Source organism: Streptomyces sp. NPDC012827 (assembly GCF_042900905.1).
In the GTDB taxonomy this organism is placed as follows: Bacteria; Actinomycetota; Actinomycetes; order Streptomycetales; family Streptomycetaceae; genus Streptomyces; species Streptomyces gulbargensis.
Genome location: NZ_JBIBBY010000003.1, coordinates 55,397 through 167,787, shown reverse-complemented (window position 1 = coordinate 167,787; position 112,391 = coordinate 55,397). Strand labels below are relative to the sequence as shown.

Here is a 112,391-nt window from a genome sequence, read left to right as displayed (position 1 = left end):
TGGCCGCCGCCGCGCCCGGCGTCGCCGCCGACGTGCTGCGCGAGGCGGGCGAGGTCGCCGTCCAGGAGAAGATCCAGGACAGCGGCTACCGCATCGTCTTCAACACCGGCACCGGAGCGGGCCAGACCGTCTTCCACGCCCACGCGCACGTCCTCGGCGGACGCGGCCTCAACTGGCCCCCCGGATAGGCCGGGACAGCTCCGTGTCCGTACGCGAACTGGTCGTCCTCGGCACCGCCAGCCAGGTCCCCACCCGGCACCGCAACCACAACGGCTACGTGCTGCGCTGGGACGGCCAGGGCATCCTCTTCGACCCCGGTGAGGGCACCCAGCGGCAGATGCTGCGCGCCGGGGTCGCCGCCCACGACCTGCACCGGATCTGCGTCACGCACTTCCACGGCGACCACTCCCTCGGCCTCGCCGGCGTCATCCAGCGGATCAACCTCGACCAGGTCCCGCACCCCGTCACCGCCCACTACCCGGCGAGCGGGCAGCGCTTCTTCGACCGGCTGCGGTACGCCACCGCCTACCGCGAGACCGTCGACCTCACCGAGGCGCCGGTCACCGCCGACGGCCCGCTCGCCGTCACCGCCGACTTCACGCTCGAGGCCCGCCGGCTCTCCCACCCCGTGGAGTCCTACGGCTACCGGCTCGTCGAGCCCGACGGCCGCCGCCTGCTGCCCGAGAGGCTGGCCGCCCACGGCATCAAGGGACCCGACGTGGGCCGGCTCCAGCGCGAGGGCGTCCTCGGCGGGGTCACCCTCGACGCGGTGAGCGAGGTACGGCGCGGGCAGCGCTTCGCCTTCGTCATGGACACCCGGCTCTGCGACGGCGTCCACGCCCTCGCCGAAGGCGCCGACATGCTCGTCATCGAGTCCACGTTCCTCGACGAGGACGTCCGGCTCGCCACCGACCACGGTCACCTGACGGCCGGTCAGGCAGCCGCCGTCGCCCGGGACGCGGGCGTACGCCACCTCGTCCTCACCCACTTCTCGCAGCGCTACTCCGATCCCGCCGCCTGCGAACGGCAGGCGCGGGCAGCGGGGTTCGACGGCGAACTGAGCATTGCCCAGGACCTCACGCGGGTCCCCGTACCGAAGAGATAGAACCCCCCATGCCTGTACCCAAGGCCGAACTGCACCTCCACATCGAAGGGACCCTCGAACCGGAGCTCGCCTTCGCGCTCGCCGCCCGCAACGGCGTGACCCTGCCGTACGCGGACACCGAGGCGCTCCGCGAGGCCTACCGCTTCGAGGACCTCCAGTCCTTCCTGGACCTGTACTACGCCCTCATGGCGGTCCTGCGCACGGCCCGGGACTTCACCGACCTCGCCGACGCCTACCTGGAGCGGGCCGCCGCCCAGGGCGTGCGGCACGCCGAGATCTTCTTCGACCCGCAGGCCCACACCGCCCGGGGCGTGCCCTTCGGCACCGTCGTCGAGGGCCTGACCGCCTCGCTCGACCGGGCCGAGGAGCGGTACGGCGTCTCCACCCGCCTCATCATGTGCTTCCTGCGCGACGAGTCCGCCGAGTCCGCGATGGCCACCCTGGAGGAGGCGAAGCCGTACCTGGACCGGATCACCGGCATCGGCCTGGACTCGGCGGAGGCCGGCCACCCGCCGTCGAAGTTCCGCGCGGTGTACGAGGAGGCGGCCCGGCTCGGCCTGCGCCGCGTGGCCCACGCGGGCGAGGAGGGTCCGGCCGCCTACGTGGCGGAGGCCCTCGACGTCCTCGGCGTGGAACGCGTCGACCACGGGCTGCGCTGCATGGAGGACCCGGAGCTCGTCGCCCGGCTGGCGCGCGAGCGCGTCCCGCTCACCCTCTGCCCGCTGTCGAACGTACGGCTCCGCGTCATCGACACCCTCGCGGACCACCCGCTGCCCGCCATGATGGAGGCGGGCCTGCTGGTGACGGTGAACTCCGACGACCCCGCCTACTTCGGCGGCTACGCGGGCGACAACTACGACGGCGTGCGCGACGCCCTCGGCCTCACGGCGGACCAGCTGCGACAGCTCGCCCGCAACTCCTTCGAGGCGTCCTTCCTGGAGGACGACGAACCGCGCCGGGCGCGCTGCCTCGCCGAGGTGGAGGCCTACGCCTTCCCGGCCGGCGCACCGGGGGAGTGACGGGCATGGAACCGGTCTGGCGCGTCGTCCTGGTCCTCGGCGGCCTCACCTCGCTCAGCGTCCTGGCCTTCCTGGCCTCTCTCGCCGCCCCACGCCTCCGCCGCTCCCGGCCGCCGGCCACCCGGCGCGGGGTCTGAGGGCCGGGGTCGCCGTTCGGGCCCCGGCTACCCCCGGTCCGACGGCCGCGCGAGCCCGAAGGCCGACCGCGCGCGGCGGCGTGCCGGGACCCGGATCGGGGTGACGTCCTGTTCCGGGGCGCCCACCTGGGGGACCAGCGCCGTCGTCGCGGACGCCGAGCCCGCGAGGACGGCGGCGGGGGCGCCGCCGCGGCGCCGCACCGAGCCGGGGACGAGGGGACGGCCGGAGGCGTGCAGGGCCACCGCCGTCATCGGGCCCGCCACCGCGAGCAGCAGTCCGCACAGGACCGCGCCCATGCCCGGATAGCCGGCGGCCTCCGAGAGGAGGCTGCCGGTCACCGGGCCGCAGGCCACGCCCAGCGAGGACGCCGAGCCGACCAGGACCGCCCACCGGCCCCGCGGGTCCAGGGAGGCGGCCAGACCGAGCAGGTACGACAGGACCACCGGGTAGACCGCGTTCCACAGGATCTCGCCGGTCGCGAAGGCGGCCAGGTTCCCGGCCGCCGAGCTGAGCAGCACACAGCCCGCGATCAGGACCGTGCCCGCCCCGATCGGCACCGCCCGGCCCAGCCGCGCGCCGAGCGCCCCCGCCGCCGCGACCCCGGCGAGCCCCGCGCCGAGCGCCGCCGCGAAGACCGCGCCGACGGTGACCTCGGAGAGCCCGGCCTGGGTGAGCCCGATCCGGCCGCTCACCCCCCACAGCGCGTTCTGCGCCATCGACCAGCACAGGATGCCGCCGGCCAGGACGGCCCCGGCCCGCCGGTACGGCAGCGGCCCCGCCGCTCCCCCCGGGACGCCGCGCGACTCCGCCCGGGCGCCCGCCACCGGCCCCGGCAGCCGCCCCGTCACCGTCCACACCAGCGCCGCCGCGCCCGCCAGCGCGAGCAGCGGCAGCCGGTGGCCGCCGCCCAGGTGCGGCAGGGTGAGGTACAGGGCCCCGGCGGTGGCCGAGACGCTGAGCAGGCCCAGTGCCGACGCCCGGTGCGGATCCCGCTGCCCGGCGATCCCCGAGGCCGCGACCGCCGTCGCCGTACCCGAGCCGCAACCGCCGAGGACGGTGCCCGCGATCACCAGCGGCACCGCGCCGCTCACGGCGGCGGAGCCGTACCCGGCCACCATGGCGAGGAGGCCGGCGCGGGCCGCCCGGCGCGGCCCGATCCGGTCCACCCGGGCGGCGAGCGCGAAGCCCGCCGCGGCGGAGCCGAGAAGCAGGGCGGAACCGGCCAGACCCGCCTGCGACGGGCCGAGACCGAGCCCGGCGGAGAACCGGCCGACGACGGTCGGCAGCAGGTACGGGGCGAGATAACCGGCGGTGAAGAGGGCGACGAGGGCGACGAGGGCCCCCGGGTCGCGCGGCCGCGCAGACATGGGCGTTCCCGGAGACGAGCAGAAGGGAAAGGGAGGGAGGAGCGCCCGGTGGTGCACGCGGGTGCGCGGGACATGTGTATCAACCGCGGCCGGGCCCGGAGAAGGCGGTAGGCCCCGGCACGGCCTGTGATCCGCGCCACCTTCGGTTTGGACCCGGCGGGCCCGGGTAGCGGACCTGACTCACCCCGTGCCGTCCCCGCCCGCCCGGCGCGCCCGTCGGGCAGACTGAAACGAGTCCGCACCGCGACCGGGGAGCCTGCCGTGACCACCACCAGGGGAGAGCAGCCGCACCACGACACCGACGTCGACCCGTTGGTGTGCCTGCGGGAGCCCACCGACCCGGCCTGCGACGTCTTCCTGACCGGCACGGTCTTCCTGGACATCATCTTCACCGGCCTCGACAGCGCCCCCGTGCGCGGCACCGAGTCCTGGGCCCGGGGCATGGGTTCCAGCCCCGGCGGCGTCGCCAACATGGCCACCGCCCTCGCCCGCCTCGGCCTGCGCACCTCCCTCGCCGCCGCCTTCGGTGACGACCACTACGGCGAGTACTGCTGGGACGCCCTGGAGCAGGGCGAGGGCATCGACCTGTCGCTGTCCCGGACGGTCCCCGGCTGGCACTCCCCGGTGACCGTCTCGATGGCCTACGAGGGCGAGCGGACGATGGTCTCCCACGGCCACGAGGCCCCGCTGGACGACGCCGTGCCCGCCTCCCCGCCGTACGCCCGCGCCGCCGTCGCCTCCCTGGTCCCGGGCCGTCCCGAGGAATGGGTGGAGCGGGCGGCCCGCTCCGGGGCCAAGGTCTTCGCCGACGTCGGCTGGGACGACACCGGCCGCTGGGACCTGGCGGGCCTGACCGACCTGGAGCACTGCGAGGCCTTCCTGCCGAACGCCGAGGAGGCCATGCGCTACACCCGCACCGACTGCCCGCGGGCCGCCGCCCGCGCCCTCGCCGACAAGGTCCGCTACGCCGTCGTCACCCTCGGCGCCGAGGGCGCCTACGCCGTCGACGGCGCCACCGGCGAGACGGCCGAGGTGCCCGCGATCCAGGTCAGGGCGCTCGACCCGACCGGGGCCGGGGACGTCTTCGTCGCCGGGTTCGTCACCGGCACCCTCGCCGACTGGCCGCTCGCCGACCGGCTCGCCTTCGCGGGCCTGACCGCCGCCCTCTCGGTCCAGGAGTTCGGCGGCTCCCTGTCCGCCCCCACCTGGGGCGAGATCGCCGCCTGGTGGCAACACGTCCAGGGCCACGCCCGGCAGGACCCGGCCGCGCTGCGCGCCCGGTACGCCTTCCTTGAGCGGCTCCTGCCCGCGCCCGCCCGCCCGTGGCCGCTGCGCCGGGCGGTGCCGACCATCGGCTTCCGCGCGGCCGCTTCGTAAACCGCTTCGGGCTTGTCCCCGTCAAGTCGTAGGCTTGGTGACCGAGAGGTTGTCGAGCAGCGAGAACCCCGCAACGGGAGGTATGCGCAGGCCCCAGTGCCGGCCCATGACTCACACACCCACAGCCCACAACGGAGCGCCCCAGGACGGGGCGCCGGGACAGGCCCGTGCCCACTTCGCCGTCCCCGCCAAGCATCCGATGGTGACCGTCCTCGGCTCCGGCGACGCGCTGCTGCGCGTCATCGAGAAGGCCTTCCCCGGCGCGGACATCCACGTCCGGGGCAACCAGGTCAGCGCCGTCGGTGACGCGGCGGAAGTCGCCCTGATCCAGCGCCTGTTCGACGAGATGATGCTGGTGCTCCGCACCGGACAGCCGATGACGGAGGACGCAGTGGAACGCTCGATCGCCATGCTCAGGGCGAGCGGGAACGGCACGCCGGAGAGCGGCCAGGAGACCCCGGCCGAGGTGCTCACGCAGAACATCCTCTCCAGCCGAGGCCGGACCATCCGTCCCAAGACGCTGAACCAGAAGCGGTACGTCGACGCGATCGACCAGCACACGATCGTGTTCGGCATCGGCCCCGCCGGTACCGGCAAGACGTACCTCGCCATGGCCAAGGCGGTCCAGGCCCTGCAGTCCAAGCAGGTCACCCGGATCATCCTGACCCGCCCCGCCGTCGAGGCCGGCGAGCGCCTCGGCTTCCTGCCGGGCACGCTCTACGAGAAGATCGACCCCTACCTGCGCCCGCTCTACGACGCCCTGCACGACATGCTCGACCCGGACTCCATCCCCAAGCTGATGGCGAGCGGGACGATCGAGGTCGCGCCGCTGGCGTACATGCGCGGCCGCACGCTCAACGACGCGTTCATCATCCTGGACGAGGCGCAGAACACGAACCCCGAGCAGATGAAGATGTTCCTCACCCGCCTCGGCTTCGACTCGAAGATCGTCATCACCGGTGACGTGACCCAGATCGACCTGCCGAACGGGACCAAGAGCGGCCTGCGCCAGGTCCAGGACATCCTCGAAGGCCTCGACGACGTGCACTTCTCCCGCCTCACGTCGCACGATGTCGTCCGGCACCGGCTCGTCGGCCGTATCGTCGACGCGTACGAGCAGTACGACAGCCGTAACGGCCGCAACGGGAAGTAGAACGCAGAGCACATGGCGATCGACGTCAACAACGAGTCCGGCACCGAGGTCGACGAGCAGGCGATCCTCGACATCGCCCGCTACGCGCTCGCGCGCATGCGCATCCACCCGCTCTCCGAACTCTCGGTGATCGTGGTGGACGAGGCGGCGATGGAGCAGCTCCACATCCAGTGGATGGACCTGCCCGGGCCCACGGACGTCATGTCCTTCCCGATGGACGAGCTGCGTCCGCCGTCCCGGGACGACGACGCCGCCGAGCCCCCGCAGGGGCTCCTCGGCGACATCGTGCTCTGCCCCGAGGTGGCCAAGCGGCAGGGCGAGGAGGCCCCGACGCAGCACTCCATGGACGAGGAGCTCCAGCTGCTCACCGTCCACGGGGTGCTGCACCTCCTCGGCTACGACCACGAGGAGCCCGACGAGAAGGCCGAGATGTTCGGCCTCCAGGCGGCCATCGTGGACGGCTGGCGCGCGGAGAAGGGCCTGACCGGCCCCTCCCCGGCGCCGACCGTCTCCTGACCCCGCCGCAGCATGAGCACATCGCTGATCTTCGGTGCCGTCGCGCTGGTCGTCGTGGCCTGGCTGGCCGCGTGCGCGGAGGCCGGTCTCGCCCGCGTCTCCAGCTTCCGCGCCGCCGAGGCCCTGCGGTCCGGCCGGCGCGGGGCCGAGAAGCTGGCCCAGGTCGCCTCCGACCCCACCCGCTACCTCAACATGGCGCTGCTCGTCCGGGTCGCCTGCGAGACGGCGGCCGGCGTCCTCGTCACGTACGCCTGCCTGACGGAGTTCCCCGAGACCTGGGAGGCGCTGACCGTCGCCATCGCGGTGATGGTCCTCGTCAGCTACGTCGCCGTCGGGGTCTCCCCCCGGACCATCGGCCGCCAGCACCCGCTGAACACGGCGACGGCCGCCGCCTACGTGCTGCTGCCGCTCGCCCGCGTCATGGGGCCCGTGCCGCAGCTCCTCATCCTCATCGGCAACGCGCTGACCCCGGGCAAGGGCTTCCGCAAGGGCCCCTTCGCCTCCGAGGCCGAGCTGAGGGCCCTGGTCGACCTGGCCGAGCAGGAGTCGCTCATCGAGGACGAGGAGCGCCGCATGGTGCACTCCGTCTTCGAGCTCGGCGACACCCTGGTCCGCGAGGTGATGGTGCCGCGCACGGACCTGATCTGCATCGAGCGGTACAAGACCGTCCGGCAGGCCCTCACCCTCGCGCTGCGCTCGGGCTTCTCCCGCATACCGGTGACCGGCGAGAACGAGGACGACATCGTCGGCATCGTGTATCTGAAGGACCTGGTCCGCAAGACGCACATCAACCGGGACGCCGAGGCGGACCTGGTGTCGACGGCGATGCGTCCGGCGGCCTTCGTCCCCGACACCAAGAACGCGGGCGACCTGCTGCGCGAGATGCAGCAGGAGCGCAACCACGTCGCCGTCGTCATCGACGAGTACGGCGGCACCGCCGGCATCGTCACCATCGAGGACATCCTGGAGGAGATCGTCGGCGAGATCACCGACGAGTACGACCGGGAGCTGCCGCCCGTCCAGGAGCTCGACGCGGGGCGGTACCGGGTCACGGCCCGCCTCGACATCGGGGACCTGGGCGAGCTGTACGGCCTCGGCCCGGACGAGTACGACGACGAGGACGTGGAGACGGTCGGCGGACTGCTCGCCAAGGCGCTCGGCCGGGTGCCGATCGCCGGCGCGAAGGCGGTCGTGGACCTCCCGGACGGGCGGGCCCTGCGGCTCACCGCCGAGTCCCCGGCCGGCCGCCGCAACAAGATCGTCACCGTGCTCGTGGAGCCCGTGGAACCGGCGGAGGCCCCGGAGTGACCCCCGAGCGGCTGCGGGCCCTCTGCCTGGAGTTCAACGGTGCCTCCGAGGAGTTCCCCTTCGGCCCGGACGTCTCCGTCTTCAAGGTGGCGGGGAAGCTGTTCGCCCTGTCCTGGCTGGACGCCGAGCCGCTCCGGGTCAACCTCAAGTGCGATCCGGACGAGGCCGTACGGCTCCGGGCCGAGCACCCGGCGATCGCCCCCGGCTACCACATGAACAAGCGGCACTGGAACACCGTGACCGTGGGGGAGCTCCCGGAACGGATGGTCCGGGAGCTGGTCGAGGACTCGTACGACCTGGTGGTGGCCGGCCTGCCGAAGGCGGTACGGCTCCGGCTCGACCGGCCCTGACGGGCCCGGGGCGCGGGACCGTACCGCCGCTCGCGTCACGCCCGGCGGCGCAGCCCCACGGCCACCAGGACCGCCGTCGCGAGCACCAGGCCCGCGTCGAGGACGAGAACCGTGCGGACGCCGCCGAACAGGTCCGGGCCCGTCGTGGCGAGCACCCCGAGCAGCGGGATGCCGACGGTGAGGCCGACCTGCTGCGTCGTCGTCACCAGGCCCGTCACCAGCCCCTGCTCCCCGTCGGGGACGCCGGACGTGGCCGTGAGCCCGTACGCGATGATCGCCCCCAGGTGGCACATCGACGCCACCGAGACGGCGACCGTGGCGAGCACCGCCCCCGAGGTGGGGCCGACGCCGAGGAGGGCCGCCGTGCACAGGCCCTGCCCGGCGAGGCCGAGGACCAGGGTGCGGCGGGCGCCGAGGCGGCCGATCACCCGGGGCGCGAGCGTCCCCGCGAGGACCGACAGCGCGCCCTGCACGCCGAAGACCAGACCGGTGGCGAAGGACGACAGCCCCAGCGTCTCCTGGAGGTACAGGGTCAGGACGAAGACGACGGTCGACATCATCGAGAAGGTCACCAGACCGCCGAGGTTGCCGAAGGCGACCGTGCGCCGCCGCAGCATCGTCAGCGACACCAGCGGTGCCGCGTGCCGCGACTCGACCAGCACGAACGCCCCGAGCAGCACCACGCCCGCCACCAGCGTCAGCAGGACGTCGGCCCCGCCGAAGCCGCGTTCGGCCGCCGTGGACAGGGCGTAGATCAGCGCCAGCAGACCGCCGGTGACGGTCACCGCCCCCGGCACGTCGAGCCGGGGCCGCTCCGGCGTCCGGGACTCGGGCAGCAGGCCCGGCGCGAGCGGCAGCACGACCAGGGTGAACAGGGCGAGCAGGCCCATCGTGGAACGCCAGCCGAGGGTGTCGGTCATGACCCCGCCGAGGACCATGCCGCAGGTGAACCCCAGCGAGAGCAGGGTGCCGGAGATGCCCAGCGCCCGGTCGCGCTGCGGCCCCTCGGGGAAGGTGGTGGTCAGCAGCGACATGCCGGTGGGCACGATCGCCGCCGCGCCGAGCCCCTGGAGCGCGCGACCGGTGAGGAAGGACGCCGGGTTCCAGGCGAAGGTGGCCAGCAGCGAGGCCGCGCCGAAGACGGCGAGCCCGGCGAGGAACAGCTTCTTGCGCCCGTACAGGTCGCCGAGCCGCCCGGAGATCAGCAGGAAGCCGCCCGACGGCAGGGCGAACGCGGTCACCGCCCACTGGAGCGCCGAGTGGCCGAGGCCGAGGTCGGCGCCGAGCGCGGGCAGCGCGACGTTCAGGACGGAGAAGTCCAGCGCCACCATGAACTGGGCGGCGCACAGCACGAAGAGGATGAGCCGGGAGCGGCCGGTGAGGGCCGGGACCGGGGCGGGAGCGAAGGGCGCCCCGGGCGTTCCGGGCAGATCGGGGGTCTCGGGGGGAGAGGACAGGGTGGTCATGGCCCCAGCCTCGGCGCGGGCGGCCCGGCCTGGGGAGCGGGAACTTATCCTGTTGGTCGCACCACCAGGCAGCCAGGGGGAGGAAGCAGACGTGGCCACGGCTCTCGAGAGCACCACCGCCAAGGCGCACCGGCTCGCCGAACTGCGGGAGTTCCTCCGGAGCCGGCGGGCCCGGGTGAGCCCCGCCGAGGCCGGCCTGCCGGAGGGCGGCGCCCGGCGCCGCACCCCGGGCCTGCGCCGCGAGGAGGTCGCCGTCCTGGCCGGGGTCGGGGTGTCCTGGTACCAGTGGCTGGAGCAGGGACGGGACATCACCGTCTCCCCGCAGGTGCTCGACTCGGTGGCCCGGGTGCTGCGGCTCGGCCCGGCCGAGCGGCGCCATCTGTACGTCCTGGCGGGGCTCAACCCGCCGGCCGCCGAAGTGGACCCGGCGGCACGGGACATGTGCCAGGGCCTGCGGCGGCTGATCGATGCCTGGATGCCGTTCCCCGCGCACATCATGGACGCCTACTGGAACACCGTCCTGTACAACGAATCGGCCTCGATCGTGCTCGGCATGCGGCCCGAGATCGTCCAGAACTGCCTGATCTCCTTCTTCACCGACACCCTCCACCGGTCCCGCTCGGCCGACTGGGAGGAACTCGCGCCGAAGGTCGTCGCCCAGTTCCGGGCGGCCTGTTCCGAGCGCCCGGACGACGAGGGATTCCGCGCGGTGGTGGAGCAGGCCAAGGCCGCGAGCGAGGAGTTCACCCGGCTCTGGGAGCGGCAGGACGTCATGCCCGGCGGCCTCAACCGCAAGGTCCTCACCCATCCGCTGGTCGGCCCGCTCCACATGGAGGCCACGCAGCTGCGGGTGCCGGCCCGGCCCGATCTGGTGGTGGTGCTGCACACGCCGCTGCCCGAGGTGGACACGGCCGCCAAGCTGGAGTGGCTGGTCTCCCCGGAGGGCCGGCGCGGCGCGATGTACCCGGTCGCGGGCTGAGCCGCGACGCGGGCACCGGCCGGTCCCTGAGGGGGTGCGCGGTCCGGGGACGCCGGCGGGGCCGTATATCCTCCTCGCCGGTCGGGCTCCGCGTGCGGGCATCCCGGTCTTCCGCTCATCTCCCCACCCTCAAGAGGCAGTTCTCATCATGCGCACTCGCATCCGCCGCGGCCTGACCGTGGTCCTCGCCGTCTCGGCGCTCTCCCTGACCGCCGCCTGCGGCGGCTCCGCCGACGAGTCCGGCACGTCCGGCAAGGGTTCCGGCGGCAAGGCGGCGCCCTCCGCGGCTCCCGCCACCCCCCTGACCGCCGCTCAGATGAAGGCCGGCGCCCTCCAGCTCAAGGACCTGCCCGCGGGCTGGAAGGTCAGCAAGGCGGAGGACGACAAGACGGTCTACAAGGCCGACAAGCCGGAGTGCGCGCCCGTCGCGACCCTCCTGGCGGACGAGGTCGCCGGTGCCACCACGGGCGCCGACGTGGACTACGAGCGCGGCAACTCCGAGTCGCTGCTGAGCCAGCAGGTCATGACCTTCCCCGGCACCGGCGCCGCCGACTACGTCACCTCCCTCGGCACCGCGCTCGGCAGCTGCAAGGGCTTCACCGCCGAGATGGAGGGCGTGAAGATGAACATCGCCCTGGAGAAGCTCACCGCGCCGCAGGGCGCCGAGAAGGCGGAGGCCTTCCGGCTGAAGATGAACATCGCCTCCCTCGGCGTGGACCTGGAGTCCAACATGCTGGTCGCCTCGCAGGGCACCGGCCTGACCCGCTTCGCCCACGTGCCCGCCGACGCCTCCGGCCACAAGGACTTCGACGGCTTCGCCAAGCTGGCCGTCACCACCTTCGTCAAGGGCGCCACGAGCTGACCCCGTGCCCCGACCTATGCTCGGGGCATGACACTCAGCAAGGAGCACGGCGACCTCGGCGCCGAGGACCTGAAGATCATCACCCTCGCCCGCAGCGCCCGCGCCCGCAACGGCGTGGCCGAGGGTGCGGCGGTACGGGACGAGACCGGCCGCACGTACGTGGCGGGCACCGTCGAGCTGGAGTCGCTCAGGCTGAGCGCGCTGCAGACCGCCGTCGCGATGGCCGTCGCCAGCGGCGCCGAGTCGCTGGAGGCGGCGGCCGTCGTCTCGACCGCCGAGGCCGCCTCCGACGCGGACCGCGCGGCCGTCCGGGACCTCGGTGGCCCCGGGACCCCGGTGTTCCTCGCGGGTCCGGACGGACAGCTGCGCGCGGCGGTCACCGCCGGCTGAGCGGGACCGGGACGGGGGAGCGGCCGGGGCGGCGGTACGGCTCCGCGCGGGCCCTCACCGCCCTGCGGATCCGGCCGCGCGGGCCCGCCCCGGCGCACCGGGTACGTGAGGGGGGCGCTCATCGGGGACAATGGCCCCCATGAGCGCTCGCAACCAAGAAACCGAAGCCGTCCACCGGGCCGGCTTCGCCTGCTTCGTCGGCCGCCCCAACGCGGGCAAGTCCACCCTCACGAACGCTCTGGTCGGCCAGAAGGTGGCCATCACCTCGAACCGGCCGCAGACCACCCGGCACACCGTCCGCGGCATCGTGCACCGCGAGGACGCGCAGCTGATCCTGGTCGACACCCCTGGCCTCCACAAGCCGCGGACCCTCCTCGGCGAGCGCCTCAACGACGTCGTCCGCACCACCTGGGCCGAAGTCGACGTGATCGGCTTCTGCCTGCCCGCCGACCAGAAGCTCGGCCCCGGCGACCGCTTCATCGCCAAGGAGCTCGCGGAGATCCGGAAGACCCCCAAGGTCGCCATCGTCACCAAGACCGACCTGGTCGACTCCAAGACGCTCGCCGAGCAGCTCATCGCCATCGACCAGCTCGGCCGGGAGCTGGGCATCGAGTGGGCCCAGATCGTGCCCGTCTCGGCCGTCGGCAACAAGCAGGTCCAGCTCGTCGCCGACCTGCTCATCCCGCTCCTGCCCGAGTCCCCGCCGCTCTACCCGGAGGGCGACCTCACCGACGAGCCGGAGCAGGTCATGGTCGCGGAGCTGATCCGCGAGGCCGCGCTCGAAGGCGTACGGGACGAACTGCCGCACTCGATCGCGGTGGTGGTCGAGGAGATGATCCCGCGCGAGAACCGCCCGGCGGACAAGCCCCTGCTCGACATCCACGCCAACGTGTACATCGAGCGCCCCAGCCAGAAGGGCATCATCATCGGCCCCAAGGGCAGCCGCCTGAAGGAGGTCGGCATGAAGTCCCGCAAGCACATCGAGGCGCTGCTCGGCACGCCGGTCTTCCTGGACCTCCACGTGAAGGTCGCCAAGGACTGGCAGCGCGACCCCAAGCAGCTCCGCCGCCTCGGCTTCTGACCCCGGGGGCGTCCCTCCCGGCCCCGCCGGAAGGGACGCCTAGGCCGTGTCTTTTGGATCAGGCCGGATCAGGGAGCGGCGTCTGGCGCCGTGCATCGCAAGGCGGAGGAGGGAGTCCATGCGGAGCATCGGCGACCGACGACAACGCTGGGGGCACCTCCCGTGCCCGAAGGGCCACGGGGGAGGGGCGCGGTGCCAGACGCCGCGAGCCCGGCAAGATCCGGAAGACACGGCCTAGGCGCCTTCCTTCAGCACCCGCTTCACCAGGGCCCGCTGCGCCTCCGACAGGTCCGGGTCCGCGCAGTGGATCGTCAGGCCGTCGATGACGATCTCGTACGTGAAGCCGTCGGGCACGCCCCGGGCCCCCGGTTCGCCGCCCTCGTCGATCACGGCCGTCGCCAGGGAGCGCCATTCCCCGGCGTCCGGCCGGCCGGTGGTGTCCACCTCGGCCGACCGCTCGATGCCCGCGAAACCACCCGTGCGCCGCACTCGAATCCGCATGCGCCCTGTCTACCAGCCGGTCAGTCGGTCGGCACCCCCACCGAGGACCAGGCCTTGAGGACGGCCTGGAGCTCCGCGCCGTCGCGGTACCGCGCCCGTGCCGCCGCCACCGTGGCCGCGGCGAACTCGGCGAACCGGGTCTCCGGCGTGAGCGTCCCGCCCGTCATCACGTCGTACCAGATCTGCCCGGCCCGCTCCCAGGCGTTGCCGCCCAGCTCGGTCGCCGCGAGGTAGAAGGCGCGGTTGGGGATGCCCGAGTTGATGTGCACGCCGCCGTTGTCCCGGCTCGTGCGCACGTAGTCGTCCATGTGGGCCGGCTGCGGGTCCTTGCCGAGCACGTCGTCGTCGTAGGCCGTGCCGGGGGCCTTCATCGACCGCAGTGCCTTCCCCTGCACGTTCGGGTGGAAGAGACCCTCGCCGATCAGCCAGTCGGCCTGGTCGGTGCTCTGCCCGAGTGCGTACTGCTTCACCAGGGAGCCGAAGACGTCGGAGACGGACTCGTTGAGCGCCCCGGACTGGCTGAAGTACTCCAGGTTGGCCGTGTACTGGGTGAAACCGTGGGCCAGCTCGTGCCCGATGACGTCCACCGGCAGGGTGAAGTCGAGGAAGATCTCGTCGTCCCCGTCGCCGAAGACCATCTGCCGGCCGTCCCAGAACGCGTTGCCGTAGTCGCGGTCGTAGTGGACGGAGGCGGTCAGCGGCAGGCCCGCGCCGTCGATCGAGTTCCGTCCGTACACGCCGTGGAAGAGTTCGAAGGTCGCGCCGAGCCCGGCGTAGGCCCGGTTGACGGTGGCGTCGCCGGTCGCCTCCTGTCCCTCCTCGCGGACCCGCCTGCCCGGCAGGTCGGTCCCGCCTTCGCAGTCGTGGACGGTGCGGCGCGGGCGGGCCTCCGCCGCCGGGGCGTCCGCCGGCGCGGTCGTGGGGCGCGGGTGCCGCAGGGCGCGGGCCGCGCGGGCCGAGGCGTCCGCCGCGAGGGTGCGGCGGGCGGTGGCGGCGACGGCGGCGTCGGACGAGCGGGCCAGGTGCTCCAGGAGGTGGGGCGGGACGATCGTGCAGAAGACGGACGTGTGCGGTGTCATGTCCGCAATGTGGCACCGTGTGAGCCCGCTGTCACGAGAAGTGACGAGGATTGGCGAAATGGAGTGATGGGTCACGTTTCGGTCTTGACGACGGGGCCGTCCCGCATACTGAAACGGGACGTCCGCCCCCGTCGGTCCTGGGCTATGGTGACGCACATCATGCGTTTCGGGCTGCTTCTCCTTAGCTGCCGCGGCGAGGGCCTGTAGTCGTAGGCCGACTCCCTCCCCGCGGGTTTCGGTGTTGCGCTTCGACAGTCGGCCGTCCCTCCCGCAGGACCCCCGAGGAGCCCTACGCAATGTCCCCGCACCAGTCGCAGTCTCCGTTCGTCGACCGCCCGACGCCCGTCACCAACGCGACGCACCTGCAGAAGCCGTCCGGGATGCCCATCCACAAGTACGGGCAGTACGAAGCCGTCGACATCCCGGACCGCACCTGGCCCGAGAAGCGCATCACCAAGGCGCCCCGCTGGCTGTCGACCGACCTGCGCGACGGCAACCAGGCCCTGATCGACCCGATGTCGCCCGCCCGCAAGCGCGAGATGTTCGACCTGCTGGTCCGCATGGGCTACAAGGAGATCGAGGTCGGCTTCCCCTCCTCCGGCGAGACCGACTTCGCGTTCGTACGCTCCATCATCGAAGAGGGCGCGATCCCGGACGACGTCACCATCTCCGTCCTGACGCAGGCCCGCGAGGACCTGATCGAGCGGACCGTGGAGTCCCTGGTCGGCGCGAAGCGCGCCACCGTCCACCTGTACAACGCCACCGCCCCCACCTTCCGCCGGGTCGTCTTCCGCGGCTCGAAGGAGCAGATCAAGCAGATCGCCGTCGACGGCACCCGCCTGGTCATGGAGTACGCGGAGAAGCTGCTGGGCCCGGAGACCACCTTCGGCTACCAGTACAGCCCGGAGATCTTCACCGACACCGAGCTGGACTTCGCCCTGGAGGTCTGCGAGGCGGTCTGCGACGTCTGGCAGCCCGGGCCCGGCCGCGAGATCATCCTGAACCTGCCCGCCACCGTGGAGCGTTCGACGCCCTCCACCCACGCGGACCGCTTCGAGTGGATGTCCCGCAACCTGACCCGCCGCGCGTACGTCTGCCTGTCCGTCCACCCGCACAACGACCGCGGTACGGCCGTGGCGGCGGCCGAGCTGGCCCTGATGGCCGGCGCCGACCGCGTCGAGGGCTGCCTGTTCGGGCAGGGCGAGCGCACCGGCAACGTCGACCTGGTCACCCTGGGCATGAACCTGTTCAGCCAGGGCGTCGACCCGCAGATCGACTTCTCGCAGATCGACGAGGTCCGCCGGACCTCCGAGTACTGCAACCAGATGGAGGTCCACCCGCGCCACCCCTACGCGGGCGACCTGGTCTACACCGCCTTCTCCGGCTCCCACCAGGACGCCATCAAGAAGGGCTTCGACGCCATGGAGGCCGACGCGGCCGCCCAGGGCAGGACCGTCGACGAGATCGAGTGGGCCGTCCCGTACCTGCCGATCGACCCCAAGGACGTGGGCCGCTCCTACGAGGCCGTCATCCGGGTCAACTCCCAGTCCGGCAAGGGCGGCATCGCGTACGTCCTGAAGAACGACCACAAGCTGGACCTGCCCCGCCGGATGCAGATCGAGTTCTCGAAGATCATCCAGCAGAAGACGGACACCGAGGGCGGCGAGGTCACGCCGGCCGCGATCTGGTCCGTCTTCCAGGACGAGTACCTGCCCAACCCGGAGAACCCCTGGGGCCGCATCCAGCTGCGCTCCGGCCAGACCACCTCCGACACGGACGGCACGGACACGCTGACCGTCGAGGCGGTCGTCGACGGCGTCGACACCGTTCTGACCGGGTCCGGCAACGGCCCGATCTCGGCCTTCTTCGCCGCCCTGCAGTCCATCGGCGTCGACGCCCGCCTGCTGGACTACCAGGAGCACACGATGAGCGAGGGCGCCTCCGCGCAGGCCGCCTCCTACATCGAGTGCGCCATCGACGGCAAGGTGCTGTGGGGCATCGGCATCGACGCCAACACCACCCGCGCCTCCCTGAAGGCGGTCATCTCGGCGGTCAACCGCTCCGCCCGCTGACCCGGCACGACCCGTCCGCCGCCCCGCTCCCTCCCGCAGGGGGCGGGGCGGCGGTGCCCCCGGGGCCGGTCCGGCCACTCCGGAGAGTGATCTCACGCTCACCGCTTCGGCCGGCGGGCCGGGCGCCGCACGGCCTCTCCCGCACCCCGTTCCCGCCGCGCAGGGCCTTGCGGGCGCGCTCGGAACACCGTCGCCGGACCCCGCGAGGCGGTGACGTGTCTCGGCCATCTCCGGGGCGAAGTGCTGACGAGGTGCTGACGGCGGATCGAGGATGTGGCTAACATCACGCCAACGCCGGCAGTGCAGCCGGGCCGTTGAGGAGGTGCGTGTGCGGTCTGCCCGGAATTCAGGTGGGGGAAAGGTGACCGTGTGCGGGATCCGGACCTCCTGGAACACCGTCGGGGACGGTGAGTTCTTCTGCGAGGAGTGCGGAGGCGACCGCAACTACCGACGCCGTACCGGCCGCCGCAGGTTCGCCGTCCTGGGCGTCCCCGTGCTGCCCCGCGGTTGTACGGGCCCCGTCATCGAGTGCGCCTCCTGTCAGACGCACTTCGGCACGGAGGTGCTCGACCGGCCGACGACGAGCCGGTTCTCCGGGATGCTGCGCGACGCCGTGCACACCGTCGCCCTCGCCGTCCTCGCGGCCGGCGGCACCGATTCGCGCGAGGTCCTGGACCGGGCGGTGTACGCGGTCCGCGCGGCCGGCTACGTGGACTGCACGGCCGTCCAGCTGGTCGACCTGGTCGAGGCCCTGGAGGCCGACACCGGCCGCTTCATGCCCCAGGTGAACCCCGAGGGCGCGCTGCTCGCGATCGAGATCCACGAGGCCATCGACCCGCTCACCCCGCACCTCCTGCCCTCGGGCCGCGAGTCGATCCTGGTCCAGGCGGCCCGGATCGCCCTGGCCGACGGCCCGTACACCCCCGCCGAGACGGAGGTCCTCGGCACCGTGGGCGACGCCCTCGCCCTGGACCCGGCCGACACCGCCCGCCTCCTCAGCACGGCCCGCACGGTCCCGTAACGGCCGCGTCAGCGCAGAGCGGGAGTACCGGCCGCCGGCTCCGGGGCCGGTGCCCGCCCGGCGTCCACGGCCTCCTCCTGCCCCTCCGGCGCGCCGAACCACGCCACCGCCACCGCGCCGACGACCGCGAGCACGAAACCGAGGACGGCGAGCCAGGCGAGACCCGGGCGGGAGGCGTCGCCCAGCCACCACACCCCGACCATGCCGGGCAGCACCGTCTCGCCGACCACCAGCGCCGCCGTCGCCCCGTTCACCGAGCCGATCTGCAGCGCGACGGTGTGCAGGTACATGCCGCCGATCCCGGCGACGAGGATCGCGTAGAGCGCCGGGTCCGCGAGCAGCACGCCGGGGTCGAAGGGGTCGACGCCGCCCAGGATCCGCACTCCCACACCCAGCGCGCCGAACCCGAGCCCGGAGAGCAGACCGGCCAGGATCGCGGCCCGCGCCCCCAGCAGCCGTACGAGCACCGTGCCGCCCGCCATCAGGAGCAGGGAGACCGCGAGCAGCCACCAGTGCGTCGCGACCGGGGTGTGTCCGCCGCCCTCGGCGCCCGCCGCGCTCGCCAGGAGCACCAGCGCGGAACAGACCACGCCGATCGAGGTCCACTCCGCGCGGGTGAGCCGGATCCCCAGCAGCCGGACGCTCAGCACCGCCGTGACCACCAGATTCGCGCTGATCACCGTCTGGGACAGGAACAGGGGCAGCATCCGGGCCGCGAGCGCCCCCAGTCCGAAGCCGACGAAGTCCAGGATCGTGCCCACGACGAACTCCCAGGTCGTCGCCGCCTTCGCGGTGGAGGCGAGGCTCGGCCCGCCCCGCTCCGTGAGCCCCCCGGAGGCGTCCGGCTCCCGCCGCGCGGACTTGCGCGACCCGACGGCCTGCAGGACGGAGCCCGTGCCGTAACAGACAGAGGCGGCGATGGCGGTCAGCAGTCCTACGAGCACCGGCAGGCTCCGTTCCAGGGGGAGGGGTACGGACTGCCAGACGGGGGATCGGGCCGCGAAGTTGCCTCGCGGGGTCGTCCGGACCGATCAGCCGGTGCGGCCTCCGCCCGGAGGACGGGTGCGCGGGTGCCGGAGCAGGGCGGCCGCGCGGTCGGCGTCGGGGCGGGCGCCGAGGTGGTGGAAGGCGTCCCGCGCCGAGGTCAGTTCGTGCCGGGCCGCCGCTGGATCGCCGGCCGTCCGGTACGCCGCCGCGAGCAGGGTGCGGGTCCGCGCGGCCTCGTAGGGGACGCCGGCCGCCAGCCAGGCGTCGCGGGCCCGCCGCAGCACGGCGACCGCCTCCGCGGTGCTCCCGGAGGCGGTACGGGCCAGGCACACCGCGCCGTACGCGGTGCCGGCCAGGGCGCGGGGGAGGGGGGCGTCCCCGGCGAGGGCGTGCAGGGCCGCCGCCGCGCGGGCCGCGCCCCGTACGTCTCCGGCGGCGAGGCCCGCCTCGGTGCGGGCGGCGAGCAGGCGGGAGCGGCCCAGGAGGTCGCGGCGGGGATCGTCCTGGTGGGCCAGGGCGAGGTCGAGCCCGGCGACGGCCGCGTCGGGCCGCCCCTGGGCGAGGCGCAGCAGTGCCAGGCCGGGCTGCGGCAGGTGGTCCAGGTCGTGGACGCGGGCGTAGGAGCGGGCGGCCTCGGCGAGGCGGCCCTGCCGTCGCTGGACGTCGCCGATCGTGCGGTACGCGGCGGCGGCGGCCTCCGGCTGGTCCGCGGGGATCTCGTGGCAGGCCTGCCGGGCCTCGGACTCGGCGCGCGTCCAGGCGCCGAGCAGGTCGAGCACCTCGGCCCGCCGGGCCCGGAACACCCCGCGGAAGGGGTTCTCGCAGGACGGGGCGGCGAGCGAGGCGGAGGCCCGGGCGGGGCGGCCCGTCCAGGGAGCGGCGGCCCAGGCGGTCGCCGCGTCCGTCCACGCGACCGCGCGGGGCAGGTCGGCCGCCCGGAGGCAGCGGGTGAGGGCCAGGGAGAGGAGCAGCCCGGTGAACCGGCCGCTGAGCGCGCCCGAGGTGGCCGCGCGGACCGCCTCGTCCAGGAGGGCGAGGGCCTCGGGGCGGCGGCCCTGGGCGAGGAGGACCGAGGCCGCGGTCTGCCGGGCGAGGGCGATCAGGTCGGGGCTGCCGGAGCAGGCGGCGAGCGTCGTCATGAGGTGGCTCGCCGTCAGCGCCGTGACGGCGTCACCGTGGGCGGCGGCCCGCTCCGCGTCGGTCCAGGCGAGGAAGCACTGCTCGGGGCAGGGCGGCAGGCCGTCCAGGTGGTGCCGGGCCCGGCGCAGCCAGCCGGCCGCCGCCGCGGGCCGGTCGAGACCGGCGTAGGTGTGGTGGAGCCACCAGGCCTCCAGACCGGCGCCCCGGTGGTCGCCCGCCGCCACGTGGGCCGCGTGCGCCCGCAGCCGGGCCGCGGCGGACTCCTCCACGTGCCCCGCCCACCAGGCCGCCTCCGCCAGCGCGGACAGGTCCCGGGCGGCCACCGCCCGGGTGGGACGGGCGTCGTGGGCGTGCAGCAGCGCGTACGCCTCGGCCCAGGACTCCCGGGCCGCCGCGTCCCGTGCCCGCGCGACCGGGTCCGTCGTGGGTGCGGACATGGCCTCACCTCTTCCGGGCCTTCCAGCGTATCCGCGGGTCCGCCGCCCGGCCGGGCGGCGCGGTGCCGGACCGGAGGGGGCCACCCGGAGGGCGGATCCGGGGCCGGGCCGACCGCCTGAGCACCGCCGGAACGCCGGAACCGCCCGGCACGGCCCCGGGGCGGGGCGTGCCGGACGGTTCCGGCCGGATCGGTCGGGCGCTCGGGGGTCAGTCGATGGCGCCGCTCGCGCGCAGCATGTCCTCACGCTCGACGATCTTCACGCGCTCGCGGCCCTGCGGCTCGCCGAGCGCCTTCTCGGCGGCGTCGAGGGCGTACCAGCCCTCCCACGTCGTGTACGTGAGGCCCTTGCCCTCCAGGAAGGTGACGACGGCCTCCGGCTCCGGGGTCTCGGGGGTGAGCAGGCGGCCGTGCGCGAAGTCGTCCAGCAGGTTCGCCACGGTCTCGTTGGCGTCGCCCTTGGTGTGGCCGATGAGGCCGACGGGGCCGCGCCGGATCCAGCCGGTGACGTACGTGGAGGGCATCGGCGCGTCGCCCTCCATGACCCGGCCGCCCTGGTCCGGGACGGTGCCGCTGGCGGTGTCCCAGGGAAGCTTGGGCAGCTCGTCGGAGAGGTAGCCCACCGCTCGGTAGACGGCCTGGACGTCCCAGTCGGTGGTCTGCCCGGTGCCCTTGACGTTGCCGGTGCCGTCCAGCTCCGTGCGCTCGGTGCGCAGGCCGACGACCTTGCCGTCCTCGCCGAGGATCTCCACCGGGGACTCGAAGAAGTGCAGGAACAGCTTGTGCGGGCGGTCGCCGATGTCGCGGATCGCCCAGTTCTCCAGGGTCTTCGCGACCATGTCGGTCTGCTTGTTCTTGCGCCGCTCCGCGATGGAGCCCTCGTCGTAGTCGATGTCCTCGGGGTTGACGATGACCTCGATGTTCGGCGAGTGGTCCAGCTCGCGCAGCTCCATCGGGCTGAACTTGGCCTGGGCCGGGCCCCGGCGGCCGAAGACGTGGATCTCCACGGCCTTGTTGGCCTTCAGGCCCTCGTGGACGTTCGGCGGGATCTCGGTCGGCAGCAGCTCGTCGGCCGTCTTCGCGAGGATGCGGGCGATGTCCAGGGCCACGTTGCCGACGCCGAGGACGGCGACCTTCTCGGCCGACAGGTCCCAGGTGCGCGGGACGTCCGGGTGGCCGTCGTACCAGGAGGCGAAGTCGGCGGCGCCGAGGGAACCCTCGAGCTCCACGCCGGGGATCTTCAGCTCGCGGTCGGCCATGGCGCCGGTCGAGAAGATCACGGCGTCGTAGAAGGCGCGCAGGTCGTCCAGGTGCAGGTCGGTGCCGTAGTCGACGTTGCCGAACAGGCGGACCTGCGGCTTGTCGAGCACCTGGTGGAGGGCGGTGATGATGCCCTTGATACGGGGGTGGTCGGGGGCGACGCCGTAGCGGATGAGGCCGAAGGGGGCGGGCATCCGCTCGAAGATGTCGATGGACACGCCCGGCTCGGTGGCGGCCTCGGACTTCAGCAGCGCATCGGCGGCGTAGATTCCGGCGGGGCCGGCGCCGACGATCGCGACCCGGAGGGGGCGGGGCATGACTGGGTTCCCTTCGCAAACGACGTGGCGGCGAAGCCGCCGACACTTAGGTCACCCTAATTAACGCGCCGCGCCCAGCGGTACCCGCCCCCGGTCTATGGACTCATAAGGCAGGCTTATGGCTACTCAAAGGGCATGAGGAGGATGAGAACCGTCAGCGCCACGCCGTCGAGGCCCAGGAACAGCAGGAACCATCCCATGAAGGTGTTGAAGCGCTGGGTGAACGACGGCTTCACCGGGTGGACCTCCGCCGGCTCCTCCGGGTCGTAGCACACCTCGGCGTACGAACCGTGGGAGTCCGGGAAGACGACCCGGGTGACGTTCCGGTCGTCCACGTAGAGGTACGCCCCCGGCGAGTCCGCGGGCCGGGCGAAGACCCTGGTGCCGTGCTTGCGGACGCGCCGCACGTGCAGCCACTTCCCGACCTCGTACACGCCGAAGCCGAGGGCCGCGGTGGTCAGGAACCCGACGGGGACGACCGCGATGGCCCGTCCGACGTCACCGACCAGCACGGAGAGCACGCTCACGCCCACGACCGCACCGACGCAGGCCAGCACGAACCGCTTCATCCGGCGCAGGTACCGCTCGCGCCAGAGCGTCCTGCGCGTCCGCACGATGACGAGCGCGGCGCCGTCGATCTCCTCCGCCGGTTCGAGCAGCAGCGCGTTCACCCCGGCGGCGAAGGTCGCCGCGGCCGTCTCGTCCACGTCCTCGACCCGGTGCACGACCGGCTCTGCGCCCGATCGCGCCCGCAGCTCCACGGCTATGGTCCGCCCCTCGGTCCAGACGCGGGCGACGGCCTCGCCGGGGACCGTCAGCACCTCGCGGGGGCGCTCCAGGACCAGCCCGCGCCCGACGGCGCTCAGGACGACGCCGTCACGGCCGGGGAGGATGGGCAGCGACGCGATGATCGACATGCCGGTGATGGTAGGGGCGGGGGCCCAGCGGCGTCAGCCCTTCACCGTCACGAACAGGATGGCCCCGAGGGCGTAGAGGCTGCCGCCGGCGATCCCGCACCCCAGGAGGGTGACGAACGCGATCCCGATCCGCTCGTACGGCCCGGCCGGGTGGACGACCCGCCGCGGGTCGCGCGGGTCGTAGGCCAGCTCGATCCGGTCGGGACCCGAGGTCGTCGTGTACGTGTGCCGGCCGCCCGTGGCGTCCGTGAACCGGTACACCTTCCGGTTGTTCGTGTAGTGGCTGAACTCGCCCATGACCGTGATGCCGTGCCTCGGCAGGTGCCACTGGCGGTACGTCTCCACGCCCGCGAGATGGATCATGAAGGCGCCGATGCCGCCGAAGACGAGGGCCATCAAGAAGCCGAAGGCGTACTCGCCCTCCGGAGCCCTCAGTGCGATGAACACGTCCACCGCGACCAGCACCGCCGCGACGACGCCGCCCACGATCCAGTTCCTGGTGGCGCGGGGCGGCGGGTCGGCGAGGGCGAAGGTGGTGACGAGCGCGGCGCCGTCGGGCGCGGGCTCCGCCGGCAGCGCGGCGGTCACGGCATCGGCGAACGCGAGGGCGGCGGCCTCGCTCACGTCCGTGACCCGGTAGATCCTCGGCTCGGTCCCCTCCGGCGCCGACAGGACGATCGCGACGGACCGGCCCTCCGCGTGGACGAGCTGGATCGCCGCCAGGGGTATCCGGTGCTCCTTGTCCGTCCGGCGGAGGGTGACCGGCCCGCCCCCCTCGAACCGGAGGACGGAGCCGGCGCCGCCCCGCAGGAGGAGGGAGGGGGTGGTCGTCATCCCTTGACGCCCGCGACGAAGACGGCCCAGGCGGCGGCGGGGACGACGAGGACGGGACCGGTGGGGTTCTTGCTGTCACGGACGGGCACGACGCCGGGGCGGTCGTCCAGGACTTCGAGGCACGATCCGCCCTCGCCGTTGCTGTACGAACTCTTGCGCCACGCGCCGACGAAGTCGTGCGACACCTCGACGCAGTCGCCGCCCTCACCGTTGCTGTAGCTGCTCTTGAACCAACGGGCGTTGTTCAGGTCGTACTGGCGCATCGTCTGAAGTCCTCCGCCGCCGATTCGATCAGGGCCAGGGACACCTCCGGCGACAAGGCGGTGACCCTCAGCAGATCGTAGGCCCGCTGTGCGCGCTTCACCACCGCCGGATCGTCGAGGAGCGTCCCTGAAAACGACGTCTCCGTATAGGCCGTTGGCGGTTGGTCCGCGTACTCCATGAGCTTCAGCGTCCCGTTCATGGAGGCGTGCGCGCCCGCAGCGCGCGGAAGCACCGTCACCAGTACCCACCGCTGTCGGATCATCGCCGCGATGTGGTCCAGTTGCGCGGCCATCTCCGCCTCGCCGCCCACCGGGGTGAGCACCGCGTTCTCGTGCAGGATCACCCAATACTCGGGCCTTGTAGCGTCCTGGAGGATCGCCGCGCGCTCCATCCGCGCGCTGACCTTCTCCTCCACGTACGCGTCCGTGGCGAACGGGTTCGCCGCGACCGTCACCGCCCGCGCGTACTCCGCCGTCTGGAGCAACCCGGGTACGACCAGCGGAGCGAACTCGCACAGCTTCGTCGCCACCGCCTCCAGCTCCGCCACCTCCGTGAAATACGAGGCGTACGGTGACTTGTCGATGAGCTTGCGCCACGTTCGTTCGAAAATACCGCCGGTTTGTAGGACTTCGTCGATTCGCTGGGCCACGTCTTTCTGTGGCTTTCGAATTCCCTGCTCGAACAGTCCGATGTAGGCGCCCGATACGAACACCCGTCTGCCCAGTTCCTCCTGGGAGAGCCCCGCCGCCTCCCGGCGTTCCTTCAGGAGCTCGCCGAAGAAGACCCACGCGTCCTGCTGCTTGCCTCTGGCCATGGATTAACTCCCCCACCCGACCTCGCAGTTGTATGGCCTGCGCGTCTGTCGATTCTACGGATCGGACGCCACCCTGGAGTGGGGAAGCCGGAAATGGATTCAGAAAGGCATACGTTGGTGAAGGAAGACATCAAACGATCGACCACCGGGACGGTACGCGTGGCACAGGAGGTCGTGACGGAATTGCGCGAGGCGCTGGCGCGAGCGGGAATCACCCTTCCCTCGCTGGGGCTCGACGTCGTCACCCTCGCCGCCGAGCCCCCGAGGCCGCTCGTGGAATTGGGATGCTGCACGGTGGAAACGGCCCGGCTCCTCGCCGCCGCTGTACTGCCGGGGGAGGAGGACCGGTCATGACCCTGCCCATCGGGGCGTACGTCGTCGAGATCCGTACCGGACGGGTCGCGAGAGTCATGGGGCACGAGGGGCCCTACATCCAGGTCCGGCCGCTCGGCGGCGGCCGGGAGTGGGACGTCGAGCCCGACGGGGTGCGCGAGGCGACCTCGGCGGAGCGGCTGAGCGCGGCCACGGCCCACGTGAACGCGCGGAGCCGGGGCGAGGTGCCCTGAGCTCCGGCGGGGTCCCCGCCCTCCCGCAGGGGGCCGCCCGGCGCCGTACCCGGTCCGGGCGGCCCCCGCCGTACGGGAGAATGGGGGCATGAGTCTGTTCCGCGACGACGGCATCGTGCTGCGCACCCAGAAGCTGGGTGAAGCGGACCGCATCATCACCCTCCTCACGCGCGGTCACGGCCGCGTACGCGCCGTGGCGAGGGGCGTGCGGCGCACGAAGTCCAAGTTCGGGGCCAGGCTCGAACCGTTCTCGCACGTGGACGTGCAGTTCTTCGCCCGGGGGAGCGACCTGATCGGCCGCGGGCTGCCGCTCTGCACCCAGAGCGAGACCATCGCCGCCTACGGGGGCGGCATCGTCACCGACTACGCCCGCTACACGGCGGGCACGGCCATGCTGGAGACGGCGGAGCGCTTCACCGACCACGAGGGCGAGCCGGCCGTCCAGCAGTACCTCCTGCTCGTCGGCGCCCTGCGGACCCTCGCCCGGGGTGAGCACGCGCCCCACCTCATCCTGGACGCCTTCCTGCTCCGCTCCCTCGCCGTGAACGGGTACGCGCCCAGCTTCGAGGACTGCGCCAAGTGCGGACTCCACGGGCCGAACCGGTTCTTCTCGGTCGCGGCGGGCGGCGTCATATGCGGCGACTGCCGGGTGCCCGGAAGCGTCGTACCCTCGGCGGAGGCCATCGGCCTGCTCAGTGCGCTGCTCACCGGCGACTGGGCGACGGCGGACGCGTGCGAGCCGCGTCACGTCAGGGAGGGCAGCGGACTCGTGTCCGCCTATCTGCACTGGCATCTGGAGCGCGGCCTGCGCTCCCTGCGCTACGTAGAAAAGAGCTAGGAGATCCATCGCATGGCCATCGCACGACGCGGAATCCTCGGGCGGCAGCGCCGGGAGTACAAGACCCCCGAGCCGCACCCGTCCGGCGCCCGCCCGCCGAAGCTCCCGGCCGAGCTGGTGCCGAACCACGTCGCCTGCGTGATGGACGGCAACGGCCGCTGGGCCAAGGAGCGCGGCCTGCCCCGTACCGAGGGCCACAAGGTCGGCGAGGGCGTCGTCCTCGACGTGCTCAAGGGCTGCCTGGAGATGGGCGTGAAGAACCTCTCCCTCTACGCCTTCTCCACCGAGAACTGGAAGCGCTCGCCCGAGGAGGTCCGCTTCCTCATGAACTTCAACCGGGACGTCATCCGCCGCCGCCGCGACGAGATGGACGAGCTCGGCATCCGCATCCGCTGGGTCGGCCGGATGCCCAAGATGTGGAAGTCCGTCGTGGAGGAGCTCCAGATCGCCCAGGAGCAGACCGTCGGGAACGACGCCATGACGCTGTACTTCTGTGTCAACTACGGCGGCCGGGCCGAGGTCGCCGACGCGGCGCAGGCCATCGCCCGGGACGTGGCGGCCGGCAAGCTGGACCCGTCGAAGGTCAACGAGAAGACCTTCCAGAAGTACCTGTACTACCCGGACATGCCGGACGTCGACCTCTTCCTGCGGCCCAGCGGCGAGCAGCGCACCTCCAACTACCTGATCTGGCAGAGCAGCTACGCCGAGATGGTCTTCCAGGACGTGCTGTGGCCGGACTTCGACCGCCGTGACCTGTGGCGGGCCTGCGTCGAGTACGCCTCCCGCGACCGCCGCTTCGGCGGCGTCGACCCGGCCGACATGGCCGTCCTCGACAAGGCCTGACGCGTACGGGAAGGGCCCGCACCGGACACGTCCGGTGCGGGCCCTTCCCGTACGCGTCAGGCCTACTTCTCCGCGCACTCCGCGCAGGTGCCGAAGATCTCGACCGTGTGCGCCACGTTCACGAAGCCGTGCTCCGTGGCGACCGCCTCGGCCCACTGCTCGACCATCGGCCCCTCGACCTCGACCGCCTTGCCGCACAGGCGGCACACCAGATGGTGGTGGTGGTCCTCGGTCGAACAGCGCCGGTAGACCGTCTCACCGTCGCTGGTGCGCAGCGCGTCGACCTCGCCCGCGTCCGCGAGGGACTGGAGCGTGCGGTAGACCGTGGTGAGGCCGACGGAGGCGCCGCGGTGCTTGAGCATGTCGTGCAGCTCCTGGGCGCTGCGGAACTCGTCCACCTCGCTCAGCGCCGCCGCGACCGCGGCCCGCTGCTTGGTCGAGCGGCCGCGTACGGGGGGTCCTGCCGTCGTCACGGGGCCTCCTTGATTCCTTGACTGCCCCCGCCATTCTGCCAGCCCCCCGCCCCCGCCAGGTCAGACCTTCACGTCGTCCGACGGACGCCGGGTGGCCGGGACCGGGGCGTCGCAGTCCGCCGCGCCCGCCTCCGCCGTCCGCGCGCGGCGCCGGGCCAGCGGCGCGGCGAGCAGCGTCAGCAGGACGAAGACGCCGATCGCGTACAGGACGATGGTCGCGCCGGGGGGTACGTCCTGGTAGTACGAGGTGACCGTGCCGGCCAGGGTGACCGTGACACCGGTCGCCACCGCGAGGACGAAGGTCGCGCGGAACGACTTCGTCAGCTGCTGGGCGGCGGCCACCGGCACCACCATGAGCGCGCTGACCAGGAGCAGGCCGACGACCCGCATGGCGACCGTGACGGTGACCGCGGCCGTGACCGCGATCAGCAGGTTCAGGGCGCGCACCGGCAGGCCGGTGACCCGGGCGAACTCCTCGTCCTGGCTGACCGCGAAGAGGTGCCGGCGCAGCCCGACCGTGACGAGGACCACGAACGCGGCCAGCAGGCTGATCGCGGTGACGTCCTCGGGCGAGACCGTGGTGAGGGAGCCGAAGAGGTACGAGCTGAGGTTGGCGTTGGAGCCGGTCGGCGAGAGGTTGATGAGCAGCACACCGCCGGCCATGCCGCCGTAGAACAGCAGGGCCAGGGCGAGGTCGCCGCGGGTCTTGCCGTACGCCCGGATCAGCTCCATGGCGACGGAGCCGGCGACGGCGACCAGGGTGGCCATCCAGACCGGGCTGGAGTTCAGCAGGAAGCCGAGGCCGACACCGGTCATGGCGACGTGGCCGATGCCGTCGCCCATGAGGGCCTGGCGGCGCTGGACCAGATAGATGCCGACGGCCGGGGCCGTGATGCCGACCAGGACGGCGGCGAGCAGCGCGCGCTGCATGAAGGCGTCGTGGAGGAATTCCATGATCAGGCCAGCTTCCTCAGGTCAGCAGACCCGTACGGAGCGGCTCGCCGGCCGCGTGCGGATGGACGTGGTCGTGGCCGGGCAGGGCGTGCTGCCCGACGGCCTCGGGCGGCGGGCCGTCGTGGACGACACAGCCGTCGCGCAGCACGACGGCCCGGTCGATCAGCGGCTCCAGCGGACCCAGCTCGTGCAGGACGAGGAGGACCGAGGTGCCGCCGCCGACCTGCTCGCGCAGGGTCGAGGCCAGCACCTCCTGGCTGGCGAGGTCCACGCCCGCCATGGGCTCGTCCATGATCAGGAGTTCGGGTTCGGAGGCGAGGGCGCGGGCGATCAGGACCCGCTGGTGCTGGCCGCCGGAGAGGGCGCTCACCGAGTCGCCCGCCCGGTCGGCCAGGCCGACGAGGTCGAGGGCGCGGGCGGCGGCCGCCTTGTCCGCGCGGGAGAAGCGGCCGAAGCGGCGGCGGGCCAGCCGCCCGGAGGAGACGACCTCGCGGACGGTGGCGGGGACGCCGCCTGCGGCGGTGGTGCGCTGCGGCACGTAGCCGATCCGCGCCCAGTCGCGAAAACGCCTCCGCTCGGTGCCGAAGAGTTCGATGGTGCCGCCGGTCAGCGGGACCTGGCCGATGACCGAGCGGACGGCGGTGGACTTGCCGGAGCCGTTGGCGCCGAGCAGGGCCACGACCTCACCGCGGTGGACGGTGAGGTCGACGCCGCGGAGGACGGGCCGGCCGCCGAGGGCCGCCGTGGCCCCGCGGACGGAAATGACGGGTTCCAGGGCCATGGCTCGTGCCTCCGATACGTGCGTGGGTGTCACTTGGCGCCGAGGGCCTTCTTCAGCGCGGTGAGGTTGGACCGCATGACCTCGAAGTAGTCATCGCCCCGGGACCGGTCGGTGATTCCCTCCAGGGGGTCGAGGACGTCGGTCTTCAGGCCGGTGTCGCCCGCGAGGGTCTTGGCGGTCCTGTCGCTGGCGAGGGTCTCGAAGAAGACGGTGGTGACCTTCTCGCGGGCCGCGACCTGCTGGAGCTCCTTCATCCGGGCGGGGCTCGGCTCGGACTCGGGGTCGATGCCGGAGATGCCCTCCTGGTCGAGGCCGTAGCGCTCGGCGAGGTAGCCGAAGGCGGAGTGGGTGGTGATGAACGTCCGCGTGGTGGTGTTCTTCAGGCCGGTCTCGAACTCGGTGTCCAGGCCTTCGAGCTTCTTCACCAGGTCGGCGGTGTTCTTCTTGTAGTCGGCGGCGTGGGCCGGGTCGGCCTTCTCGAAGGCGGCCCCGACGCCCTTGGCGACCTCGGCGTACTTCACGGGGTCGAGCCAGATGTGCGGGTCGGCGCCGGCCTCGGAACCGTGGTCGTGGCCCTCGTGGCCCTCCTCGGCGTGACCCTCTTCGGCGTGGGCCGCGTGCTCCTCGGGGGACTCGCCCTCGTGGGCGCCGTCGACCCCGGTGCCGTGCTCCTCGAGCTCGGTGAGGGTGGCGGCGTCGATCGTGTTCTCGACGCGGGCCTGGGCGATCGCCTTGTCGACGGCGGGCTGGATGCCCTTGAGGTAGAGGATCACGTCGGCGTCGCCGAGCGCGCCGACCTGGCGCGGCTTGAGCTCCAGGTCGTGGGGCTCGACGCCGGGCTTGGTGAGCGTCTCGACGGCCACGTGGTCGCCGCCTATCCGCTCCGCCAGGAACTGCACGGGGTAGAACGACGCCACGACGTCCAGCTTGCCGCCGCCGCTGCCGCTGTCACCGCCTGCCGCGTCCGAGGAACCGGCGCAGGCGGAGAGCGAGACGAGGCCGAGCGCGACGGCTCCGGCGAGGGCGGTGGGGGGTATCAGACGGCGTACGTTCATGACACTCATTTTCAACAAATATGGAAACGATTGTCAATTGTCGTATGTGTGGCCCCGGCCACGCGGCCCCGTGATCGTCCCGCGACCGAACCGATTTGATACGGGGGGTGCGGGCGCCGGTAACCTGAGGCATTCGCACTTCGTCGTCGTAATGAAGAGAGCACCGTGGCCGCCGACAAGATCGACACCATCGTCAGCCTGAGCAAGCGCCGTGGCTTCGTCTACCCGTGCAGCGAGATCTACGGCGGCCAGCGTGCCGCCTGGGACTACGGGCCGCTGGGTGTCGAACTCAAGGAGAACATCAAGCGCCAGTGGTGGCGTTACATGGTCACCGCCCGCGAGGACGTCGTCGGCATCGACTCGTCGGTCATCCTGGCCACCGAGGTCTGGGAGGCCTCCGGTCACGTCGCCACCTTCACCGACCCGCTGACCGAGTGCACCTCCTGCCACAAGCGCTACCGGGCCGACCACCTGGAGGAGGCGTACGAGGAGAAGCACGGCCGCCTCCCCGAGAACGGCCTGACCGACCTCAACTGCCCCAACTGTGGCAACAAGGGCACCTTCACGGAGCCCAAGCAGTTCTCCGGCCTGCTCTCCACGCACCTCGGCCCGACCCAGGACAGCGGCTCCGTCGCGTACCTGCGTCCCGAGACCGCGCAGGGCATCTTCACCAACTTCGGCCAGGTGCAGCAGACCTCGCGCAAGAAGCCGCCGTTCGGCATCGCGCAGATGGGCAAGTCCTTCCGGAACGAGATCACTCCGGGCAACTTCATCTTCCGCACCCGCGAGTTCGAGCAGATGGAGATGGAGTTCTTCGTCAAGCCGGGCGAGGACGAGCAGTGGCACGAGTACTGGATGGAGCAGCGCTGGAACTGGTACACCGGCCTGGGTCTCCGTGAGGAGAACATGCGCTGGTTCGAGCACCCGCAGGAGAAGCTCTCCCACTACTCCAAGCGCACCGCCGACATCGAGTACCGCTTCCAGTTCGGCGGCAGCGAGTGGGGCGAGCTCGAGGGCGTCGCCAACCGCACCGACTACGACCTGGGCGCCCACTCCAAGGCCTCCGGCACCGACCTGTCGTTCTTCGACCAGGAGGCCGGCGAGCGCTGGACCCCGTACGTCATCGAGCCCGCGGCCGGTGTCGGCCGCACCATGCTCGCCTTCCTGCTCGACGCGTACAACGAGGACGAGGCCCCCAACGCCAAGGGCGTCATGGAGAAGCGCACCGTGCTGCGCCTCGACCCGCGCCTGGCCCCGGTCAAGGTCGCGGTCCTGCCGCTCTCCCGCAACCCGCAGCTCTCCCCGAAGGCCAAGGGCCTGGCGGCGGACCTGCGCCAGAACTGGAACATCGACTTCGACGACGCGGGCGCCATCGGCCGCCGCTACCGCCGCCAGGACGAGATCGGCACGCCGTTCTGCGTCACCGTCGACTTCGACACCCTGGACGACAACGCGGTGACCGTGCGCGAGCGCGACACCATGAAGCAGGAGCGCGTCTCCCTCGACCAGATCCAGGGCTACCTGGGCAGCCGCCTGCTCGGCTGCTGAAGCACCTGATCGCGTCGGCACAAGCCCCCGGTTCCGGAGCACGGAACCGGGGGCTTTTCCCGTACGTGCGTGGTCCGCGAGCGCCGGAAAAACCGGGTGCCTCCACCCGGCCCCGCCGGTAGCGTTCACGGCATGTTTGCTCACCTCCCGATCTACGAGTGAGAGCGGCGCGCAGGCCGATCCACCGACCACCGCACACCTCACCCAAGGGGAGCCCATGGCCAAGAGCAAGAACAACCTCCTCGGCGTCGGCGGACAGCGCAAGAAGCTGTCCCGCGCCGAACAGCAGGGAGCAGGACAGGGCCGCGCGGCCGACCGCCGCCGGGCCGAGGACCAGAAGCAGGAGCTGTTGAGGAAGATGCGCGAGCGCGCCCGCCAGGAGACGCCGGACGGGCAGGAGACGCCGGCCGAGCCGGCCGAGTAGACACCGGCGCGGCCGGCGGAGAACGGACGGAGGGCCCGGGTCACCACGTGACCCGGGCCCTTCGGTGTCGTACGGCCCGGCCCACGTCGTGCCGGTCCGTCGGCTCAGCCCACCGTCCTCGGCAGGCGCAGGGCCGCCAGGGCCGTCAGCAGGGCCACCGCGAGCTGGACCAGGAGCACCACCGCGAGGGCCGTGCCCATGGAGCCGGTGTCCGCGAGCGACAGGAACAGGGTGCCGAGCGTGGCCACGCCCAGGGCGAGGGCGGCCTGCTGGGTCGTCACCATGACTCCGCTGCCCACGCCCGCCCGCTCCGGCGGGACCTCCGCGAGCACCACCCGGAACAGCACCGGGAGCTGGAGCCCCTGCCCGATGCCCGCGACGGCCATCCCCGGCAGGAGGGCGGCCACCGAGAGATCCGGCCAGGACCGCCAGGCCGTCCAGGCCAGCAGGCCGAGACCGGCCGCCTGGACCAGGGCGCCCGCCGGGATCACCCGGCTTCCCCAGCGCGCCACCAGCCGCGGTCCCGCGAGCGAGGCCGCGAAGAAGGCGAGCGCCATCGGGGCCAGGGCCGTCCCGGCCGCCACCGCGCCGACCCCCGCGCCCTCCTGGAGGGCCACCGCGATCACCAGCATGAAACCGCCGAAGCCGCCCGACAGCGGCAGCACGAGCACCAGACCGCGCCGCAGCGGAATCAGGCGCAGCAGGCTCGGCGGGACCAGCGGGGTGCCGCCCCGGCGCTCCGAGCGCAGTTCCACCCGCCAGAACGCGACCGCCGCGCAGGGGAAGACGGCGAGCGCGAGCCAGGTCCACAGCGGCCACCCGGCGGCCCTGCCCTCCGTCAGCGGGGCGAGCAGCGCGGTCAGGGCCAGGGCGAGGAGCAGGGTCCCGGCCACGTCCACGGGAGCGGGCCGGTCCGAGCGGGTCTCGGGTACGGCGCGGGCGGCGAGCGGCAGGAGCAGCAGCACCACCGGCACGTTCACCAGGAACACCGCCCGCCAGCCGGTGCCCCACAGGTCGGCGGCGACCAGCAGGCCGCCGAGGATCTGGCCGGTGACGAAGGAGAGCCCGGTGGTCGCCCCGTACAGGCCGAGCGCCCTGGCCCGGCGCGCGCCCGACGTCGAGGAGTGAAGGGTCGCCAGCACCTGCGGCAGCAGCATCGCCGCCGCGGCACCCTGTGCCAGCCGGGCGCCCACCAGCGTCCAGGGCCCCGGGGCGAGCCCGCAGGCGAGCGAGGTGAGGCCGAAGGCGACGAGCCCGGTGAGGAAGAGGCGCCGGCGGCCGAAGAGGTCCCCGAGCCGCCCGCCGAGGACCAGCAGCACGGCGTACGACAGGCCGTACGCGGCGACGACGAGTTCGAGGAGCGCCTCCCCGGCGCCCAGGTCCCTGCCGAGGGACGGCAGGGCGACGTTGACGATGAAGAAGTCGACCAGCGGCAGGGCGGCGCCGAGGAGGACGGTGCAGAGGCCGAGGGCGCCGAGCCCCGGCGAGGCGGGGCCGCCGCCGGAAGCGGCGGCCGTGCGGTCGGCGGAGGAGATCGTGGTCACGCTCCGACGATCGGCCTCCGCCCAGCCTGGTACCAGAGTCTTCTCATCCTGGTACAACGGCTACCTGGCACCGGGCGGACGGCCCGGGCAGGCTGGACTCATGACCCTCACGGCGGGCCCCGCGCCCGAGCCCGCACCGCAGCCCGCGCCGGTACCGGTGACGCCGGGGCACGGGCCCGTCCCTCCGGCGTCCGGACCCCTCGCGGCCGGGCCGGCGCCCGTGCCCCCGTCGCCCGGGCCCGCGGGACGGCGGCCCTCCGAGCCCGAGGTGCGGCGCTACGAGCTGGCCGCCTTCCTGCGGAGCCGGCGGGAGCGCATCAGCCCCGAGCAGGTCGGGCTGCCGCGCGGCCGCCGGCGCCGGACGCCCGGTCTGCGCCGCGAGGAGGTCGCGCAGCTCTCCGCCGTCGGCGTCACCTGGTACACCTGGCTCGAACAGGCCCGGGACATCCAGGTCTCGCCGCAGGTCCCGGGCGCCCTCGCCGGGGCCCTGCTGCTCGATCCGACCGAGCGCGCCCACCTCTTCGCCCTGGCCGGTCGGGCCGACCCGCACCCCGAGGCACCCGACGCGGCCGTCACGCCCGCCCTGCGCGCGATCCTCGGCCAGCTGGAGCCCGTACCGGCCGCCGTGCAGAACGCCCGTTTCGACTTCCTCGCCTACAACCGCACCTTCGGGCACCTCTTCCGCGACCTGGACGTCCTGCCCCGCGAGGACCGCAACTCCCTCTGGCTCGCCTTCACCGACGAGGCGTTCCGCTCGGCCGTGACCGACCTGTCGGAGCTGCTGCCGCTCCTCACCGGCAAACTGCGGGCCGCGCGGGCCGAGCACCTGGCCGATCCGGCGTGGAAACGGCTGGTCCAGCGCCTGGAGGAGGCGTCGCCGGAGTTCCGGGAGATCTGGGCCCGCCACGACGTGGTCGCCCCCGGGGGCCGGACCAAACTGATCCGCAACGCCCACGTGGGCCTGCTCCGCTTCGAGCACACCAACCTGTGGCTGGGTCCGGGCGGCGGCCCGAGCCTCGTGACGTACGTCCCGCTGGACGAGGAGACCCGGGCCGGGGTCGAGCGGCTCCTCTCCCTGGTGGCCCCGTCCGCGGATTCCGGCGGTGCGGGACAATGGGCCAATGACCGCGTTCTCCCCCCTCTCCATCGGGCCGCACATCGTGCAGCCGCCGGTGGTGCTCGCCCCGATGGCCGGCATCACCAACGCCCCCTTCCGCACCCTCTGCCGTGAGTTCTCCGGTGGCAAGGGCCTGTTCGTGAGCGAGATGATCACGACGCGGGCGCTGGTGGAGCGCAACGAGAAGACGATGCAGCTCATCCGGTTCGACGAGACCGAGAAGCCGCGCTCGATCCAGCTCTACGGCGTGGACCCGGTGACCGTCGGCAAGGCCGTGCGGATGATCGTCGACGAGGACCTCGCCGACCACATCGACCTGAACTTCGGCTGCCCGGTGCCGAAGGTGACCCGCAAGGGCGGCGGCTCCGCCCTGCCGTACAAGCGGCCCCTGCTGCGGGCGATCCTGCACGAGGCCGTGTCGAACGCCGGTGACCTGCCGGTGACGATGAAGATGCGCAAGGGCATCGACGACGACCACATCACCTACCTCGACGCGGGCCGGATCGCGGTCGAGGAGGGCGTCACGGCCATCGCCCTGCACGGGCGGACGGCCGCGCAGCACTACGGCGGCACGGCCGACTGGGACGCCATCGCGCGGCTGAAGGAGCACGTGCCGGAGATCCCGGTGCTCGGCAACGGTGACATCTGGTCGGCCGACGACGCCCTGCGGATGATGCGCGAGACCGGCTGCGACGGCGTGGTCGTCGGGCGCGGCTGCCTGGGCCGCCCGTGGCTGTTCGCCGACCTGGTGGCGGGCTTCGAGGGCACCGGCGCCTCCGCGCGGCCCGGGCTGCGGGAGGTCGCCGACGTGATGGTGCGGCACGCGCGGCTGCTCGGCGAGTGGCTGGGCGACGAGGCGCGCGGTGTCATCGACTTCCGCAAGCACGTCGCCTGGTACCTGAAGGGCTTCGCGGTCGGGTCGGAGATGCGCAAGAAGCTTGCCGTCACCTCCTCCCTGGAGGAACTGCGCGCTCAGTTGAGCGAGCTCGACCTGGACCAGACGTGGCCGGTGGGGGCGGACGGCCCCCGGGGCCGTACGTCCGGGAACAACCGTGTCGTGCTGCCGGACGGCTGGTTGAAGGACCCGTACGACTGCGCGGGAGTGAGCGAGGACGCCGAGCTGGATACGTCCGGCGGCTGAGATCCGGGCCCGTTCGGGGAGTGATCCTCACCACCCTTGAGGCGGGGTGTGCTCAGATGAGCGGGTCGGAGGCGACTGCACTGCCTGAAGGGTGGCACTGAGTGCCACCCTTTTTGCATTCAAGTCTTGAACGCAAATGGTCGACAGGGCGCTCATTCGAGCGTGAATCTGCTGGATTGGGTCAAGCGGCCTTCGGGGTGTGAAAGCGCAAGCTACCGCCTGGTTACTTTCGAAGTGGGGGCGGACGGGTGGTTACGACTGTGTGACCGGCAGGCGTACCTCCCCAGAAGCCTTCGATCTGGGTATGTTCCTCGCCGTCAGGGCAGCCAACCGAGTCGTCGAGGAGTCGAGACCCGTGTCGGAAAACAATGATCAGAAGTTCGTGTACGACTTCACCGAGGGCAACAGGGACCTGAAGGACCTGCTCGGTGGCAAGGGCGCGAACCTGGCCGAGATGACCAACCTGGGTCTTCCGGTTCCTCCCGGCTTCACGATCACCACCGAGGCGTGCAAGGTCTACCTCGAGAGCGGCTCGGAGCCGGCGGCACTGCGCGACGAGGTCAGCGCGCACCTCGACGCGCTCGAGCAGAAGATGGGCAAGAAGCTCGGCCAGGCCGACGACCCGCTGCTCGTCTCCGTCCGCTCGGGCGCCAAGTTCTCGATGCCGGGCATGATGGACACGGTCCTCAACATCGGCCTCTCGGACGAGTCCGTCGTCGGCCTCGCGAAGCAGGCCGACAACGAGCGCTTCGCCTGGGACTCGTACCGCCGCCTCATCCAGATGTTCGGCAAGACCGTCCTGGACGTCGACGGTGAGCTGTTCGAGGACGCGCTCGACGAGGCCAAGGCCGCCAAGAAGGTCGCCAGCGACACCGACCTGGACGCGGCGGACCTGAAGAAGCTCGTCAAGCAGTTCAAGAAGATCGTCAGGACCGCGACCGGCCGCGACTTCCCGCAGGACCCGCGCGAGCAGATGGACCTGGCCATCAAGGCCGTCTTCGACTCCTGGAACGGCGACCGCGCCAAGCTGTACCGCCGCCAGGAGCGCATCCCGCACGACCTCGGCACCGCCGTCAACGTCTGCTCCATGGTCTTCGGCAACCTGGGCCCGGACTCCGGCACCGGCGTCGCCTTCACCCGCGACCCCGCCTCCGGCCACCAGGGCGTCTACGGCGACTACCTCCAGAACGCGCAGGGCGAGGACGTCGTCGCCGGCATCCGCAACACGGTCCCGCTCGCCGAGCTGGAGTCGATCGACAAGAAGTCGTACGACCAGCTGATGTCGATCATGGAGACCCTGGAGACCCACTACAAGGATCTCTGCGACATCGAGTTCACCATCGAGCGCGGCCAGCTCTGGATGCTCCAGACCCGCGTCGGCAAGCGCACCGCCGGTGCCGCCTTCCGCATCGCGACCCAGCTCGTGGACCAGGGCCTGATCGACGAGGCCGAGGCGCTCCAGCGCGTCACCGGCGCGCAGCTCGCCCAGCTGATGTTCCCCAAGTTCGACGAGGACGCGAAGGTCGAGCAGATCGGCCGCGGTATCGCCGCCTCCCCGGGCGCGGCCGTCGGCAAGGCCGTCTTCGACTCGTACACCGCCGTGAAGTGGTCCCGCTCGGGCGAGAAGGTCATCCTGATCCGCCGCGAGACCAACCCGGACGACCTGGACGGCATGATCGCCGCCGAGGGCATCCTGACCTCGCGCGGCGGCAAGACCTCGCACGCCGCCGTCGTCGCCCGCGGCATGGGCAAGACCTGTGTCTGCGGCGCCGAGGAGCTGGAGGTCGACACCAAGCGCCGCCGGATGACCACCGCCTCCGGCGTGGTCGTCGAGGAGGGCGACGTCGTCTCCATCGACGGCTCCACCGGCAAGGTCTACCTCGGTGAGGTACCCGTCGTACCGTCCCCGGTCGTGGAGTACTTCGAGGGCCGCATGCACGCCGGCGCCGACGACGCCGACGAGCTGGTGCAGGCCGTCCACCGGATCATGGCCTACGCCGACCGCGTCCGCCGCCTGCGCGTCCGCGCCAACGCCGACAACGCCGAGGACGCACTGCGCGCCCGCCGCTTCGGCGCCCAGGGCATCGGCCTGTGCCGCACCGAGCACATGTTCCTCGGCGAGCGCCGCGAGATGGTCGAGCGCCTGATCCTCGCCGACACCGAGGACGAGCGCGAGGCCGCCCTCGCCGAGCTGCTGCCGCTCCAGAAGCAGGACTTCATCGAGCTGTTCGAGGCGATGGACGGGCTGCCCGTCACCGTCCGCCTGCTCGACCCGCCGCTGCACGAGTTCCTGCCCGACATCACCGAGCTGTCGGTGCGCGTCGCCCTCGCCGAGGCCCGCAAGGACCCCAACGAGAACGACCTGCGCCTGCTCCAGGCCGTCCACCGGCTGCACGAGCAGAACCCGATGCTGGGTCTGCGTGGTGTCCGCCTGGGCCTCGTCATCCCCGGCCTGTTCACCATGCAGGTGCGGGCCATCGCGGAGGCCGCGGCCCAGCGTATCGACGCCAAGGGCGACCCGCGCGCCGAGATCATGATCCCGCTCGTCGGCACCGTCCAGGAGCTGGAGATCGTCCGCGAGGAGGCCGAGCAGGTCATCGCCGAGGTCCAGGCCCGCACCGGCGTGGAGCTCAAGCTGGCGCTCGGCACCATGATCGAGCTGCCGCGCGCCGCCGTGACCGCCGGGCAGATCGCCGAGGCCGCGGAGTTCTTCTCCTTCGGCACCAACGACCTGACCCAGACGGTGTGGGGCTTCTCCCGCGACGACGTGGAGGCCTCGTTCTTCACCGCCTACCTGGAGAAGGGCATCTTCGGCGTCAGCCCCTTCGAGACCATCGACAAGGACGGCGTCGGCTCCCTCGTGCGCAGCGCCGTCGAGGCCGGCCGTGCCACCCGCCCCGACATCAAGCTCGGTGTCTGCGGCGAGCACGGCGGTGACCCGGAGTCGGTGCACTTCTTCCACGAGGTCGGCCTCGACTACGTCTCCTGCTCGCCGTTCCGGATCCCGGTGGCGCGCCTGGAGGCGGGCCGTGCCGCCGCCGGGTCGAAGGGCAGCGACAGCCGCTGACCCGGCCGCCCGACCGCTGCTGAACGGCCGTTCAGCAGCGGCTTCCCGGGAACCACCGGGGCCGCCGCCGGTCTCTCACGACCCTCACCGACGGGCGGCGGCCCCGGAACCAAGAGAGACGGGACGGACACCTTTGTGCGGAGGTGTCCGTCCCGTCGTTTTGATTTTGGGTCGATTTTGGTCGGAAGTGAGTTCACGTTCAATTGGGGCCCATTGAATTATTGGGCTTTGAACTTTCCCGTTTCTTCGGCAAAGAACGGGTCGGGCGCGGCCTCCGGATCCCCACCCGGTGGCCGCGCCCTTTACCCATGTCGGGCAGGTGAGCCGCAACCCTCGCCGACCGCCGCCGGACGGGCAAAGCCCCCCACGGTCTTCACCACGTCACCTCGGTCCTGAAGGTTTCCTGCCCGACACCGCACAGCTTTTCGGTTCACCCCCGTTCGCCGCGATGCTTTTCAACTGTGGCTGAAACACCCTGGTAACAACCTGTGATGGTGTGCATACTCGTCGGCGGGGGTGGTTGCGAGTGCACAGGTGGGGGCTTGATGCTGCGGATTCATTTCACCGGCGACGATCTGGCGGCGGTCCGGATGGCCGCCCGCCCCGACGTTCTGTGGGAAACGATTCTGAGCTTTCACCGTTTAAGGGACCGGCGGGGCCCCGTCGTCTACGGGGAATGGCGCTCCGAAACGCGGATGCGGCTCGGCGGGGAGACCCGGCTGCTCGCCGCCCTGGTGCCCAGCCGGGGCTATTTTCCCGACTTCCTGACGCCCGCCGAAGCGGTGCACGGGCTCGACGAGGGCCTCCAGGCGATCCGCGCGACGGACCTCGGCCGGCTGCGCGGTGAACTCTCGCTGCTCGCCGCCGACCGCAGCGGCGGCCGGACCGTGCCGCACTCGCTCCGTGCCCTCGCCGACGGCGGCGCGGAGCCCTTCGACCGGCTCGTCGGGGCGCTGCGGTCCTACCACCGGGCGGCCGTGGAGCCGTACTGGCCGCACATCCGCGCCCGTGTGGAGGCCGACCGGGCGCGGCGCGGCCGGGCTCTCCTCGACGGCGGCGCGGAGGAGCTGCTCGCCTCACTGCCGCCGATGCTGCGCTGGCACGCGCCCGTCCTGGAGGCCGACTACCCGGTCGACCGGGACGTCCACCTCGGCGGCCGGGGGCTGCTGCTCCAGCCCTCGTACTTCTGCCGGGGGACGCCCGTGATGCTGCGCGACCCCGCGCTGCCGCCGGTCCTCGTCTACCCCGTCACGCACGGCGAGGCGCCCACCGTCCGGGCGCCCGGCGGCTCCTCGCTCGCGAAGCTGGTGGGCCAGACCCGCTCCGCCGTCCTGCACGCCATCGGGGACGGCGGGACGACGAGCGAGCTGGCCCGGCGGGCCGGGGTCTCGCTCGCCTCGGCGAGCCAGCACGCGGGCGTGCTGCGCGAGGCCGGGCTCATCGCGACCCTCCGCCACGGCAACGCGGTGCTGCACACGCTGACGCCGCTGGGCGCGGCCCTCCTCGGAGGCGCCCAGCGGCAGGCCGAACCGGAGCGTTACGCGCGGAACGGGCCGGTCACCTCGTAGGTGATGCCGCCCGAGGAGCTGCCCGAGGTGCCGCGCTGGCTGGAGAAGTACAGCCGCCGGCCGTCGGGGGAGAAGGCCGGGCCGCAGATCTCGGAGGAGGACTGGCCGTTGATCCGCAGGAAGGGGGCCACCACGTCGTCGGGGGTGATGACGCAGATCTCCATGTTGCCGCCGTCCTCGGCGACGAACAGGTCACCGGAGGAGGCGCCGGTGACGTTGTCGACGCCGGTGAGCGGGGCGGCGCCGCTGGGCACGAGCGAGTCGTCGTAGGCCAGCTCGTAGGTGTTCGTGGCGAGGTTCAGCTGCCAGAGGCGGTTGTCACCCTTGGTGGTGAACCACACGGTGTCGTTGGCGTAGTGACAGCCCTCGCCGCCGTTGAACTTCTTCGCCGACGAGACCTGGTAGCGGGTGGCGGTGGGGGAGCCGTCCGGGTCCGGGACGTTCTGCCAGGTGAACGAGCCGGAGGTGGCCGTGCCGGCCACCAGGACCTGGAGGGTGCCGGCGGAGAGGTTGCCCCAGGTGGAGGGCACGAAGCGGTAGAAGCAGCCGTCGGACTTGTCCTCGGTGAGGTAGACCGCCCGGCGGACCGGGTCGGCGGCCGCCGCCTCGTGGTTGAAGCGGCCCATGGCGGCCCGGCGGACGGCCGGGTTCACGCCCCACGGGTCCGTCTCGTACACGTAGCCGGTGTCGACCTCCTCGCAGGACAGCCAGGTGTTCCACGGCGTCTTGCCGCCGGCGCAGTTGCGGTTGGTGTTGGAGAGGATGCGGTAGGCCGAGGTGATGGAGCCCGAGGAGTCGAACCTGATCGCGCTCGCCCCGCCCGTGCTGGAGATCTCCGAGTTGGAGACGTAGATCCAGCCGGTGCCGTCGGCGTAGCAGGCACCGCCGTCGGGAGCGTTGTGCCAGACGTACGAGGTGCTGCCGACCCGCTGGCCGGACCGGGCGACGACCCGGCTGGTGAAGCCGCTGGGCAGCTGGATGCCGTTGGCGTCGGCGGCGCCGAGCGGGCCGTACGGGCCGGCCCCGGGCTGGGCGGGGGCCGCGTAGGCCGCCCCGCGCATCAGGGTGCCGCCGAAGGCGGCCGCCGACGTGCCGATGACCGCTCCGCGCAGGAAACTGCGTCGCTCCACGTCTCACTCCATGGGTGTGATGATCAGCCGCCGCACGGTCCGCGGCGGGGTCACGCGCTTCCGGAACCTAGGAGTACGGAGTTGACTGTGCATCAACAAGTGGTGAAGGGGAAGCGGCGGGACGGGGACGGGGACCGCCCGAGGCCCGCGGCCGTCGCCTTCCGGCCATTCCTCCCCACGGGTACGGCGCCGGGGGAGCGCCTCCGCCGTGCGGGACACTGGAGGCATGCCTGCCACCCGGAACCCCAGGGACATCGGCGGCCGTGACGACCTCGCCGTCCTGCTGCGCCGCTTCTACACCGAGGCCGTCGCGGACCCGCTCATCGGTCCGTACTTCACCGAGGTCGCCGGCACCGATCTGGACGCCCACCTGCCCCGGATCACCGACTTCTGGGAGCGGGCGCTGTTCCGTACGGCCGGCTACGGGCGGGACGCCTTCGCCCCGCACGCCGGCCTGCACGCGGCCCGGCCCCTCACCGCCGCCCACTTCGGGCGCTGGGTCCAGCTCTGGCACGCCACCGTCGACGGCCTCCACCGCGGGCCCCGGGCCGAGCGCGCCAAGGCGCAGGGCGAGCGGATCGCCCGCGCCATGCTGCGGCGGCTCGCCGGGCCGGACGCTCCCACCGGGGGAGGGGACGGGGGCTTCGTCCCGCTGGCGGCGCTGCGGCTGCGGGCCCCGGCGGCCTGAGGGGGCCCGGGGCGCGGCGCCCACGGACCGGACCGCCCGGAAAAAGTTTCGGAGGACCGCGCCGCGAGCGATGAGTTCCGGACGCGACGCCCGTCTACCCCTTCGAACGCGCCGGAACCGAGCAGGGCGGCGCCCTACCGAGGAGAGACACCATGGCCCCGCAGATGATCTTCGTGAACCTGCCGGTGAAGGACCTGGACGCCAGCAAGGCCTTCTACGAGAAGATCGGCTACTCGATCAACCCGCAGTTCACCGACGAGACCGCCGCCTGTGTCGTCATCAGCGACACGATCTTCGCGATGCTCCTCACGGAGGAGAAGTTCAGGAGCTTCACCGCCCCGGGCAAGGAGATCGCCGACGCCACGAAGGCCACCGAGGTGCTGATCACGCTGAGCGCCGAGAGCCGGGAGAAGGCCGACGCACTCGCCGACGCCGCCCTCGCGGCCGGCGGCAGCCCGGCGAAGGAGCCGATGGACATGGGCTTCATGTACGGCCGCTCCTTCGCCGACCCGGACGGCCACCACTGGGAGGTCTTCTGGATGGACCCGGCCGCCGCCCAGGGCTGAGGCCCCAGGGGCGGGCCCCGGCCGGGCCCTCGGGGCCGGACCGGGACCCGGCGCTCCCGCCCGGATCAGGCAGCGACGCCGCCGTCGATCACCAGGTCCGCGCCGACGACCGCCCCGGCCGCGTCCGAGGCGAGGTAGAGGACCGCCGCCGCCACCTCGGCGGCGGAGGTGATCCGGCCGAGCGGTGACTCGCCCTTCATCCGGACCTCCCGCTCGGCCTCGGTCTCGCCGGGCAGCAGGGACATGGCCGACTCCGCGGCCCCCGGGCTGACCGCGTTGATCCGTACGCCGTCGCCGATGTGGTCCAGGGCCGCGGCCCGGGTGAGGGCCGAGACCGCCGCCTTGGAGACCTGGTAGCCGAAGACGCCCGGCACGCGGACGTGCGCGCCCAGGTTGGAGGAGATGTTCACGATCGCGCCGCCGCCGTGCGCCCGCATGTGGGCGACCTCGGCCTGGAGGGCGTGCAGGACACCCGTCACGTTGACGTCGAGCAGGGTCTGCCAGTCCTCCAGGGGGAAGTCGGCGGCGCTGTGGCCGCCGAGGAAGACGCCCGCGTTGTTCACGGCCACGTCGAGCCCGCCGTACAGCTCCACCGTGCGCCGGACCAGCTCCCGCGTGGAGGCGGCGGAGGACACGTCGGCGGTGACGGCGGCGGCGGTGCCCCCGGCGTCACCGATCATGGCGACCGTCTCGTCCAGGGCGGCGGCGGTGCGGCCGGCGGCGACGACCTTCGCGCCCTCGGCGGCGAAGGAGAGCGCGATCTCGCGCCCCAGGCCCGAACCGGCCCCGGTGACGAGGACGACGCGGTCGGTGAAGCGATCGGACATGGAAAACCCTCCGAGGGTCGGTTCTTTTACTTGACCGTACGTTCCAATATGAGCCGCGGGAAAAGGGCGCCCCTTCCGGGCGCCCTTCCTTCGGTCCGGCTCAGTCCAGCAGGGCCAGGGCCTGCTCCGCCGCGTCCCGTACCCGTGCCGGGTCCGTGGAGGCCTTGCCGACCAGCCGGATGCCCTGGGTCAGGACGAGCAGCATGCGGGCCAGGGCCCGCGGGTCGCGCTCGGGCGGCAGCTCGCCCTGGGCGCGGGCCCGGACGAGCGCGGCGTGGAGCAGCGTCTCCAGGTGCTCCCAGTTGAGCTCCACCCGGTGCGCCACGGCGGGGTCGTGCGGGGCGAGCTCCGCCGCCGAGTTGGTGACGAAACAGCCGTGCAGGCGCTCCTCCTCCGCACCGGCCTCGGCCGCGAAGCGGCGGACGAGGGCCCGGACGGCCGGCAGGGCGGGGCCCGGCGCGGACAGCTCCTCGACCATCCCCGGCACGCGCTCCTCGGCGTAGCGGTCCAGGGCCTTCAGGTACAGCTCGTGCTTGTTCCCGAAGGTGGCGTAGAGGCTCGCCCGGCCGATGCCGAGATGCTCCACGAGGTCGGACATCGCCGTCGCCTCGTAGCCGCGCGCCCAGAACAGTTCGAGCGCTGCCCGGAGCGCGGCATCCGGATCGAATTCCTTGGTCCTGGCCACGCCCCGACCGTACGCCGGTCTGGAACGACCGGTCAAGTAAAGGGGGGTTGGCCTTTCGGCGTCACCGCACCCGCACCGGGTAGACCGTCACCGCGACCTCGTCGTCGTCCAGGCACCGGCCCGTCGTCAGGTCGAAGCGCTGCTTCAGCAGGGGCGAGGCGACGAACGGCCGTCCCTCCGCCGACCCCAGCAGCCCCCGGGCGAGCACCTGCGCGCCCGTGAACGGGTCGCGGTTGTCGATCGCGTACGTCCGCCCCGCGCGGTCCCGGAAGACCGCGGCCTGCCGGCCGTCCGGCAGCAGGGCCGCCATGCCCCGCCCCGGCGTCAGCCGGTCCGCCTCGCAGACCGTCATCCACGCGTCCTCGGACAGGGAGAGTTCGAGCGTCGTCATCGGGAGGTCGCTCCTTCCAGCGTGCCGACCGGCGAACCGATCGTGAGGATGTCGAGGTCCGGCTTGATCTGGTCCCGCTCCGGGACGAAGCGGACCGAGGGGTCCGGGGTCTCCGGCGCGTTGACGAAGGAGACGAACCGCCGCAGCCGGTCGGGGTCGTCCAGGGTCTGCGCCCACTCGTCCCGGTACTCCGCGACGTGCGCCGCCATCAGCGCCTCCAGCTCCTCGCAGAGCCCCAGGCTGTCGTGCACGACCACGTCCCTGAGGTGATCGAGCCCGCCCTCCAGGCGCTCCAGCCAGGTGGACGTCCGCTCAAGGCGGTCGGCCGTCCGGATGTAGAACATGAGGAACCGGTCGATGAGGCGGATCAGTTCGGCGTCCGACAGGTCCTGGGCGAGCAGGTCGGCGTGGCGCGGGGTCGCGCCGCCGTTCCCGCCCACGTACAGGTTCCAGCCGGAGGCCGTGGCGATGACGCCGAAGTCCTTCGACTGGGCCTCCGCGCACTCGCGGGCGCAGCCGGAGACCGCCGACTTCAGTTTGTGCGGGGCGCGCAGGCCCCGGTAGCGCAGTTCCAGCCGGATGGCCATCTTCACCGAGTCCTGCACGCCGTAGCGGCACCAGGTCTGCCCCACGCAGGACTTCACCGTGCGCAGCGCCTTGCCGTACGCGTGTCCCGACTCGAAGCCCGCGTCGACCAGACGCGTCCAGATCGCCGGGAGCTGGTCCACCCGCGCCCCGAAGAGATCGATGCGCTGACCACCGGTGATCTTCGTGTAGAGCCCGAAGTCGCGGGCCACCTCACCGATCACGATCAGCTTCTCCGGGGTGATCTCACCGCCGGGGATGCGCGGCACGACGGAGTAGGAGCCGTTGCGCTGCATGTTGGCGAGGAAGTGGTCGTTGGTGTCCTGCAGCGCGGCCTGCTCGCCGTCCAGGATGTACCCGTCCAGGCCGATCGCCGGGGCCAGACTGGCCAGGATCGAGCCGACGGTCGGCTTGCAGACCTCGCAGCCCTCGCCGCCCCGCGCCTCCGGGCGCCCGTGGGAGTCGAGCAGGGCCGCGAAGGAGGTCACGCGCAGAGTGCGGGCGATCTCGTAGAGCTCGCTGCGGGTGTAGGAGAAGCAGCCGCAGAGCCCTTTGTCGGTGGCCGCCGGCAGCAGCTTCTCGATGACCTTGACGCAACTGCCGCAGCCCGTACCGGCCTTGGTGCACTTCTTCACCTCGGGCAGGGTCGCGCACTGGGTGATGGCGTGCTTGGTCACGTTGTGGCAGGAGCAGATCACCGCGTCGTCGGGCAGCGCCGAGGGGCCGAGCGCGACCGGCGCGCCCGCGCCGGCGGGCAGCACGAGCTGCTCGGGCGAGACCGGCGGCACGCTCCCGGTGAGCGGGCGCAGCAGACCGTACGACTCGGCGTCACCGACCAGGACGCCGCCGAGCAGCACCCCCTCGCCGTCCACCACCAGCTTCTTGTAGACGCCCGACCGGGAGTCGGAGTACACCACGTCGAGGCAGCCCTCGGCCGTGCCGTGCGCGTCACCGAACGAGGCCACGTCCACACCGAGCAGCTTCAGCTTGGTCGACAGGTCGGCGCCCGTGAAGCCGTCCCCGGCCTCACCGGCGAGCACCGCCGCCACCGTCTGCGCCATCTCGTAGCCCGGCGCCACCAGGCCGTACACCCGCCCGTCGGAGGCCAGCGCGCACTCGCCGATCGCGAAGACCGCCGGGTCCGAGGTGCGGCACCGCTCGTCCACCACGACGCCGCCGCGCTCCCCGACGCTCAGGCCGCAGTCCCGCGCCAGCTGGTCCCGGGGCCGTACGCCGGCCGAGAACACCACCATGTCGGTGGCGAGTTCGGAGCCGTCCGAGAGCCGCATCGCGGTGACCGCGCCGTCCTCGGTGACGACCTCCTGGGTGCCCGTCCCGGTGTGGACGGTCAGGCCCATCTGCTCGATGGTGCGCAGCAGCGCGGCGCCGCCGCCCTCGTCCACCTGCACCGGCATCAGCCGGGGCGCGAACTCCACGATGTGGGTGTCGAGACCCAGGCCCTTGAGCGCGCCCGCCGCCTCCAGACCGAGCAGGCCGCCGCCGACGACCGCGCCGGTCGTCGCCCCCTTGGCGTACTCCTCGATCGCCAGCAGGTCCTCGATCGTGCGGTAGACGAAACAGCCCCGGGCGTCCTTGCCGGGCACCGGCGGCACGAAGGGGTACGAGCCGGTCGCGAGGACCAGGGTGTCGTACGCGAAGACCCGTCCCGAGCGGGCGGTGACCGTCCGGCCCTCCCGGTCGACCGCCTCGGCCGGGTCACCGACGTACAGCTCGATGCCGTGCTTCTCCATGAAGCCGGCCTCGACCATCGACAGGTCCTCCGGGGTCCTGCCCGAGAAGTACGAGGTCAGCTGGACGCGGTCGTAGGCGGGGCGGGGCTCCTCGCAGAGCACGACGACCCGGGCCCGCTCGGTGACGCCACGCTCGGCGAGCGCCTCCAGGAACCGCTGGCCGACCATTCCGTGGCCGACCAGGACGATGGTGGGGGTGTGCGCGCTCATGTCAGGAGCCTCCGTCGTGGGTGAGCAGGTGCAGCAGGGGGGCCTCGGGGAGGGCCTCGTCGCCCTCCCAGGCCCGGGCGAGCGCGCCGACCGCGGCCAGGTCGCCGAGGAGGACGCCCCCGACGAGCCGGTCCCCGCGGACGACGACCTTGCGGTAGGCGCTGCGCGTGGCGTCGGTGAGCTGGACGACGTCGTCGCCCGGCCGCGGTGTCGCGTCGCCGAAGGCGGCGAGGTCCAGGGGCCGGGAACCGCCCAGGGTGAGCCGGGTGAGCGCCCGGGTGCCGGTGTAACGGGGGCCGGGGCCCGCGCCGCCGGCGGGAGCGGGGTCCCCGGCGGCGAGCACGTCCGCCAGGACGTCGGCCTGTTCCAGGGCCGGGCCGGCGAGGCCGTAGACGCGGCCGTCGTGCTCCGCGCAGTCGCCGATCGCGTGGATGCGCGGATCGGAGGTCCGCAGCTCGTCGTCGACGACGATCCCGGTCCTGACCTCAAGGCCCGCCTCCCGGGCCAGGGCGGTCCGCGGGCGCACCCCGCAGGCGAGCACCACGACCTGGGCGTCGAGCACGAAGCCGTCGGCCAGTTCGACCGCCGTCACCGCCCCGTCGCGCTGCCGCAGCCCGCTCACCCGGCACTCCGTGTGCACCTCGACCCCGAGGGCCTCCACGTGCTCCCGCAGCAGCTCCGAGGCCCGCGCGTCCAGCTGCCGCTCCATGAGCCGCTCGCCCTGCTGGGTCAGCACCACCTCGGCGCCCCGCGCGGCCAGCGCCCGCGCCGCCGACACCCCGAGCAGCCCGCCGCCGACGACCACCGCCCGCACCCCGGGCCGTACCAGCTCCCGCAGGGTCAGGCAGTCGTCGAGCGTACGGAAGGGGTGCACGCCCTCCGGGAGCTCCGCCCCGCGCAGTCCGCGCAGCGGCGGCAGCACCGGGTTGGAGCCGGTGGCCAGGACCAGGCGGTCGTAGCCGACGAGCGAGCCGTCCGCGCACTCCACCGTCCGGGCGGCACGGTCGATCCGCACCGCCCGCACGCCGCGGCGCACCGGCTCACGGCCCCCGGGCAGCGCGATGACCTCGGGGGCGTACCGCCCGGCGAGGACATCGGCGAGCAGCACCCGGTTGTACGGGGTGTGCGTCTCCTCGCCGAGGAGGGTGACCGGCAGGCGCTGGGCGAGGCGGAGGCCCGCCGTTCCGCCCCCGACCACCACGATCCGTGTACTCATGTCCAGAAGCGTGCGCGGCGGGTGTTTCCCTGCGGCATCCCGTCTGTTTCCCGCACGGAACGCTGATCTCCGCCCGGGCCGGCCGGCGCTGTGAGGGCACGCGGTACGGCCCCGGGGCGCGGCGGAACCGGCGCCAAGCTCAGAGCAAGCTCAACGATCCCGGGTTCCGTGGACGGGGCAACGATCCGCTCCCTAGGCTCGCGATCATGCCCGACATCACGCTCACCGCCCTCGTCCTGCTGTGCCTCGCCGCGCTCCTGGCCGGGTGGATCGACGCGGTCGTGGGCGGCGGCGGCCTGCTCCTCCTGCCCGCGCTGCTGCTCGGGCTGCCCGGCGCCCCGCACACGTACGCCCTCGGCACCAACAAGGCCGTCGCCATCGTCGGCACCACCGGGGCCGCCGTCACCTACGCCCGCAAGGCGCCGGTGCCGGTGTGGACGGCGGTGCGGGTCGGGCTCGCGGCCACCGCGGGCTCCATGCTCGGGGCCGTCTTCGCCGCGGGCATCAGCGACCGGGTCCTCAGGCCCCTCATCATGGTGGTCCTGGTCGGCGTGGCGGCCTTCGTCATCCTGCGGCCCGCCTTCGGCGCCCGGCCCGAGGGGGCGGAGCGGGCCCCGCTGACCCGGGCCAGGATCGTCACCGCCGTCGTCCTCGTCGGCGGCGGGATCGGCCTGTACGACGGCATGTTCGGGCCCGGCACCGGCACCTTCCTCGTGCTCGCCCTGACCGCCGTGCTCCACCTGGACCTGGTGACGGCCTCCGCCACCGCCAAGATCGTCAACGTCTGCACCAACGCCGGCGCACTCGCGACCTTCGCCTACCAGGGCACCGTCCACTGGCAGCTGGCCGCCGTGATGGCCGTCTTCAACCTGGCGGGCGGCATGCTGGGGGCGCGGATGGCGCTGAGCAAGGGCACCGAGTTCGTGCGCGGGGTGCTGCTCGTCGTGGTCTTCTCGCTGGTGGCGAAGCTGGCCTTCGACCAGTGGAGCTGAGGCCCGGGGGCGGGCCCGCTACCGCACGCCGATCAGGTGCCCGAAGGCGACCACGTTCCCCTGGTAGCCGCCCGCCTTCTCGGAGAAGCCGCCGCCGCAGGTGATCACCCGGATCTCGGCCCGGTCGGCCTCGCCGTACACCTTCTTGTCGGGGAAGTCCTCGTTGGCGTACACCTCGACCGCGTCGACCGTGAAGACGGCGGTCCGGCCGTCGCGCCGGTCCACCTCGATCCGGTGGCCCTTCTTCAGCGCGCCGAGCGTGTAGAAGACGGCCGGGCCCTCGGCGTTGTCGACGTGCCCGGCGACGATCGCGGTGCCCTTCGCGCCGGGCGTCGTGCCGTCCTCGTACCAGCCGGCCAGATTGCGGTCGGCGGCCGGCGGCACGTCGAGGGCGCCGTTCGCCGCCAGGCCCAGCCCGGTCACCGGGGCGTCCACACCGGTCTCCGGGATGCGCAGCCGTACCGGCTCCGAGGGGGGCAGCGGATCGGCGGCGGCGTCCGTGTGCACGGCCGGTCCGGCCGCGAAGGCCTGGGCGGCGGACGGTACGGGCGGGGTGACGTCCTCCGAGCCGTTCTGCACGAGCCAGAGGCCGACGCAGACGGCCACCGCTATGCCCCAGCCCTTGCTCCTGCCGCTCACTCGACACTCACCTGCCGCTCACCTGTCCGTCGTGTGCTCCATGGGTTCCACGGGTGTGGCCCTGCCCCCGCCGGGCCGTGTGCGGGCGCGCGGCGGGGGCAGGACGGGCGGTGGCTCAGTGGCCCTGCGCGCCGCTCGCCCGGCGACGCAGGAGCCAGGCACCGCCGACGGCAGCCGCGGCCAGCACCGCCGCGCCCGCCGTGACCTGGGCGGTGTCGGGGCCGATGCTGCCCCCGACTCCGGTGGGGACGTGGCCGCTCGGAGGCCGGTGCTTGACGGTCAGGTCGCCCCGGGCCGTCTTGCCGTTGTCGCAGGCGACACTGATCCCGTACGTGCCGGGCTTCGTGTGCTGCGGCACGGTGAACTGGCCGACCACGACCTCCTTGTGGGTGCTGGGGTTGAGCTGGAACTCGCCCGCCCCGAGCGAGTTCGCGTCCCCGACGCCGCGGCCGTGCTTGCCGCAGGCCGTGGTGTTGACCGTGACGGTCGTACCGGGGGACGCGGACGACGGGTACACCTCGAGGGTCTCGAAGTCGCCGGCGTGCGCGAGCGGGGCGGTGAAGACCCCGATCGCGGCGACCGACACGGCGGTACCGGTGAGCAGGCGGGCAGTGGTGCGCATGGATGTCCTCCGGGGCGGGGCGCGCGAACGGTCATGCCGGGGGCGGTGCCGGGAGGGACTTCCCGGTACCGGCCTCCTGGGCCGTGTCTGACACGGCCTAGGACCGAGATAAGAGCCGCGTCCCGCGCCGCGCCTGCTGAGGGGGCATCAGGATTGCGCCGTCCGTGACGGCGTGTCGCCTGGATGACGGGTGTTTGCGCAGGTCAGGGTGGGTCTTCCGGGGTCGGATGACGCTCCGTGCCGAACGGGTGATCACCCTCACCCGCTCGGCACGGGAGGCAGGGGGACGCCCGCCGGGACGTCACCCGGTGACCGGCTCCCCCTCCACCGCCCGGTACGCCGCGTGCACCCGCTCCATCAGCTCCTCGTCGACCGGGAAACGGACCCCGTCCACCGCGACCACGGGGGCGATCGTCCGCGAGTTGGTCACCAGGGCGGCCCGGAAGCCGGACAGCCCGTCCAGGGTGACCGGGCGGCGGACCGAGGGCAGCCGGTCCCGGAGCAGGGCCATGGTGATGCCGACGAGGCAGGGGGCGGACGGCCAGACCAGGGAAGTGCCGTCCCAGAACGCCACGTTGGTGACCGCGCCCTCCGCGATCTCCCCCGTGGGGGAGGTCAGCAGGGCCTCGTCGAAGCCCGCCCGGCGGGCCGCCTCACCGTGGTACGTCTGTCCGAAGCCGCCCAGGTGCTTGAGGTGCGGCGCCGGGCGCAGGTAGTCCACGGACCGCAGCCGCTGCGGCGCGCCGGGGTCGTCGGGGGCCGGTGCGGCGACGGTCACCAGGATCCGGGCGGCACCGCCGGGGCCGGCGCCCGGGTACGCGTACACCCGCGCGGAGGCGTCGGTCCGGCCCGCTCGTGCCAGTGCCCCCGCCAGCAGGGTCCGCACCCGTTCCCCGGGGAGCGGGTGGCCGAAGAGTTCGCGGTTCGCGCCGTCGAGGCGGTCCAGGTGCAGGCCGAGCCCCTTCACGTGCCCGTCGCGCACCTGCATCGCCGTGAAGTGGCCGTACCCGCTCATCAGGGCGGCGGCCAGCTCCGGTTCGGCGACGGGGACGCCGTCGGCCTCGACGTGCGGCGGGGCGAGCGGGGGAGGGGGCGCGGCGGGGGAGCGGTGCGAGGGGCCGGTCGTCATGGACCCACCCTAGAGCGGTGGGTCATGGACCGGAGCGGCGCCCGCGCGCCTCGCGGAACCGGTGCCTGAGCCCCCGGCCGCCCCGGAGAACCCCGGAGAACACACCGCTTGACCTCAACTTTGGTTGAGGTACCACGATCTTGGCCATGGACCTCCACGACGCCACCGCGCCCACCGCTCCCCTGACCCTCGCCCTCGTCGTCGCCAGCGACCGCGAAGGCCGCTTCGCCCCCGTCATCGCCGACTGGTTCCGCACCCGGGTCGCCGAGCGCGCCGACTTCACGCTCACCGTCCTCGACCTCGCCGAGACCCGTCTCCCCACCTCCCTCTCCTACGACCCCGACCCCGCCGTCCGCGCCGAACTCGCCCGCGTCACCCCCGTCCTGGAACAGGCCGACGCCTTCGTCGTCCTCACCCCCGAGTACAACCACTCCTTCCCGGCCGCCCTGAAGAACCTCATCGACCGCCACTACACCGAGTGGCGCGCCAAGCCCGTCGGCTTCGTCTCCTACGGCGGCATCTCCGGCGGCATCCGCGCCGTCGAGCAACTCCGCCAGGTCTACGCCGAGATGCACGCCGTCACCGTCCGCGACGGCGTCGTCCTGCCCAACGCCCAGGGACTGTTCGACGAGGACGGCCGGTTCAAGGACCCGACCGGTCCCGAGAACGGCGCCAAGCTCATGCTCAATCAGCTCGCCTGGTGGGGGCGCGCCCTCAAGGACGCCAAGTCCACTCGCCCCTACGCCGCCTGAGGGACCGTCATGACACTGCTGCGGCTCGTCGCCGGGCGCCTGCGCCCCCACCGCGCCCTCCTCGCCTCACTCGTCCTCCTCCAGCTCGTCCAGACTCTCGCCTCCCTCGCGCTGCCCGCCCTCAACGCCGGTGTCATCGACCACGGCGTCCTGCGCGGCGACACCGGCCGCGTCCTCACCGGTGGGGCCACGATGGCCGCCGTCACCCTCCTCCAGGGGGCGGCGGCCGCCGCCGCCACCTACACCGGCGCCCGCATCGCCATGGGTGTCGCCCGCGACCTGCGCTCCGAGGTCTTCCGCCGGGTCCAGGACTTCTCCGCCCGCGAACGCGCCCGCTTCGGCACCGCCACCCTCGTCACCCGCGTCACCAACGACGTCCAGCAGATCCAGACGTTCACCGTCCTCGTCCTGACCATGCTGGTCGCCGCCCCGCTCCTGTGCGCCGGCGGACTCGCCCTCGCGCTGCGCCAGGACGTGCCGCTCGCCCTGGTCCTGCTGCTGTTCGTGCCCGTCATGACCGGCGCCGTCGGCACCGTCGTCCTGCGGATGCGGCCCCTCTTCCGCGGCATGCAGGAACGCCTCGACCGGGTGGGCCGGGTGCTGCGCGAGCAGATCACCGGCGTCCGGGTCGTCCGCGCCTTCGTCCGTGACCGGCACGAGCGGGCCCGGTTCGCCGCCGTCAACGACGAACTCCTCACCGTCGGCCTCCGCGCCGGCCGGCTCCAGGCCCTCATGTACCCCCTCGTCCTCGTCGTCTGGGAGCTCACCACCGTCGCCCTCGTCCACCTCGGCGCCCGCCGCATCGACGCCGGCACCCTCCAGCCGGGGGAACTCGTCGCCTTCCTCGGCTACCTCCTCCAGACGGCCATGTCCGTGATGATGTGCCTCTTCCTCCTCATGCACATGCCCCGCGCCGAGGCCGCCGCCGAACGCGTCCGCGAGGTCCTCGGCACCCCGCCCTCGCTCACCGTTCCCGCCTCCCCGGTCCGCCGCCTCCCCGGCCCCGGCCGCCTCGACCTCCACGACGTCGGCTTCCGCTACCCGGGCGCCGAGGAACCCGTCCTCAGCGGCGTACGCCTGACCGCCGCGCCCGGCGAGACCACCGCCGTCATCGGCTCCACCGGCAGCGGCAAGTCCACCCTGCTGGGCCTCGTGCCCCGCCTCCTCGACGCCACCGAGGGCCGGGTCCTCGTCGACGGCACCGACGTCCGCGACCTCGACCCCGCGCTGCGCGCCGCCATCGTCGGACTCGTCCCCCAGAAGCCGTACCTCTTCGAGGGCACCATCGCCTCCAACCTCCGCTACGGACGCCCCGACGCCACCGACGAGGAACTGTGGCACGCCCTGGAGGTCGCCCAGGCCGCCGACTTCGTACGCGAGCGGGAAGGCGGCCTCGACGCCCCCGTCACCCAGGGCGGCATCAATCTCTCCGGCGGCCAGCGCCAGCGGCTCGCCATCGCCCGCGTCCTCGTCGTCCGCCCCCGCGTCTACCTCTTCGACGACTCCTTCTCCGCCCTCGACGCCACCACCGACGCCCGGCTGCGCGCCGCCCTGCGCGAGGAGACCGCCGGCGCCACCGTCGTGATCGTCGCCCAGCGCGTCGCCACCGTCCGCCACGCCGACCGGATCGTCGTCCTCGACCGGGGCCGCGCCACCGCCACCGGCACCCACGAGGAACTCCTGCGCACCGACCCCACCTACCGCGAGATCGTCCACTCCCAGCTCACCCAGGAGGAAGCAGCGTGAGCACCGCGACCGCCCCCCGATCCGAGCGGTCCACGGCCCCCGCCCGCGGCGGCCCCCCGGTCCGCGACCGCGGCCCCGGGCTGCCCGTCCCCGCCGTCGAACGCTCCCTGGACTTCCGCGCCTCGGGCCTGCGCCTGCTGCGCGTCCTCGCCCCCGACCGGACCCGCCTCGTCGCCGTCCTCACCACCGCCGCCGCGGCCGTCTCCCTCGCCGTCCTCTCCCCGCTCCTCCTCGGCCGCGCCACCGACCTCGTCGTCACCGGCGCCACCGGTCCCGCCGGCGTCGACTTCACCGCCGTCGGCCGGGTCCTCGCCCTCTCCGTCGCCGTCGTCACCGGCTCGGCCCTCCTCACCTGGCTCCAGCAGCGGCTCGCCACCACCGTCGTCCAGCGGGCGGGTCACCGGCTCCGCGAACGGGCCCAGCACAAACTGGCCCGGCTGCCCCTCACGTACCTCGACGGCCGGCCGCGCGGCGAGGTCCTCTCCCGCACCACCAACGACATCGACAACATCACCCAGACCCTCCAGCAGGCCTTCAGCCAGATGATCCGGGCCCTGCTCACCCTCGTCGGCGTCCTGGCGATGATGTTCTGGATCTCCCCACTGCTCGCCCTCGTCGCCCTCGCCACCGTGCCCGTCTCGCTCGCCGTCGCCGCCCGCATCGGCCGCCGCGCCCAGCCCGAGTTCGTCCGCCAGTGGGACGTCACCGGCCGGCTCGGCAGCCACGTCGAGGAGACGGTCACCGGCCACACCGAGGTCGTCGCCTTCGGCCGCCGCGACGAGGCCGTCCGCCGCTTCGACGAGCTCGGCGGGGAACTGCACCGGGCGAGCTTCCGCGCCCAGTTCGTCTCCGGATTCATCCAGCCCGCCCTCACCCTCGTCGGCAACCTCACCTACGTGGTCGTCGCCGTCGCCGGCGGACTGCGCGTGGCGAGCGGCACCCTGACCGTCGGTGACGTGCAGGCCTTCGTCCAGTACTCGTACGAGTTCAACGGCCCCGTCACCCAGATCGCCGCCATGGCCAACCTCCTCCAGTCCGGCGTCGCCTCCGCCGAGCGGGTCTTCGAACTCCTCGACGCCGAGGAGGAGAGCCCCGACCCGGCCCAGCCCCGCCGCCCCGCGCACCAGCGCGGCCGGGTCGTCCTCGACGGCGTCTCCTTCCGCCACGAGCCCGGCCGGCCGCTCATCGAGAACCTCTCGCTCACCGTGGAACCCGGCAGGACCGTCGCCGTCGTCGGCCCGACCGGCGCCGGCAAGACCACCCTCGTCAACCTGCTCATGCGGTTCCACGAGCCGACCGGCGGCCGGATCACCCTCGACGGCGTCGACACCGCCGCCATGACCCGCGAGGACCTGCGCTCCGGGATCGGCATGGTCCTCCAGGACACCTGGCTGTTCGGCGGCACCATCGCCGAGAACATCGCGTACGGGGCACCCGGCGAGGTCCCGCGCGAGCGGATCGTCGCCGCCGCCCAGGCCGCCCACGCCGACCGGTTCGTCCGCACCCTCCCCGACGGCTACGACACCGTCCTCGACGAGGACGGCGGCGGGCTCAGCGCGGGCGAACGCCAGCTCGTCACCCTCGCCCGCGCCTTCCTCGCCGACCCGGCGATCCTCGTCCTGGACGAGGCGACCAGCTCCGTCGACACCCGCACCGAACTCCTCGTCCAGCGGGCCATGGCCACCCTGCGCGCCGGCCGCACCAGCTTCGTCGTCGCCCACCGGCTCTCGACCGTCCGCGACGCCGACACCATCCTCGTCCTCGAACGCGGGGCCGTCGCCGAACAGGGCACCCACGAGGAGCTCCTGGCCGCGGGCGGCGCCTACGCCCGGCTGTACGCCGCCCAGTTCACCCGGGCGTGAGCCCTCGGTACGGTGAGGACGTGACCCACTCCGCGCCCAGCACCAGCACGCCCGGCACCGCCGGCGTCCTCACCGTACGGACCACCACCGACAGCAGGGACAAGGCGGAGGCGCTCGCGCGCGGCGCCGTCGAGGCCCGGCTCGCCGCCTGCGCCCAGGTCTCCGGCCCCCTCACCTCCGTCTACCACTGGCAGAAGGCGATCGAGACCGCCGAGGAGTGGCAGGTCGAGTTCAAGACGACCGAGACCCGCTACGAGGCCCTGGAGGCCCACCTCCTCGCCGCCCACGACTACGAGACCCCCGAGATCCTCGCCACCCGCGTCGCCCGGGTCTCCGCCGCCTACCGGGAATGGCTGGAAACAGAGGTCGCGGCCCCGTGACGCTGCCATGGTTCGTCTACGGCACGCTCCGCCCCGGCGCGTACAACCATGACCGCCTCCTCCTCGGCCGCACCGCCATCGAGGAGGAGGCCCTGCTGCCGGGCGCCCTCCTCCACGACGGCCCCGGACACCCGTACGCGGTGCCCGGCGACGGCACCGTCACGGGCACGCTCGTCACCCCCGAGGCCGGGGCGTACGAGACGCTGCTCGCGCTCCTCGACCGCATGGAGACCGGCGCCGGGTACGAGCGGACCGCCCGCGACACCGTGCGGGTCCGCGACGGCCGCACCGTCCGCGCCTGGGTCTACCTGGCCGCGCCCGGCACCCCCCTCGGGCCGCCGATCCCCTCCGGCGACTGGTTCAGCCGCGCTCCAGCCGGACCGCGCACACCTTGAACTCGGGCATCCGGGAGACCGGGTCGAGCGCCGGGTTCACCAGTGTGTTCGCCCGCCCCTCCCCGTACCAGTGGAACGGCATGAAGACCGTGTCCGGGCGGATCCCGGTCGTGATCCGGGCCGGTGCCACCGCCCTCCCGCGCCGCGACACCACCGTGACCGGCTCGCCCTCGGCCACCCCGAGCCGCTCCGCGAGCCGCGGGTGCAGCTCCACGAACGGGCCCGGCGCCGCCGCGTTCAGCTCGTCCACGCGCCGCGTCTGCGCCCCCGACTGGTACTGGGAGACCACCCGGCCCGTCGTGAGCACCACCGGGTAGTCCGCGTCCGTCTCCTCGGCGGCCGCCCGGTGCACCACCGGCACGAACCGGGCCCGCCCGTCGGCGGTCGCGAACCGGTCCAGGAAGAGACGCGGCGTTCCCGCGTGGTCCGGGTCCGGGCAGGGCCAGAAGACGCCCTGCTCCCGTTCGATCCGGCCGTAGTCGATCCCCGCGTAGTCGGCGGGGCCGCCCGCCGAGGCGCGGCGCAGCTCCTCGAAGACCTCCTCGGGCTCCGCCGGGAAGCCCTTCTCCCAGCCGAGCAGCGCGGCGAGCCCGTGCAGCACCTCCAGGTCCGTGCGGACCCCCGGCGGCGGGGTGAGCGCCCGGCGGCGCAGCAGCACCCGGCCCTCCAGATTGGTCATCGTGCCGGTCTCCTCCGCCCACTGCGTCACCGGCAGGACCACGTCGGCGAGCGCCGCGGTCTCGGAGAGGACCACGTCGGCGACGGCGAGGAAGTCCAGCGACCGGATCCGCTCCTCCACGTGGGCGGCGCGCGGGGCCGACACGACCGGGTTCGACCCCATCAGGAGCAGCGCCCGCACCTCACCGCCGAGCGCGTCGAGGAGTTCGTACGCACTCCGTCCCGGCCCGGGCAGCGTCTCGGGCGCCACCCCCCACACCCCGGCGACGTGCGCGCGGGCGGCCGGGTCGTCCAGCTTGCGGTAGCCGGGCAGCTGGTCGGCCTTCTGGCCGTGCTCGCGCCCGCCCTGGCCGTTGCCCTGCCCGGTGAGGCAGCCGTAGCCGCTGAGCGGCCGGCCGGCCCGGCCGGTGGCGAGGCAGAGGTTGATCCAGGCGCCGACGGTGTCGGTCCCCTTGGACTGCTGCTCGGGGCCGCGCGCGGTGAGCACCATGGCGTTCTCCGCCTCGCAGAACATCCGCACCGCGTCCCGTAGCAGGGGCACCGGGACGCCGGTGATCCGCTCGACGTGTTCCGGCCAGTGCGCCATCGCCCCGGCGCGGGCGGCCTCCCAGCCGGTGGTCCGCTCCGCGACGAACTCCTCGTCGACCCGCCCCTCGGCCACCACCAGGTGCAGCATGCCGAGCGCGAGCGCCAGATCGGTGCCGGGGCGCGGCGCGAGGTGGAGGTCGGCCTGCTCGGCGGTGCGGGTGCGGCGCGGGTCCACGACGATCAGCCGGCCGCCGTTCTCCTTCAGCTCGGTGAGGTAGCGAAGGGCGGGCGGCATGGTCTCGGCCAGGTTGGAGCCGACCAGGATCACGCAGCCGGTGCGCGGGATGTCCTCCAGCGGGAAGGGCAGTCCCCGGTCCAGCCCGAAGGCCCGCTGGTGCGCGGCGGCGGCCGAGGACATGCAGAAGCGGCCGTTGTAGTCGATCTGCGAGGTGGCGAGGACGAGCCGGGCGAACTTGCCGAGCGCGTAGGCCTTCTCGTTGGTGAGGCCGCCGCCGCCGAAGACCCCCACGGCATCGGGACCGTGGTCGGCGCGGGTCCGGCGCAGCCCGTCGGCGACGGCGGCGAGGGCCTCCTCCCAGGACGCGGGCCGCAGGGCCCCCGTGTCAGGGCATCGGACCAGGGGCTCGGTGAGCCTGACCCGGGAGGAGAGCACGGCGGGGGCGGTGCGGCCCTTGCCGCACAGCGCGCCCCGGTTGACGGGGAAGTCGGTCCGGTCGACCACCTCGGCGGGCAGCTCCGGAACGCCGGTCGGGCGGAGCGACATGCCGCACTGGAGGGCGCAGTAGGGGCAGTGGGTGGGGACGGTGGTGACCTCGGACATGGCGTCATCCTGCGTCGCGCGTGTTACGCGGGGCGGCGCGCCGTATTACAAGCGCGGTGCTCCGTCCTCCGCCGCGGCCGGCCGGCCGGGTGAGGTCGGGGCGCGCGGACGGGCGGGGGCCGGGACCGCCGGGCAGGGGACCGGTGACACCGGGCGAGGCGGTCAGGACGTGGCGCGGCCCGGTGGGACCGGGGAGGCCAGGGCCTCGGCGACGCCCTTCTCGGCGGGCCCGAGGAACCGCGGATCGGGGCGCAGCCCCGCGTCGAGCGCCGCCTTCGCCGCCGCGAACATCTCCCGCGTGGTGCCGTGGTACCAGGTGGCGTCGTGCGGTTCGGCGGCCCCGACCCCGTACGCCTCCATCCCCGCCCGTTCGCACAGCGCCACGGCCCGCTTGACGTGGAAGTCCTGGCTGACCAGGACCGCCCGGTCGACTCCGAAGACCCGGCGGGCCCGAACGCAGGAGTCCCAGGTGTCGAAGCCCGCGTAGTCGCTGACGATGCGGGCGTCCGGCACCCCGCGCGCGGTCAGGTAGGTCCGCATGGCGCTGGGCTCGTCGTACGCCGTCCTGCTGTTGTCGCCGGTGACGAGGAGGACCCGCACCTTGCCGGTCCGGTACAGCTCGGCGGCGGTGTCGAGCCGGTGCGCGAGGTACGGGGTGGGCCGGCCGTTCCACAGTCCGGCGCCGAAGACGACGGCGACGTCCCGGGCGGGCACGTCGGCGGTGGTACGGAGCTTCCCGGCGGCGGCCGTGTGCGTCCAGGTCACGGGGGCGAGCGCGAGACAGGCGCCGAGCATCACCGCGCGGACGGCGCGGCGGCGCCCCCGGACGGTGCGCGGGAGCCGGGGCAGCCACCGGCCGAGCCGTACCGCCATGGGGAACCTCCGTCGATCGGGACCGTTCTGTCACCCCGTCCGACGCGCGGGGGCGGGGTTCGGTTCGGCCGAGCGCCGTTCTGTTCCGTAGAGCACACCCGCCAGGCCCATGCCGAGCACCATGCCCAGGAGCTGCGCGGCGGCGAAGGCGGGCACGGAGGCGGGGGCGATGCCGGTGAAGGAGTCGGTGAGCGAGCGGCCGACGGTGGCCGCCGGATTGGCGAACGAACCGGAGGAGGTGAACCAGATGGCCGCGCCGATGTAGCCCGCGACGGCGACCGGGGCGAGGGAGGCGCGGCCGGTGTGGCGCAGGCCCTGGACGACGAGGACGAGTCCGGCGGTCGCGACGGCCTCCCCGAGCAGGAGGTGGGGCTCGGACCGGGGCGCGGTGGCCAGGACACCGGGCGTCCGGCCGAACATCGCCTCCGCGAGGAGGGCACCGGACACCGCGCCCGCGAGCTGCGCCGCCATGTAGGCGAGGGCCTCGCGCCCGCCGTTCCCGGGCCGCCGCGACCACCATTCGGAGAGGGTCACCACGGGGTTGAAGTGGCCTCCGGACAGCGGGCCGAGGAGGGCGATCAGCAGGCCCAGGCCGGCGGCGGAGGCGAGGGCGTTGGCGAGCAGCCGGACACCGGTGTCCTGGCTGAGGGAGTCGGCGCGGATACCGGAGCCGACGACGACGGCGACGAGGGCCGCGGTCCCGACGAACTCCGCGGTCACGCGGCGGGGGAGCGGCGCGAGGGACATTCTCATAACGGAAAAGATATTCCGTGATTCGGAATGAAAAAAGAGGGGAGGGGTACGAGCGCACATCCGTACGATCCGTGAGTGATCACCGACGCCGCCCGGGCGGCCCTCCTCGACCACGCCGTCCGCGACAACGCCGACTGGTGCCACACCCTCTGCCGCGCCCACGGCCTCCCCGGCGTCTTCGGGCCCCGCGCCTGGACCAGCCCCCGGCGCACCCCGCCCTACTATCCGGACGCCGTCACCCTCACCCCGGACGCCACCGCCGCCGACGTCCTCACCGGCATCGACCGCACCGCCCCCGGCGCCTCCGTCAAGGACAGCCACGCCCGGCTCGACCTGGGGCCCGAGGGCTTCCGGCTCCTCTTCGAGGCCAGCTGGATCCACCGCCCCGCCGGCCCGCCCCGCACGCCGGCCCCGGCCGGCTGGCGCCCCGTCCACGGCCCGCGGGAACTCGCCGCCTGGGCCACCGCCTGGAGCGGCGGTGACGCGGGGGAGGCCGCCCTCTTCCCGGACGCGCTCCTCGCCGACCCGGACACCGCGCTCGTCGCCGGCCACGACGAGGACGGCCGGGTCGTCGCCGGCGCCGTCCTCACCGCCCGCGCCCGCGTCACCGGTGTCTCGAACCTCTTCGCCACGGACGGCACCGACCCCGCCGACGCCTGGGCCGGCGCCCTCGCCCTGGCCGACCCCGCGCTGCCGGTCGTCGGCTACGAGTCCGGTGACGACCTCACCGCCGCGCGGGCCGCCGGCTTCACGGAGCTCGGCCCCCTGCGGATCTGGCTGGACGCCGCCTGACGCCCCGGGGCGCGGCGGTGTGAGACCGCCGAAACACGCGGGTGCGGTCCCGGAACGGCAGTCGTGACCCCGGCGCAACGGGGCGGCAACGTGCCGCCGCGAGGATCGGTCCATGACGGAGCCGGACAGCACGCTCGCCACCGCCGCCGGGCTGCTCGGCCGGTTCACCGACCAGCTCGGAACCCAGCTCGGCGCGGTGCGTCCGTACGGCCCCCCGACGCGGAAGCCCGAGGAGGAGGTCCCCACCATGCCCCGCACCCACGCTCCCCGCACCCCCCGCGAGCCCGCCCCCGGCCCGGGTCCCGCCCCGGCCGCCCCCGCGCCGTGGCACGCCCCCGGCCGGCGCCCCGTCCTCGTCGCCGTCGGCCACGGCAGCCGCGACCCGCGCGCCCGGGACACCCTCGCCCGGCTCCTGCGGCGGGTACGCGAGCTGCGGCCCGGGCTCGACGTACGCCTCGCCCACATCGAGCTGAACGCCCCGCTCCTGCCCGACGTCCTCGCGGAGCTCGCCGCGACGGGCCGGGAGGCCGTCCTCGTCCCCCTCCTCCTCGCCCCCGGCCACCACGTCACCCACGACCTGCCCGCCGCCCTCGCCGCCGTGCCCGCCCTCCGCGCCCGCGCCGCCGAACCCCTCGGCGCCCACCCCCTGCTCGTCGAGGCCCTCGCCGACCGCCTCACCCTGGCCGGGTGGACACCCGCGGACTCCGCCTCCCGCGCCACCGGCGTCGTCCTCGCCTCCGCCGGCTCCCGCGACCCCCGCTCCGCCGCCACCCTCCGCCGGATCGCCGCCCTCCTCGGCGAGCGCCTCGGCGGCGTGCCCGTCCTCCCCGCGTACGCCTCCGCCGCCGCCCCCACCGTCCCCGAGGCCCTGCGCGCCCTCGCCGCCCGGGGCCGCCACCGGACCGCCGTCGCCTCCTGCTTCACCGCGCCCGGCCTCTTCGCCACCCGCAGCGCCGCCCACGCCCCCTGGATCGCCGCCGAACCGCTGGGCGCCCACCCCGCCCTCGCCCGGCTCGTCCTGCACCGCTACGACCGCGCCGTCACCGGCCGCCCCACCCTCCCCGTACGAGAACTCGCCGCCATCTGAGCGCTTCTGTCGGCCCCTCCGGTTACCGTCGACCCATGGAAGGCATCACGGAACCCCCGGCCCACAACACCCCCGGCTACGACCAGGCCGCCACCGAGCGGTGGGCCACCGAGCCCGACAAACGGCCCGGCCGCACCGCCTTCCAGCGCGACCGCGCCCGCGTCCTGCACTCCGCCGCGCTGCGCAGGCTCGCCGGCAAGACCCAGGTCGTCACGCCCGGCACCCGCGGCCACGCCTGGGACGCCAGCCCCCGCACCCGGCTCACCCACTCCCTGGAGTGCGCCCAGGTCGGCCGGGAGCTCGGCGCCGCACTCGGCTGCGACCCCGACCTGGTGGAGGCCGCCTGTCTCTCGCACGACATGGGCCACCCGCCGTTCGGACACAACGGCGAGCAGGCCCTCAACGACGTCGCCAAGGACTGCGGCGGCTTCGAGGGCAACGCCCAGTCGCTCCGCCTCCTCACCCGCATCGAGCCCAAGCGCTTCGTCAGGGACGCCGGCGGCGAACCCGTCAGCGTCGGCCTCAACCTCACCCGGGCAGCCCTCGACGCCGCCACCAAGTACCCCTGGCCCCGGGGCGGCCACCCCACCGACCCCGGCTCGCCCAAGTTCGGTGTGTACGAGGACGACCTGCCGGTCTTCGAGTGGGCCCGGCGCGGCGCCCCCGCCGACCGCAAGTGCTTCGAGGCCCAGGTCATGGACTGGTCCGACGACGTCGCCTACTCCGTCCACGACTTCGAGGACGGCCTGCACGCCGGGCACATCGACCCCAACCTGCTGCTCGCCGAGCCCGAGCGCGCCGACATCTTCGCCGTCGCCCTCGGCCGCTACGTACCCGAGGACACCGACCCGCAGGAGCTGGCCGAGGCGCTCGACCGGCTCGTCGAGCAGGAGTGGTGGCCGCACGGCTACGACGGCTCCGCCGTCGCCCAGGCCCGCCTCAAGGACGCCACCAGCCAGCTCATCGGCCGCTTCTGCCTCGCCGCCGAGGGCGCCACCCGGCAGGCGTACGGCTCCGGCCGCCTCACCCGCTACGGCGCCGAACTCGTCGTCCCCCGCGCCACCCGCAACGAGTGCGCCGTCCTCAAGGCCGTCGCCGACCGGTACGTCATGCAGCGCGCCGAACAGGAGGCCCTCCGCGCCGACCAGCGGATCGTCGTCGCGGAACTGGCCGAGGCCCTCGTCGCCCGCGCCCCCGACGGCCTCGAACCGCAGTTCAAGGCCCTCTTCGACGCCGCGCCCGACGACCGCGCCCGCAAGCGGGTGATCGTCGACCAGATCGCCTCCCTCACCGATGCCTCCGCCCGCGCCCTGCACGCCCGCCTCCACCCCCACCGGGCCTGACGACGCCCCCTTCCCCCGGCACCGGGGCCGGGGACGCCCTCTTCCGTCACTCCCGCCCGTGCGGGACGCTCGCAGGCACGCCCCCGGCCGGTACGGCCCGGACAACTCCCGGGGGCGTAGGTTGGAAGCGGTCGCAACGAGGAGGAATCGACGTGGTCGACGCAGATCAGACCTTTGTCATCGTCGGAGGAGGCCTGGCCGGCGCCAAGGCGGCGGAGACCTTGCGCGCGGAGGGATTCCACGGCCGGGTGATCCTCATCGGTGACGAACGCGACCACCCCTACGAGCGCCCACCCCTCTCCAAGGGCTACCTCACCGGTGCCAAGGACCGCGACAGCGCCTTCGTCCACGACCCCGCCTGGTACGCCGCCCACGACATCGAGCTCCACCTCGGGCAGCCCGTCACCGCCGTCGACCGCGAGGAACACACCGTCCGCCTCGGCGACAACACCGTCATCCGCTACGACAAGCTGCTCCTGGCCACCGGCTCAGAGCCGCGCCGCCTCGACGTCCCCGGTACCGGACTCGCCGGCGTCCACCACCTGCGCCGGCTCGCCCACGCCGACCGGCTCCGCCAGGTCCTCGCCGGCCTCGGCCGCGACAACGGCCACCTCGTGATCGCCGGCGCCGGCTGGATCGGCCTGGAGGTCGCCGCCGCCGCCCGGGGCTACGGCGCCGAGGTCACCGTCGTCGAATCCGACCCCACCCCGCTCCACCGGGTCCTCGGCCCCGAACTCGGCCAGATCTTCGCCGACCTCCACACCGGCCACGGCGTCCGCTTCCACTTCGGCGCCCGGATCACCGAGATCGTCGGCCAGGACGGCATGGTCCTCGCCGTCCGCACCGACGACGGCGAGGAACACCCCGCCCACGCCGTCCTCGCCGCCATCGGTGCCGCCCCCCGCACCGCCCTCGCCGAGAACTCCGGACTCGCCCTGGTCGACCGCGCCGACGGCGGCGGCATCGCCGTCGACGAGTCGCTGCGCACCTCCGACCCCGACATCTACGCCGCCGGTGACGTGGCCGCCGCCCACCACCCCCTCCTCCACACCCGGCTCCGCGTCGAGCACTGGGCCAACGCCCTCAACGGCGGCCCCGCCGCCGCCCGCGCCATGCTCGGGCACACCGTCTCCTACGACCGCGTGCCGTACTTCTTCACCGACCAGTACGACCTCGGCATGGAGTACTCCGGCTGGGCGCCGCCCGGCTCGTACGACCAGGTCGTCGTCCGCGGCGACACCGGCAAGCGCGAGTTCATCGCCTTCTGGCTGAAGCAGGGCCGCGTGCTGGCCGGCATGAACGTGAACGTGTGGGACGTCACAGACCCCGTGCAGCGCCTCATCCGCTCCCGGGCGGCCGTGGACCCGGAGGCCCTCGCCGACCCCTCCGTACCCCTGGAGAGCCTCGCCGAGTAGTCCCGCGCCACCCGTAGACTTCACGCGTGGCAGGCAGGATCAACGATGACGACGTGAAGGCGGTCCGGGACGCGGTCCCGATCGACGCCGTCGTGTCCGAGTACCTCCAGCTCCGCAGCGCCGGTGGCGGAAACCTCAAGGGCCTCTGCCCCTTCCACGACGAGAAGTCGCCCTCCTTCCAGGTCAGCCCCAGCAAGGGACTCTTCCACTGCTTCGGCTGCCAGGAAGGCGGCGACACCATCGCCTTCGTGATGAAGATCGACCACCTCTCCTTCTCGGAGACGGTCGAGCGCCTCGCCGCCAAGGCGGGCATCACCCTGCGGTACGAGGAAGGCGGCTACAACCCCGGCCACCAGCGCGGCGAGCGCGTCCGCCTGGTCGAGGCCCACACCATCGCCGCCCGCTACTACGCCGAACAACTCGGTTCGCCCGAGGCCGAGATCGGCCGCGCGTTCCTCGCCGAGCGCGGCTTCGACCAGGCCGCCGCCGAGCACTTCGGCGTCGGCTACTCCCCGGCCGGCTGGGACCACCTCACCCGCTACCTGCGCGGCAAGGGCTTCTCCGACCGGGAACTGATCCTCTCCGGCCTCTCCCAGGACGGCCGCCGCGGTCCCATCGACCGCTTCCGCGGGCGGCTCATGTGGCCCATCAAGGACGTCGGCGGCGACGTCGTCGGCTTCGGCGCGCGCAAGCTCCGCGAGGACGACAACGGGCCCAAGTACCTCAACACCCCCGAGACCCCGATCTACAAGAAGTCGCAGGTCCTCTACGGCATCGACCTCGCCAAGAAGGAGATCGCCAAGACCAGCCGCGCGGTCGTCGTCGAGGGCTACACCGACGTCATGGCCTGCCACCTCGCCGGCGTCACCACCGCCATCGCGACCTGCGGCACCGCCTTCGGCGGCGACCACATCAAGATCCTCCGCCGGCTCCTCATGGACAACGGCTCGGCCCGCGTGATCTTCACCTTCGACGGCGACGCCGCCGGCCAGAAGGCCGCCCTGCGCGCCTTCGAGGACGACCAGAAGTTCGCCGCCGAGACCTACATCGCCATCGCCCCCGACGGCATGGACCCCTGCGACCTGCGCCTCGCCAAGGGCGACGAGGCCGTCGCCGAACTCGTCCAGCCCCGCACGCCCCTCTTCGAGTTCGCGCTGCGCCAGATCGTGAACCGCTACGACCTGGAGATCCCCTCCGGCCGGGCCGCCGCACTGGACGAGGCCGCCCCCGTCGTCGCCCGCATCAAGAACGTCGCCTCCCAGCACGAGGTCGCCGTCCAGCTCGCCGGCATGCTCGGCATCCTCGACACCCAGTTCGTCGTCCGCCGCGTCGCCCAGATCGCCCGCTGGCAGCGCCAGGGCGGCGGCAAGGGCCCCGGCCAGGAACCCGCCCGCCACCGGCAGGCACCCGCCCCGGTCCGGGCACCCGCCGCGCCCACCGGACCCGCGCTCAACCTGCGCAGCCCCGCGCACCGTACCGAGCGGGAACTCCTCAAGCTCGCCCTCCAGTACCCGGCGCTCGTCTCCCCGGCCTTCGACGCCTACGGCATCGACGAGTTCACCGCCCCGCCCTACGCGGCCGTCCGCCAGTGCATCCAGGACGCCGGCGGCGCCACCGGCGCACCCGCCGACTACCTCGCCGCCGTCCGCGAGGCCGCCCCCGACGACACCGTCCGCGCCCTCGTCACCGAACTCGCCGTCGAACCGATCTTCGCCAAGACCGTCGACGAGGCCTACGCCGGCGACCAGCTCGTCACCGTCCGGCTCCGCGCCGTCGACCGCCGCATCCGCGACGTCCAGGGCACCCTCGCCCGCCTCGGCGCCCACGGCGACCCCGACCGCGTCGCCGCCGTCCAGAACGAGCTGTGGGTGCTCACCCAGTACGGGCAGTCCCTCCGCAATCAGGGAGCCGCCGCCCTCTGACGGTCGGTGACCCACCGGTCTCAAAAAGTCACCGCACGCCCCTCGTGGCGGCGGTGTGTCGTACCCCACACTGGGTCACGGTGCCGTCCCGCTGCCCACCCCCCGTACCGGCAGCGATCACCCACCCCGGAGGTCGCCCCCCGTGCAGACCCAGACCGTGCCCCAGGAGCCGTCCCCCACCGACCTGGCCGCCGCACCGGAGATACCGCTCCAGCGCTCCCGCCGACGGCCCGAACCCGGCGGCAACGGCCCCTCCGACGACCTCTTCCGCCAGTACCTGCGCGAGATCGGCCGCATCCCGCTCCTCACCGCGGAGGAAGAGGTCGACCTGGCCCGCCGCATCGAGGCCGGCCTCTTCGCCGAGGAGAAACTCGCCCGCGCCCCGGACCTGGACACCCGGCTCGCCCACGACCTGGACCGCATCGTCGTCCTCGGCCGGATCGCCAAACGCAAGCTCATCGAGGCCAACCTCCGCCTCGTCGTCTCCATCGCCAAACGGTACGTCGGCCGCGGCCTGACCATGCTCGACCTCGTCCAGGAAGGAAACCTCGGCCTCATCAGGGCCGTCGAGAAGTTCGACTACGCGCGCGGCTACAAGTTCTCCACCTACGCCACCTGGTGGATCCGCCAGGCGATGTCCCGGGCCCTCGCCGACCAGGCCCGGACCATCCGCGTCCCCGTCCACGTCGTCGAACTCATCAACCGGGTCATCCGGGTCCAGCGCCGCATGCTCCAGGAACGCGGCTACGAACCCACCCCCGAGGAGGTCGCCGCCCACCTCGGCCTCCCCCCGGAACGGGTCGGGGAGGTGCTCCGCCTCGCCCAGGAACCCGTCTCCCTCCACGCCCCCGTCGGCGAGGAGGAGGACGTCGCCCTCGGCGACCTCATCGAGGACGGCGACGCCGCCTCACCCGTCGAGTCCGCCGCCTTCCTGCTCCTCCGCCGCCACCTGGAGGACGTCCTCTCCACCCTCGGGGAACGCGAACGGCAGGTCGTCCAGCTCCGCTACGGCCTCGACGACGGCCGGCCCCGCACCCTGGAGGAGATCGGCCAGATCTTCGGCGTCACCCGCGAACGCATCCGCCAGATCGAGTCCAAGACCCTCGGCAAACTCCGCGACCACACCTACGCGGACCAGCTGCGCGGCTACCTCGACTGAGCCGGAGCGACACCCCGGCCGAACCCGGTGCCCCCACGACGAGAGGCCCGTGCCGCGTCACGCGGCACGGGCCACCCCGGGGACGATCCGCCGGCGGAGGGTCAGTCGACCTCGGCCACCGCCTGCGCGAACTGCGCCGCGTACAGCCGGGCGTAGGCCCCGCCCGACGCCAGCAGCTCCTCGTGCGTGCCCTGCTCGACGATCGAGCCGTCCTCCATCACCAGGATCACGTCCGCGTCCCGGATCGTGGAGAGCCGGTGCGCGATCACGAACGAGGTCCGCCCGTGGGCCAGGCGCGCCATCGCCTTCTGGATGAGCACCTCGGTCCGGGTGTCGACCGAACTCGTCGCCTCGTCCAGGACCAGGATCACCGGATCCGACAGGAACGCCCGCGCGATGGTGATCAGCTGCTTCTCACCGGCGCTGACGCCCGAACCCTCGTCGTCGATGACCGTGTCGTACCCGTCGGGCAGCGTACGGACGAACCGGTCGGCGTGCGCGGCGCGCGCCGCCTCCTCGATCTCCGCCCGGCTCACCTCACGCGTCGCGCCGTACGCGATGTTCTCCGCGATCGTCCCGCCGAACAGCCAGGTGTCCTGGAGGACCATGCCGATCCCGGCCCGCAGCTGCTCCCGGGTCATGCCCGCGATGTCCACCCCGTCGAGGGTGATCCGGCCGCCCGTCACCTCGTAGAACCGCATCAGCAGGTTGACCAGGGTCGTCTTCCCCGCCCCGGTCGGCCCGACGATCGCGACCGTCTGCCCCGGCTCCACCGTGAGCGACAGGTCCTCGATCAGCGGCTTGTCCGGCTCGTAACGGAAGGACACGTGCTCCAGGGCCACCTTGCCCTTGAGACCGGCCGGCAGCTCGGCCGCCGGAGCGTCCGGCTCCTGCTCCTCGGCGTCGAGCAGCTCGAAGATCCGCTCCGCCGAGGCCACACCCGACTGCAGCAGGTTCGCCATCGACGCGACCTGCGTCAGCGGCATGGAGAACTGGCGCGAGTACTGGATGAAGGCCTGCACGTCACCGATGGAGAGCGTGCCGCTCGCCACCCGCAGCCCGCCGACCACGGCCACCAGCACATAGTTGATGTTCGACACGAAGAACATCACCGGCTGCATGACGCCGCTGTTGAACTGCGCCTTGAACCCGGCCTCGTACAGCGCCTCGTTCTGCTCGCGGAAGTCCCGCGCCGACTCGTCCTGCCGCCCGAAGACCTTCACCAGGGCGTGCCCGCTGTACATCTCCTCCACGTGCGCGTTCAGCGCGCCCGTGGACTTCCACTGCTGCACGAAGTGCGGCTGCGACCGCTTGCCGATCCGGGCCGCGACCACCACCGACACGGGCACCGTCACCAGCGCCACCAGCGCCAGCAGCGGCGAGATCCAGAACATCATCGCCAGCACGCCGACGATGGTCAGCAGCGAGTTGATCAGCTGGCCCATCGACTGCTGGAGCGTCTGCGAGATGTTGTCGATGTCGTTGGTCGCCCGCGACAGCACCTCCCCGCGCTTCGCCTTGTCGAAGTACGACAGCGGCAGCCGCGCCAGCTTCCGCTGCACGTCCTCCCGCATCCGGTAGACCGTCCGGTTGATCACCAGGATCGACATACGGGTCGAGACCAGCATCAGCAGGCCCGCCGCCACGTAGATCGCCAGGACCCACAGCAGCACCCCGCCGACCGCGCCGAAGTCGATGCCCCGGCCCGGGACGAAGTCGACGCCGGACAGCATGTCCGCCATCCCGCCGTCGCCCGAGGCCCGCAGCCGCTCGATCGCCTCGGCCTTCGTCGACCCCTCGGGCATCTGCCGTCCGACGACACCGGCGAAGACGAGGTCGGTCGCCCGGCCGAGGATCTTCGGCCCGACCACCGAGCCCACCACCGCCAGCAGACAGGTGAGCACCATCATCCACAGCGCCCCGCGCTCCGGCGCCAGCTGCCGCAGCAGCCGCTTCCCCGAACCCTTGAAGTCCATGGACCGCTCACCCGGGGCGCCCCCGGCCATCATGCGTCCGCCAGGACCGGCCATCAGGCTGCCTCCGCCTCGGTCAGCTGGGAGAGCACGATCTCCCGGTACGTCTCGTTCCCCGCCATCAGCTCGTGGTGCCGGCCGGTGCCGACGACCCGGCCCTCGTCCAGCACCACGATCCGGTCCGCGTCCCGGATGGTCGACACCCGCTGGGCGACGATCACCACGGTCGCGTCCGCCGTCTCCTCGGCCAGCGCGGCCCGCAGCAGCGCGTCCGTCTCGTAGTCGAGGGCGGAGAAGGAGTCGTCGAAGAGATAGATCTCCGGCCTCTGCACCAGCGTCCGCGCGATCGCCAGCCGCTGCCGCTGCCCGCCGGACACGTTCGTGCCGCCCTGCGCGATCGGCGCGTTCAGCCCGTGCTCCAGCTTCCGTACGAAGTCGGCGGCCTGGGCCACCTCCAGCGCGCGCCACAGCTCCTCGTCGGTCGCGTCCGGCTTCCCGTACCGCAGGTTGGTCGCCACCGTCCCCGAGAAGAGATACGGCTTCTGCGGGACGAGCCCCACCGTCCGCGCCATCAGCCGCGGGTCGAGCCGCCGCACGTCCACGCCGTCGACGAGCACCTCGCCGTCCGTCGCGTCGAACAGCCGCGGCACCAGACCGAGCAGCGTCGACTTGCCGCTGCCCGTCGAGCCGATGATCGCCGTGGTCTCCCCGGGCCGCGCCACCAGCTCCACGTCCTTGAGGACCGACTCCTCCGCGCCGGGATAGCGGAAACCGGCGCCCCTGACCTCCAGGTGCCCGCGCCGGTCCAGCGTCCGCACCGGGTCGGCCGGCGGCACCACACTGGACGAGGTCGACAGGACCTCCTCGATGCGCTCGGCGCACACCTCCGCCCGCGGCACCATCATGAACATGAAGGTGGCCATCATCACCGCCATCACGATCTGCATCAGATAGGCGAGGAAGGCGGTCAGCGCGCCGATCTCCATCCCGCCGCTGTCGATGCGGTGCGCGCCGAACCAGACGACGGCCACGCTGGAGACGTTCACGATCGTCATCACGGTCGGGAACATCAGCGCCATCAGCCGGCCGGTCGCCATCGACACGTCCGTCAGCTCGGCGTTGGCGCCCCGGAAGCGCTCCTGCTCGTACCCGTCCTTCACGAAGGCGCGGATGACGCGGTTGCCGGTGATCTGCTCGCGCAGCACCCGGTTCACCGTGTCGAGCCGCACCTGCATGGTCCGGAACAGCGGCCGCATCCGGCGCACGATCAGCGAGACCGAGACGCCCAGCACCGGCACCACGGCGAGCAGCACACCGGAGAGCGGCACGTCCTGGCCGAGCGCCATCACGATGCCGCCGACGCACATGATGGGCGCGGTCACCATGAGCGTGAACGCCATCAGGACCAGCGTCTGGACCTGCTGCACGTCGTTGGTGGTCCGGGTGATCAGCGAGGGCGCGCCGAACTGGCCCACCTCACGCGCCGAGAAGGACTGCACCCGGTCGAACACGGCGGCGCGCACGTCCCGGCCGAGCGCGGAGGCGGTCCGCGCGCCGAAGTGGACGGCCCCGATGTTGCAGAGCACCTGGACGACGGAGACGCCGATCATCAGCGCCCCGAACCGCAGGATGTAACCGGTGTCCCCGTGCACGACACCGTTGTCGATGATGTCGGCGTTCAGGGTCGGCAGATAGAGGCTCGCGCAGGTCGCCAGGAACTGGAGCAGGACGAGCAGGGCGATGGGTTTTCGATACGGCCGGAGGTGGGTTCGGAGAAGTCTTATGAGCACGGCTCCTACTATCGCCCGCACCCCCGGGCCGATACGACTCGGTTTTCCGCGCCGCGTCCCCGCGTCACTCCTTCGCCGGTGCCGGTCGCCCCCGACCGCGCGGAAGAAGGGGTACGGAGCGGGCCGCGCGCCCCGCCCCTCTCAGCCGGCGAAGGCCCCGGGGTGGATCTGCTCCCGGGTGGCGACGTACTGCTGCCGGACCGACTGGCCCACCGGCAGGTCGTCGCCCGGCTCCAGGACCTGGGCGGCGGCGCCCTGCCAGGCCGGCGGGGCGGTCGGGGCGAGGGTGCCGCGCGCCACGCCGAGCGCCCAGGCCGCCTGCCGGGCCGCGCCCAGCGCCGCGTAATCGGCCGGCTGCGGGACGACGACCCGCGCGCCGAACAGGGCGGGCGCCAGCGCCTGCACCGCCGGCAGGGCCGCCGCCGCGCCCAGCAGGAAGACCCGCCGGACCTCGACCCCGCGCCCCCGCAGCACGTCCATCGCGTCGGTCAGCGCGCACAGCATGCCCTCGAACGCGGCCCGCGCCAGGTGCTCGGGCTTCATCGACTCCCGTCGCAGCCCGCTCAGCGTCCCGGCGGTGTGCGGCAGGTTCGGGGTCCGCTCACCCTCCAGATAGGGCAGCAGGACCAGCCCGGAGGCGCCGGGCGTCGACTTCAGGGCGAGGGCGGAGAGCTCCTCCAGGGAGTCGACCCCGAGCATCTCGGCTGTGCCGCGCAGGGCCCGTACCGCGTTGGAGGTGGACACGACCGGCAGGTGCATGCCGGCGGCGTCGGCGAAGGAGGTGATGGCCCCGCCGGGCTCGGCGAGCGCCTCGTGGTGGACGGCCATCACGGAACCGGAGGCGCCCAGCGACACGACCGCGTCCCCCGCGCCGAGCCCCAGACCGAGGGCGGCGGCCATCGTCTCGCCCGTGCCGGCCGAGATCAGCAGCCCCTCGGGCGTCGTACCGGCGGGCTCGGCCGGACCGAGGACCTCCGGCAGCGCGGCCTGGTGCCCGAGGGCCAGCTCGACCAGGTCGGGACGGTACGCGCCGGTGCGGGCGGACCAGTAGCCGGTGCCGGAGGCCGCCCCCCGGTCGGTGGTCCGGCGGACGGGCCGGCCGAGGAGCTGCCAGACCAGCCAGTCGTGCGGCTGGAGCACCATGGCCACCCGCCGGGCCTGCTCGGGTTCGGTACGCGCCAGCCAGCGCAGCTTGGCGACCGGCAGCCCGGCCCTCGGGACGGTGCCGACCGCCTCGCTCCAGGCCGCCCGCCCGCCCAGCGACTCCACGAGCTCCGCGGCGGCGACCTGCGCCCGCCGGTCGTTGCCGACCAGCGCGGGGCGCACCAGGGCGCCCTGCGCGTCGAGCGGGACGACCCCGTGCTGCTGCGCGGAGACACCGATGGCCTCCACACCCTCCAGGAGCCCGCCGGTGGCGGCCTCCCCGAGCGAGAGCAGCCAGGACTGCGGGTCGACGTCGGCGGCCTTCGGCTCGCCGGGGTGGGGGGCGTACCCCTGCCGCAGCACGGCACCCGTATCCGTGTCACAGACGACGATGCGTGTGAACTCCGCAGAGCTGTCCAGTCCGGCGACTATCCCCATGACACATGATTCTGCCGCACTTCGGACCCCGGCGGGGCGGTCCGCCGGGGTCAGGTGTTGCTGGTGCCCCAGTCGTCGTCCCCGCGGACCCGTCCGTTGGCGCGCCCGCGTTCCCGCAGCGCGTGCACCCGGTCGGTCACGGAGGGCGGCAGCCGGTCACCGACCCGGTCGCCCACCACGTGCGCGGCCTTCCCCGCGAACTGCCGCCCGCTCTGCGCGGCGGACTCGGCGGCGTTGCGCACGGCGGGGTTCTCGGAGAACCCCTTCGCGGCCTTCCTCAACTGCTCGTAACGTTCACGCCCGGCACGCGTCCCGAACACGTACCCGAGGGCAAGTCCCGCGACGAACGTCAGCTTGTACCGCACGGCTCGTTCCTTCCCTGGAGACCCTGGGGATACCGATTGGCGGAGCACCCCCCTGCTTGCGCTAATGTATGTCTCGCAGCGAGCGAGCGCCCACCCGGAGTCTTCCGGACCGGGTCCGTTCGGTGCACACGCAGCAATCCCCTGTAGCTCAATTGGCAGAGCAGCCGGCTGTTAACCGGCAGGTTACTGGTTCGAGTCCAGTCGGGGGAGCGCGATCCCCTGTAGCTCAATTGGCAGAGCATTCGGCTGTTAACCGGAGGGTTGCTGGTTCGAGTCCAGCCGGGGGAGCCACACGGAAGAGGACCCTTCGGGGTCCTTTTTCGCGTCCGGTGGAACCGTCCGGCCCGCCCCGGAGTCTTCCACCGTGAGCAGAGCCGATCATCCGGAGCAGGAGATCGTATGAGCGGCTATGCTGCGGCAGACGGCGCGCACAGATGTACGCGCGTCACCGTCCGGGGCGGTAGCTCAGCCGGTTAGAGCAGCGGACTCATAATCCGTCGGCCGTGGGTTCGAGTCCCACCCGCCCCACCACCGCAAGGTGCAGCAGAATCGATCTGACCAGGGACTTTCCCTGGTCAGACGACTCTCACCGTGCTTGCACAGAGCCTTCGCTTCCGCGTCCCTCCATTGTTTGGACAGAGTGTTTGGACGCGAATGGACCGACACGCCCAAGTCACCCAGACGCCGCAAGCCCGACCCCGTCCGGCCCCTGTGATCCACCCCACAGCCTCCGGCGCCGTGATCCGTGAGAGTGCGTACCGGAGCACCGTGACGTTCGGCCGTGGGACCCGGAGAACGGCACTGCTCAAGGCCTCGACCCACAGGACGGTCAGCCGGCTCCCAGTGCACCGCTCGTTGATCCGCCTTGGTAGTCGCAACCAAGCCTGCTGCCGGACAGGGTGCCGGAGCTCGGATCCTGCCGAGGAGATCACCAACGCATGGAATCCGGGCAGCGGCAACCCTGGTCGGCCGTAGCTCGGGACCTAGACGTGGTCGACGGTCAGGCTGTCCTGGACGTGCGGGCGCTTCGTGCGGAGTGGGTGTCGCGAGAGACCGCAAAGACGGCGGCGCGCCTAAGAGGGCATCTAATCTAGGTTGTTGGTGTTTTGGGATGTTCTTGTGACTGGAGGCGTCGACGGTCGTTGCCAGGGGCATGAGTGCTCGACGTGCGTATCGCAGTGACGTCTCCGATGCCCGCTGGGCGTTGATTGAGCCCGTGTTCGTTGCCTGGCGGGCAGCCCGTTCCGGGCCTGGGGCGGCAGCGCGGGTGCACGATCTGAGAGAGATCGTGAACGCGATCCTCTACGTCAACCGCACCGGGATCCCGTGTACCTGCCGCACGATTTCCCGCCGTTCAAGACCGTCTACGACTACTTCGCCAAGTGGGAGGCGGACGGAACCACCGAGCAGGTCCACGACCTGCTTCGGGATAGAACCCGCCGGGCGAACGCCCGAACAGTGGAGCCGTCCGCGGCCGTAGTGGACGCTCAGAGCGTGAAGACCTCGGGAAACGTCGCCCAGACCAGTCAGGGCATAGACGCCGGCAAGAAGATCAAAGGACGCAAGCGCCACCTGATCACCGACACCCTCGGACTCGTCCTGGCCGTCCTTGTCACCGCCGCTTCCGTACACGACTCCACCGGCGGCAAACAGGTCTTGACCGAGCTGGCAACGGCCCATCCGAGCGTGACCAAGGTCTGGGCCGATGGCGGCTACCAGACCGGCGTCATCCAGCACGGCGCCCGCCTCGGGATCGACGTGGAGGTGGTGCAACGACCGAAAGAGAAGGGCTTCCATCCACTGCCCAAGAGGTGGGTGATCGAGCGGACCTTCGGCTGGCTGATGCAGCACCGCCGTCTGGCTCGTGACTACGAAGCCCTGCCACAGAGATCCCGGACGATGATCCACTGGGCGATGGCTAACAAAATGAGCCGCGAACTCACCGGAGAATCCGCACCAACCTGGCGAATCGAAACGGGCATCCCACCCACAACTGCATGAACGTTGATCAGATGCCCTCTAAGGCACACGTTCGTTGTCGTGTCTCCACGTGGTCGGATGCAATCCTCCTGCTTCATAACGTCCCGTCACATTGATGGCGCTGGTTGGTTCCAGGAACGGCGTGCTGTCCCAGCTCCGCAGAGGCCCCTGTGTCAGAGGGGCCTCCTAGACTGGGCGCTCTGTGAACGAAGGGGGAACCGATGGCGACCGCTGCTGATCAGAGGCGCAAGGCACAGGATCCAGACTCCAATGTGCCCCGACTGGTGACCGTCGTGGACCGGGTGTTGGAAGGAGACATCGTGCTGCCGAAGTTCCAGCGGAACTTCGTGTGGACGCGGCAGCAGATCTTGGATCTGCTCGACTCCGTCTCCCGGAACTATCCCATCGGGAGCATCCTCCTCTGGCAGAGCACCGAGCAGCTCGCCAGCGAACGCACTGTCGGTGGGCTTGCCGTGGAAGAGCAACGGCATGGGTATCCGGTCAACTACATCCTGGATGGCCAGCAGCGCCTGGCCACGGTCTGTGGTGCTCTTCACTGGGAGCCTCGCGACGACCCTGACAGCCTCTGGAACATCGTCTACGACTTGGAGCGACAAGAATTCCGGCACGAGAGTACACTCGATGAGCCGCCGGCTCACGTGATGCCTCTACGCCTGCTCTCCGACGGATTTGAGTTCGCTGACCGTGCTGCGAAGGCTGGTTCTCAAGAGCTTCAGGAGCGCGCCAAAGCTCTCTACAACCGCTTTTCGAACTACCAGGTTGCTGTCATCACGCTGCGAGGCATGCCGTCTTCAGAAGTCGCGAAGGTCTTCGAGCGGATCAACAGCACGGCGACGCCGCTCACGGTTGTCGACCTCATGCGCGCGGCGACGTGGAGCCCTGAGTTCGATCTGAAGGATGAGATCGACACCCTTCTCGAGGTGCTTGATCGGAAGCGGTACGGTCGGGTCGACACCAAGACAATGCTCCGTACGATCTCGGCGGCGGCGGGGTTCGGCTTCTCCCGCGATGACATGAACCGGATGCGGGATCTGTCGCGCCAGGACCTGGAGCGTGCCGTGGAATCTGCAGGGGAGGCGGCGAAGCGCGCCGTGGACTTCCTGACCACACAGATTCGCACCCCCCGGGCCAGCGCCCTGCCCTATTACAACCAATTCGCCGTTCTGGTGGAGGTCTTCAGGCAGCTGCCGAAGCCAACGGCCGCCCAGTTCGATGCGATCGAACGGTGGTTCTGGCTGACCGCCAGTGGTGAGTACTTCAAGGGGTGGAACTCTCGTCAGATGGCTGACGACCGCGAGGCAGTAAACGCCTTCGCGCGAGGTGACAGCGCCGATATCGAGGTCGGGGCAGGCATTCCACGGAGTGTGCTGTGGCGACGGAGCCAGTTCCGTACGACGAACGCGCCGTCCAAGTTGCTTGGCCTGCTACTTGCGGAAGCGCATCCGGTGGACCTGCGACACGGCCGACGTATCGATACTGACCGGGCACTGTCGTGGCAGAACGACAAGGAGTTCCATCACTTCTTTCCGCGGGCTTTCCTGAAGCGGCAAGGGCTGGGTCAGAGCCGTGCCAACGTCTGCGCCAACCTGATCATGCTGAGCTCAGTCACCAACATCTACATCAGCGATCAACCTCCGTCGGTATACCTCAAGGATCTCTGCGCGACGCAGGGGGCGGAGACGATCCGGGCGCGCCTCGCCACTTGCCTCGTCAACGATGTGGCCTTCGAGGCCGCCCTGCGAGACGACTATGAGACCTTCCTCCAAGCTCGCTCCGACACGCTGCATCAAAGGCTCATGATGCTCATCGGTACGTCGGCGGAAGGAGCTAGGGACTACGTTGCGGTGCCCGATGATGCCGAGGGGGACGGAGACACCGCCGACGAGCCGATCGACCGGGACTCCGCGGACTGAGCGGGTGCCGTAGATGCGGGTCACCGACATGCCGGTTGTCGACCGGCTACGCGAGCGACTGTGGGGCCTGCTCGCAGAGGCACTGGCTGGTAGGGAGCTACCGGCACTGCTCTTGGGCTCCGGGAGACAAGGACGCGATGTGGTAGAGCTGGCTGGCGAGCCCCGGGGACTGGCTCGTGCTGGCCCTCAGAAGCCCATTGCGTTATGGGGGATGGGGCCCGCTGAGGCCGCCCGGTGCTGCTGCGTTCCAACCCGCCCGCCGCGCGGCCAACGGCAGTGGCACTAATCGTTGACGCGTCACAATGATCGCTGTTCTTGCCGCAACGGCCGGGCCCCTGCTCCGCGGGCTGTGAACTACGAGCGGGGTGTCGTTCTGTTCTGCGATGCGTGAAGCGCGGTGCTCCATACCACTCGTCTCACTGGGAGTGTGACTGATCGCAGCCTCATCCCAGTCCGTTAATCCCTTGCCCTCGCCCTGACCTCCGGCGGCGCGTCCTTTGGCGTCGAGCACAACCACCCCACCGGTGACCCCACACCAAGAACCTCCGACCGCCGCTTGGCTACCCGCCTGCGGGAAAGGGCAGCAGCGGTCGAGTTGCGCTTCCTGGATTAGGTGGCAGTCACAGCTGACCAATAAATGCCTCATTGAGGATCGACGGCCGTAGTGCGTCGAGGGCCGGCTCCGAGTAGGCGGCGTTCAGCCGCTCGGCGAGAGCATCGAGCGTGCGAGTGACCCGATCCTGCATAGGGCGAGGAGGCAGGGGGAAGGTCAGCTCCTCGAACCGCTTGCGGCCGAGGGTGCGATTTCTCTCTGCTCCTGCGGAGCACGCAGAAGCGATAAGAGCTTGACCCTGCTTACTCAGCAAGAAATGTCGCAGATAACTGATGTTAACTCGGTTGTCTATTGGTAGGTAGAAGAAGAACCTATTGGACGCGATGTACCCCATGTCCTCGGAGCGTGTCACTGAAATACCGCCTTCCCAGGCCATGAGGTTGCTGAGCGCAAGAGCATTTTCAGGGAAAGTGAAAAAGTTGAGCTTGCTCAGATCCCGACCAGCCGTGAGAGGATGCCGAATGAACCCCCTACCGAAAGATCGGATTCCGATATTGCGGTACTCGGTATCGGGGTCGATTTTGATCGGAGTCCGCTTGAATTCGATCACGTCACTCACTCGAACGTTCTCGGTTGCCGACTCGATAGTGGAGGTGATAAGCGACGCCGCTAGGCTTGCCTGAAGGGTAGTCATCTTCGCGCGCAGAGCTCGCACGCTGTCGACTCGACCCAGAGAGGCATCCAGCTTGTCGGCGATGCGGCGCTGCTCATCAATATGGAGGATGGGAACCCACATTTCTTCGATTGCGTCCCGGGGGAGTGTCTGATTTCTTACCGTTGAGCCGGTGGATGCGCCAGCGACGAGAGCGCGACCTCGATCAGACTGGAAGAAGTAGTTAAGGTACCTAAGGTCGATATCTCCAACCGCTCGGTAGCTAAGGAAGCGACTTGACCCAACGCATCCCTGCTCTGCTTCGCCGGAGAGCGCAATTGCACCTTCCCATGCCATGATATTGCTAAAAATTAGCCTATCTGGATGAACTTCGAAGTAGCGTAGCTTGCTAAGGTTAGCTCCGGTGACGGTGTCGCGATGGAAAATTCCCCGGCCGAACGATCTGATTCCAATCTGCGTATACTCGGTGTCTTGGTCAACCTCAATCGGAATGCGTTCCAGTTGAAGGACTTCACCCAGCTGGACAGAATCATTACCCATGGCTTCCAAGCTCCGCCCTGAGCTCACCAAGCAGCCCTAGAATCTCCTGTTCCGTTTTGATCAACTCGTCTATGAGCTCGTTTGGTGCACGGTGGGCGAGCTCGTCACCGATGTGGGGGTTGGTCAGGTCGAGATTGTATCCGTTTGCCTTGATCTCCTTAGCCGAGACCTTCCATGCACGCTCGTTTTGCTCCCGCCCTGCCCGGCCTTCGCCGCCCCACCAGTTGACGCAGGCGGTGAACTCCTCGTATCGCATGGGTTTGGTCTTGCTATAACCGCGACGTCCTTCCGGCAGCGGGATCTCGTAGAACCAGGTCTCCTTCGTCGGTCCTGTCTTCTCGAAGAAGAGTAGGTTCGCTGGGATCTGGGTGTACGGGGCAAAGACGCCCTGTGGGAGCCGGACCACAGTGTGCAGATCGCATTCTCGCATGAGTTTTTCTTTGACCTTGGCGCCGACCCCGCCGCCGAAGAGCGAGCCGTTCGGTAGGACAATCGCGCAGCGACCCCCAGGCTTGAGGCGTTCAATCACCGAAAACAGGAACAGCCAGGCTGTCTCCTGAGTGCCGACGCCGGCCTTCTGGAACCGTGCGGCTACTGACTTCTCTTCCTCGCCACCGAAAGGCGGGTTGGTCAGGATGACGTCTACGCGGTGCCGGGGGCTGCTTTCCTCGCGCATCCGCACAAGTGAATTAGTGCGGATTACATTTGGGACGTCAATGCCGTGCAGTAGCAGGTTCATCATGCCCAGTAGATAGGGCAGCGGCTTCTTCTCAAATCCCCGGATGTTGCGATGTAGTTGGGCTACCTCCACTTGGGACTTAGGTAGCTCGCGCAGTTCGTCGTAAGCCTCGACCAGGAAGCCGCCAGTCCCACATGCCGGATCGAGGATCGACATGCCCAGCTTCAGGAACGATTGCTCGACCATGAAGCGGATCACAGGGCGGGGTGTGTAGAACTCGCCCGAGTCACCGGCGGCGTCGCGCATCTCTTTGAGGATCGACTCGTAAACGTACGCCATCGTGTGGATGTCGTCGGCAGACTCGAAGCTGATGTCATTGACGACATTGACCAGGTCACGCAGCAGGACGCCGGAGAGCATTCGGTTGTGGATCTCCTGGAAGATCGTGGAGATCACATTACGCGGGTCGCCCTCATCGTCACTGCTCAGCCCGCGCAGGTAGGGGAGGAGCTTGGTGTTCACAAACTCTAGGAAATCGTCTCCCGTGAACTCCGCTTTGGCGCCCCAGCTTGCCCAGTCGTACGGGACCTCGATAGCGGGTTCGTAGTCGAGGTTTTCAGCAGCCCGCTCCTGCTCCACGCACACGTCGAACGCGCGGAGGAAAAGAATCCAAGACAGCTGTGGCAGTCGGTCGAGGTCGCCGTTGAGGCCCGCGTCTTTCCGCATGATGTCGCGGGCCGACTTGATGGCGGACTGCAGCTGTGCGCGGGTCTGCTTCCTGGGCTGGGCAGGTACGTCGATGGCCAGTTGGCCAGCCGCGTCCTCGATGGGCATCAGAGTTCCGTTCCGGTGGTGTCGGCGACAGCCTTGCCCCAGAAGGTGCGCAATAGATTGAGCGCGGCGTCCAAGGAAGGTGCGGTTTCGGTCAGTCCGTAGGCGAGAGACGGATAGGTTTCGCGCCATACAGGTGGTGGATCAGGGAGAGCGTGGGGTAAGGAGTGCGTGGCCCGGACGGTGAATACATGCCGGACCACGTCATGCAGTTCGCGATCGGGGTTCAGGCCAGTCTCGATCAAGAGGACAAGATCGGCGAGATCCTTGACACGGGTGTTGGGGCGATCGCCGTAATCGCGGGAGAAGGCGTGCAGTTTCTCGGCGAAGTGCTGGCGCCGGTCCACCGCCTCGATTGTGCGCGCCGGGATGCCAGCGAAGTCCAGGACCCCGAGTAGCGCAAGAGGTTCGGTCGTCGCCACCTCCTCACCACGAGCCGCGACGTCCAGCCGGATGCCGGCGAACGGCTTGCCTGCCAAACGGGCTTCCACGGAAAACCGCCACGCAGGCCGCCCGCCCGCATCTGCGGCGAGGGCTACCGGCGGGGCGATACGGAAGGCGAACCAGTCCCCATCCGGATCTTCACCCAGGGCGTCGAGCAGGGCGTCACGTACGGTGTCGCCGTTCAGATCCGTGGCCCTTACGGCAAGGTCGAGATCCTTGGTTGCCCGCGCCCGGTCACGCAGTCGGAATTCGAGCGCGGCACCCCCCTTGAGGATCCACTCACCCTCCGAGTCAGCCGACAGGCGGGTCGCTAGCCGGTCGAAGACAACACGTCGGCGCAGACGGCCCAGATCAGTACCATCCGCGTCGGATTGCCTCTTCAGTCTGGCCTCCAGAGCCCGGCGGAGCGCAGCGGCATCCTTGTAGCCGTTCTCCTTCACGACAGCTCCGCTCTCAGGGCGCGTTCCACGCCCAGCTCGGCTCGGGCGCCCAGCTCCTGAGCGGCATGGAGCAGGCGGCGGCGGCTGGACATCCCCCGCTCCAGGACATCTGCGACAGCCGAGTCGATCACATCCTGATCTACGGCCGCGGCGGCGCACTCAACGATGGCCCGCACTGGAGTAGTGACCCGAAAACCCTCGTGCTGCTCAACTTCGGACTCGGTCAGAGGCGCACGGTGCAGAACGACGGCGGGATCCTTCTGCCGGAATCCTGGCGGCACGGTCAGATGGACCTCGGAGGGGTTGGCCGTTCCTAGATCATGGACGGCCAGGGCGGTGGTGTGGGAGATGATCGCGCGGCCACGGCTCCACAGCGACCAACGGACTAGGCTGTCCGTTTCGGAACTGGGCATGTGCTCGTACTCGCGGAACCGGTAGATGCCTCGGTCGACGCGGGTCCAGTTCCGGTGTCGGACATGGAAGTGCTGCGCCTGGTACGAGTAGCCGGCGCGGAGTGCCTGGGCGGCCGTAAAGTAACCGCGCTGCTCCACGGCTAGCCGCCATAGCAGGTCACGTGGGGTGTCGTCGCTGAGCACACCACTACTATAGCGGCCAAGTTCCTCCTATTTTCTTTGAGGTTTGCGCAAACCGTCTGCATGAAACTAAAAGTATGGTGGAGTTACGCGACATCGAAGACGCGTTTGCCCAGCTCGTCGATGGCTTCGTGCATGTGCTGGACTCCGCCGAAGTGGTTCGCCAGCTGGGTGACTCTTCCCATCTGCCGGAACGGTGGCACCCGCAGTGCGCTCGCCGAAAGCTCGGACGCACCTTGTTCGGTGAACCTGTCCAAGAGGGCGTCGAGTATGGCTCGGGCCTGAGGGGCGAAGCCGCCCAGGAAGTCCGCGTGCTCACGCCGTACCCGATGTGCCCGTTCTGCCCGGCTGACGAGCGGAAGTTCCCACGCCGCATTGATCAGGAGATCGATCGGGTCCGCTTCCGGGTGATCCAGCTTGCGAAGCAGGTCCTCCTCGGTGATGGAGTACTGGTCGCTCAGACGCTTGCGCAGTGCCTCGCGGCTCTTGACCGTCGCCCACTGGGTGCGCAGGTCGGTCGGTGACAGGTTGAGCTCCAGGACTTGGTCATGCACGATCTCGCGGTAGCGGACGAGCTTCAGGGTCTTGCCGTCGGACTGCAGCTGGTAGTGAACGTCGTTCCAGACAAAGACCGTGACGCCGTTCACGTAGATGCGGCGCTTACTGCTTTGGATCGCGTCAGCCTCATCCTCATCGGTCACGAGATAGCCGTCGACGTCATCTCGCAGCAGAGCCCCAGCCTCCTGTGACTCGAAAGTTGCTGTGGACTCGGAGACCTCCTCGGCTTCGCTGTCCGGCGTACCCTCATCGCTGGCGCTGCCGATCAGTGCGCCCTGCTCGTCCGCCTGGTCATTGACGATGCATAGCGGCGGACCGTCGAACTCCGGGTCGTTGAAGAGCATCGTTGCGTCGACGAAGTCGATGATGTCGAACGAACCCTTCTCGATGTCCAAGCACAGTCGTGTGCCCCGTCCGATGATCTGCTTGAACTGAGGCATCGACACGATCCGGCGAAGGATCACGATGTTGCGGACTGAAGGAATGTCCACGCCAGTTGTCAGCATCTGGCTTGTCACGGCAATGACAGGCTCGTCCGTGTAGTCCTTCCGGAACCGGTCCAAGTGCTCCTGGCCGGCTGAACCATCGGCGTCGGTGATCCGGCACACGTAGTCCCGAAATTGCGCCACAATGTCCAGGTTTGCCTGATTCAGTGCCGCAACCATCCGGTGCGCGTGATCGTTGTTCTCGCAGAAGACAATCGTTTTCCCCATGCGGTTGGTCTGGTGTAGATAGTCCGTGATGTAACGCGCCGCCTCGGCAGTGCGCTCCTGAATGGCGAGGGCCTTCTCGAAGTGTCTCTGTGTATAGACCTTGTCCGGAATCTCGTCGCCATCGACGTCGAGCTGGCCAGGCTCAGGCCGGAAGCCTGTCAGGTCGACGTTCAAGTGCACCCGGCGCACCCGGTACGGCGCGAGGAAGCCATCTTCGATGCCGTCCTTGAGGGAGTACTCGTAGACGGGTTCCCCGAAGTACCCGAAGGTGTTGCGCTCCTTCTCCTGAACGGGAGTGGCCGTCAGTCCGAGCTGAGTTGCCGGTTCGAAGTACTCCAGGATCGCTCGCCACTTCGACTCTGTACTGGAGCTGCCTCGATGGCACTCGTCGACGATGATCAGGTCAAAGTAGTCTGGCGAGTACTGGGTGAACAATGCCTCCTCGTCGCCGCGCTCGCTCTCCAGGGACTGGTACAGGGCGAAGAAGATCTGCCGTGCCCGTTGGGCGCGACCTCCGCTGATCTTATGCACGACATCCCCGAAGACTGGCTCGAAGTAGTCGTCCTTCGGCTGGTCAACGAGGATGTTGCGGTCGGCGAGATAGAGGACGCGGGGCTTCTCGCCCCCCTTCCAGGAACTGCGCCGCAACTTTGACACCAACTGGAACGCCACCATGGTCTTCCCTGTGCCGGTGGCGAGCGTGAGCAGGATCCGCTTCTGTCCCCGGGCGATAGCCAGGAGAGCCTGATTCACGGCGCGGCGCTGGTAGTAGCGCGGGCGCTTCGGGGTCAGATCGATGGTGTTGCGTACCCTGTTGTCGAACGGGGCGAGCACGAACTCGCGCGCCAGGTCGGACGTGATCTCCTCGTCCCTGCAGTACCTGGCCCAGAGCTCCTCTGGCGACGGGAACCTAGGGACCTTGTGGCGGTTGCCACCGATCTCGATTTCCCAGATCTCCAAGCCGTTGGTCGCGTACGCGACCGGCAGTCCGAGACGTGTCGCGTACCGCTTGGCCTGCTCGATACCTGCGGCCACATCGACGCTGGTCCGCTTGGCCTCGACCACCGCGATGGGGACATCGTCGCAGTACTCCAACACGTAGTCCGCCACAAGGGCGGGCCCCCGGCGATGCCTACGGACTGAGGCGATCATCTTGCCGTCGTTGATGGGATATTGCTCCCGAACCTGGTCCTTGCCCCAGCCCGCTGCCGACAACGCCGGCACGACCAAGGTCCGACACGTCTCCTGCTCGCTCATCCCCGTTGCGCTCGCCATAGAGAGTATTGGTACAACAGGGGTACGACACATGCCACATGATTCGGTCGCTCGGCCCTGGGCGGCGAGCAACGTCGCGTTGGAAGAGTGATCCGCTGCCCGCGGGTTCGAGGGTCCCTTCCAAGCTGGCGCGATGAGTTCTCGGCGTGGGTCGAGTCCTCGGGCGAGGCGCTGTTTGGACGCCGTTTGGACACAAGGGTAGGAACGAACCGGCAAGGGTGGGCAAGCTGTAGGGGGCTCTACCCTGCCTGACCAGCCAAAACGGCAATCTTGGGCACTGGAAAGCAAAGGCCGCCAAGATCCCCAAAGGACTCATAATCCGTCGGCCGTGGGTTCGAGTCCCACCCGCCCCACCAAGAAAAACGTTGCGACCTGCGCGAACGCCCCCGGAAGGGGGCTCCCGCGCACTGTGATCGCCTCGCATGGGGGTGGCGTACGGCGCTATGCCCGGCTTTGCCGGGCCCGTGCCCCCTCGGTCTGGGGCTCTGGGTGAAGTCTCGTTGTGCAGACACGGCGATGATCCCACGGTGATCCCGCGTCTCCCGTGTGTGACACGCCGCACACGGTGCCGAATAAGCTCAGTAGGCCGCCAGGTAGACCCGCACGCGCTTCCCCGCCACCTCACCGATGTGGATCTCGATGCCCTGGATGTGGCGCCTCCTCGAGTCGCCGACGCAGGGCGGACACGCGCTCGTCGTCCGCACGCTACCGAGCTCTTGCGGTGGGGTGAGCCCGAGATGCTTGAAACCGTCTCCGCTCAACGACGAGGACAACCGGCTTCTTTTGGCCAAGGGGTAGTCGGGGCGCAGGTCCCTGGTGATCGCCTCCGCGGCCTGCTCGCTCGTGACGAAGGACAGCAGGTAGATGTTCTCCTGCGGCTGGACCCGCACAGCCCCCTTCACCTCCGTGGCCCCCTGGGGGACCTGGATCTTCATGAACGCCGCCGTCTCTTCGGCGTCCGCTCCCTTTTCCCAGCTGGGGGAATCGGCCGAGCGGGCGACCTGGCCCGAGGACGCGGGCGTACAGGCGCCCAGCGTCAGCCCTACGGTGAGAGCGGCGGCCGAGGCCAGCATGAGGACTCGCTCGGAACGGCTGAACCTCATCGGTTCTTCTCCTCGCCTCGGGACACGTCGCCGCGGGTGCCTTCGCGGCCCTGCCCCTCCGGAGTGACGGCCGGAGCTGCGGAGCTGTTGAGATCGTGGTGGTGGGTGGCACTGCTGCCGCGCATGTCGAATTCCTGGCCGAAGCCGACCTTGTGCAAACGGCCCATGTCGTCATCCGAGATGTGGATGAGACCTTCTGCGAAGGGCGTGGACTTACCGGGGTCCCAGTTGTAGCGGTCCCAGACATTGACCTGGTAGTCGAGTGAGACGTCGGGTGCGCCGCCGTGAGGGGCCGGGGAGACGGTGACGTACCCCGAGACGTTGTGCGCGTTGGCGCCCACCGCGTGGAACCACTCATCGCTCTTCAGGTTCGTGTGAGTGGTCCTGCTCTCGATCGGGACGACCACGGCCTTGTCCCCTCCGGCCCTGTGGAATTCGTGCAGCGCCCGCTGCCGCCACGCGTCTTGGTTCGTACTCACATGCTCGTTCTTGATCTCCGTCCGGAAGTCTGAGTCGTCGGCCAGCATCCGGTCCACGTCGAGGTGGAGCGTTTCACCAGTACCGCGCAGGTAGTGCAGCATGTTGCGGGAAGCTCCGGTCTGTCCGATGGCGTCGCCGGCCGTCGCGATGGCCAGGGCCCGGGCGTGGAACCACAGGTCCTCAGGGGTGGGGTCTTCCGCGTCGAACCGGCCGGAGCCGGCGTCGACGGAATACCACTGGTACTGCGGGTCCATGATTCCTGCCGCCCGCAGCTCGTCGCCCCGTTCCTGGAGCAGGATGCCGCGCGTGACCGGGGCGAGGCTCTGCCACCAGGCGGGAACGTCCTTGCGGTCCTTCGGCATGTTGGCGGCCTTGCCGGCCTCCTCAAGGGACGGGTAGCGGTTCGCCTGAGGGTTCCGGTTGAAGCCGTTGAAGGTGCCGTCCATGGGGTCGGCGTCGAGGACGGCGGCATCGAGGGCCACGCGGATGCCGTCGTCGGCGTCGGTGACCGCCCTGACCGCTTGGACGAGCTTTTCGGCCCACTGGTTCACCCGGGTACGGGCGGTCTGCCGGAAGTCGGGGTCGTGAGCGAACACCGTGCGTTCGGCCTGCGTGAGTCGTGCGGTGTCCAAGGAGACGCTGCCCTGGTCGGAGACGCACATACCGGCCTCGACGGCCTCGTCACGGATCGCCTTGACCCGGTTGCACAGGTCGGTGAGCTGCGTGTGTGCGTCACGGAGGACGGCGGCGACGGCCTTCGCCTCCTTCTGCGCCCCCTGGAGTTCCCGCAGGGTGATGGCGAACCTGTCGCCGGCGGCCTGGGCGCTCAGGCCGATCCAGGCTTCGCCGAGCGAGACACCGTGGACGTCCTTCTCGTACCGCTCCTCCAGCGTCTTGAACCCGGTGGCCATCTCTTCCCACCTGCTCGCGGCAGTGGTGAGTATGGACAGGTCCGTCGTCAGGACCTCGTGATAGGTCGGCATGTCTCCCCTCGAACCAGCCGGCTGGTCAGATGCCGTCGATCCGTGACTGCCGAGCCAGGCGCGCGGCGGTGTGACGTTCGTTGCTCTGGAAGCTGATGCCGGTCGCGCTCAGGGCATGCCTCTCCGAGGCCAGGCGTCCGAGCAGCATCCTGACCTGTTTCTCCCAGGTCTCCTGCGCCCTTTTGAGCGCGCCGGACGTGTCCCAGCCGTGGCCGTCCCTCGGCCCGAACTCCTTGACCGCCGCGTTCGTGGCCTCTGCGGCATGCTTGCCCTCCCGGGTGACCCCTGGCTCCAGGTCCTCACCGATCGCCTTCGCCGCCGCCTTCTTGGCCGCCGGGCTGGATGCCATGTCCGGCCTGCCCGCGCCTCCGCCTCCCACTCCTGGGACGACCTGGTTCAGCCGCATCGGCGCGGACTGCTGGTCGGTCGCGTCCGCCTTGATCCGCTCCCATTCATCCCAAGCCATGGATCCCCCCTGATAGTCCCTCAAGTAACTTACGGATCCGGAATCGCGCACGGAAAGTCTGATTCGGCCGAGTTGACGGGTGGCTGAATCCCCCCGGCCACCGCACCCTCCCGATCGGGACGCCGCCCACCACCGTCGGCCAGGCGCTGCCCTTGCCGGGCCGGACCGGTCCGCCCCTCAACCGCTGTACGGTCGGTGCCGGTGGGGCATCAGCCCACCGTCTGGGTTCCCGGGCGCTTGAAGACCTGGCGGCCGTGCCAGAGGACGAACCGCGGGTCGACGGTGGGGCGGCCGGGGCGGGGCCGGGCGATCGGTTGGCCGTGGAGGCCGTCGACGGCCTGGCCGGCCGGGCCGCGGGCGACGTACAGCTCGGAGACCTGGATGCGCAGGTCGGGCAGGAGCCCGAGGACGCCGAGGTCGAAGAGGGTGTGGTGCAGCGCGCACAGGGCCAGACCGTTGTTCACCTCGTCCGGCCCGTCCTGGCTGTGCCAGCGCACGTGCGCGGCCTCCAGCCCCACGGGGTTGCGGCCGAGCGCACCGTCGAAGCCGCAGAAGGCGCAGGCGAAGGCGTAGGCGTGCAGGACCTCCTCGGCGAACCCGGCGCGGCGCCGACGCTTCTTCCGCTCCGCCGGGCCGGGTGCCGCGTCGCCGGCGCCCGAGATGAGATTCAGCCCTACCGCGTCGCAGATGGGCGCTTCCAAGGCCGGAGTGAAGTGCTGCTCAAGAAGGAGGCGTACGGCAGTAATGAGCGTCCCCGGCTCCGCCAGGAGCCGCTCCACATGGGGCCGGAGCCGGCCATGGGCGCCTTGGGAGCGCAGCAGGCCGCCGCGTTCCGGAGCATCCGGTCCGATGGCGTCGCCGCGCGCGTCCCGCAGCTCCCACAGCGCGCGTTCCAGGTGCACGAACGGCATCGCCGCCCGCTCCCGCGCCCGCGCGGGACTGGTCACGGCCGGCCCGAAGTCGTTGATGAGCCGGCTCACCGGCTCCTCCGCCTCCTCGTACGAGACGGCCGTGCTGCCCGTCTCGACATATCTCCCCAGCAGCCACAGCACGAGCAGCGGCTTGTGCGGCGCCCGCCGCCCCCCTATGTTCGCCTGCCGCAGCGCCGCCAGTGCCCGCATGAACTCGTCGCGCGTCAAAGAACCTCGCCCCCTGTCCGATCCGTCTCCCTGTGCGCCGTGATTCTCGCAAGTGCCGCCGTGTCGGCTTCGGTACGGCCGTGCGCGGGATGCGACGGCGACCCCACCCGTCACGTCACCGGTCAGTACGCGGCCAGGTGGACCCGTACGCGGTTCTCCGAGGCCGCGCCGAGGTGGAATCTCGATGCTTGGACGTGGCCCCGCCGTGCGTCGCCGGGGCACGGCGGACACGCACCCGTCGTCCGCTTGCCGCTCGGAGCCCGTCACCCGGAAGCCGTCGCCATCGCCATCAGGAGCCCCATGGCGAAGGGGAGGAGGGCCAGGGCGAGCGAGAGGGCGGCGGTCGTGGTGCGGGTGAGGCGGTAGCGGCGGTGGTGGGGGAGGAGCCAGGAGGCGGTGAGCAGGGTGGGGGCCAGGACGAGGAGGGGGGTGAGGCCGCCCTCGGTGGCGAAGAGGGCGAACAGGCCGACCATGAGCGGCAGTCCGGGGAGGGTCGCGAACAGGGGGGCCTTCCACCAGGTGGGGTCGGCGTCCTCGGTGAGGGTGAGGGTGGGGAGCGCGGTCATGAGGGTCAGTCGACCAGGGGGCGGGGAGGTCCGGTATCCGGGGGCGTACTCAGGAAGCGGGTGGCCGTACTCACGGCGTGACCGGGCGTTCGAAGAAGGTTTCCAGGACCACCGTGGCACGGGTGCCGTTCACGCCGTCGATGGCGTAGACGCGGCGCAGCACGTCCTGGAGCTGCTGCGTCGTCTCCGTGCGGACCTTCAGGAGGACGGAGGCGCTGCCGGCGATGACGTGGGCCTCCAGGACTTCGGGGAGGGCGGCGAAGCGCTCGCCCGAGTCGCCCATCCAGGCCGTCGAGTCGACCATGACGAAGGCGAGCACACCGCGTCCGAGCGCCGCCGGGTCGACATCGACGGAGGTGCGGCGGATGACGCCGCGTTCGCGCAGCTTGCGGACCCGTTCGTGGGTGGCGCCCGCCGAGAGGCCGACGGCCCGGCCGAGCGCCGCGTACGGCGTGGAGGCGTCCTCCTGGAGGAGGGCCAGCAGGTGTCGATCGGTGTCGTCCATCGGATCTCCTTCGGTGTTTTCCTTGATCTGTCGTACTCCATTCTGCCTATGCTGTGATCATCGGAGCAATCTTCGGTACCACACGAGGGAGTGACGGCATGTCAGGCGAGCGGCCGCAGGTGTACGAGATCCTCGACGACCGGTTCCGTACGGGCCGGTGCCACGCGGGGGACTCCCGCCTGGAGGTGCTGTACGAGGGCTGCCGCTGGGCCGAGGGCCCGGTGTACGTGCCCGCCGGGCGGTACCTGCTGTGGAGCGACATCCCCAACGACCGGCTGCTCCGCTGGGACGAGACCACGGGCACGGTCGGTGTCTTCCGTTCCCCCGCCGGCCACCCCAACGGCAACACCCTCGACCGCGAGGGCCGGCTCGTCACCTCCGAACAGGGCAACCGCCGGGTCACCCGCACCGAGCACGACGGCTCGGTCACCGTGATCGCGGACCGCTTCCAGGGCAAGCGGTTCAACAGCCCCAACGACGCGGTGGTGAGGTCGGACGGCTCGATCTGGTTCTCCGACCCCGATTTCGGGATCACCTCCGACTACGAGGGCCACCGCGCCGAGAGTGAGATCGGCGCCTGCAACGTCTACCGCGTGGACCCCGCGAGCGGAGAGGTGCGGCTCGTCGCCGACGGCTTCCGGGGCCCCAACGGGCTCGTCTTCTCGCTCGACGAGAGCCGCCTGTACGTCTCGGACAGCCGGGCCAACCACATCAGGGTCTTCGACGTCCGCGACGACGGCACCCTGGCCGGTGACCGGGTCTTCGCGGAGTGCTCCACGGGCAACTTCGACAACATCCGCTTCGACGACGGCGGCCGGCTCTGGGCCGCCGCCATGGACGGCGGCGTCCACTGCTACGACCCCGACGGCACGCTCCTCGGCCGCCTCCTCGTCCCCGACGTCGTCTCCAACATCCGCTTCGGCGGCGCCAAGCGGAACCGCCTGTTCATCACCGCCGACACCACCCTCTACTCCCTCGTGATGGGCGTCACCGGCGCCCCGGCGCTGCCGGGGCGCACGGCGGTGCAGCAGTAGGGACAGGTCAGTACGTGAGCAGCCCCGGGTCCGAGCGGCCCGGGGCGCCGGTCTCCACGTGGCCGGCCAGGCGGCGCAGGAAGTCCGCGGTGGTGGCGGAGGTGACGGTGACGTCGTACCAGCGGTGGCTCGCGGCCAGGTCGAGCGTCAGCCGGACCGTCGCGCCGCGCGGGACGGTGACCGTCTGCGGGGCGCCGGCGTAGGCGTTCGCGACGGTGAGGCGCGCCTCGGCCGTGGTGGGGTTGGTGAAGGTGAGGTCCAGGTTGCCCGTGGTGGCGTTGTGGCGGGCGGTGACCTCGGGGCAGGCGGTCTTGCCGGGGCTGCGGAAGCGGCGCAGGAAGCCGTTGGGGCCGTGGACGGTGAGGTCCGTGAGGCCCTTGGAGTACGTGGTGTTCCAGGTGTCCGTGAGCGACTTCCCGGCCTCCGTCGTGTACGTCCAGGGGGCGTCCGTGCGGTTCGCCGAGGTCACGTAGAACTGGGCGCCCGCGGCGGGGCCGCCGCCGAACGTCAGCCGGTACGTACCCGCCGCCGTGTCCGCCGCGCCGTCGACGTACGGGGCGTACCGCAGCGGCCGGGTGGGCTTGGCGCCCGGTTCCTGGCGGGGCATCGTGCCGACGGCCGGCGCGGTGGCGAGGAAGTCGGGATGGCGGTCGCGGTCCGGCGGGTAGTAGCCGTCGGTCGGCGGGAGCGGGGCCGCCCCCGGGTCCGTACGCGTGAAGTCGAAGGCGGAGGTCAGGTCGCCGCAGACGGCGCGCCGCCAGGGTGAGATCTGGGGCTCCTGGACGCCGAAGCGGCGTTCCATGAAGCGGATGATCGAGGTGTGGTCGAAGGTCTCGGAGCAGCTGTAGCCGCCCTTCGACCAGGGGGAGACGACGATCATCGGGACCCGGGGGCCGAGACCGTACGGCCCGGCGACGTACCCGGTCTTCCCGGGGAAGTGGTCCAGCGCCGTCGGGGTGGTGGAGAGGCCCTGTGCGGAGGAGGCGGGGACGTAGGGCGGGACGACGTGGTCGAAGAAGCCGTCGTTCTCGTCGTACGTGAGGAACAGGGCCGTACGGGCCCACACGTCCGGGTTCGAGGTCAGCGCGTCGAGGACCTGCGCGATGTACCAGGCGCCGTAGTTGGACGGCCAGTTGGAGTGCTCGGTGAAGGCCTCGGGGGCCGCGATCCAGGAGACCTGGGGCAGCCGCCCGGCCTGGACGTCGGCGCGCAGGATGTCGAAGAAGCCGTCGCCGGCCTTGGCGTTCGTGCCGGTGCGGGCCTTGTCGTACAGGGGATTGCCGGGCTTGGCGTTCCGGTAGGTGTTGAAGTAGAGGAGCGAGTTGTCCCCGTAGTTGCCCCGGTAGGCGTCGTTGATCCAGCCCCAGTGGCCGGCGGCGTCCAGGCCGTCGCCGATGTCCTGGTAGATCTTCCACGAGATCCCGGCCGCCTCCAGGCGCTCGGGGTACGTCTTCCAGTCGTAGCCCGCTTCGGCGTTGTTCAGGACCGGGCCGCCGCCGGTGCCGTCGTTGCCGGTGTGGCCGGTCCACATGTAGTAGCGGTTCGGGTCGGTCGAGCCGATGAACGAGCAGTGGTACGCGTCGCAGATGGTGAAGGCGTCGGCCAGCGCGTAGTGGAAGGGGATGTCCTCGCGCGTCAGGTACGCCATCGTCGCGGGCGTCTTGGCCGGGATCCACTGGTCGTACCGGCCCTTGTTGAAGGCCTTCTGGCCGCCCGCCCAGTCGTGGTTGAGGCCCTGCAGGAACTCCATCCCGAGGTCGTCGCTCGGCGGCCGGAACGGCAGGGTCACCTTGCGGCCGTCCGACTGGTTCCAGACCGACTTCCCGCTCGGCAGCGTCACGGGGCGCGGGTCACCGAAGCCCCGTACGCCCTTCATGGCACCGAAGTAGTGGTCGAAGGAACGGTTCTCCTGCATGAGGACGACGATGTGCTCGACGTCCTGGAGCGTGCCGGTGGCGCCCTGCGCCGGTATGGACGCGGCGCGCGCGATGCTCTGCGACAGCGCGCTGAACGCGGCGGCGCCGCCGGCGAGTTTGAGGAACCGGCGGCGGTCGAGGTCGGCCATGGGGGGTGTCCTCCGGAGGGGTAGGGGAGCGGGGCGTACGTCGGTCGGTGCGGGTGCGGTCCGCGTGCGGATGGCGCGGGCCGCCGGGGGTGCGTTCCGGCGGTGCGGTCCGTGGCGGGGCGACCCAAGGACAGCCCCCCGCCGCCACCGCCCGGCGGCCGTCCCATGACTGCCCGCCGTACGGCCGGCGAATCCCTGGTGCCGTTCTCGTACCGGAACGACGAGAACCCCCGGCGCACCGCACGGTGCGCCGGGGGTTCTCCCGGGGGAAGCGGAGCCTGGTCACTCCACGACGAGCTCGACCCGGATGTTGCCGCGCGTGGCCTTGGAGTACGGGCAGAAGGCGTGGGTCTTCTCCAGGAGGGTCCGGCCGGCCTCGCCCTGGAGGTGGTCGGGGAACTCGGCCCGCATCACGACCGCCAGGCCGAAGCCGCCGTCCGCCGGGTCCTTGCCGATGGAGACCTCGGCGGTGACGGAGGCGTCCGAGATGTCGATCTTCTCCTGGCGGGCGACCACGCCCATGGCGCTGGCGAAACAGGCCGCGTAACCGGCCGCGAAGAGCTGCTCCGGGTTCGTGCCCTGCCCGTTGCCGCCGAGCGCCTGCGGGTGGGCGAGGGGGAGGTCGATGTGGCCGTCGGAGCTGACGGCGCGGCCCTCGCGGCCGTTGGCGGTGGCGACGGCGGTGTAGATCGCGTCCATGGGGTTCCTGTTCCTCTCGGCGGGGTGACCGGTGCGTCCGGAGTGCTCCCTCATTGATAGCGCACTATTCGGTTGTGCACAACTCAATCGTGCGTGATGGGTGGTCGCGTATCCTGGAAGGCATGGAGACGCTCGACACCGTCCCGGACGGAGAATTCCTCCGCCTCGACCACCAGATCTGCTTCTCGCTGCACGCCGCCACCCGCGCCTTCAACGGCGTCTACCGCGAGGCGCTCAAGGACCTCGGACTCACCTACCCCCAGTACCTGGTCATGCTGGTCCTCTGGGAACACGGCGAGCTGCCCGTCAAGGGCCTCGGGGAACGGCTCCGGCTCGACTCCGGCACCCTGTCGCCGCTGCTCAAGCGGCTGGAGGCGGCCGGATACGTGGAGCGGCGGCGCAGCACCGAGGACGAGCGCTCCGTCACCGCGCGGGTCACCCCCGCCGGGGCGGAACTGCGCGGGAAGGCCCTCGGCGTGCCCCGCCGGATCGCCGCCGCCACCGGCCTCGACCTCGCCGAGATCGTCGAGCTCAGGGACCGGCTGAACGCCCTGGCCGCCCGGCTCGACAGCGTCGATCCGGACGGTCTCAGGACGTGCGGGTAGGACCCTCCCGGGGACCCGCCCCTCACCGGATGCGGGGCACCCCGCGCAGCAGGACCAGGACCAGGGCCGCCGTCACCAGGGCGAAGGCCGCACTCAGCGCGGACGCCGCCTGCAGCGCCGTCGTGAACGCCTCCCGGGCCGCCGCCAGCAGCTCCCCGTCCCCCGCCACCGAGGCCGCCGCGCCCACGCTCTCGCGGGCCGCCGCCGGCGCATCCGCCGGAACCGCGCCCCGGTAGACGGCGACGGCCGCGCTGCCCGTCACCGCGATCCCGAGGGCGAGCCCCAGGTCGTACGCGGTCTGACCGGTCGCCGCCGCCGCGCCCGCCTTCTCCGGCGGGGCCGCGCCGACCGCCAGCGCCGTGCCCAGGACGCTGATCGGCGCCACGCCGAACATGATCACCGCGAGCCCCAGGGCGGCCACGGCCACCCCGGAGGCCAGGGCGAGCGCCGCGTACCCGACGAGCGACACCAGCAGCCCGCCGGCGAGGACGTACGCGGGCCGGACGCGCCGTGCCGCCCACGGCGTCACCTGCGAGCCGGCGATCAGGCCCGCCGCCCCCGGCAGCAGCCACAGCCCCGCCTCCAGCGGCGGCAGCCCGGCGACCGCCTGGAGGTACTGCGGGACCAGGTACTCCACCCCGTTGAGCGCCGCCATCCCGAGCAGCAGGGCCAGCAGCGCGCCAGTGAAGGCCCTGCTCCGGAAGAGGCGCAGGTCGAGCAGCGGGGCCTCCAGGCGGTTCTGCCGCCGGACGAAGAGGACCGAGAACGCCGCGCCGAGGACGAACGCGCCCGCCGCCTCCCCCGTCGGGCCGTGCGCCGCGAGCGACTTCACCCCGTACACCAGCGGAAGCACCGCGAGCAGGAAGAGGACGACGCTCGCCGGGTCGAGCCGCCCCGGTCGCGGATCTCGGTACTCCGGCACCAGTGCGGGAACCGCGACCAGCGCCACCAGCATCACCGGCAGACCCATCAGGAAGACCGAGCCCCACCACCAGGAGGCCAGCAGCACCCCGCCGATCACCGGACCGATCGCCAGGCCCACCGAGAGGGCCGTCACCCACATGGCGATGGCCGTCGCCCGCTGCCGGGCGTCCGCGAACATATGGCTGATGAGGGCGAGCGTCGACGGCAGGACGGCCGCTCCGGCCACCCCGAGCAGGGCGCGGGCGACGATGAGCGTCCCGGCGTTCGGCGCGTACGCGGCCAGGAGCGAGGCGAGCAGGAACCCGGCCGAGCCCGCCATCAGCAGCCGCCGCCGTCCGTAGCGGTCCCCCAGCGTCCCCATGACCACCAGCGTGGCCGCCGTCAGGAAGCCGTAGATGTCGGTGATCCAGAGCAGCTGGGCGCCGCTGGGCCGCAGGTCGGCCGAGAGGTACGGGGTGGCGAGCCACAGCACGCCGAGGTCGGCCGTCATGAGCGTGACCGGCAGCAGGAGGACCGCCAGGCCGAGCCACTCGCGCGCCCCCGCCCGGGGCGGAGCGTCCACGGGGACGGAAGGCGTCGTCGTGCTCATCGTGCGAGCACCCCTCCCGGTGTCTCGGCCAGCTTCGCGGCCAGGGCGCGCTCCGCCTCCGCGAGCACCGCCGCCACCCGCGCCGGACGGAGGCCGGAGGAGACCGCCGAGAGCTCGGTGCCGTGGAGGACGTGGACGGTGGCGTCCGGGATGCCGCACACAGCCGAGAGGCCGACCCGCAGCGTCGTGTCGAGCAGCGTCTCCATGCCCATGTGCCGGATCTCCTCCTCCGTACCGCCCATGAGGCCCAGCCACAGGAGCCGCTTGCCCGCCAGGCGGGGACGGCTGCGCCCGTAGGCGAAGCCGTAGTTCCACACCCGGTCGATCCAGCCCTTGAGGATGGCGGGGACCGAGAACCACCACACAGGGAAGACGACCACGATGTCGTCGGCCATGAGCATCCGGTCCATGTGGTCCAGGACGACGGGGGAGTAGACCTTCTCGCGGTCCTCCCAGTCCGGCTCGTCGTCCGGCCGGAGGGCCGGGTCGAACCCCTCGGCGTACAGGTCGAGTACGTCGACGGTGTGGCCGGCCTCGTCGAGCCGGGCGCGCACCCGGGCCGCGACCTGGGCGGTGAGCGAGTCGGAACGGGGGTGGGCGAGGACGAGCAGGGTGTGGCGGGCGGGCGTCATGTCGACTCCTTGGAAGGGGGAGGGGAGGGCGTGGGTCAGAGGCCGAGGCCGGAGCCGCCGCTCGCGTCGATGTTCTGGCCGGTCACCCAGCGGGCCGCGTCGGAGGCGAGGAAGCCGACCACGTCGGCCACGTCCTCCGGCTGCCCCACCCGGTCGAAGACGGAGAAGCCCGCCGCGTGCGCCTTGGCCGCCGGATCGGCCATCCACGGGTGGATGTCGGTCTCGATCGTGCCCGGCGAGACCGCGTTGACCGTGATCCCCCGGGAACCGAGCGTCTGCGCGAGCGTGAGCGTCAGGACCTCGACGGCGCCCTTCGACGCGGCGTACGAGGTCATGCCGGGGAAGGCGACCTTGGTGACGCCGGAGGAGATGTTGACGATCCTGCCGCCGTCCCGCAGCCGCTCCAGGCCCTTCTGGATGATGAAGAACGGCGCCTTGGCGTTGACCGCGAAGACCCGGTCGTAGTCCGCCTCCCCGACCTCGTGGATCAGGCCGGGACCGGCGATGCCGGCGTTGTTGACGAGGATGTCCACACCGTCCGCGTGCACGTCGAAGGCCCGCCACAGGGCCTCGGCGTCGCCCGGGACGCCCAGCTCGGTCCGGAGGGCGAAGGCGCTGCCGCCCGCCGCCTCGATCGCGGCGACCGTCTCCTTCGCCGCCGTCTCGTTGCTCGCGTAGTGGACGCCGACCCGGGCGCCGTCGGCGGCGAGCCGGAGGGCGATCGCCCGGCCGATGCCCCGGCTCGCTCCCGTGACGAGGGCGGTCCTGCCGGCGAGCGCCTTGTCGTTCGTGGCCGTGCGGTGCGTGGTCGTGCTGCTCATCGTCGTACTCCCTGGGTGCCGTTCCGTGCTGACAGGGACGACTCTGCGGGGTGGCTGTTCGGGTCCGGTTCGGGCCGCGTTCGGGTCCGGGCCGGGGCTGTTCGGGCCGGGTTACGGTGGGCCCATGCGATTCAGGGTGCTGGGGGAGACGGCCGTGCGGACCGAAGACGGCCGGGCGGTACGGGTCCCCGAGCGCAAGGTGCGCACCCTGCTCGCCGCCCTGCTGGCCGACGCGGGCCGGCCTGCCGCCGTCCACCGGCTCGTGGACGCGCTGTGGGGCGACGAACCGCCCGGCAACCCCCCGCGGGCCCTCCAGGCCAAGGTGTCCCAGCTGCGCCGCGCCCTGGAGGAGGCGGAGCCCGGCGGCCGGGAACTCGTCGTGAACCGGGCCCCCGGATACCTCCTCGCCGTACCCCAAGGGGCCCTGGACACCCACCTGTTCGCGGAACTGACCGCCCGCGCCCGGGCCGCCGCCGATCCGCGCGAGCGGGTCCGCCTCCTCACCGAGGCGCTCGGACTGTGGCGGGGCCCGGCGTTCGCGGACTTCGCGGACCGGCCCTTCGCGCGGGCCGCGGCGGACCGCTGGGAGGAGGAGCGGCTCGCCGCCCGCGAGTTGCTCGCCGAGGCGCGCCTGACGCTGGGCGAAGTGGACGCCGCCGTGGCGGAGTTGACGGAACTCGTCACCCTTCATCCGCTGCGGGAACGGCTCAGGGCCGTCCACCTCCGGGCGCTGTACCGGGCCGGACGCCAGAGCGACGCGCTCGCCGGGTACGAGGAACTGCGAGCCCTCCTCGCCGGGGAGCTCGGCCTCGACCCGAGCCCCGAACTCGCCGCCCTGCACACGGCGATGCTCCGCCAGGACCCGGAACTCTCCGCGCCGGTGCGGGTGTCCGGCCCCGCCCCGGCGTCCGGGCCGGTCCCGCCGTCGGCCGCGCCGTCATCCGTCCCGCTCGTTCGGCCGCCCCTTCCGTCACCCGCCCGGCCGGCCGAGGCGCGCGGGCCGGGGCCTCGGGGCAACCTCCCCGTACCCCTGACCGGGATCGTGGGGCGCGAGAAGGCCGTGGAGGAGGTACGGGCGCTGCTGCGGGAGCGGCGGCTCGTCACGCTCACCGGGCCCGGCGGCGTCGGCAAAACCCGGCTCGCCGTGGAGGCGGCCGCGCGGCTGCGCGAGGACTTCCCGGACGGGGTGTGGCTGGTCGAGTTCGCCGGTGCGGGCGGCGCGCTCGCCGAGGTGGTCGCCGCCGCGCTCGAACTCCGCGACGGCGGAGCCTGGGGGCCGCTCCGGGGCGAGGGGCGCCCGCCCACCACCGCCGAACGGCTCGCCGAGGTGCTGCACGGCCGTCGCGTCCTGCTCGTCCTGGACAACTGCGAGCACGTCGTCGACGAGGCCGCCTCCCTCGCCGAACAGCTCCTGCGCACCGCCCCCGGCCTCACCGTCCTCACGACCAGCCAGGAACCGCTGGCCCTCGCCGGCGAGACCCTGTGGGCGGTCGAGCCCCTCGACCCGGAGGGCGCGGCCGAACTCTTCGTCGCCCGGGCCACGGCCTCGGCGCCCGGCCTCACCCTCGACGACGAGGCGCTGGAGGCCGTACGGGCCGTGTGCCGCCGCCTCGACGGCATCCCGCTCGCCCTGGAACTGGCCGCGACCCGCGTCCGCGCCCTCGGGGTGCACGGGCTCCTCGAACGGCTCGACGACCGGTTCCGCCTGCTCGACGCGGGCCTGCGCGGCGCCCCCGTCCGGCAACAGACCCTCCGGGCCGTCATCGACTGGAGCTGGGAGCTGCTCGGCGACCCGGAGCGGACCGTCCTGCGCCGCCTCGCCGTCCACGCCGAGGGCTGCACCCTGACCGCCGCCGAGGAGGTCTGCGCGGGCGACGGCGTGGCCCCGGAGGCCGTCCTCGGGCTCCTCGCGCGCCTCGTCGACCGCTCGCTCGTGGTCACCGTCGACGGCCAGGACGGGCCCCGTTACCGGCTCCTCGAATCCGTGGCCGCGTACTGCCTGGAGCGGCTGCGCGACGCGGGCGAGTGGGAGCCGGTCCGCGCCCGCCACCTGGCCCACTACACGCGCCTGGCCGAGTCGGCCCGTTCGGCCCTGCGCGGCCCCGCCCAGCGCCGCTGGCTCGCCCGCCTGGACGCGGAGACCCCCAACCTCAGGGCCGCGCTCGACCGCGCCCTCGACCTGGACGACGACGGCCCCGCGGCGGGTGTCCCTGACGCAGGCGGTACGGGACCGGCGGGGGCCCTGCCCGCCCCCGGCGCGTCGTTGGCCGCGACCGCCCGGCCGGACGCCACCCCGCAGGCGGGGGCGGCGCTGCGGCTCGTGGACGCGCTCGCCTGGTACTGGGTGCTGCGCGGGCGGCTCGGCGAGGGGCTGCGGTCCGCGACCGCCGCGCTCCGCGCGCCCGGCGCCGACGCACCCGGACTCGCCCGTCTGCGGGCGCGCGTGGAGATCTGGCGCACCGGGCTCGCCGTCATGGGCGGCGACGGCACCGACCGCGCCCGCCGCATCGCCGAGGCCCTCGCCGCGCACGACGCCACCGACGACGAGGAGGGCCGCCCCTGGGCGCGCTGGTTCCTCTCCCACGCCCTCTGCGGCACCGGCGGCCAGGTCGAGGGCGCCGGTCTCACCGGCCGTGCGCTCGACGGCTTCCGCGCGGCGGGCGACCGGTGGGGCGAGGCGGCGGCACTCGCCGACCGCTCCGTCCAGCTCCTCCTCCGGGGCGACCTGGCGGGCGCGGAGGCCGACGCGGCGCGCGCCGACGCGCTGTTCGAGGAGCTCGGGGACGCCTGCTGCCGGCTCTGGACGGTGTACCCGCTGGCGACGGTCGCCGAGGTCCGCGGCGCGTACGAGCGGGCCGACCGGCTCAAGCGGGCGGGCCTGGCGGCGGCCGAGAGCTTCGGGCTCACCACCGAGGTGCCCGACCTGCTGGCCGGGCTCGGACGCACGGCCCTGCTGCGGGGCGACTTCGCCGAGGCGCGGGCCTACCACGAGGCGGCACGGGAGCGGGCCGCCGAGGTCGGCTTCCGCGCGGCCGAGATCAACGCGGTCCTCGGGCTCGGGCTCGGTGCCCGGCGCGAAGGGAGGACCGCGGAGGCCGAGGGGCACATGCGGGAGGTCCTCGACTGGCACCGGTCGGTCGGCCTCGACCACGCCAACGGGCTGATCCTGGCCGAACTGGGCTTCTCGGCGCTCGCCCGCGGCGATCTGGCGGAAGCCCTCGCGCTCCAGACCGAGGGATACGCGACGGCGCTCGCCTCCGGGGACCCGCGGGCGGTCGCCCTCGCCCTGGAGGGGCTGGCCTCCGTGCTCGTCCCGGTGGGCCGCCCCCGGGGCGCGGCGCTCCTGCTCGGCGCGGCGGCGGCACTGCGCGCGTCGACGGGAGCGCCGCTCGCGCCGGCGGAACGCACGGACGTCGACCGCGCGGAGGCGGCGGCCCGCGCCGCCCTGGGCGAGCCCGCCTTCACCACCGCCTCCACCCGGGGCACCGCCCTCCCGGCCCGCCTCGACCTGCCGGCCCCGGCCGGGTCCTGACCGTACGGCTGCCTCCGGCCCAGGGCGGCGGGCGGGGCCCGGCCGTGCGGTTGCCTCCGGTGCGGGACGCCGGGCGAAGCCGTACGGCCGCCTCCGGCTCCCGCCCGGGGCGTACCCGCCCCCGGCCCCCCTCGCCCGCACGGCGGCCCCCGTCCTCCCCTCCGGCGGGCCAAAACGTAAGGATCGACAAGGCTTCACGCCCCTATACTCACCTCATGCCCGACATCACCCTCCGGCGTGCCACCGCCGACGACTCCAAGCGGCTCACGCGGCTCGTCCGCGGTTCGGGCGCCTATCGGGGCGACTACGCCGCCATGGTCGACGGCTACCAGGTCGGCGCGGCGTACATCGAGCACCACCCGGTCTTCGTCGCCGTCGACGGCTCCGACGGCCGCGTCCTCGGTTTCTACGCGCTGCTCGTCGACGAGGCCGAACTCGATCTCGCCTTCGTCGCCGACAGTGCCCAGGGCCTCGGCATCGGCCGCCTGCTGATGGCGCACATGGCCGAGCAGGCGCGGGCCGCCGGGCTCGCGTCCGTGAGGGTGGTGGCCCACCCGCCGGCCGAGGAGTTCTACCTCCGCACCGGGGCCCGCCGCACCGGGACCGTCCGGGCGAGCGGGCGGATCCACTGGGACCGGCCCGAGCTGCGGTACGACGTCGCATGACCGCCACCCGAGAGGAGGGCCGGCGCAGGGTCTTCGCCGACCTCACCCCGCTGCGGACCTCCGCCCACTACCGCCGGCTCTGGTTCGGGAGCACCGTCTCCTGGGTCGGCCAGGGCATGACGACCCTCGCGATCTCCCTCCAGGTGTACGACCTCACCGGCTCGACGTTCTCCGTCGGGCTCGTCGGCCTGTTCTCACTCGTGCCTCTGGTCGCCTTCGGTCTCTACGGCGGCGCCATCGCCGACACCGTCGACCGCCGCAAACTGGGCCTCGCCAGCGCCTCCGGCTCCGCCGTGCTCTCGGCCGCCCTCGCCGCCGCCGCGTTCGCCGGCTTCCATCACGTGGGGTTCCTGTACGGCATCGTCGCCCTGCAGGCCGTGTGCGCCGCGCTCAACTCGCCCGCGCGCACCGCGATGATCCCCCGCCTCCTGCCCCCCGAGCAGCTGCGCGCCGCCAACGCCCTCAACTCGATGATCACGACGTTCGGCACGCTCGTCGGGCCGAGCCTCGGTGGTCTCATCGTCGGCCTCGCCGGCTACCGGACCGCCTACCTGATCGACGCCCTCGCCTTCTCCGCGAGCCTGTACGCGATGTGGCGGCTGCCGTCCATGCTCCCGGACCGCACCGGCACGCGGCGGGCCTCCGTCCTCGACGGTCTGCGCTTCCTCGCCACCCGCCCCAACCTGCGCATGACGTTCCTCTCGGACTTCTGCGCCATGATCCTCGCCCATCCCCGCGCCCTGTTCCCGGCCGTCGCGGTCCTCTGGTACGGGGGCGACGCCCGCACCACCGGGCTCCTCGTCGCCGCGCCCGCCTTCGGGGCGCTGCTCGGCGGCGTGCTCTCCGGCTGGCAGAGCCGCATACGCCACCACGGGCAGGCGATCCTCCTCGCCGTCGCGGGCTGGGGCACCGCCATCGCCGTCTTCGGGCTGACCCGCGAACTGTGGCTGGGACTGCTCCTGCTGGCGCTCGCCGGGTACGCCGACACCGCCTCGATGGTCTTCCGCAGCACGATGATGCAGGTGGCCGCGCCGGACGAGATGCGCGGCCGGCTCCAGGGCGTCTTCATCGTGGTCGTCGTGGGCGGACCCCGGCTCGGGGACTTCCTCGCGGGCTCGGTGGCCGACCTCACCTCCCCGGCCGTCGCGATCACGGGCGGAGGGATCGCCTGCGTCCTCGCGATCGGTGCCCTCGCCGCGTACGGGCGTGGTTTCCGCCGCTACGACGCGCACGACCCCACGCCGTGACCCCGCTGCCGCCCCGCCCGGCGTTCAGTCGGCCGGCAACCGCTTCTTGAGGATCTTGCCGAGGTCGTTGCGGGGCAGCGCGTCCAGGTACCGGACGGTCCGGGGCCGCTTGTGCGGGGCGAGCAGCCGGGCCACGTGGTCCGCGAGCGCCGCTGCGGCCGGCGGCGCCGCGGCGTCCGCCGGAACCACCCAGGCCACGATCCGCTCGCCGAGGTCGGGGTCCGGCTCGCCCGTGACGGCCGCCTCGCGCACGCCCGGGTGGTCGAGGAGCGCGTTCTCTATCTCCCCCGCCCCGATCTTGTAGCCGCCGCTCTTGATGAGGTCGGTCGCCTTGCGGCCCACCAGGCGAATCGTTCCGTCGGCTTCGCGGACCGCCATGTCCCCGGTGCGGAACCAGTCGCCGTCGAAGGCCGCGGCCGTCGCCTCCGGCCGGTTCAGGTACCCGGAGAACAGGTTCGGGCCGCGCACCTGCACCTCACCGACCGTCTCCCCGTCGTACGCCCCGAGGACCGTGCCGTCCTCCTCCACGAGCCGCAGCTCCACGCCCGGGAGCGGCGTCCCGACGGTCCCGGGGCACGGCTCCGGTCCCGGGCGCACGCTCGTGTTCATGAGCGTCTCCGACATCCCGTACCGCTCCACCACCGCCCGCCCCGTCGCCGCCGTGATCCGCTCGTGGTCGCGCACCGGGAGAGCCGCCGACCCGGAGACCAGCAGCCGCGCGTCCGCCAGCGCCTTCACCAGGGCCGGGTCGTGGGGCAGCGCGTCCGCGAGGCGGTGGTACATCGTCGGGACACCGAACAGCATCGTGCCGCCCCCGGCGCCCAGTTCCCGGGCCACGCCCTCCACGGAGAACGTCCCGAGGTGCCGGATCTCGCCCCCGCGCCGCAGCGGGCCGAGGATCCCGAGGACGAGCCCGTGCACGTGGAAGAGGGGCAGGGCGTGCACCAGGACGTCCCGCTCGGTCCAGTCCCAGGCCTCGGCGAGCGCGTCGAGGGAGGCGGCGACGGCCCGGCGCGAGAGCAGGACGCCCTTGGGCGGGCCGGTGGTGCCGGAGGTGTAGACGATCAGGGCGGTCGCCTCCGGGTCGATCGTGTCCCGGCCGGGGCGGGGGGCCGCCCCGGGAGCCCGCGGGGCCGGCGCGCCGGCCGGCACGTCGACGCGGGGGAGTGCCGCCAGGCCCGGCGGAAGGGCGTCGTCCGCACCCGCGAGGACCGCCCCCGGCGCGCTGTCGCCGAGGATGTGGGCCAGTTCGCGTTCACCGGTGCGCGGATTGAGAGGAACGGCCGGTACGCCCGCGAGGAGGGCGGCCACGACCGCCACCGCCGTCCGGGCGGTCGGCGTCGCCCAGACGGCGACCCGCTCGAACCCCGCGATCCGGGCGGCCAGGTCACCGGCGGTCCGGGCCAGTTCGGCGTACGTCAGGCTCTCCGGGCCGCACCGGAGCGCGGGCCGGTCGGACGGGGCCGCAAGGGCCGGGACGAGCGCACTCACCGGTCGTACTCCTCGGGTCGGGGACGAGGGCTGACGTGAGGCATTCTGCCGGTGGGCGGGGCCCGGGGCGGGGAGGAACCGGAATCCCGGGGCCGGACACGCGACGGCCGGCGGCCGCCGCCGGGCCCCTCAGGGACGGGCGGCCGTGCTCTCCTTCGCGTCCCGCGCCGGCTCGCCGCCTCCCGTGCGGAGGCCGCGCATCCGCCCGTAGGCGTACACACAGCCCGCGAGGGCCAGGTCGGACAGGAGCATGAAGCCGATCGAGTACGAGTCCTTGGCGCTGTAGATCGCGCCCATGACCAGCGGCGGCAGGAAGCCACCGAGGCCGCCCATGGCCCCGACGATGCCGGTCACACTGCCGACCTGCGCCTGCGGGGTGACCTGCGAGACGAGCGCGAAGACCGAACCGCTCGCCGTGCCGAGCCCGGCGGCCATGCACAGCAGGGCGACCGTGCCCACCGGATCCAGCCGCGGGTCGAAGGCCTGGACGATCGCGAGGAGCGCGACCGCGCCCAGCGCGTACGCCGTCACGAGCGCCGGGTGCGCCCGGTCCGACAGCCAGCCGCCGATCGGCCGGAAGACGACCGTGACGAGGGCGAACCCCGCCGCCTTGGTGCCCGCGTCGGTCGGGTCCAGGCCGTACCAGGTCTTCAGGTACGTGGGGAGGTAGACGCCGAACGCGACGATGCCGCCGAAGCCGACCGCGTACAGCGCCGACAGCTCCCACGTCACCCGCAGCCGTCCCGCCGTACCGAGCCGCGTCGCGAGGGAGGCGGCGGGGACCGGCCGGTCCGGGCGGTCGGTGAGGAGGAACGCGGCGAGGACCGCGTACGCGGCGAGCGCCACGGCCACCACGAGGAACGGCAGGTTCTCGCCGTGCGCGGCGATCCGGGGCGTGAAGTAGCCCGACAGCGCCACCCCGCCCATGCCCATGCCGAAGACGCCGAGCGCCAGACCCCGTTTGGCGGGCGGGAACCACGAGTTGACCAGGGGGATGCCGATCGCGAAGGTCGTGCCGCCCAGGCCGAGGAGGAAACCGACGACGAGCAGCAGGCCGTAACTGTCCTTGACCACCGTCAGGAGCAGCACCGGGACGATCGTGAGCGCGGCGACGAGCGGGAACATCACCCTCGCCCCGTAGCGGTCGGTCAGCGCGCCGGCCGGGATGCGGCCCACCGAGCCGACCAGGACGGGCACCGCCACGAGCAGCGACTGCTGGAAGGAGCTGAGGTCCAGCCGGTCGCCGTACCAGCCGGCGAGGGGCGCGACGAGGTCCCACGCCCAGAAGGTGAGGGTGAAGCCGACGGTGGCCACCGCCAGGTTGCGGTAGGCCGCCGTGGTCGGGCTCTGCGCGTCGGAGTTCACCCCTCCAGTCAAGATCGGTACACGGCGGGAGGCGCGCCGGACTGCTCCGTACGGGGACGGGCCGGGCCCCCGCCGCTCCTACGCCTCCGCCCGCCCCGGCCAGGTGACCGTCGTCGGGGGTTCCCCGTCGTCCGCGACCCGCAGCCAGGCACCGTCCGGGCCCGCGTGTCCGGAGCCCGGGGCGGAACCGGCCCACGGCACCGGCCCGACCCCCACCTCGACCGTGATCGCGCCGACCCCCGGCCTGCGGTGGGCCGCCGCGAGCGCCCCGCGCAGGACGCCGAGCAGCTTCGCGGCCGCCGGCTCGTCGACGAGGGTGTCGACCGCGCCGGAGAAGTGGACGGACGGCTGGAAACCGAGCAGGGCCGCCGCGCCGCCGGTCTCCCGCAGCACCTGCCCCCTGAAGGAGGTCGGTGCGTCGGCCGGCGGCTGCTGGAGCGCGAAGATCGTCGTCCGCACCTCCTGGATCGTGGAGTCCAGTTCGTCCACGGCCCGGCCGAGCAGCGCGCTCTCCTCGGAGGACGCGGCCGCCCGCCGCCGGGTCGACTCCAGCATCATCTCGGTGGCGAACAGCCGCTGGACCACCAGATCGTGCAGGTCACGGGCGATCCGGTCGCGGTCCTCGAAGACGGCGAGCCGTTCGCGGTCGTGCCGGGCGTCCGCGAGGACCAGCGCCAGGGCCGCCTGCGAGGCGAACTGCGAGGCGAGCAGCCGGTCCACCGCCGTGTAGGGCGGGCCGCCGCGCCGCCGGGGCAGGGCGAGGGTGCCGATGAGCTTGCCGCCGCTGCGCAGCGGCAGCATCATCGAGGGCCCGAAGCGGGTCCGTACGCGCGTGGTCATGCGCGGGTCGGTCGCCGAGTCCTCCACGAAGACCGGTTCCCCGCCGAGCAGCTGGACCAGGACGGGGGAGCCGGGCGCGATGGTCGTCCCCACCAGGTCGCCGGGGTCCCCGGTCGTCGAGGCGGCGACGATCTCCATCCCTCCCTCGCCGGTGGGCTGGAGGACCACGCCGGCCTCGGCCCCGGCGAGGACCCTGGCCCGCTCGGCCACGGTCGTCAGGGCGTTCTCGGCGGTCTCCCCGGTGAGCAGGGCCGTGGTCACGGCCGCCGCCCCGTCGATCCAGCGCTCCCGCTGCCGGGCCGTCTCGTACAGCCGGGCGTTGCCGATGGCGATGCCGGCCTGCGAGGCGAGGACCCGCAGCAGCACCGCGTCCTCCGCGGTGAAACCTCCCGGCTTCCCGGTGAGGTGGAGGTGGCCGAAGACCTCGGTGTGCACGCGGATCGGGACGGACGGGCCGTCGCCGGACAGGACCGGGACGGCGGCGCCGGGACGGCCGGGGAGGCGGTCGCGGCGGGGCCGCTCCTCCTCCGGCCCGCCGGAGGTGAAGAGTTCGGTGAGGCGGTGGTGCTCGGGGTCGATCACCCCGAGCACCCCGTGGCGGGCCCCGGTCAGCGCGGTCGCCGAGTCGACGATGTGCTGGAGGGTGGCGCGCAGTTCGAGGTCCGTGCCGACGCCGAGGACCGCTTCGAGCAGCCGGGGCAGCCGGCCGGGTCCCGCGCCGCCGGACGGGTCGGTGCCGCCGGAGGCGTCCCCGTCAGGGCCGTCCCCGTCCGCGCCGCCGCCGCCGTCCGCGCCGCCGCCGTCCGCGCCGCCGCCGCCGTCCGCGCCGCCGCCGTCCGCGCCGTCCCCGTCCGCGCCGCCGCCGTCCGGGCCGTCCTCGTCCCGGCCGTCACGGAGGCGGGCCGGGTCCCGCTCGTCCCGGTCCGGGTCCCGGCCCTGATTCCGGCCCTGATCCCGGTCCACGGTCGTCATCGCCCCATGATCGTACGCATCACCCGTCGGGGAGGATCTGGTCGGCTCCGGCCCCGCCGGCGGCGCTCAGGCCTCCTCCGAGAGCGGGTCCCGCTCGGTGAGCGGGTCGAGCACCATCGGCTGGATCTTGCCCTCCAGCATCGCGCCGAGCCCCAGGACCGCGCACACGTCCGGGCGTTCGGCGATGTGCACCGGCATGCCGGTCGCCTGGCGCAGCATCTGGTCGAGCCCCGGCAGCAGCGCGCTGCCGCCCACCATCATGATCCCGCGGTCCGCGAGATCGGCCACGAGGTCCGGCGGGCAGTCGCGCAGCACCTTGCCGATGCCGTCGAGCACGGCCGTCAGCGGAGTGTGGATCGCCTCCCGCACGGCGGCGGTGTCCACGGTCACGGAGCGGGCGAGGCCGGTGGCCACGTCACGGCCGTGGATCTCGGTGGAGGCCGGCCCCTGGGCTGTCAGGCCGTTGCCGCTCAGGGCGAGTTGGAGCGGGCGCACCGACTGGCTCGGCAGCATCAGCTCGTGGTGGTGGCGCAGGTGCTGGATGACGGCGTGGTCGATGGCGTCGCCCCCGACCGGGATGCGCTCGGCCGTGACGATCGCGCCGAGGGAGAGCACCGCGACCTGGGTCGTCGCCGCCCCGCACACCATGATCATGGTGGCGGTGGGCTGTTCGACCGGGAGGCCGCAGCCCACGGCCGCCGCGATGAGCGTGTCGACCAGCTCGACCCGGCGCGCCCCGAGGCCCACCAGGGTCTCCACGGCGGCGCGCTGGGCGAGGGGGTCGCTGTCGTGCGGGGTGCAGGCGGCGGCGCGGAGGCGGGGCTTGCGGCGCAGCTGCCGGCGCAGCTTCTCACCGAGGAGGTGGCGGAGCATCCGCTGCGCCATCTCGATGTCCACGACGGTGCCGCCGGTGACCGGGCGGACGACGCGGATGTAGTCGGGGGTGCGGCCGGTCATCTTCTCGGCCAGCGCGCCGACGGCGATCAGCGCCCCGGTGCGGGTGTTGACTGCGGCGACGCTCGGCTCGTCGACGACGAGACCGGCGCCCTTGACGAAGACCCGGGTGCGGGCGGCTCCCAGGTCGACGGCGACATGGCAACGGCGCAACTGTTCCAGGCTGACGGTCACGGCGGATCCTCCGGAGTGCGGTGCTGGCACGGGGCGAGGTGAGGGGTCGTGGTGGGCGCGGGCGGACGCGCGGTACTGCCGCGCGGTCCTTCTCGCATCGTGCGACCGCCCCGCCCGCGGCGCGCGCTGGGCTGCGCCGCCCGGGGCCTCCGGGCCCTCCGGACGCCGCGCCGGGCCGGTCCCGCCGGCATCGGCCCGGGCTGCGGCGTCCGTCCTGCGGCCCCCGACTCCGTCCCCTCCCGGACGGGGCGCCCTTCGGGAGGAAGGGTGTGAAGGAACGTTCTTTCGCGAAGCGGGACGTACGTGGCGAGCCCGCGCCGACCTGGGGTTTCCTCACAGGATCCTCACCTGCCCGTCTCGCTGTGGCCGTACCGTGGCGCATAGCCTGCGTGCCCCATGGACTACTGCCACCCGTGCCGACGGCATCTGAACGGGGCCCTCGCCTGTGCCGGGTGCGGGACCCCCGCGCAGGAGCTGCGGCAGCAAGCCCCCCACCCGTCCGGCGTGCCTGCCGCGCCCGGCCCGTACGGCTCCTACGGCACCCCGTACGGCGCCGCCGCCGCGCCCTCCGCGTCCGCCGTGCCGGACCGCGCCGTGCCGGACCTGGGCGCCCCGGACCTCGACGTGCCGCCCGAGCACGTCTACGAACTGGACGTCGTCGCGCCGCCGCGCCGTGCCCCCGGAGGCCGGCGTGCCGCGCGGGAGGGGGCGCGCCGGGGGAGGCGGGGAGGCGGTCGCCGGGGCCGTACGGTCTTCGTCGGCACGCTCGGGCTGGTGCTCGCCGCCGGGACGCTGACGGTGCTGCAGACGGTCCTCGCCGAGCCGGACGACGGCGGCGCCGCCACGGCCGTACGCGAGGAGCAGCCCGTCGCGACCTCCCCGGAGGCCGTACCGGAACCGGAGCCCACCGGCACCCCCGCCCAGCCGGACGGCTCCGGTCCGGACACCGTGACCGAGTCCCCGAGTGCCGGGGTCACCCGCGCCCGCCAGGTGAGCGCCGGCACCGCCACGGGCCACGGCACCGACCCCGAAGGCGCGGATTCCGGCGCGGGGACGGGTCCGGGCGCGGGAACGGGGACGGGAACGGGCTCCGGTACCGGAACCGGCTCCGGTACGGGCGAGGGGGCCAGGGACGCGCCCCAGGAGTCGCCGGCGGTCACCGGACCGCCGTCCCCCACCGCCCCGACGGTCACCCCGCCGCCCCCGGCCACGCCCACCGGGCCGGGCACCCCGACGTCGACCTCGACGCCCGGGGATCCGGCCCCGACCCCGGGGGACACGACCGCGCCCGCTCCCACCAGGACCGCGACGCCGACCTCCACGCCCACCCCGGCCCCGAGCGAACCGGAGTGCACCCGCTTCCTGTGGTGGTGCGTCTAGGCCGACGGGCCTGACACAGGTGCCGCGAGACCGGGCGAAAGGCTCTAGTCGGTTCCCCGCCCCGCGTGGCCGGCCGCGTTCTCGCCCAGCATCCGTCTCAGGAGGTCCCGCAGGAGGGTGCGCTCGACGTCGGTCAGTTCGCCGAGGGGCTCGCGGGCGAAGTGCAGGGACTCGCGGAGTCGGCGCGCGGTCGCGAGGCCCTCGGCGGTGGGGGCGGCGACCTTCACGCGGCGGTCGGCCGGGTCGGGGCGGCGTTCGACCAGGCCGCGGGATTCCAGACGGTCGATGATCCCCGTGACGTTCGACGGCTCGCACCGGAGCTTCGTGGCGATCTTCCGCATCGGCGTGGGCTCCAGGGTGAGCAGGCCGAGGACGCGGGCCTGCGCGCCGGTGAGGGCGTGGGCGGCAGCGGCCTCCTCGTACTCCTGGTGGTACCGCGCGACGACCGTGCCGATCAGTTCGACGACTTCGAGGGTGAGCGGGTCCGCGGGAGAGGTGGCCATGGGAAGCATCCTACCCGGATACTTGACAACATGAAATATGCAGGAGCATGGTTGTTTCAGGTAGTGAAATAGTTTTCCCCTCAGGAGGCCGTGCTCATGTCCGCACTTCCCGCGACCAGCCGCGAATGGCACCTCGTGTCCCGTCCCCACGGCTGGCCCGTCGCGTCCGACTTCGCCCTCCGTGAGGTCCCGGTCCCACAGCCCGCGGAGGGCCGCATCCTCGTGCGCAACCTGCACTTCTCGGTCGACCCGTACATGCGCGGCCGGATGAACGACGTGAAGTCGTACGTCCCGCCGTTCAAGCTGGACCACCCCATGGACGGCGGCGCGGTCGGCGAGGTCGTCGCCTCCAACGCCGAGGGCTTCGCCGTCGGGGACCACGTCCTGCACGGCCTCGGCTGGCGCGAGTACGCCCACGTGCCCGCCCAGCACGCCACCAAGGTCGACCCGGACCTCGCTCCGCTCTCCACCTACCTCGGCGTGCTCGGCATGCCCGGCCTCACCGCCTACGCGGGTCTCTTCGAGACCGCCTCCTTCAAGGAGGGCGACGCGGTGTTCGTCTCCGGCGCCGCCGGTGCCGTGGGCAGCCAGGTCGGCCAGCTCGCCAGGCTCAAGGGCGCCTCCCGGGTGATCGGCTCGGCCGGCTCCGACGAGAAGGTCAAGTTCCTCGTGGAGGAGCTGGGCTTCGACGCCGCCTTCAACTACAAGGACGGCCCGGTCAAGGACCAGCTGCGCGAGGCCGCCCCGGACGGCATCGACGTCTACTTCGACAACGTCGGCGGCGAGCACCTCGAAGCCGCGATCTCCTCGCTCAACGTGCACGGCCGCGCCGCCATCTGCGGCATGATCGCGCAGTACAACGACACCGAGCCGGTCCCCGGCCCGCGCAACATGGCGCTGATCATCGGCAAGCGCCTGCGCCTCCAGGGCGTCCTCGTCGGCGACCACTACGGCCTCCAGGACCGTTTCGTGCAGGAGGTCGGCGGCTGGCTCCGTTCCGGCGAGCTCAAATACCGCGAGACCTTCGTCGAGGGCGTGGAGAACGGCGTGGAGGCCTTCCTCGGTCTGCTCCGCGGCGACAACACCGGAAAGATGATCGTCACACT

The 112,391-nt window shown here is 72.1% G+C and carries 102 protein-coding genes, 3 tRNA genes and 1 pseudogene (2 of these 106 running past the window's edge); 53 read left to right on the top strand and 53 right to left on the bottom strand.

Annotated features, from left to right (window positions below; all coding sequences use genetic code 11):
• The 4 genes in view from ACFY60_RS07340 to ACFY60_RS07325 are tightly spaced (at most 14 nt apart) and all read left to right on the top strand, a layout consistent with a single transcriptional unit that may run on beyond the window.
• On the top strand, positions 1-188 hold the 3' portion of the coding sequence (locus tag ACFY60_RS07340) for a histidine triad nucleotide-binding protein (RefSeq protein WP_388608588.1). 172 nt of this gene lie to the left of the window's left edge; the window shows 188 of its 360 coding nt (coding positions 173-360); the start codon falls outside the window, past its left edge; it ends in the stop codon at positions 186-188.
• Between the two features lie 14 nt (positions 189-202).
• Positions 203-1,105 carry a ribonuclease Z gene (locus ACFY60_RS07335; protein ID WP_388608586.1) on the top strand — a complete coding sequence of 301 codons (903 nt, stop codon included), beginning with the start codon at positions 203-205 and terminating at the stop codon, positions 1,103-1,105.
• Positions 1,106-1,113: 8 nt separating this feature from the next.
• On the top strand, positions 1,114-2,124 hold the full coding sequence (locus ACFY60_RS07330) for an adenosine deaminase (RefSeq protein ID WP_388608584.1): 1,011 nt from the start codon (positions 1,114-1,116) through the stop codon (positions 2,122-2,124).
• A gap of 5 nt (positions 2,125-2,129) precedes the next feature.
• A complete protein-coding gene (locus tag ACFY60_RS07325; protein WP_388608581.1) occupies positions 2,130-2,261 on the top strand; it encodes a hypothetical protein in 132 nt (43 codons plus the stop codon).
• Positions 2,262-2,288: 27 nt separating this feature from the next.
• On the opposite strand, the gene ACFY60_RS07320 is transcribed toward ACFY60_RS07325, so the two are convergent.
• Positions 2,289-3,629: an MFS transporter gene (locus ACFY60_RS07320; RefSeq protein WP_388608580.1), complete on the bottom strand. Its 1,341-nt coding sequence runs from the start codon at positions 3,627-3,629 to the stop codon at positions 2,289-2,291.
• A gap of 261 nt (positions 3,630-3,890) precedes the next feature.
• On the opposite strand from ACFY60_RS07320, the gene ACFY60_RS07315 reads away from it, so the two are divergent.
• The 5 genes from ACFY60_RS07315 (at position 3,891) to ACFY60_RS07295 (ending at position 8,333) form a co-directional block, all read left to right on the top strand.
• Positions 3,891-5,006 carry a carbohydrate kinase family protein gene (locus tag ACFY60_RS07315; RefSeq protein ID WP_388608578.1) on the top strand — a complete coding sequence of 372 codons (1,116 nt, stop codon included), beginning with the start codon at positions 3,891-3,893 and terminating at the stop codon, positions 5,004-5,006.
• Positions 5,007-5,112: 106 nt separating this feature from the next.
• Positions 5,113-6,159: a PhoH family protein gene (locus ACFY60_RS07310; protein WP_309049533.1), complete on the top strand. Its 1,047-nt coding sequence runs from the start codon at positions 5,113-5,115 to the stop codon at positions 6,157-6,159.
• A gap of 12 nt (positions 6,160-6,171) precedes the next feature.
• Positions 6,172-6,675 carry an rRNA maturation RNase YbeY gene (gene ybeY, locus ACFY60_RS07305; protein WP_386332733.1) on the top strand — a complete coding sequence of 168 codons (504 nt, stop codon included), beginning with the start codon at positions 6,172-6,174 and terminating at the stop codon, positions 6,673-6,675.
• Between the two features lie 12 nt (positions 6,676-6,687).
• Positions 6,688-7,983 carry a hemolysin family protein gene (locus ACFY60_RS07300; protein ID WP_388608575.1) on the top strand — a complete coding sequence of 432 codons (1,296 nt, stop codon included), beginning with the start codon at positions 6,688-6,690 and terminating at the stop codon, positions 7,981-7,983.
• On the top strand, positions 7,980-8,333 hold the full coding sequence (locus ACFY60_RS07295) for an MmcQ/YjbR family DNA-binding protein (protein ID WP_388608573.1): 354 nt from the start codon (positions 7,980-7,982) through the stop codon (positions 8,331-8,333). Before ACFY60_RS07300 ends, ACFY60_RS07295 begins: the two co-directional genes overlap by 4 nt.
• 35 nt (positions 8,334-8,368) lie before the next feature.
• Here ACFY60_RS07295 and ACFY60_RS07290 read toward each other — a convergent pair whose 3' ends face one another.
• A complete protein-coding gene (locus ACFY60_RS07290; protein WP_388608571.1) occupies positions 8,369-9,799 on the bottom strand; it encodes an MFS transporter in 1,431 nt (476 codons plus the stop codon).
• Between the two features lie 91 nt (positions 9,800-9,890).
• Between ACFY60_RS07290 and ACFY60_RS07285 the strand changes: the two genes are divergently transcribed.
• The 4 genes from ACFY60_RS07285 (at position 9,891) to era (ending at position 13,111) form a co-directional block, all read left to right on the top strand.
• Positions 9,891-10,778 carry a helix-turn-helix transcriptional regulator gene (locus ACFY60_RS07285; protein ID WP_388608570.1) on the top strand — a complete coding sequence of 296 codons (888 nt, stop codon included), beginning with the start codon at positions 9,891-9,893 and terminating at the stop codon, positions 10,776-10,778.
• 148 nt (positions 10,779-10,926) lie between these two features.
• Entirely contained in the window at positions 10,927-11,640 is a 714-nt protein-coding gene (locus ACFY60_RS07280; protein ID WP_388608568.1) for a hypothetical protein, read from the top strand.
• Between the two features lie 27 nt (positions 11,641-11,667).
• The gene (locus ACFY60_RS07275) at positions 11,668-12,030 is read left to right on the top strand and encodes a cytidine deaminase (RefSeq protein ID WP_388608566.1); all 363 of its coding nucleotides are present in this window, start codon (positions 11,668-11,670) and stop codon (positions 12,028-12,030) included.
• Between the two features lie 130 nt (positions 12,031-12,160).
• The gene (era, locus tag ACFY60_RS07270) at positions 12,161-13,111 is read left to right on the top strand and encodes a GTPase Era (RefSeq protein WP_375165137.1); all 951 of its coding nucleotides are present in this window, start codon (positions 12,161-12,163) and stop codon (positions 13,109-13,111) included.
• Positions 13,112-13,345: 234 nt separating this feature from the next.
• On the opposite strand, the gene ACFY60_RS07265 is transcribed toward era, so the two are convergent.
• Both ACFY60_RS07265 and ACFY60_RS07260 read right to left on the bottom strand, forming a co-directional pair.
• The gene (locus tag ACFY60_RS07265; protein ID WP_388608564.1) at positions 13,346-13,612 is read right to left on the bottom strand and encodes a protealysin inhibitor emfourin; all 267 of its coding nucleotides are present in this window, start codon (positions 13,610-13,612) and stop codon (positions 13,346-13,348) included.
• A 20-nt stretch (positions 13,613-13,632) separates the two neighbouring features.
• Positions 13,633-14,691 (bottom strand): M4 family metallopeptidase, encoded by a 1,059-nt coding sequence (locus ACFY60_RS07260; RefSeq protein ID WP_388608562.1) that lies wholly within the window; start codon positions 14,689-14,691, stop codon positions 13,633-13,635.
• 296 nt (positions 14,692-14,987) lie between these two features.
• Between ACFY60_RS07260 and leuA the strand changes: the two genes are divergently transcribed.
• On the top strand, positions 14,988-16,763 hold the full coding sequence (gene leuA, locus ACFY60_RS07255; protein WP_388608560.1) for a 2-isopropylmalate synthase: 1,776 nt from the start codon (positions 14,988-14,990) through the stop codon (positions 16,761-16,763).
• Between the two features lie 328 nt (positions 16,764-17,091).
• Positions 17,092-17,784: a TerB family tellurite resistance protein gene (locus ACFY60_RS07250; protein WP_388608558.1), complete on the top strand. Its 693-nt coding sequence runs from the start codon at positions 17,092-17,094 to the stop codon at positions 17,782-17,784.
• Between the two features lie 8 nt (positions 17,785-17,792).
• Here ACFY60_RS07250 and ACFY60_RS07245 read toward each other — a convergent pair whose 3' ends face one another.
• The 7 genes from ACFY60_RS07245 to ACFY60_RS07215 all read right to left on the bottom strand — a co-directional run bounded on the left by ACFY60_RS07245 (position 17,793) and on the right by ACFY60_RS07215 (position 24,753).
• Complete coding sequence (locus ACFY60_RS07245; RefSeq protein WP_388608556.1) at positions 17,793-18,728, bottom strand: hypothetical protein; 936 nt, start codon at positions 18,726-18,728, stop codon at positions 17,793-17,795.
• A gap of 87 nt (positions 18,729-18,815) precedes the next feature.
• Positions 18,816-20,348, bottom strand: a complete 1,533-nt coding sequence (locus ACFY60_RS07240) for a LuxR family transcriptional regulator (protein ID WP_388608554.1) — start codon at positions 20,346-20,348, stop codon at positions 18,816-18,818.
• A 208-nt stretch (positions 20,349-20,556) separates the two neighbouring features.
• Positions 20,557-21,924: an FAD-dependent oxidoreductase gene (locus tag ACFY60_RS07235; RefSeq protein WP_388608552.1), complete on the bottom strand. Its 1,368-nt coding sequence runs from the start codon at positions 21,922-21,924 to the stop codon at positions 20,557-20,559.
• 122 nt (positions 21,925-22,046) lie between these two features.
• On the bottom strand, positions 22,047-22,841 hold the full coding sequence (locus ACFY60_RS07230; protein ID WP_388608549.1) for a hypothetical protein: 795 nt from the start codon (positions 22,839-22,841) through the stop codon (positions 22,047-22,049).
• A gap of 33 nt (positions 22,842-22,874) precedes the next feature.
• Positions 22,875-23,675, bottom strand: coding sequence for a DUF3592 domain-containing protein (locus tag ACFY60_RS07225; RefSeq protein WP_388608547.1), 801 nt, complete (start codon positions 23,673-23,675; stop codon positions 22,875-22,877).
• On the bottom strand, positions 23,672-23,938 hold the full coding sequence (locus ACFY60_RS07220) for a DUF397 domain-containing protein (RefSeq protein WP_388608545.1): 267 nt from the start codon (positions 23,936-23,938) through the stop codon (positions 23,672-23,674). Before ACFY60_RS07220 ends, ACFY60_RS07225 begins: the two co-directional genes overlap by 4 nt.
• Positions 23,920-24,753 carry a Scr1 family TA system antitoxin-like transcriptional regulator gene (locus ACFY60_RS07215; protein WP_388608543.1) on the bottom strand — a complete coding sequence of 278 codons (834 nt, stop codon included), beginning with the start codon at positions 24,751-24,753 and terminating at the stop codon, positions 23,920-23,922. Before ACFY60_RS07215 ends, ACFY60_RS07220 begins: the two co-directional genes overlap by 19 nt.
• Before the next feature lie 174 nt (positions 24,754-24,927).
• On the opposite strand from ACFY60_RS07215, the gene ACFY60_RS07210 reads away from it, so the two are divergent.
• The 4 genes from ACFY60_RS07210 (at position 24,928) to ACFY60_RS07195 (ending at position 27,000) form a co-directional block, all read left to right on the top strand.
• Positions 24,928-25,107 (top strand): hypothetical protein, encoded by a 180-nt coding sequence (locus ACFY60_RS07210; RefSeq protein ID WP_375165761.1) that lies wholly within the window; start codon positions 24,928-24,930, stop codon positions 25,105-25,107.
• On the top strand, positions 25,104-25,319 hold the full coding sequence (locus tag ACFY60_RS07205; RefSeq protein WP_309054677.1) for a hypothetical protein: 216 nt from the start codon (positions 25,104-25,106) through the stop codon (positions 25,317-25,319). The genes ACFY60_RS07210 and ACFY60_RS07205 overlap by 4 nt, the downstream gene beginning before the upstream one ends.
• An 88-nt stretch (positions 25,320-25,407) precedes the next feature.
• Entirely contained in the window at positions 25,408-26,157 is a 750-nt protein-coding gene (recO, locus tag ACFY60_RS07200; protein WP_345283427.1) for a DNA repair protein RecO, read from the top strand.
• Between the two features lie 18 nt (positions 26,158-26,175).
• Positions 26,176-27,000 (top strand): isoprenyl transferase, encoded by an 825-nt coding sequence (locus ACFY60_RS07195; RefSeq protein ID WP_309054679.1) that lies wholly within the window; start codon positions 26,176-26,178, stop codon positions 26,998-27,000.
• 62 nt (positions 27,001-27,062) lie between these two features.
• On the opposite strand, the gene ACFY60_RS07190 is transcribed toward ACFY60_RS07195, so the two are convergent.
• The 4 genes from ACFY60_RS07190 to ACFY60_RS07175 are packed head-to-tail and all read right to left on the bottom strand — an operon-like array spanning position 27,063 to position 30,263.
• A complete protein-coding gene (locus tag ACFY60_RS07190) occupies positions 27,063-27,473 on the bottom strand; it encodes a transcriptional repressor (protein ID WP_309057866.1) in 411 nt (136 codons plus the stop codon).
• 60 nt (positions 27,474-27,533) lie between these two features.
• Entirely contained in the window at positions 27,534-28,427 is an 894-nt protein-coding gene (locus tag ACFY60_RS07185; protein ID WP_388608539.1) for a metal ABC transporter permease, read from the bottom strand.
• Positions 28,428-28,443: 16 nt separating this feature from the next.
• Positions 28,444-29,208 carry a metal ABC transporter ATP-binding protein gene (locus ACFY60_RS07180; protein WP_388608537.1) on the bottom strand — a complete coding sequence of 255 codons (765 nt, stop codon included), beginning with the start codon at positions 29,206-29,208 and terminating at the stop codon, positions 28,444-28,446.
• Between the two features lie 29 nt (positions 29,209-29,237).
• On the bottom strand, positions 29,238-30,263 hold the full coding sequence (locus ACFY60_RS07175) for a metal ABC transporter substrate-binding protein (RefSeq protein ID WP_388608535.1): 1,026 nt from the start codon (positions 30,261-30,263) through the stop codon (positions 29,238-29,240).
• 165 nt (positions 30,264-30,428) lie between these two features.
• Here ACFY60_RS07175 and ACFY60_RS07170 point away from each other — a divergent pair, with 165 nt between their 5' ends.
• Positions 30,429-31,811: a glycine--tRNA ligase gene (locus ACFY60_RS07170; protein ID WP_388608533.1), complete on the top strand. Its 1,383-nt coding sequence runs from the start codon at positions 30,429-30,431 to the stop codon at positions 31,809-31,811.
• A 217-nt stretch (positions 31,812-32,028) separates the two neighbouring features.
• Positions 32,029-32,235, top strand: a complete 207-nt coding sequence (locus ACFY60_RS07165; RefSeq protein ID WP_388608530.1) for a DUF6243 family protein — start codon at positions 32,029-32,031, stop codon at positions 32,233-32,235.
• A 104-nt stretch (positions 32,236-32,339) separates the two neighbouring features.
• Here ACFY60_RS07165 and ACFY60_RS07160 read toward each other — a convergent pair whose 3' ends face one another.
• Entirely contained in the window at positions 32,340-33,779 is a 1,440-nt protein-coding gene (locus ACFY60_RS07160) for an MFS transporter (RefSeq protein WP_388608528.1), read from the bottom strand.
• Between the two features lie 100 nt (positions 33,780-33,879).
• On the opposite strand from ACFY60_RS07160, the gene ACFY60_RS07155 reads away from it, so the two are divergent.
• From ACFY60_RS07155 to ACFY60_RS07140, 4 genes are all read left to right on the top strand, one after another.
• Entirely contained in the window at positions 33,880-35,010 is a 1,131-nt protein-coding gene (locus tag ACFY60_RS07155; protein WP_388608525.1) for a helix-turn-helix transcriptional regulator, read from the top strand.
• On the top strand, positions 34,901-36,037 hold the full coding sequence (gene dusB, locus ACFY60_RS07150; protein WP_388608523.1) for a tRNA dihydrouridine synthase DusB: 1,137 nt from the start codon (positions 34,901-34,903) through the stop codon (positions 36,035-36,037). Before ACFY60_RS07155 ends, dusB begins: the two co-directional genes overlap by 110 nt.
• Before the next feature lie 355 nt (positions 36,038-36,392).
• The gene (gene ppdK / locus ACFY60_RS07145) at positions 36,393-39,104 is read left to right on the top strand and encodes a pyruvate, phosphate dikinase (protein ID WP_388608521.1); all 2,712 of its coding nucleotides are present in this window, start codon (positions 36,393-36,395) and stop codon (positions 39,102-39,104) included.
• A gap of 545 nt (positions 39,105-39,649) precedes the next feature.
• Positions 39,650-40,672 (top strand): helix-turn-helix domain-containing protein, encoded by a 1,023-nt coding sequence (locus ACFY60_RS07140; RefSeq protein WP_388608519.1) that lies wholly within the window; start codon positions 39,650-39,652, stop codon positions 40,670-40,672.
• Here ACFY60_RS07140 and ACFY60_RS07135 read toward each other — a convergent pair.
• Positions 40,642-41,802: an alkaline phosphatase PhoX gene (locus ACFY60_RS07135; RefSeq protein WP_388608517.1), complete on the bottom strand. Its 1,161-nt coding sequence runs from the start codon at positions 41,800-41,802 to the stop codon at positions 40,642-40,644. The two genes, ACFY60_RS07140 and ACFY60_RS07135, sit on opposite strands and share 31 nt — an antisense overlap.
• Positions 41,803-42,028: 226 nt before the next feature.
• Here ACFY60_RS07135 and ACFY60_RS07130 point away from each other — a divergent pair, with 226 nt between their 5' ends.
• Together ACFY60_RS07130 and ACFY60_RS07125 are read left to right on the top strand one after the other, a co-directional pair.
• On the top strand, positions 42,029-42,490 hold the full coding sequence (locus ACFY60_RS07130; RefSeq protein ID WP_388608515.1) for a group III truncated hemoglobin: 462 nt from the start codon (positions 42,029-42,031) through the stop codon (positions 42,488-42,490).
• Positions 42,491-42,642: 152 nt separating this feature from the next.
• Entirely contained in the window at positions 42,643-43,056 is a 414-nt protein-coding gene (locus tag ACFY60_RS07125) for a VOC family protein (RefSeq protein WP_388608513.1), read from the top strand.
• A gap of 65 nt (positions 43,057-43,121) precedes the next feature.
• Here ACFY60_RS07125 and ACFY60_RS07120 read toward each other — a convergent pair whose 3' ends face one another.
• The 5 genes from ACFY60_RS07120 to ACFY60_RS07100 form a co-directional block, all read right to left on the bottom strand.
• Entirely contained in the window at positions 43,122-43,883 is a 762-nt protein-coding gene (locus ACFY60_RS07120) for an SDR family NAD(P)-dependent oxidoreductase (protein ID WP_388608511.1), read from the bottom strand.
• 100 nt (positions 43,884-43,983) lie between these two features.
• Positions 43,984-44,568 carry a TetR/AcrR family transcriptional regulator gene (locus tag ACFY60_RS07115; protein WP_388608509.1) on the bottom strand — a complete coding sequence of 195 codons (585 nt, stop codon included), beginning with the start codon at positions 44,566-44,568 and terminating at the stop codon, positions 43,984-43,986.
• A 61-nt stretch (positions 44,569-44,629) separates the two neighbouring features.
• The gene (gene nirD / locus ACFY60_RS07110) at positions 44,630-44,959 is read right to left on the bottom strand and encodes a nitrite reductase small subunit NirD (RefSeq protein WP_388608507.1); all 330 of its coding nucleotides are present in this window, start codon (positions 44,957-44,959) and stop codon (positions 44,630-44,632) included.
• Positions 44,956-47,505 (bottom strand): nitrite reductase large subunit NirB, encoded by a 2,550-nt coding sequence (gene nirB, locus ACFY60_RS07105; RefSeq protein ID WP_388608505.1) that lies wholly within the window; start codon positions 47,503-47,505, stop codon positions 44,956-44,958. Before nirB ends, nirD begins: the two co-directional genes overlap by 4 nt.
• Position 47,506: 1 nt before the next feature.
• Positions 47,507-48,721 carry an NAD(P)/FAD-dependent oxidoreductase gene (locus ACFY60_RS07100; protein ID WP_388608503.1) on the bottom strand — a complete coding sequence of 405 codons (1,215 nt, stop codon included), beginning with the start codon at positions 48,719-48,721 and terminating at the stop codon, positions 47,507-47,509.
• A gap of 206 nt (positions 48,722-48,927) precedes the next feature.
• Here ACFY60_RS07100 and ACFY60_RS07095 point away from each other — a divergent pair, with 206 nt between their 5' ends.
• On the top strand, positions 48,928-49,713 hold the full coding sequence (locus ACFY60_RS07095; protein WP_388608500.1) for a sulfite exporter TauE/SafE family protein: 786 nt from the start codon (positions 48,928-48,930) through the stop codon (positions 49,711-49,713).
• A gap of 18 nt (positions 49,714-49,731) precedes the next feature.
• Here ACFY60_RS07095 and ACFY60_RS07090 read toward each other — a convergent pair whose 3' ends face one another.
• The 3 genes from ACFY60_RS07090 to ACFY60_RS07080 all read right to left on the bottom strand — a co-directional run bounded on the left by ACFY60_RS07090 (position 49,732) and on the right by ACFY60_RS07080 (position 52,103).
• The gene (locus ACFY60_RS07090; RefSeq protein WP_388608498.1) at positions 49,732-50,352 is read right to left on the bottom strand and encodes a class F sortase; all 621 of its coding nucleotides are present in this window, start codon (positions 50,350-50,352) and stop codon (positions 49,732-49,734) included.
• A 115-nt stretch (positions 50,353-50,467) separates the two neighbouring features.
• On the bottom strand, positions 50,468-50,974 hold the full coding sequence (locus tag ACFY60_RS07085; protein ID WP_388608496.1) for a hypothetical protein: 507 nt from the start codon (positions 50,972-50,974) through the stop codon (positions 50,468-50,470).
• Between the two features lie 301 nt (positions 50,975-51,275).
• Entirely contained in the window at positions 51,276-52,103 is an 828-nt protein-coding gene (locus ACFY60_RS07080; RefSeq protein ID WP_388608494.1) for an aminotransferase class IV, read from the bottom strand.
• 146 nt (positions 52,104-52,249) lie between these two features.
• On the opposite strand from ACFY60_RS07080, the gene ACFY60_RS07075 reads away from it, so the two are divergent.
• The 5 genes from ACFY60_RS07075 to ACFY60_RS07055 are packed head-to-tail and all read left to right on the top strand — an operon-like array spanning position 52,250 to position 57,238.
• Positions 52,250-52,855, top strand: coding sequence for an NADPH-dependent FMN reductase (locus tag ACFY60_RS07075; protein ID WP_388608493.1), 606 nt, complete (start codon positions 52,250-52,252; stop codon positions 52,853-52,855).
• 9 nt (positions 52,856-52,864) lie between these two features.
• A complete protein-coding gene (locus tag ACFY60_RS07070) occupies positions 52,865-54,601 on the top strand; it encodes an ABC transporter ATP-binding protein (RefSeq protein WP_388608490.1) in 1,737 nt (578 codons plus the stop codon).
• Complete coding sequence (locus ACFY60_RS07065; protein ID WP_388608488.1) at positions 54,598-56,463, top strand: ABC transporter ATP-binding protein; 1,866 nt, start codon at positions 54,598-54,600, stop codon at positions 56,461-56,463. Before ACFY60_RS07070 ends, ACFY60_RS07065 begins: the two co-directional genes overlap by 4 nt.
• A gap of 20 nt (positions 56,464-56,483) precedes the next feature.
• Positions 56,484-56,843, top strand: coding sequence for a divalent-cation tolerance protein CutA (gene cutA, locus ACFY60_RS07060; protein ID WP_388608486.1), 360 nt, complete (start codon positions 56,484-56,486; stop codon positions 56,841-56,843).
• Complete coding sequence (locus ACFY60_RS07055; RefSeq protein ID WP_388608484.1) at positions 56,840-57,238, top strand: gamma-glutamylcyclotransferase family protein; 399 nt, start codon at positions 56,840-56,842, stop codon at positions 57,236-57,238. The genes cutA and ACFY60_RS07055 overlap by 4 nt, the downstream gene beginning before the upstream one ends.
• On the opposite strand, the gene ACFY60_RS07050 is transcribed toward ACFY60_RS07055, so the two are convergent.
• The 3 genes from ACFY60_RS07050 to ACFY60_RS07040 all read right to left on the bottom strand — a co-directional run bounded on the left by ACFY60_RS07050 (position 57,204) and on the right by ACFY60_RS07040 (position 60,911).
• Complete coding sequence (locus ACFY60_RS07050; RefSeq protein ID WP_388608482.1) at positions 57,204-59,285, bottom strand: molybdopterin oxidoreductase family protein; 2,082 nt, start codon at positions 59,283-59,285, stop codon at positions 57,204-57,206. The genes ACFY60_RS07055 and ACFY60_RS07050 overlap by 35 nt on opposite strands.
• Before the next feature lie 162 nt (positions 59,286-59,447).
• Positions 59,448-60,158: a vancomycin high temperature exclusion protein gene (locus tag ACFY60_RS07045; protein ID WP_388608480.1), complete on the bottom strand. Its 711-nt coding sequence runs from the start codon at positions 60,156-60,158 to the stop codon at positions 59,448-59,450.
• A gap of 30 nt (positions 60,159-60,188) precedes the next feature.
• Entirely contained in the window at positions 60,189-60,911 is a 723-nt protein-coding gene (locus ACFY60_RS07040; RefSeq protein WP_388608479.1) for an aquaporin, read from the bottom strand.
• A gap of 75 nt (positions 60,912-60,986) precedes the next feature.
• On the opposite strand from ACFY60_RS07040, the gene ACFY60_RS07035 reads away from it, so the two are divergent.
• The 6 genes from ACFY60_RS07035 to ACFY60_RS07010 all read left to right on the top strand — a co-directional run bounded on the left by ACFY60_RS07035 (position 60,987) and on the right by ACFY60_RS07010 (position 68,629).
• The gene (locus ACFY60_RS07035) at positions 60,987-61,703 is read left to right on the top strand and encodes a hypothetical protein (RefSeq protein ID WP_388608477.1); all 717 of its coding nucleotides are present in this window, start codon (positions 60,987-60,989) and stop codon (positions 61,701-61,703) included.
• Between the two features lie 112 nt (positions 61,704-61,815).
• The gene (locus ACFY60_RS07030; RefSeq protein WP_388608476.1) at positions 61,816-62,790 is read left to right on the top strand and encodes a sirohydrochlorin chelatase; all 975 of its coding nucleotides are present in this window, start codon (positions 61,816-61,818) and stop codon (positions 62,788-62,790) included.
• Between the two features lie 35 nt (positions 62,791-62,825).
• Positions 62,826-64,133, top strand: a complete 1,308-nt coding sequence (locus ACFY60_RS07025) for a deoxyguanosinetriphosphate triphosphohydrolase (RefSeq protein ID WP_388608474.1) — start codon at positions 62,826-62,828, stop codon at positions 64,131-64,133.
• 152 nt (positions 64,134-64,285) lie between these two features.
• Positions 64,286-65,548 carry an NAD(P)/FAD-dependent oxidoreductase gene (locus ACFY60_RS07020; RefSeq protein ID WP_388608473.1) on the top strand — a complete coding sequence of 421 codons (1,263 nt, stop codon included), beginning with the start codon at positions 64,286-64,288 and terminating at the stop codon, positions 65,546-65,548.
• Positions 65,549-65,574: 26 nt separating this feature from the next.
• Positions 65,575-67,470 carry a DNA primase gene (dnaG, locus tag ACFY60_RS07015; RefSeq protein WP_388608470.1) on the top strand — a complete coding sequence of 632 codons (1,896 nt, stop codon included), beginning with the start codon at positions 65,575-65,577 and terminating at the stop codon, positions 67,468-67,470.
• Between the two features lie 184 nt (positions 67,471-67,654).
• Entirely contained in the window at positions 67,655-68,629 is a 975-nt protein-coding gene (locus ACFY60_RS07010; protein ID WP_388609202.1) for an RNA polymerase sigma factor, read from the top strand.
• Positions 68,630-68,730: 101 nt separating this feature from the next.
• Here the strand turns inward: ACFY60_RS07010 and ACFY60_RS07005 are convergent, their stop codons facing one another.
• The 4 genes from ACFY60_RS07005 to ACFY60_RS06990 form a co-directional block, all read right to left on the bottom strand.
• Positions 68,731-70,659, bottom strand: a complete 1,929-nt coding sequence (locus ACFY60_RS07005) for an ABC transporter ATP-binding protein (RefSeq protein ID WP_388608468.1) — start codon at positions 70,657-70,659, stop codon at positions 68,731-68,733.
• A complete protein-coding gene (locus tag ACFY60_RS07000) occupies positions 70,659-72,392 on the bottom strand; it encodes an ABC transporter ATP-binding protein (protein ID WP_388608466.1) in 1,734 nt (577 codons plus the stop codon). The genes ACFY60_RS07005 and ACFY60_RS07000 overlap by 1 nt, the downstream gene beginning before the upstream one ends.
• Positions 72,393-72,533: 141 nt before the next feature.
• On the bottom strand, positions 72,534-73,973 hold the full coding sequence (locus ACFY60_RS06995; RefSeq protein WP_388608464.1) for an FGGY family carbohydrate kinase: 1,440 nt from the start codon (positions 73,971-73,973) through the stop codon (positions 72,534-72,536).
• A 50-nt stretch (positions 73,974-74,023) separates the two neighbouring features.
• Positions 74,024-74,338 (bottom strand): YtxH domain-containing protein, encoded by a 315-nt coding sequence (locus ACFY60_RS06990; protein ID WP_388608462.1) that lies wholly within the window; start codon positions 74,336-74,338, stop codon positions 74,024-74,026.
• Between the two features lie 137 nt (positions 74,339-74,475).
• On the opposite strand from ACFY60_RS06990, the gene ACFY60_RS06985 reads away from it, so the two are divergent.
• The 7 genes and pseudogenes from ACFY60_RS06985 (at position 74,476) to ACFY60_RS06955 (ending at position 78,865) form a co-directional block, all read left to right on the top strand.
• Positions 74,476-74,548, top strand: a tRNA-Asn gene (locus ACFY60_RS06985).
• 5 nt (positions 74,549-74,553) lie between these two features.
• Positions 74,554-74,629, top strand: a tRNA-Asn gene (locus ACFY60_RS06980).
• Positions 74,630-74,792: 163 nt separating this feature from the next.
• A tRNA-Ile gene (locus ACFY60_RS06975) sits at positions 74,793-74,869 on the top strand.
• 622 nt (positions 74,870-75,491) lie between these two features.
• Positions 75,492-76,339: pseudogene (locus tag ACFY60_RS06970) on the top strand (IS5 family transposase).
• A gap of 200 nt (positions 76,340-76,539) precedes the next feature.
• Positions 76,540-78,252 carry a DUF262 domain-containing protein gene (locus tag ACFY60_RS06965; protein ID WP_388608460.1) on the top strand — a complete coding sequence of 571 codons (1,713 nt, stop codon included), beginning with the start codon at positions 76,540-76,542 and terminating at the stop codon, positions 78,250-78,252.
• Between the two features lie 13 nt (positions 78,253-78,265).
• Positions 78,266-78,538 carry a UPF0758 domain-containing protein gene (locus ACFY60_RS06960; RefSeq protein WP_388608458.1) on the top strand — a complete coding sequence of 91 codons (273 nt, stop codon included), beginning with the start codon at positions 78,266-78,268 and terminating at the stop codon, positions 78,536-78,538.
• Positions 78,539-78,727: 189 nt separating this feature from the next.
• On the top strand, positions 78,728-78,865 hold the full coding sequence (locus ACFY60_RS06955) for a JAB domain-containing protein (RefSeq protein ID WP_388609200.1): 138 nt from the start codon (positions 78,728-78,730) through the stop codon (positions 78,863-78,865).
• Between the two features lie 7 nt (positions 78,866-78,872).
• Here the strand turns inward: ACFY60_RS06955 and ACFY60_RS06950 are convergent, their stop codons facing one another.
• The 11 genes from ACFY60_RS06950 to ACFY60_RS06900 all read right to left on the bottom strand — a co-directional run bounded on the left by ACFY60_RS06950 (position 78,873) and on the right by ACFY60_RS06900 (position 90,793).
• The gene (locus ACFY60_RS06950; RefSeq protein ID WP_388608457.1) at positions 78,873-80,018 is read right to left on the bottom strand and encodes a restriction endonuclease subunit S; all 1,146 of its coding nucleotides are present in this window, start codon (positions 80,016-80,018) and stop codon (positions 78,873-78,875) included.
• Positions 80,011-81,531 (bottom strand): class I SAM-dependent DNA methyltransferase, encoded by a 1,521-nt coding sequence (locus ACFY60_RS06945; protein ID WP_388608455.1) that lies wholly within the window; start codon positions 81,529-81,531, stop codon positions 80,011-80,013. Before ACFY60_RS06945 ends, ACFY60_RS06950 begins: the two co-directional genes overlap by 8 nt.
• Positions 81,531-82,412, bottom strand: a complete 882-nt coding sequence (locus ACFY60_RS06940) for a nucleotidyl transferase AbiEii/AbiGii toxin family protein (RefSeq protein ID WP_388608454.1) — start codon at positions 82,410-82,412, stop codon at positions 81,531-81,533. Before ACFY60_RS06940 ends, ACFY60_RS06945 begins: the two co-directional genes overlap by 1 nt.
• A complete protein-coding gene (locus ACFY60_RS06935; RefSeq protein ID WP_388608453.1) occupies positions 82,409-83,008 on the bottom strand; it encodes a hypothetical protein in 600 nt (199 codons plus the stop codon). The genes ACFY60_RS06940 and ACFY60_RS06935 overlap by 4 nt, the downstream gene beginning before the upstream one ends.
• An 83-nt stretch (positions 83,009-83,091) precedes the next feature.
• Positions 83,092-85,551 carry an EcoAI/FtnUII family type I restriction enzme subunit R gene (gene hsdR / locus ACFY60_RS06930; protein ID WP_388608450.1) on the bottom strand — a complete coding sequence of 820 codons (2,460 nt, stop codon included), beginning with the start codon at positions 85,549-85,551 and terminating at the stop codon, positions 83,092-83,094.
• A gap of 578 nt (positions 85,552-86,129) precedes the next feature.
• A complete protein-coding gene (locus ACFY60_RS06925) occupies positions 86,130-86,654 on the bottom strand; it encodes a hypothetical protein (RefSeq protein WP_388608448.1) in 525 nt (174 codons plus the stop codon).
• The gene (locus ACFY60_RS06920; protein WP_388608446.1) at positions 86,651-88,117 is read right to left on the bottom strand and encodes a hypothetical protein; all 1,467 of its coding nucleotides are present in this window, start codon (positions 88,115-88,117) and stop codon (positions 86,651-86,653) included. The genes ACFY60_RS06925 and ACFY60_RS06920 overlap by 4 nt, the downstream gene beginning before the upstream one ends.
• A gap of 25 nt (positions 88,118-88,142) precedes the next feature.
• Positions 88,143-88,583 (bottom strand): hypothetical protein, encoded by a 441-nt coding sequence (locus tag ACFY60_RS06915; RefSeq protein ID WP_388608445.1) that lies wholly within the window; start codon positions 88,581-88,583, stop codon positions 88,143-88,145.
• Between the two features lie 209 nt (positions 88,584-88,792).
• Positions 88,793-89,722: a phosphorothioated DNA-binding restriction endonuclease gene (locus ACFY60_RS06910; protein ID WP_388608442.1), complete on the bottom strand. Its 930-nt coding sequence runs from the start codon at positions 89,720-89,722 to the stop codon at positions 88,793-88,795.
• Between the two features lie 263 nt (positions 89,723-89,985).
• The gene (locus tag ACFY60_RS06905) at positions 89,986-90,288 is read right to left on the bottom strand and encodes a hypothetical protein (RefSeq protein WP_388608440.1); all 303 of its coding nucleotides are present in this window, start codon (positions 90,286-90,288) and stop codon (positions 89,986-89,988) included.
• Between the two features lie 70 nt (positions 90,289-90,358).
• The gene (locus ACFY60_RS06900) at positions 90,359-90,793 is read right to left on the bottom strand and encodes an Lrp/AsnC family transcriptional regulator (RefSeq protein WP_388608437.1); all 435 of its coding nucleotides are present in this window, start codon (positions 90,791-90,793) and stop codon (positions 90,359-90,361) included.
• A gap of 98 nt (positions 90,794-90,891) precedes the next feature.
• Here ACFY60_RS06900 and ACFY60_RS06895 point away from each other — a divergent pair, with 98 nt between their 5' ends.
• Entirely contained in the window at positions 90,892-91,827 is a 936-nt protein-coding gene (locus ACFY60_RS06895) for an SMP-30/gluconolactonase/LRE family protein (protein WP_388608435.1), read from the top strand.
• A gap of 7 nt (positions 91,828-91,834) precedes the next feature.
• On the opposite strand, the gene ACFY60_RS06890 is transcribed toward ACFY60_RS06895, so the two are convergent.
• Both ACFY60_RS06890 and ACFY60_RS06885 read right to left on the bottom strand, forming a co-directional pair.
• On the bottom strand, positions 91,835-93,892 hold the full coding sequence (locus tag ACFY60_RS06890; protein ID WP_388608433.1) for a phosphocholine-specific phospholipase C: 2,058 nt from the start codon (positions 93,890-93,892) through the stop codon (positions 91,835-91,837).
• Positions 93,893-94,174: 282 nt separating this feature from the next.
• Complete coding sequence (locus tag ACFY60_RS06885) at positions 94,175-94,591, bottom strand: organic hydroperoxide resistance protein (RefSeq protein ID WP_309054730.1); 417 nt, start codon at positions 94,589-94,591, stop codon at positions 94,175-94,177.
• Positions 94,592-94,713: 122 nt separating this feature from the next.
• Here ACFY60_RS06885 and ACFY60_RS06880 point away from each other — a divergent pair, with 122 nt between their 5' ends.
• A complete protein-coding gene (locus tag ACFY60_RS06880; protein WP_388608431.1) occupies positions 94,714-95,196 on the top strand; it encodes a MarR family winged helix-turn-helix transcriptional regulator in 483 nt (160 codons plus the stop codon).
• 22 nt (positions 95,197-95,218) lie between these two features.
• Here the strand turns inward: ACFY60_RS06880 and ACFY60_RS06875 are convergent, their stop codons facing one another.
• The 3 genes from ACFY60_RS06875 to ACFY60_RS06865 are packed head-to-tail and all read right to left on the bottom strand — an operon-like array spanning position 95,219 to position 98,162.
• Positions 95,219-96,709, bottom strand: a complete 1,491-nt coding sequence (locus ACFY60_RS06875; protein WP_388608429.1) for an MFS transporter — start codon at positions 96,707-96,709, stop codon at positions 95,219-95,221.
• Positions 96,706-97,341 carry an NAD(P)H oxidoreductase gene (locus ACFY60_RS06870; protein WP_388608427.1) on the bottom strand — a complete coding sequence of 212 codons (636 nt, stop codon included), beginning with the start codon at positions 97,339-97,341 and terminating at the stop codon, positions 96,706-96,708. The genes ACFY60_RS06875 and ACFY60_RS06870 overlap by 4 nt, the downstream gene beginning before the upstream one ends.
• A 35-nt stretch (positions 97,342-97,376) precedes the next feature.
• Positions 97,377-98,162, bottom strand: coding sequence for an SDR family oxidoreductase (locus tag ACFY60_RS06865; protein ID WP_388608425.1), 786 nt, complete (start codon positions 98,160-98,162; stop codon positions 97,377-97,379).
• 124 nt (positions 98,163-98,286) lie between these two features.
• Between ACFY60_RS06865 and ACFY60_RS06860 the strand changes: the two genes are divergently transcribed.
• The 3 genes from ACFY60_RS06860 (at position 98,287) to ACFY60_RS06850 (ending at position 103,606) form a co-directional block, all read left to right on the top strand.
• Positions 98,287-101,694 carry a BTAD domain-containing putative transcriptional regulator gene (locus ACFY60_RS06860; protein ID WP_388608423.1) on the top strand — a complete coding sequence of 1,136 codons (3,408 nt, stop codon included), beginning with the start codon at positions 98,287-98,289 and terminating at the stop codon, positions 101,692-101,694.
• 215 nt (positions 101,695-101,909) lie between these two features.
• Positions 101,910-102,359, top strand: coding sequence for a GNAT family N-acetyltransferase (locus tag ACFY60_RS06855; RefSeq protein WP_388608421.1), 450 nt, complete (start codon positions 101,910-101,912; stop codon positions 102,357-102,359).
• Positions 102,356-103,606: an MFS transporter gene (locus ACFY60_RS06850; RefSeq protein ID WP_388608418.1), complete on the top strand. Its 1,251-nt coding sequence runs from the start codon at positions 102,356-102,358 to the stop codon at positions 103,604-103,606. The genes ACFY60_RS06855 and ACFY60_RS06850 overlap by 4 nt, the downstream gene beginning before the upstream one ends.
• Positions 103,607-103,630: 24 nt before the next feature.
• Here ACFY60_RS06850 and ACFY60_RS06845 read toward each other — a convergent pair whose 3' ends face one another.
• The 4 genes from ACFY60_RS06845 to ACFY60_RS06830 form a co-directional block, all read right to left on the bottom strand.
• A complete protein-coding gene (locus ACFY60_RS06845) occupies positions 103,631-105,097 on the bottom strand; it encodes an acyl-CoA synthetase (protein ID WP_388608415.1) in 1,467 nt (488 codons plus the stop codon).
• 129 nt (positions 105,098-105,226) lie between these two features.
• Positions 105,227-106,462 (bottom strand): nitrate/nitrite transporter, encoded by a 1,236-nt coding sequence (locus tag ACFY60_RS06840; protein ID WP_388608412.1) that lies wholly within the window; start codon positions 106,460-106,462, stop codon positions 105,227-105,229.
• 78 nt (positions 106,463-106,540) lie between these two features.
• Positions 106,541-108,274 (bottom strand): GAF domain-containing protein, encoded by a 1,734-nt coding sequence (locus ACFY60_RS06835; protein WP_388608409.1) that lies wholly within the window; start codon positions 108,272-108,274, stop codon positions 106,541-106,543.
• A gap of 66 nt (positions 108,275-108,340) precedes the next feature.
• Positions 108,341-109,402 carry a rod shape-determining protein gene (locus tag ACFY60_RS06830; protein WP_388608407.1) on the bottom strand — a complete coding sequence of 354 codons (1,062 nt, stop codon included), beginning with the start codon at positions 109,400-109,402 and terminating at the stop codon, positions 108,341-108,343.
• Positions 109,403-109,906: 504 nt separating this feature from the next.
• Between ACFY60_RS06830 and ACFY60_RS06825 the strand changes: the two genes are divergently transcribed.
• A complete protein-coding gene (locus tag ACFY60_RS06825; protein WP_388608405.1) occupies positions 109,907-110,782 on the top strand; it encodes a hypothetical protein in 876 nt (291 codons plus the stop codon).
• A 44-nt stretch (positions 110,783-110,826) separates the two neighbouring features.
• On the opposite strand, the gene ACFY60_RS06820 is transcribed toward ACFY60_RS06825, so the two are convergent.
• Entirely contained in the window at positions 110,827-111,285 is a 459-nt protein-coding gene (locus tag ACFY60_RS06820) for a MarR family winged helix-turn-helix transcriptional regulator (protein WP_388608403.1), read from the bottom strand.
• A gap of 96 nt (positions 111,286-111,381) precedes the next feature.
• Here ACFY60_RS06820 and ACFY60_RS06815 point away from each other — a divergent pair, with 96 nt between their 5' ends.
• Positions 111,382-112,391, top strand: the 5' portion of a protein-coding gene (locus ACFY60_RS06815; protein WP_388608401.1) for an NADP-dependent oxidoreductase. Its footprint extends 10 nt past the window's final position; 1,010 of the gene's 1,020 nt are visible here — the first part of the coding sequence; its start codon is at positions 111,382-111,384; its stop codon lies beyond the right edge, outside the window.

Excerpts from the sequence above, each read along its gene's own strand:
- ACFY60_RS07330 (WP_388608584.1), top strand. The coding sequence starts at position 1,114 with ATGCCTGTACCCAAGGCCGAACTGCACCTCCACATCGAAGGGACCCTC.
- ACFY60_RS07325 (WP_388608581.1), top strand. The coding sequence starts at position 2,130 with ATGGAACCGGTCTGGCGCGTCGTCCTGGTCCTCGGCGGCCTCACCTCG.
- ACFY60_RS07320 (WP_388608580.1), bottom strand. The coding sequence starts at position 3,629 with ATGTCTGCGCGGCCGCGCGACCCGGGGGCCCTCGTCGCCCTCGTCGCC.
- ACFY60_RS07310 (WP_309049533.1), top strand. The coding sequence starts at position 5,113 with ATGACTCACACACCCACAGCCCACAACGGAGCGCCCCAGGACGGGGCG.
- ybeY (WP_386332733.1), top strand. The coding sequence starts at position 6,172 with ATGGCGATCGACGTCAACAACGAGTCCGGCACCGAGGTCGACGAGCAG.
- ACFY60_RS07300 (WP_388608575.1), top strand. The coding sequence starts at position 6,688 with ATGAGCACATCGCTGATCTTCGGTGCCGTCGCGCTGGTCGTCGTGGCC.
- ACFY60_RS07290 (WP_388608571.1), bottom strand. The coding sequence starts at position 9,799 with ATGACCACCCTGTCCTCTCCCCCCGAGACCCCCGATCTGCCCGGAACG.
- ACFY60_RS07280 (WP_388608568.1), top strand. The coding sequence starts at position 10,927 with ATGCGCACTCGCATCCGCCGCGGCCTGACCGTGGTCCTCGCCGTCTCG.
- ACFY60_RS07275 (WP_388608566.1), top strand. The coding sequence starts at position 11,668 with ATGACACTCAGCAAGGAGCACGGCGACCTCGGCGCCGAGGACCTGAAG.
- era (WP_375165137.1), top strand. The coding sequence starts at position 12,161 with ATGGCCCCCATGAGCGCTCGCAACCAAGAAACCGAAGCCGTCCACCGG.
- ACFY60_RS07265 (WP_388608564.1), bottom strand. The coding sequence starts at position 13,612 with ATGCGGATTCGAGTGCGGCGCACGGGTGGTTTCGCGGGCATCGAGCGG.
- ACFY60_RS07260 (WP_388608562.1), bottom strand. The coding sequence starts at position 14,691 with ATGACACCGCACACGTCCGTCTTCTGCACGATCGTCCCGCCCCACCTC.
- leuA (WP_388608560.1), top strand. The coding sequence starts at position 14,988 with ATGTCCCCGCACCAGTCGCAGTCTCCGTTCGTCGACCGCCCGACGCCC.
- ACFY60_RS07240 (WP_388608554.1), bottom strand. The coding sequence starts at position 20,348 with ATGTCCGCACCCACGACGGACCCGGTCGCGCGGGCACGGGACGCGGCG.
- ACFY60_RS07235 (WP_388608552.1), bottom strand. The coding sequence starts at position 21,924 with ATGCCCCGCCCCCTCCGGGTCGCGATCGTCGGCGCCGGCCCCGCCGGA.
- ACFY60_RS07230 (WP_388608549.1), bottom strand. The coding sequence starts at position 22,841 with ATGTCGATCATCGCGTCGCTGCCCATCCTCCCCGGCCGTGACGGCGTC.
- ACFY60_RS07225 (WP_388608547.1), bottom strand. The coding sequence starts at position 23,675 with ATGACGACCACCCCCTCCCTCCTCCTGCGGGGCGGCGCCGGCTCCGTC.
- ACFY60_RS07220 (WP_388608545.1), bottom strand. The coding sequence starts at position 23,938 with ATGCGCCAGTACGACCTGAACAACGCCCGTTGGTTCAAGAGCAGCTAC.
- ACFY60_RS07215 (WP_388608543.1), bottom strand. The coding sequence starts at position 24,753 with ATGGCCAGAGGCAAGCAGCAGGACGCGTGGGTCTTCTTCGGCGAGCTC.
- ACFY60_RS07205 (WP_309054677.1), top strand. The coding sequence starts at position 25,104 with ATGACCCTGCCCATCGGGGCGTACGTCGTCGAGATCCGTACCGGACGG.
- recO (WP_345283427.1), top strand. The coding sequence starts at position 25,408 with ATGAGTCTGTTCCGCGACGACGGCATCGTGCTGCGCACCCAGAAGCTG.
- ACFY60_RS07185 (WP_388608539.1), bottom strand. The coding sequence starts at position 28,427 with ATGGAATTCCTCCACGACGCCTTCATGCAGCGCGCGCTGCTCGCCGCC.
- ACFY60_RS07180 (WP_388608537.1), bottom strand. The coding sequence starts at position 29,208 with ATGGCCCTGGAACCCGTCATTTCCGTCCGCGGGGCCACGGCGGCCCTC.
- ACFY60_RS07175 (WP_388608535.1), bottom strand. The coding sequence starts at position 30,263 with ATGAACGTACGCCGTCTGATACCCCCCACCGCCCTCGCCGGAGCCGTC.
- ACFY60_RS07165 (WP_388608530.1), top strand. The coding sequence starts at position 32,029 with ATGGCCAAGAGCAAGAACAACCTCCTCGGCGTCGGCGGACAGCGCAAG.
- ACFY60_RS07155 (WP_388608525.1), top strand. The coding sequence starts at position 33,880 with ATGACCCTCACGGCGGGCCCCGCGCCCGAGCCCGCACCGCAGCCCGCG.
- dusB (WP_388608523.1), top strand. The coding sequence starts at position 34,901 with ATGACCGCGTTCTCCCCCCTCTCCATCGGGCCGCACATCGTGCAGCCG.
- ACFY60_RS07140 (WP_388608519.1), top strand. The coding sequence starts at position 39,650 with ATGCTGCGGATTCATTTCACCGGCGACGATCTGGCGGCGGTCCGGATG.
- ACFY60_RS07130 (WP_388608515.1), top strand. The coding sequence starts at position 42,029 with ATGCCTGCCACCCGGAACCCCAGGGACATCGGCGGCCGTGACGACCTC.
- ACFY60_RS07125 (WP_388608513.1), top strand. The coding sequence starts at position 42,643 with ATGGCCCCGCAGATGATCTTCGTGAACCTGCCGGTGAAGGACCTGGAC.
- ACFY60_RS07120 (WP_388608511.1), bottom strand. The coding sequence starts at position 43,883 with ATGTCCGATCGCTTCACCGACCGCGTCGTCCTCGTCACCGGGGCCGGT.
- nirD (WP_388608507.1), bottom strand. The coding sequence starts at position 44,959 with ATGACGACGCTCGAACTCTCCCTGTCCGAGGACGCGTGGATGACGGTC.
- nirB (WP_388608505.1), bottom strand. The coding sequence starts at position 47,505 with ATGAGCGCGCACACCCCCACCATCGTCCTGGTCGGCCACGGAATGGTC.
- ACFY60_RS07100 (WP_388608503.1), bottom strand. The coding sequence starts at position 48,721 with ATGAGTACACGGATCGTGGTGGTCGGGGGCGGAACGGCGGGCCTCCGC.
- ACFY60_RS07095 (WP_388608500.1), top strand. The coding sequence starts at position 48,928 with ATGCCCGACATCACGCTCACCGCCCTCGTCCTGCTGTGCCTCGCCGCG.
- ACFY60_RS07085 (WP_388608496.1), bottom strand. The coding sequence starts at position 50,974 with ATGCGCACCACTGCCCGCCTGCTCACCGGTACCGCCGTGTCGGTCGCC.
- ACFY60_RS07080 (WP_388608494.1), bottom strand. The coding sequence starts at position 52,103 with ATGACGACCGGCCCCTCGCACCGCTCCCCCGCCGCGCCCCCTCCCCCG.
- ACFY60_RS07075 (WP_388608493.1), top strand. The coding sequence starts at position 52,250 with ATGGACCTCCACGACGCCACCGCGCCCACCGCTCCCCTGACCCTCGCC.
- ACFY60_RS07070 (WP_388608490.1), top strand. The coding sequence starts at position 52,865 with ATGACACTGCTGCGGCTCGTCGCCGGGCGCCTGCGCCCCCACCGCGCC.
- ACFY60_RS07050 (WP_388608482.1), bottom strand. The coding sequence starts at position 59,285 with ATGTCCGAGGTCACCACCGTCCCCACCCACTGCCCCTACTGCGCCCTC.
- ACFY60_RS07045 (WP_388608480.1), bottom strand. The coding sequence starts at position 60,158 with ATGGCGGTACGGCTCGGCCGGTGGCTGCCCCGGCTCCCGCGCACCGTC.
- ACFY60_RS07040 (WP_388608479.1), bottom strand. The coding sequence starts at position 60,911 with ATGAGAATGTCCCTCGCGCCGCTCCCCCGCCGCGTGACCGCGGAGTTC.
- ACFY60_RS07030 (WP_388608476.1), top strand. The coding sequence starts at position 61,816 with ATGACGGAGCCGGACAGCACGCTCGCCACCGCCGCCGGGCTGCTCGGC.
- ACFY60_RS07025 (WP_388608474.1), top strand. The coding sequence starts at position 62,826 with ATGGAAGGCATCACGGAACCCCCGGCCCACAACACCCCCGGCTACGAC.
- ACFY60_RS07005 (WP_388608468.1), bottom strand. The coding sequence starts at position 70,659 with ATGGCCGGTCCTGGCGGACGCATGATGGCCGGGGGCGCCCCGGGTGAG.
- ACFY60_RS06995 (WP_388608464.1), bottom strand. The coding sequence starts at position 73,973 with ATGGGGATAGTCGCCGGACTGGACAGCTCTGCGGAGTTCACACGCATC.
- ACFY60_RS06965 (WP_388608460.1), top strand. The coding sequence starts at position 76,540 with ATGGCGACCGCTGCTGATCAGAGGCGCAAGGCACAGGATCCAGACTCC.
- ACFY60_RS06960 (WP_388608458.1), top strand. The coding sequence starts at position 78,266 with ATGCGGGTCACCGACATGCCGGTTGTCGACCGGCTACGCGAGCGACTG.
- ACFY60_RS06950 (WP_388608457.1), bottom strand. The coding sequence starts at position 80,018 with ATGGGTAATGATTCTGTCCAGCTGGGTGAAGTCCTTCAACTGGAACGC.
- ACFY60_RS06945 (WP_388608455.1), bottom strand. The coding sequence starts at position 81,531 with ATGCCCATCGAGGACGCGGCTGGCCAACTGGCCATCGACGTACCTGCC.
- hsdR (WP_388608450.1), bottom strand. The coding sequence starts at position 85,551 with ATGGCGAGCGCAACGGGGATGAGCGAGCAGGAGACGTGTCGGACCTTG.
- ACFY60_RS06925 (WP_388608448.1), bottom strand. The coding sequence starts at position 86,654 with ATGAGGTTCAGCCGTTCCGAGCGAGTCCTCATGCTGGCCTCGGCCGCC.
- ACFY60_RS06920 (WP_388608446.1), bottom strand. The coding sequence starts at position 88,117 with ATGCCGACCTATCACGAGGTCCTGACGACGGACCTGTCCATACTCACC.
- ACFY60_RS06915 (WP_388608445.1), bottom strand. The coding sequence starts at position 88,583 with ATGGCTTGGGATGAATGGGAGCGGATCAAGGCGGACGCGACCGACCAG.
- ACFY60_RS06905 (WP_388608440.1), bottom strand. The coding sequence starts at position 90,288 with ATGACCGCGCTCCCCACCCTCACCCTCACCGAGGACGCCGACCCCACC.
- ACFY60_RS06900 (WP_388608437.1), bottom strand. The coding sequence starts at position 90,793 with ATGGACGACACCGATCGACACCTGCTGGCCCTCCTCCAGGAGGACGCC.
- ACFY60_RS06895 (WP_388608435.1), top strand. The coding sequence starts at position 90,892 with ATGTCAGGCGAGCGGCCGCAGGTGTACGAGATCCTCGACGACCGGTTC.
- ACFY60_RS06890 (WP_388608433.1), bottom strand. The coding sequence starts at position 93,892 with ATGGCCGACCTCGACCGCCGCCGGTTCCTCAAACTCGCCGGCGGCGCC.
- ACFY60_RS06885 (WP_309054730.1), bottom strand. The coding sequence starts at position 94,591 with ATGGACGCGATCTACACCGCCGTCGCCACCGCCAACGGCCGCGAGGGC.
- ACFY60_RS06880 (WP_388608431.1), top strand. The coding sequence starts at position 94,714 with ATGGAGACGCTCGACACCGTCCCGGACGGAGAATTCCTCCGCCTCGAC.
- ACFY60_RS06875 (WP_388608429.1), bottom strand. The coding sequence starts at position 96,709 with ATGAGCACGACGACGCCTTCCGTCCCCGTGGACGCTCCGCCCCGGGCG.
- ACFY60_RS06870 (WP_388608427.1), bottom strand. The coding sequence starts at position 97,341 with ATGACGCCCGCCCGCCACACCCTGCTCGTCCTCGCCCACCCCCGTTCC.
- ACFY60_RS06865 (WP_388608425.1), bottom strand. The coding sequence starts at position 98,162 with ATGAGCAGCACGACCACGCACCGCACGGCCACGAACGACAAGGCGCTC.
- ACFY60_RS06860 (WP_388608423.1), top strand. The coding sequence starts at position 98,287 with ATGCGATTCAGGGTGCTGGGGGAGACGGCCGTGCGGACCGAAGACGGC.
- ACFY60_RS06855 (WP_388608421.1), top strand. The coding sequence starts at position 101,910 with ATGCCCGACATCACCCTCCGGCGTGCCACCGCCGACGACTCCAAGCGG.
- ACFY60_RS06850 (WP_388608418.1), top strand. The coding sequence starts at position 102,356 with ATGACCGCCACCCGAGAGGAGGGCCGGCGCAGGGTCTTCGCCGACCTC.
- ACFY60_RS06835 (WP_388608409.1), bottom strand. The coding sequence starts at position 108,274 with ATGACGACCGTGGACCGGGATCAGGGCCGGAATCAGGGCCGGGACCCG.
- ACFY60_RS06820 (WP_388608403.1), bottom strand. The coding sequence starts at position 111,285 with ATGGCCACCTCTCCCGCGGACCCGCTCACCCTCGAAGTCGTCGAACTG.